The 111,172-nt window shown below is 62.7% G+C and carries 110 protein-coding genes, 2 tRNA genes and 2 pseudogenes (1 of these 114 cut by a window edge); 66 read left to right on the top strand and 48 right to left on the bottom strand.

The window, feature by feature from the left end; genetic code table 11:
* Positions 1–205: 205 nt before the first annotated feature.
* The 3 genes from P3C39_RS26755 to P3C39_RS26765 form a co-directional block, all read right to left on the bottom strand.
* Positions 206–562, bottom strand: coding sequence for a hypothetical protein (locus tag P3C39_RS26755; RefSeq protein ID WP_024505762.1), 357 nt, complete (start codon positions 560–562; stop codon positions 206–208).
* Positions 563–713: 151 nt separating this feature from the next.
* Positions 714–787 (bottom strand) — tRNA-Gln (locus P3C39_RS26760).
* A gap of 187 nt (positions 788–974) precedes the next feature.
* Complete coding sequence (locus P3C39_RS26765) at positions 975–1,907, bottom strand: lysylphosphatidylglycerol synthase domain-containing protein (protein ID WP_275954717.1); 933 nt, start codon at positions 1,905–1,907, stop codon at positions 975–977.
* A gap of 375 nt (positions 1,908–2,282) precedes the next feature.
* Here P3C39_RS26765 and P3C39_RS26770 point away from each other — a divergent pair, with 375 nt between their 5' ends.
* Positions 2,283–3,641 carry a Ppx/GppA phosphatase family protein gene (locus tag P3C39_RS26770; protein ID WP_127371660.1) on the top strand — a complete coding sequence of 453 codons (1,359 nt, stop codon included), beginning with the start codon at positions 2,283–2,285 and terminating at the stop codon, positions 3,639–3,641.
* A 229-nt stretch (positions 3,642–3,870) separates the two neighbouring features.
* Positions 3,871–4,614 carry an RlmE family RNA methyltransferase gene (locus P3C39_RS26775; protein ID WP_013532288.1) on the top strand — a complete coding sequence of 248 codons (744 nt, stop codon included), beginning with the start codon at positions 3,871–3,873 and terminating at the stop codon, positions 4,612–4,614.
* 104 nt (positions 4,615–4,718) lie between these two features.
* Here the strand turns inward: P3C39_RS26775 and P3C39_RS26780 are convergent, their stop codons facing one another.
* The gene (locus tag P3C39_RS26780; RefSeq protein ID WP_275954716.1) at positions 4,719–6,137 is read right to left on the bottom strand and encodes an MFS transporter; all 1,419 of its coding nucleotides are present in this window, start codon (positions 6,135–6,137) and stop codon (positions 4,719–4,721) included.
* Between the two features lie 308 nt (positions 6,138–6,445).
* Here P3C39_RS26780 and guaB point away from each other — a divergent pair, with 308 nt between their 5' ends.
* From guaB to P3C39_RS26795, 3 genes are read left to right on the top strand one after another with little or no spacing between them, the layout of a single operon-like run.
* Positions 6,446–7,948 (top strand): IMP dehydrogenase, encoded by a 1,503-nt coding sequence (gene guaB, locus P3C39_RS26785; RefSeq protein WP_013532286.1) that lies wholly within the window; start codon positions 6,446–6,448, stop codon positions 7,946–7,948.
* Complete coding sequence (locus tag P3C39_RS26790) at positions 7,899–8,522, top strand: hypothetical protein (protein ID WP_275954715.1); 624 nt, start codon at positions 7,899–7,901, stop codon at positions 8,520–8,522. Before guaB ends, P3C39_RS26790 begins: the two co-directional genes overlap by 50 nt.
* A gap of 37 nt (positions 8,523–8,559) precedes the next feature.
* Positions 8,560–8,979, top strand: a complete 420-nt coding sequence (locus P3C39_RS26795; RefSeq protein ID WP_275954714.1) for an MAPEG family protein — start codon at positions 8,560–8,562, stop codon at positions 8,977–8,979.
* A gap of 55 nt (positions 8,980–9,034) precedes the next feature.
* On the opposite strand, the gene rnd is transcribed toward P3C39_RS26795, so the two are convergent.
* From rnd to P3C39_RS26810, 3 genes are all read right to left on the bottom strand, one after another.
* Positions 9,035–10,186, bottom strand: coding sequence for a ribonuclease D (rnd, locus tag P3C39_RS26800; RefSeq protein ID WP_127366197.1), 1,152 nt, complete (start codon positions 10,184–10,186; stop codon positions 9,035–9,037).
* Positions 10,187–10,261: 75 nt separating this feature from the next.
* Positions 10,262–11,506, bottom strand: a complete 1,245-nt coding sequence (locus P3C39_RS26805) for an MFS transporter (RefSeq protein ID WP_275954713.1) — start codon at positions 11,504–11,506, stop codon at positions 10,262–10,264.
* Between the two features lie 75 nt (positions 11,507–11,581).
* Positions 11,582–11,950, bottom strand: a complete 369-nt coding sequence (locus P3C39_RS26810; protein WP_275954712.1) for a hypothetical protein — start codon at positions 11,948–11,950, stop codon at positions 11,582–11,584.
* Positions 11,951–12,144: 194 nt separating this feature from the next.
* On the opposite strand from P3C39_RS26810, the gene aspS reads away from it, so the two are divergent.
* Entirely contained in the window at positions 12,145–13,935 is a 1,791-nt protein-coding gene (gene aspS, locus P3C39_RS26815) for an aspartate--tRNA ligase (RefSeq protein WP_164920061.1), read from the top strand.
* Positions 13,936–14,047: 112 nt separating this feature from the next.
* Here the strand turns inward: aspS and P3C39_RS26820 are convergent, their stop codons facing one another.
* Positions 14,048–15,238 (bottom strand): hypothetical protein, encoded by a 1,191-nt coding sequence (locus P3C39_RS26820; RefSeq protein WP_064995458.1) that lies wholly within the window; start codon positions 15,236–15,238, stop codon positions 14,048–14,050.
* Positions 15,239–15,341: 103 nt separating this feature from the next.
* On the bottom strand, positions 15,342–15,611 hold the full coding sequence (locus tag P3C39_RS26825) for a hypothetical protein (RefSeq protein ID WP_127423385.1): 270 nt from the start codon (positions 15,609–15,611) through the stop codon (positions 15,342–15,344).
* On the opposite strand from P3C39_RS26825, the gene parC reads away from it, so the two are divergent.
* The 3 genes from parC (at position 15,567) to P3C39_RS26840 (ending at position 19,745) form a co-directional block, all read left to right on the top strand.
* Positions 15,567–17,819, top strand: coding sequence for a DNA topoisomerase IV subunit A (gene parC / locus P3C39_RS26830; RefSeq protein ID WP_275954711.1), 2,253 nt, complete (start codon positions 15,567–15,569; stop codon positions 17,817–17,819). The genes P3C39_RS26825 and parC overlap by 45 nt on opposite strands.
* A 276-nt stretch (positions 17,820–18,095) precedes the next feature.
* On the top strand, positions 18,096–19,301 hold the full coding sequence (locus P3C39_RS26835) for an AI-2E family transporter (protein WP_013532277.1): 1,206 nt from the start codon (positions 18,096–18,098) through the stop codon (positions 19,299–19,301).
* 42 nt (positions 19,302–19,343) lie between these two features.
* Positions 19,344–19,745 (top strand): hypothetical protein, encoded by a 402-nt coding sequence (locus P3C39_RS26840; RefSeq protein WP_013532276.1) that lies wholly within the window; start codon positions 19,344–19,346, stop codon positions 19,743–19,745.
* A gap of 46 nt (positions 19,746–19,791) precedes the next feature.
* On the opposite strand, the pseudogene P3C39_RS26845 reads toward P3C39_RS26840, so the two are convergent.
* The 3 genes and pseudogenes from P3C39_RS26845 to P3C39_RS26855 all read right to left on the bottom strand — a co-directional run bounded on the left by P3C39_RS26845 (position 19,792) and on the right by P3C39_RS26855 (position 22,193).
* Positions 19,792–20,689: pseudogene (locus tag P3C39_RS26845) on the bottom strand (DMT family transporter).
* A 128-nt stretch (positions 20,690–20,817) separates the two neighbouring features.
* Positions 20,818–21,582: an arginyltransferase gene (locus P3C39_RS26850; RefSeq protein ID WP_013532274.1), complete on the bottom strand. Its 765-nt coding sequence runs from the start codon at positions 21,580–21,582 to the stop codon at positions 20,818–20,820.
* Between the two features lie 140 nt (positions 21,583–21,722).
* On the bottom strand, positions 21,723–22,193 hold the full coding sequence (locus P3C39_RS26855) for an RDD family protein (RefSeq protein ID WP_275954710.1): 471 nt from the start codon (positions 22,191–22,193) through the stop codon (positions 21,723–21,725).
* 203 nt (positions 22,194–22,396) lie between these two features.
* Between P3C39_RS26855 and sthA the strand changes: the two genes are divergently transcribed.
* Entirely contained in the window at positions 22,397–23,785 is a 1,389-nt protein-coding gene (gene sthA, locus P3C39_RS26860) for a Si-specific NAD(P)(+) transhydrogenase (RefSeq protein ID WP_275954709.1), read from the top strand.
* 26 nt (positions 23,786–23,811) lie between these two features.
* Here sthA and P3C39_RS26865 read toward each other — a convergent pair whose 3' ends face one another.
* Positions 23,812–24,480, bottom strand: coding sequence for an alpha/beta hydrolase (locus P3C39_RS26865; protein WP_275954708.1), 669 nt, complete (start codon positions 24,478–24,480; stop codon positions 23,812–23,814).
* 200 nt (positions 24,481–24,680) lie between these two features.
* Here P3C39_RS26865 and P3C39_RS26870 point away from each other — a divergent pair, with 200 nt between their 5' ends.
* Positions 24,681–25,916, top strand: a complete 1,236-nt coding sequence (locus P3C39_RS26870; protein ID WP_275954707.1) for an OpgC family protein — start codon at positions 24,681–24,683, stop codon at positions 25,914–25,916.
* 2 nt (positions 25,917–25,918) lie between these two features.
* On the opposite strand, the gene P3C39_RS26875 is transcribed toward P3C39_RS26870, so the two are convergent.
* On the bottom strand, positions 25,919–26,998 hold the full coding sequence (locus P3C39_RS26875) for a substrate-binding domain-containing protein (RefSeq protein ID WP_275954706.1): 1,080 nt from the start codon (positions 26,996–26,998) through the stop codon (positions 25,919–25,921).
* Positions 26,999–27,153: 155 nt separating this feature from the next.
* Here P3C39_RS26875 and P3C39_RS26880 point away from each other — a divergent pair, with 155 nt between their 5' ends.
* Both P3C39_RS26880 and P3C39_RS26885 read left to right on the top strand, forming a co-directional pair.
* Entirely contained in the window at positions 27,154–27,297 is a 144-nt protein-coding gene (locus P3C39_RS26880) for a hypothetical protein (RefSeq protein ID WP_013532268.1), read from the top strand.
* Between the two features lie 62 nt (positions 27,298–27,359).
* Entirely contained in the window at positions 27,360–27,509 is a 150-nt protein-coding gene (locus tag P3C39_RS26885; protein ID WP_084652668.1) for a hypothetical protein, read from the top strand.
* Positions 27,510–27,541: 32 nt separating this feature from the next.
* On the opposite strand, the gene P3C39_RS26890 is transcribed toward P3C39_RS26885, so the two are convergent.
* Positions 27,542–27,916, bottom strand: a complete 375-nt coding sequence (locus P3C39_RS26890) for a DUF423 domain-containing protein (RefSeq protein ID WP_275954705.1) — start codon at positions 27,914–27,916, stop codon at positions 27,542–27,544.
* Positions 27,917–27,944: 28 nt separating this feature from the next.
* Complete coding sequence (locus P3C39_RS26895) at positions 27,945–29,204, bottom strand: multidrug efflux MFS transporter (protein ID WP_275954704.1); 1,260 nt, start codon at positions 29,202–29,204, stop codon at positions 27,945–27,947.
* A 165-nt stretch (positions 29,205–29,369) separates the two neighbouring features.
* Between P3C39_RS26895 and P3C39_RS26900 the strand changes: the two genes are divergently transcribed.
* Complete coding sequence (locus P3C39_RS26900; RefSeq protein WP_024504688.1) at positions 29,370–30,035, top strand: GntR family transcriptional regulator; 666 nt, start codon at positions 29,370–29,372, stop codon at positions 30,033–30,035.
* A 113-nt stretch (positions 30,036–30,148) separates the two neighbouring features.
* Positions 30,149–30,382, top strand: a complete 234-nt coding sequence (locus P3C39_RS26905; protein ID WP_244506945.1) for a DUF982 domain-containing protein — start codon at positions 30,149–30,151, stop codon at positions 30,380–30,382.
* A 66-nt stretch (positions 30,383–30,448) separates the two neighbouring features.
* Here P3C39_RS26905 and P3C39_RS26910 read toward each other — a convergent pair whose 3' ends face one another.
* Both P3C39_RS26910 and P3C39_RS26915 read right to left on the bottom strand, forming a co-directional pair.
* Entirely contained in the window at positions 30,449–30,601 is a 153-nt protein-coding gene (locus P3C39_RS26910) for a hypothetical protein (protein ID WP_013532262.1), read from the bottom strand.
* 176 nt (positions 30,602–30,777) lie between these two features.
* The gene (locus P3C39_RS26915; protein ID WP_275954702.1) at positions 30,778–31,821 is read right to left on the bottom strand and encodes an aldo/keto reductase; all 1,044 of its coding nucleotides are present in this window, start codon (positions 31,819–31,821) and stop codon (positions 30,778–30,780) included.
* A gap of 278 nt (positions 31,822–32,099) precedes the next feature.
* Between P3C39_RS26915 and ppk2 the strand changes: the two genes are divergently transcribed.
* Positions 32,100–33,020 (top strand): polyphosphate kinase 2, encoded by a 921-nt coding sequence (gene ppk2 / locus P3C39_RS26920; protein ID WP_013532260.1) that lies wholly within the window; start codon positions 32,100–32,102, stop codon positions 33,018–33,020.
* 51 nt (positions 33,021–33,071) lie between these two features.
* On the opposite strand, the gene P3C39_RS26925 is transcribed toward ppk2, so the two are convergent.
* From P3C39_RS26925 to P3C39_RS26935, 3 genes are all read right to left on the bottom strand, one after another.
* Positions 33,072–33,719 carry a dihydrofolate reductase family protein gene (locus tag P3C39_RS26925; RefSeq protein WP_064995450.1) on the bottom strand — a complete coding sequence of 216 codons (648 nt, stop codon included), beginning with the start codon at positions 33,717–33,719 and terminating at the stop codon, positions 33,072–33,074.
* 217 nt (positions 33,720–33,936) lie between these two features.
* On the bottom strand, positions 33,937–34,968 hold the full coding sequence (gene hemB, locus P3C39_RS26930; protein ID WP_013532258.1) for a porphobilinogen synthase: 1,032 nt from the start codon (positions 34,966–34,968) through the stop codon (positions 33,937–33,939).
* 88 nt (positions 34,969–35,056) lie between these two features.
* Entirely contained in the window at positions 35,057–35,884 is an 828-nt protein-coding gene (locus P3C39_RS26935; protein ID WP_275954701.1) for a DUF2066 domain-containing protein, read from the bottom strand.
* A gap of 194 nt (positions 35,885–36,078) precedes the next feature.
* Between P3C39_RS26935 and P3C39_RS26940 the strand changes: the two genes are divergently transcribed.
* The 15 genes from P3C39_RS26940 to P3C39_RS27010 all read left to right on the top strand — a co-directional run bounded on the left by P3C39_RS26940 (position 36,079) and on the right by P3C39_RS27010 (position 49,250).
* The gene (locus P3C39_RS26940) at positions 36,079–37,122 is read left to right on the top strand and encodes an enoyl-CoA hydratase/isomerase family protein (RefSeq protein WP_013532256.1); all 1,044 of its coding nucleotides are present in this window, start codon (positions 36,079–36,081) and stop codon (positions 37,120–37,122) included.
* On the top strand, positions 37,119–37,541 hold the full coding sequence (locus tag P3C39_RS26945; protein ID WP_013532255.1) for a DUF6163 family protein: 423 nt from the start codon (positions 37,119–37,121) through the stop codon (positions 37,539–37,541). Before P3C39_RS26940 ends, P3C39_RS26945 begins: the two co-directional genes overlap by 4 nt.
* 238 nt (positions 37,542–37,779) lie before the next feature.
* Positions 37,780–38,295 (top strand): winged helix DNA-binding protein, encoded by a 516-nt coding sequence (locus P3C39_RS26950; RefSeq protein ID WP_008875359.1) that lies wholly within the window; start codon positions 37,780–37,782, stop codon positions 38,293–38,295.
* Between the two features lie 421 nt (positions 38,296–38,716).
* Positions 38,717–39,970 (top strand): L,D-transpeptidase family protein, encoded by a 1,254-nt coding sequence (locus P3C39_RS26955; protein ID WP_127366821.1) that lies wholly within the window; start codon positions 38,717–38,719, stop codon positions 39,968–39,970.
* Between the two features lie 142 nt (positions 39,971–40,112).
* Positions 40,113–41,759: a Na+/H+ antiporter gene (locus P3C39_RS26960; RefSeq protein WP_275954700.1), complete on the top strand. Its 1,647-nt coding sequence runs from the start codon at positions 40,113–40,115 to the stop codon at positions 41,757–41,759.
* A gap of 173 nt (positions 41,760–41,932) precedes the next feature.
* Entirely contained in the window at positions 41,933–43,246 is a 1,314-nt protein-coding gene (glyA, locus tag P3C39_RS26965) for a serine hydroxymethyltransferase (protein ID WP_013532252.1), read from the top strand.
* A 76-nt stretch (positions 43,247–43,322) separates the two neighbouring features.
* Positions 43,323–43,985, top strand: coding sequence for a hypothetical protein (locus tag P3C39_RS26970; protein ID WP_064995447.1), 663 nt, complete (start codon positions 43,323–43,325; stop codon positions 43,983–43,985).
* A 157-nt stretch (positions 43,986–44,142) separates the two neighbouring features.
* Positions 44,143–44,622 (top strand): transcriptional regulator NrdR, encoded by a 480-nt coding sequence (gene nrdR / locus P3C39_RS26975; RefSeq protein ID WP_013532250.1) that lies wholly within the window; start codon positions 44,143–44,145, stop codon positions 44,620–44,622.
* A 2-nt stretch (positions 44,623–44,624) separates the two neighbouring features.
* Positions 44,625–45,740: a bifunctional diaminohydroxyphosphoribosylaminopyrimidine deaminase/5-amino-6-(5-phosphoribosylamino)uracil reductase RibD gene (ribD, locus tag P3C39_RS26980; RefSeq protein WP_275954699.1), complete on the top strand. Its 1,116-nt coding sequence runs from the start codon at positions 44,625–44,627 to the stop codon at positions 45,738–45,740.
* 12 nt (positions 45,741–45,752) lie between these two features.
* Positions 45,753–46,370 (top strand): riboflavin synthase, encoded by a 618-nt coding sequence (locus P3C39_RS26985; RefSeq protein WP_064995446.1) that lies wholly within the window; start codon positions 45,753–45,755, stop codon positions 46,368–46,370.
* A gap of 63 nt (positions 46,371–46,433) precedes the next feature.
* Positions 46,434–46,694, top strand: coding sequence for a ribbon-helix-helix domain-containing protein (locus P3C39_RS26990; RefSeq protein ID WP_013532247.1), 261 nt, complete (start codon positions 46,434–46,436; stop codon positions 46,692–46,694).
* A complete protein-coding gene (locus P3C39_RS26995) occupies positions 46,694–46,969 on the top strand; it encodes a type II toxin-antitoxin system RelE/ParE family toxin (protein ID WP_063171900.1) in 276 nt (91 codons plus the stop codon). The genes P3C39_RS26990 and P3C39_RS26995 overlap by 1 nt, the downstream gene beginning before the upstream one ends.
* Before the next feature lie 81 nt (positions 46,970–47,050).
* Positions 47,051–47,545 carry a 6,7-dimethyl-8-ribityllumazine synthase gene (gene ribH / locus P3C39_RS27000; protein ID WP_013532245.1) on the top strand — a complete coding sequence of 165 codons (495 nt, stop codon included), beginning with the start codon at positions 47,051–47,053 and terminating at the stop codon, positions 47,543–47,545.
* Positions 47,542–48,042 carry a transcription antitermination factor NusB gene (gene nusB / locus P3C39_RS27005; RefSeq protein WP_013532244.1) on the top strand — a complete coding sequence of 167 codons (501 nt, stop codon included), beginning with the start codon at positions 47,542–47,544 and terminating at the stop codon, positions 48,040–48,042. Before ribH ends, nusB begins: the two co-directional genes overlap by 4 nt.
* Complete coding sequence (locus P3C39_RS27010; protein WP_063167767.1) at positions 48,039–49,250, top strand: MFS transporter; 1,212 nt, start codon at positions 48,039–48,041, stop codon at positions 49,248–49,250. Before nusB ends, P3C39_RS27010 begins: the two co-directional genes overlap by 4 nt.
* An 8-nt stretch (positions 49,251–49,258) precedes the next feature.
* On the opposite strand, the gene P3C39_RS27015 is transcribed toward P3C39_RS27010, so the two are convergent.
* Positions 49,259–49,831, bottom strand: a complete 573-nt coding sequence (locus P3C39_RS27015; protein WP_275954698.1) for an NADPH-dependent FMN reductase — start codon at positions 49,829–49,831, stop codon at positions 49,259–49,261.
* 205 nt (positions 49,832–50,036) lie between these two features.
* Here P3C39_RS27015 and P3C39_RS27020 point away from each other — a divergent pair, with 205 nt between their 5' ends.
* The 5 genes from P3C39_RS27020 (at position 50,037) to P3C39_RS27040 (ending at position 56,229) form a co-directional block, all read left to right on the top strand.
* Positions 50,037–50,948, top strand: coding sequence for an ABC transporter substrate-binding protein (locus P3C39_RS27020; RefSeq protein ID WP_013532241.1), 912 nt, complete (start codon positions 50,037–50,039; stop codon positions 50,946–50,948).
* Positions 50,949–51,003: 55 nt separating this feature from the next.
* Positions 51,004–52,167, top strand: a complete 1,164-nt coding sequence (locus P3C39_RS27025) for an ABC transporter permease (RefSeq protein WP_275954697.1) — start codon at positions 51,004–51,006, stop codon at positions 52,165–52,167.
* Complete coding sequence (locus P3C39_RS27030) at positions 52,164–53,102, top strand: ABC transporter ATP-binding protein (protein ID WP_013532239.1); 939 nt, start codon at positions 52,164–52,166, stop codon at positions 53,100–53,102. The genes P3C39_RS27025 and P3C39_RS27030 overlap by 4 nt, the downstream gene beginning before the upstream one ends.
* On the top strand, positions 53,099–53,848 hold the full coding sequence (locus P3C39_RS27035; RefSeq protein ID WP_013532238.1) for an ABC transporter permease: 750 nt from the start codon (positions 53,099–53,101) through the stop codon (positions 53,846–53,848). The genes P3C39_RS27030 and P3C39_RS27035 overlap by 4 nt, the downstream gene beginning before the upstream one ends.
* 239 nt (positions 53,849–54,087) lie before the next feature.
* Positions 54,088–56,229, top strand: a complete 2,142-nt coding sequence (locus P3C39_RS27040; RefSeq protein WP_275954696.1) for a sodium-translocating pyrophosphatase — start codon at positions 54,088–54,090, stop codon at positions 56,227–56,229.
* Positions 56,230–56,501: 272 nt separating this feature from the next.
* On the opposite strand, the gene P3C39_RS27045 is transcribed toward P3C39_RS27040, so the two are convergent.
* Positions 56,502–57,014: an outer membrane protein assembly factor BamE gene (locus P3C39_RS27045; RefSeq protein WP_013532236.1), complete on the bottom strand. Its 513-nt coding sequence runs from the start codon at positions 57,012–57,014 to the stop codon at positions 56,502–56,504.
* A gap of 114 nt (positions 57,015–57,128) precedes the next feature.
* Here P3C39_RS27045 and P3C39_RS27050 point away from each other — a divergent pair, with 114 nt between their 5' ends.
* The 7 genes from P3C39_RS27050 (at position 57,129) to P3C39_RS27080 (ending at position 61,866) form a co-directional block, all read left to right on the top strand.
* Positions 57,129–57,677 carry a ubiquinol-cytochrome C chaperone family protein gene (locus P3C39_RS27050; protein ID WP_275954695.1) on the top strand — a complete coding sequence of 183 codons (549 nt, stop codon included), beginning with the start codon at positions 57,129–57,131 and terminating at the stop codon, positions 57,675–57,677.
* Positions 57,674–58,222 (top strand): DUF177 domain-containing protein, encoded by a 549-nt coding sequence (locus P3C39_RS27055; RefSeq protein WP_027162417.1) that lies wholly within the window; start codon positions 57,674–57,676, stop codon positions 58,220–58,222. Before P3C39_RS27050 ends, P3C39_RS27055 begins: the two co-directional genes overlap by 4 nt.
* A 112-nt stretch (positions 58,223–58,334) precedes the next feature.
* Complete coding sequence (gene plsX, locus P3C39_RS27060) at positions 58,335–59,405, top strand: phosphate acyltransferase PlsX (RefSeq protein WP_275954694.1); 1,071 nt, start codon at positions 58,335–58,337, stop codon at positions 59,403–59,405.
* Positions 59,406–59,414: 9 nt separating this feature from the next.
* On the top strand, positions 59,415–60,386 hold the full coding sequence (locus P3C39_RS27065; RefSeq protein WP_024504674.1) for a beta-ketoacyl-ACP synthase III: 972 nt from the start codon (positions 59,415–59,417) through the stop codon (positions 60,384–60,386).
* A 103-nt stretch (positions 60,387–60,489) separates the two neighbouring features.
* Entirely contained in the window at positions 60,490–60,813 is a 324-nt protein-coding gene (locus P3C39_RS27070) for an integration host factor subunit alpha (protein WP_013532231.1), read from the top strand.
* Between the two features lie 125 nt (positions 60,814–60,938).
* The gene (locus P3C39_RS27075) at positions 60,939–61,478 is read left to right on the top strand and encodes a MerR family transcriptional regulator (RefSeq protein ID WP_063167770.1); all 540 of its coding nucleotides are present in this window, start codon (positions 60,939–60,941) and stop codon (positions 61,476–61,478) included.
* Positions 61,479–61,563: 85 nt separating this feature from the next.
* Positions 61,564–61,866 (top strand): hypothetical protein, encoded by a 303-nt coding sequence (locus tag P3C39_RS27080; protein WP_013532229.1) that lies wholly within the window; start codon positions 61,564–61,566, stop codon positions 61,864–61,866.
* A 541-nt stretch (positions 61,867–62,407) separates the two neighbouring features.
* Here the strand turns inward: P3C39_RS27080 and P3C39_RS27085 are convergent.
* Entirely contained in the window at positions 62,408–63,022 is a 615-nt protein-coding gene (locus P3C39_RS27085) for a hypothetical protein (RefSeq protein ID WP_275954693.1), read from the bottom strand.
* Here P3C39_RS27085 and P3C39_RS27090 point away from each other — a divergent pair.
* Positions 63,003–63,587, top strand: coding sequence for a helix-turn-helix transcriptional regulator (locus P3C39_RS27090; RefSeq protein ID WP_275954692.1), 585 nt, complete (start codon positions 63,003–63,005; stop codon positions 63,585–63,587). The two genes, P3C39_RS27085 and P3C39_RS27090, sit on opposite strands and share 20 nt — an antisense overlap.
* A gap of 187 nt (positions 63,588–63,774) precedes the next feature.
* The gene (locus P3C39_RS27095; protein WP_275954691.1) at positions 63,775–64,236 is read left to right on the top strand and encodes a YbaK/EbsC family protein; all 462 of its coding nucleotides are present in this window, start codon (positions 63,775–63,777) and stop codon (positions 64,234–64,236) included.
* A gap of 129 nt (positions 64,237–64,365) precedes the next feature.
* On the opposite strand, the gene P3C39_RS27100 is transcribed toward P3C39_RS27095, so the two are convergent.
* The 6 genes from P3C39_RS27100 to P3C39_RS27125 all read right to left on the bottom strand — a co-directional run bounded on the left by P3C39_RS27100 (position 64,366) and on the right by P3C39_RS27125 (position 70,459).
* A tRNA-Pro gene (locus P3C39_RS27100) sits at positions 64,366–64,442 on the bottom strand.
* 354 nt (positions 64,443–64,796) lie between these two features.
* Positions 64,797–65,564 carry an outer membrane beta-barrel protein gene (locus tag P3C39_RS27105; protein WP_275954690.1) on the bottom strand — a complete coding sequence of 256 codons (768 nt, stop codon included), beginning with the start codon at positions 65,562–65,564 and terminating at the stop codon, positions 64,797–64,799.
* A 307-nt stretch (positions 65,565–65,871) separates the two neighbouring features.
* Positions 65,872–67,128: an O-antigen ligase family protein gene (locus P3C39_RS27110; protein WP_275954689.1), complete on the bottom strand. Its 1,257-nt coding sequence runs from the start codon at positions 67,126–67,128 to the stop codon at positions 65,872–65,874.
* A complete protein-coding gene (locus tag P3C39_RS27115; protein WP_013532222.1) occupies positions 67,125–68,660 on the bottom strand; it encodes an undecaprenyl-phosphate glucose phosphotransferase in 1,536 nt (511 codons plus the stop codon). Before P3C39_RS27115 ends, P3C39_RS27110 begins: the two co-directional genes overlap by 4 nt.
* A 94-nt stretch (positions 68,661–68,754) precedes the next feature.
* The gene (locus tag P3C39_RS27120; RefSeq protein ID WP_275954688.1) at positions 68,755–69,885 is read right to left on the bottom strand and encodes a glycosyltransferase family 4 protein; all 1,131 of its coding nucleotides are present in this window, start codon (positions 69,883–69,885) and stop codon (positions 68,755–68,757) included.
* Positions 69,886–69,895: 10 nt separating this feature from the next.
* On the bottom strand, positions 69,896–70,459 hold the full coding sequence (locus tag P3C39_RS27125; protein ID WP_013532220.1) for a polysaccharide biosynthesis/export family protein: 564 nt from the start codon (positions 70,457–70,459) through the stop codon (positions 69,896–69,898).
* A 260-nt stretch (positions 70,460–70,719) separates the two neighbouring features.
* Between P3C39_RS27125 and P3C39_RS27130 the strand changes: the two genes are divergently transcribed.
* Positions 70,720–72,990, top strand: a complete 2,271-nt coding sequence (locus P3C39_RS27130) for an exopolysaccharide transport family protein (protein WP_275954687.1) — start codon at positions 70,720–70,722, stop codon at positions 72,988–72,990.
* 46 nt (positions 72,991–73,036) lie between these two features.
* Here the strand turns inward: P3C39_RS27130 and P3C39_RS27135 are convergent, their stop codons facing one another.
* Both P3C39_RS27135 and P3C39_RS27140 read right to left on the bottom strand, forming a co-directional pair.
* Positions 73,037–73,873, bottom strand: a complete 837-nt coding sequence (locus tag P3C39_RS27135) for a GNAT family N-acetyltransferase (protein WP_013532218.1) — start codon at positions 73,871–73,873, stop codon at positions 73,037–73,039.
* A 4-nt stretch (positions 73,874–73,877) separates the two neighbouring features.
* A complete protein-coding gene (locus P3C39_RS27140) occupies positions 73,878–75,101 on the bottom strand; it encodes a GNAT family N-acetyltransferase (protein WP_275954686.1) in 1,224 nt (407 codons plus the stop codon).
* Between the two features lie 91 nt (positions 75,102–75,192).
* Here P3C39_RS27140 and P3C39_RS27145 point away from each other — a divergent pair, with 91 nt between their 5' ends.
* Positions 75,193–76,251 (top strand): polysaccharide deacetylase family protein, encoded by a 1,059-nt coding sequence (locus P3C39_RS27145; RefSeq protein WP_064995435.1) that lies wholly within the window; start codon positions 75,193–75,195, stop codon positions 76,249–76,251.
* A 15-nt stretch (positions 76,252–76,266) separates the two neighbouring features.
* Here the strand turns inward: P3C39_RS27145 and P3C39_RS27150 are convergent, their stop codons facing one another.
* A complete protein-coding gene (locus tag P3C39_RS27150; RefSeq protein ID WP_013532215.1) occupies positions 76,267–76,482 on the bottom strand; it encodes a DUF2842 domain-containing protein in 216 nt (71 codons plus the stop codon).
* 198 nt (positions 76,483–76,680) lie between these two features.
* Here P3C39_RS27150 and P3C39_RS27155 point away from each other — a divergent pair, with 198 nt between their 5' ends.
* Positions 76,681–77,772 (top strand): COX15/CtaA family protein, encoded by a 1,092-nt coding sequence (locus tag P3C39_RS27155; protein WP_275954685.1) that lies wholly within the window; start codon positions 76,681–76,683, stop codon positions 77,770–77,772.
* A gap of 25 nt (positions 77,773–77,797) precedes the next feature.
* Here the strand turns inward: P3C39_RS27155 and P3C39_RS27160 are convergent, their stop codons facing one another.
* The 3 genes from P3C39_RS27160 to speB are packed head-to-tail and all read right to left on the bottom strand — an operon-like array spanning position 77,798 to position 80,601.
* Entirely contained in the window at positions 77,798–78,640 is an 843-nt protein-coding gene (locus P3C39_RS27160; RefSeq protein WP_275954760.1) for an aminoglycoside phosphotransferase family protein, read from the bottom strand.
* Entirely contained in the window at positions 78,637–79,563 is a 927-nt protein-coding gene (gene argC, locus P3C39_RS27165; protein ID WP_275954684.1) for an N-acetyl-gamma-glutamyl-phosphate reductase, read from the bottom strand. The genes P3C39_RS27160 and argC overlap by 4 nt, the downstream gene beginning before the upstream one ends.
* 30 nt (positions 79,564–79,593) lie before the next feature.
* On the bottom strand, positions 79,594–80,601 hold the full coding sequence (speB, locus tag P3C39_RS27170; RefSeq protein ID WP_275954683.1) for an agmatinase: 1,008 nt from the start codon (positions 80,599–80,601) through the stop codon (positions 79,594–79,596).
* Positions 80,602–80,724: 123 nt separating this feature from the next.
* Here speB and P3C39_RS27175 point away from each other — a divergent pair, with 123 nt between their 5' ends.
* Together P3C39_RS27175 and P3C39_RS27180 are read left to right on the top strand one after the other, a co-directional pair.
* Positions 80,725–81,933, top strand: coding sequence for an acyltransferase (locus tag P3C39_RS27175; protein WP_024504663.1), 1,209 nt, complete (start codon positions 80,725–80,727; stop codon positions 81,931–81,933).
* A gap of 96 nt (positions 81,934–82,029) precedes the next feature.
* Positions 82,030–83,087, top strand: a pseudogene (locus P3C39_RS27180) (glycerophosphodiester phosphodiesterase family protein).
* Positions 83,088–83,138: 51 nt separating this feature from the next.
* On the opposite strand, the gene P3C39_RS27185 reads toward P3C39_RS27180, so the two are convergent.
* Positions 83,139–84,026: an aldo/keto reductase family oxidoreductase gene (locus P3C39_RS27185; RefSeq protein WP_064995430.1), complete on the bottom strand. Its 888-nt coding sequence runs from the start codon at positions 84,024–84,026 to the stop codon at positions 83,139–83,141.
* A gap of 91 nt (positions 84,027–84,117) precedes the next feature.
* On the opposite strand from P3C39_RS27185, the gene P3C39_RS27190 reads away from it, so the two are divergent.
* The gene (locus P3C39_RS27190) at positions 84,118–85,017 is read left to right on the top strand and encodes a LysR family transcriptional regulator (RefSeq protein ID WP_275954682.1); all 900 of its coding nucleotides are present in this window, start codon (positions 84,118–84,120) and stop codon (positions 85,015–85,017) included.
* A 193-nt stretch (positions 85,018–85,210) separates the two neighbouring features.
* Here P3C39_RS27190 and rpsI read toward each other — a convergent pair whose 3' ends face one another.
* The 3 genes from rpsI to P3C39_RS27205 form a co-directional block, all read right to left on the bottom strand.
* Positions 85,211–85,693: a 30S ribosomal protein S9 gene (gene rpsI, locus P3C39_RS27195; protein WP_023810272.1), complete on the bottom strand. Its 483-nt coding sequence runs from the start codon at positions 85,691–85,693 to the stop codon at positions 85,211–85,213.
* A gap of 1 nt (position 85,694) precedes the next feature.
* Positions 85,695–86,159 carry a 50S ribosomal protein L13 gene (rplM, locus tag P3C39_RS27200; RefSeq protein WP_013532205.1) on the bottom strand — a complete coding sequence of 155 codons (465 nt, stop codon included), beginning with the start codon at positions 86,157–86,159 and terminating at the stop codon, positions 85,695–85,697.
* 215 nt (positions 86,160–86,374) lie between these two features.
* Positions 86,375–86,839: a PaaI family thioesterase gene (locus tag P3C39_RS27205; RefSeq protein ID WP_027162402.1), complete on the bottom strand. Its 465-nt coding sequence runs from the start codon at positions 86,837–86,839 to the stop codon at positions 86,375–86,377.
* A gap of 154 nt (positions 86,840–86,993) precedes the next feature.
* Between P3C39_RS27205 and P3C39_RS27210 the strand changes: the two genes are divergently transcribed.
* The 7 genes from P3C39_RS27210 (at position 86,994) to P3C39_RS27240 (ending at position 92,163) form a co-directional block, all read left to right on the top strand.
* Positions 86,994–87,815, top strand: a complete 822-nt coding sequence (locus P3C39_RS27210) for an enoyl-CoA hydratase (RefSeq protein WP_275954681.1) — start codon at positions 86,994–86,996, stop codon at positions 87,813–87,815.
* A 10-nt stretch (positions 87,816–87,825) separates the two neighbouring features.
* Positions 87,826–88,248: a VOC family protein gene (locus P3C39_RS27215; protein WP_027162400.1), complete on the top strand. Its 423-nt coding sequence runs from the start codon at positions 87,826–87,828 to the stop codon at positions 88,246–88,248.
* Positions 88,248–89,030 carry an AAA family ATPase gene (locus P3C39_RS27220; protein ID WP_063167785.1) on the top strand — a complete coding sequence of 261 codons (783 nt, stop codon included), beginning with the start codon at positions 88,248–88,250 and terminating at the stop codon, positions 89,028–89,030. Before P3C39_RS27215 ends, P3C39_RS27220 begins: the two co-directional genes overlap by 1 nt.
* Entirely contained in the window at positions 89,027–89,791 is a 765-nt protein-coding gene (locus tag P3C39_RS27225; RefSeq protein ID WP_024504600.1) for a GNAT family N-acetyltransferase, read from the top strand. Before P3C39_RS27220 ends, P3C39_RS27225 begins: the two co-directional genes overlap by 4 nt.
* The gene (locus P3C39_RS27230; RefSeq protein WP_024504599.1) at positions 89,778–90,299 is read left to right on the top strand and encodes a CoA-binding protein; all 522 of its coding nucleotides are present in this window, start codon (positions 89,778–89,780) and stop codon (positions 90,297–90,299) included. Before P3C39_RS27225 ends, P3C39_RS27230 begins: the two co-directional genes overlap by 14 nt.
* 226 nt (positions 90,300–90,525) lie before the next feature.
* Positions 90,526–91,806 carry an O-acetylhomoserine aminocarboxypropyltransferase gene (locus P3C39_RS27235; protein ID WP_024504598.1) on the top strand — a complete coding sequence of 427 codons (1,281 nt, stop codon included), beginning with the start codon at positions 90,526–90,528 and terminating at the stop codon, positions 91,804–91,806.
* A gap of 6 nt (positions 91,807–91,812) precedes the next feature.
* The gene (locus tag P3C39_RS27240) at positions 91,813–92,163 is read left to right on the top strand and encodes a cupin domain-containing protein (RefSeq protein ID WP_013532197.1); all 351 of its coding nucleotides are present in this window, start codon (positions 91,813–91,815) and stop codon (positions 92,161–92,163) included.
* Between the two features lie 54 nt (positions 92,164–92,217).
* On the opposite strand, the gene P3C39_RS27245 is transcribed toward P3C39_RS27240, so the two are convergent.
* Together P3C39_RS27245 and P3C39_RS27250 are read right to left on the bottom strand one after the other, a co-directional pair.
* Complete coding sequence (locus P3C39_RS27245) at positions 92,218–93,102, bottom strand: AraC family transcriptional regulator (protein ID WP_024504597.1); 885 nt, start codon at positions 93,100–93,102, stop codon at positions 92,218–92,220.
* 271 nt (positions 93,103–93,373) lie between these two features.
* On the bottom strand, positions 93,374–94,624 hold the full coding sequence (locus P3C39_RS27250) for a cytochrome P450 (protein ID WP_275954679.1): 1,251 nt from the start codon (positions 94,622–94,624) through the stop codon (positions 93,374–93,376).
* Positions 94,625–94,728: 104 nt separating this feature from the next.
* On the opposite strand from P3C39_RS27250, the gene P3C39_RS27255 reads away from it, so the two are divergent.
* On the top strand, positions 94,729–95,832 hold the full coding sequence (locus tag P3C39_RS27255) for an FAD-dependent oxidoreductase (RefSeq protein ID WP_275954678.1): 1,104 nt from the start codon (positions 94,729–94,731) through the stop codon (positions 95,830–95,832).
* Positions 95,833–95,857: 25 nt separating this feature from the next.
* Here the strand turns inward: P3C39_RS27255 and P3C39_RS27260 are convergent, their stop codons facing one another.
* Together P3C39_RS27260 and P3C39_RS27265 are read right to left on the bottom strand one after the other, a co-directional pair.
* Entirely contained in the window at positions 95,858–97,237 is a 1,380-nt protein-coding gene (locus P3C39_RS27260; RefSeq protein WP_275954676.1) for a pyridoxal-dependent decarboxylase, read from the bottom strand.
* Between the two features lie 49 nt (positions 97,238–97,286).
* Entirely contained in the window at positions 97,287–97,877 is a 591-nt protein-coding gene (locus P3C39_RS27265) for a hypothetical protein (RefSeq protein ID WP_275954675.1), read from the bottom strand.
* Positions 97,878–98,215: 338 nt separating this feature from the next.
* Between P3C39_RS27265 and clpP the strand changes: the two genes are divergently transcribed.
* The 4 genes from clpP (at position 98,216) to P3C39_RS27285 (ending at position 103,706) form a co-directional block, all read left to right on the top strand.
* Entirely contained in the window at positions 98,216–98,845 is a 630-nt protein-coding gene (gene clpP, locus P3C39_RS27270; protein WP_013532191.1) for an ATP-dependent Clp endopeptidase proteolytic subunit ClpP, read from the top strand.
* Between the two features lie 297 nt (positions 98,846–99,142).
* Entirely contained in the window at positions 99,143–100,417 is a 1,275-nt protein-coding gene (gene clpX / locus P3C39_RS27275) for an ATP-dependent Clp protease ATP-binding subunit ClpX (protein WP_013532190.1), read from the top strand.
* 306 nt (positions 100,418–100,723) lie between these two features.
* Positions 100,724–103,135, top strand: a complete 2,412-nt coding sequence (gene lon / locus P3C39_RS27280) for an endopeptidase La (protein ID WP_013532189.1) — start codon at positions 100,724–100,726, stop codon at positions 103,133–103,135.
* A gap of 298 nt (positions 103,136–103,433) precedes the next feature.
* Positions 103,434–103,706 (top strand): HU family DNA-binding protein, encoded by a 273-nt coding sequence (locus P3C39_RS27285; protein WP_006201846.1) that lies wholly within the window; start codon positions 103,434–103,436, stop codon positions 103,704–103,706.
* A gap of 202 nt (positions 103,707–103,908) precedes the next feature.
* Here the strand turns inward: P3C39_RS27285 and P3C39_RS27290 are convergent, their stop codons facing one another.
* Entirely contained in the window at positions 103,909–104,931 is a 1,023-nt protein-coding gene (locus P3C39_RS27290; protein ID WP_063167791.1) for an aldo/keto reductase, read from the bottom strand.
* A gap of 177 nt (positions 104,932–105,108) precedes the next feature.
* Between P3C39_RS27290 and P3C39_RS27295 the strand changes: the two genes are divergently transcribed.
* On the top strand, positions 105,109–105,675 hold the full coding sequence (locus P3C39_RS27295; protein WP_275954674.1) for an SIS domain-containing protein: 567 nt from the start codon (positions 105,109–105,111) through the stop codon (positions 105,673–105,675).
* Between the two features lie 3 nt (positions 105,676–105,678).
* Complete coding sequence (locus P3C39_RS27300; protein WP_063167792.1) at positions 105,679–106,422, top strand: creatininase family protein; 744 nt, start codon at positions 105,679–105,681, stop codon at positions 106,420–106,422.
* Positions 106,423–106,472: 50 nt separating this feature from the next.
* Here the strand turns inward: P3C39_RS27300 and P3C39_RS27305 are convergent, their stop codons facing one another.
* From P3C39_RS27305 to P3C39_RS27315, 3 genes are all read right to left on the bottom strand, one after another.
* Complete coding sequence (locus P3C39_RS27305; protein WP_275954673.1) at positions 106,473–107,390, bottom strand: carbohydrate ABC transporter permease; 918 nt, start codon at positions 107,388–107,390, stop codon at positions 106,473–106,475.
* 26 nt (positions 107,391–107,416) lie between these two features.
* On the bottom strand, positions 107,417–108,538 hold the full coding sequence (locus tag P3C39_RS27310) for a sugar ABC transporter permease (RefSeq protein ID WP_024504588.1): 1,122 nt from the start codon (positions 108,536–108,538) through the stop codon (positions 107,417–107,419).
* Between the two features lie 88 nt (positions 108,539–108,626).
* Complete coding sequence (locus P3C39_RS27315; RefSeq protein WP_275954672.1) at positions 108,627–110,291, bottom strand: sugar ABC transporter substrate-binding protein; 1,665 nt, start codon at positions 110,289–110,291, stop codon at positions 108,627–108,629.
* A gap of 289 nt (positions 110,292–110,580) precedes the next feature.
* Here P3C39_RS27315 and ugpC point away from each other — a divergent pair, with 289 nt between their 5' ends.
* Positions 110,581–111,172 carry the 5' portion of a sn-glycerol-3-phosphate ABC transporter ATP-binding protein UgpC gene (ugpC, locus tag P3C39_RS27320; protein WP_275954671.1) on the top strand. 467 nt of this gene lie beyond the right edge of the window, so 592 of the gene's 1,059 nt are visible here — the first part of the coding sequence; its start codon is at positions 110,581–110,583; its stop codon lies off the right edge, out of view.

Below are 111,172 nucleotides of genomic sequence, written 5' to 3' on the forward strand. Positions count from 1 at the left end.
ACCGGAATCGGCCTCGGCTTCATCGAAGGAAATCACGCAGCCGAGGCGGCCTACAGGAAGGCAGGGTAAGTGACGACACGGCGCGCGATGCGGCGAACGCCGGAATAAATATGCCGGCTCGTCGGATCGACTGGTGTTGCTGGCGGTGTCTTGAATTTCACGCTTGGCGCGTTCGACGGGGTCGCTGGTACAGCACTCCACTCGCTTAATCTGGTGCCATCTGGCAATTGGGGCCAATCCATTTATTTGCCGAAGTATCGAGTTCATTGTCCATGTCGGAGGCGCTGCATACAGGATACCGATCATCACCGCGCCGAGCCATACTTAAGGACTTATACCGGCGAAGGAGTGCATCGTGATCTTGGGGCTGTTGGCCTTGTCGCTGCGACGAAAGCTTCATCATGCAATTGGCAAAAGCATCCGTGCCTTGTTTAAAACCAAAGCCGGTACACTGCGCCTTGTCTTCCGCAGTCTGGGTTTGACTGGCATTCCCCTTGTCTGTCGTGCAGCCAACCAAGAAAGTAACGAACATCAGAAATCCGATGAAGACCAAAGCGCGCATTCCGTTCTTCCTTCGATAATTTCGATCCTTTGACGATCCTATAAATGTCACCCCGCCGCAACCCACCATAGCTGGGATCCCGTCAGGTGGTCGCCAGGGAGCATTTCACGATGATGAGCGTTGGTGATTGTTTTGATCGAGAGAAGAGGAGTGGCTGGGGAACCTGGATTCGAACCAGGACTAACGGAGTCAGAGTCCGTGGGTCTACCGTTAACCTATTCCCCAGCAGGCACGATCTTGAATATCACGATAAACGTGAAAACCGTGCGGGCCGAGCGGGCAAGCCGCTGTGAGCGCTGCCTTGTAGCCGCCAGCGGAAAATAGTCAAGCCTGCTCTGTGCTTCAATGGCACGTTTCGACAGGACGCCACACTTCAGATGCCGGCGCGCGGCGCCCAGTCCAATTCCAGCCTTCAAGGCTCCGTCCGGCTGAACTGCGAGCGTTCGAAGAACAACACCACGCCCAGACCCAGAATCAGCGGGACGATCAGGTAGAACAGCCGGAACACCAGCAGCGCCGCCAGCACGCCGACCGGATCCATGTCCGACAGGCCGGCGAGGAACACCACCTCGAACACGCCGAGTCCGCCCGGCGCATGCGAGATCTGCGCGATCGAGAAGGAGACGAGGAAGACGCCCAGTATGACGAAGTAGCCGGGATTGTGGGCCGCGGGCAGGGCGAAGAAGATGATCGCGGCGGCGGCCAGCAGTTCGATCGGGCCGATCAGCAACTGCCGGGCGACGATCGGCAGCGCCGGATAATGCAGCTGAAAGCTGGCGATCTTCAGCGGGCGCAGATGCAGCCAGCTGCCGAAGACATAGGCGGCGACGAGCAGCAGCATCGCGATACCGGCCGCTTCGGACAGGCCATGATGGGCGATGCCGGAAAATCGGTCGAGTATCTCAGGCTCGAACACCAGAACGAGGCCCGAGGCCAAAATCGTCGACAGCACGAAGGTGATCCAGCAGACCGCCACCAGCACGCCGACATCCTGTCCGGTCAGGCCCCTGGTACCGTAGGCGCGGTAGCGGATGACGGCGCCCGAGAACACCGAACCGCCAATGTTGTGCGACAGCGCATAGGTGGTGAAGGAGCACAGCGTGACGAACAGCCACGACACGCGCTTGCCGATATGCAGAAGCGCGATGTGATCGTAGCCGGCGAGCGAGGCATAGGCGATGATCGAACTCAGCGCGGCAAGGATCCAGCCGCGGGTCGGAATGGCCGTGATACCGTCCCATACATCGTCGAGCGAAATGCCGCGCAGTTCGTGCCAGAGCAGCAGCAGCGAGAAGATCACCGCCGCGATGCCGACGACCGGCCAGAAATAGCGTCTCCAGTTCATTGCCTGACTGCCATGCGTTGCGGGGTCCGCTTCCTTTCGTGGCTGGTGGGAGGCCGGCTGCGCCGGATTCTTCCGCTCATTTCAGAAATGCCTCATCGAAGCCGGCTATTCAACCGCGAACCCTTGTCGCAGCGGCGGCCGGCAAGATTTGTCCGTGGGGCGCCCGAAAGAGATGCCGGCAGGCGTTGCGCCGGCAACTGCGGCGTGCGGATCCATCACGCGGCCGCGCCGGAACGGCGGTCAGCGGCCTGCCGGTAAAATTCGGCATGCGGCTCTTGGTGATCGGGCACGGCGCTGTTAATCTGGCGACAACTTAAAACACTGAAGCGCCTGCTGCGTCCATCATAGGTTCGCGCGGCGCCGGAAGGAACGACAGTGGAAGACCACGATACCGGCGCCGGCGCGCCGGAGGTGGGCGTGTCCAGCGCTTCCCAGCGGTCGGCTGACCCGGGGAACGCAAGCTGGCAGCAACGCCGCCCGACGGAGCTCCGCTCCGCAGACGGGCAGGCGGGCGACGCACCCCACAAAGGCAAGCCCAAGAAGCGGCGCAAGCGAAGGCGCGGGCGCAAGGTTTTTGCGCGCGAGGAAGCGCGTCCCGCGGAGAATCGATCGCCGGCGCCAGGCAAAACCGGTGCCCCGGCGGCGGAGGCCCACAGACCGGCGGAAGCGGCGGTCTCGCCCGCCGCTCTTGAGCCGCGGCCGGAACAAGGCGCCCGTCGGCCGCCGGTCCATGAGCTTCCGGTGTTTGCGGCGCTTGACCTCGGCACCAACAATTGCCGGCTGTTGGTCGCCGTGCCGACGCGGCATGGCCAGTTCCGCGTCATCGACGCCTTTTCGCGCATCGTCCGGCTGGGCGAGGGGCTCACCGCCAATGGCCGGCTCGGCCAGCCGGCGATGGACCGCGCGGTCGAGGCGCTGAAAATCTGCGGCGACAAATTGCGCAACCGCAAGATCAGAAAAGCCCGGCTGATCGCCACCGAGGCCTGCCGCACGGCCGAAAACGGCGTCGAATTCATCGACCGCGTCGAACGCGAGGCCGGCCTGAAGCTCGAGATCATCGACCGCCAGACCGAGGCGCGGCTGGCGGTGTCCGGCTGCGGCTCGCTGGTCGAGCGCGACACCCAAGGCGTCGTGCTGTTCGATATTGGCGGCGGTTCGTCGGAAATCGCGCTCATCGATCTCGCCGGCCGCCGTTCGCCGAGGTTGGCCAATCATATCGTGTCGTGGACGTCGCTGCCGGTCGGCGTCGTCTCGCTGGCCGAGCGCTTTGGCGGCCGCACGGTGACGCGCGAGATCTTCGCCGCCATGGTCGATGACGTTGCCGGCCGGCTGGCCAGCTTCGACGGTCGCGATCGGCTGAGCCATCTCAAGGCCAGCCCGAATTTCCATCTGCTGGGCACGTCCGGAACGGTGACGACGCTGGCCGGTGTCCACCTTGAACTCGAGCGCTACGATCGCCGCCGTGTCGACGGGCTGTGGATGGACCGCGACAGCGTCGACCGCATGGTAGAAAGACTGGTTGGCTGGGATTTCCAGCAGCGCTGCGCCAACCCTTGCATCGGTGCCGATCGCGCCGATCTGGTACTGGCCGGCTGTGCTATCCTCGAAGCGATCCGCGCCGTATGGCCGTCCGAGCGGCTGCGCGTCGCCGATCGTGGCCTGCGCGAAGGTATTTTGAGCGAACTGATGGCCGATGATGGCGTCTGGCGCAACGATGGGCGTGGCAGAGCGTGAACAGTCGACCCCCACTCCGTCGAGCTACGCTCGACACCTCTCCCCCGATCGACGGGGGAGAGGAAAGGCGTGAACTTATGCAGGCTGGCTCCCTTCCTCTCCCTCCGGAGGGGGGAGAGGTGGCTCGGCGAAGCCGAGACGGAGTGGGGGAAGCCGTTCACGAAACGCGCAGACGTCGAAAAATGAACACAACTCGACGAGCGAGAAAACCCGGACCAGAAATCAGGCAATGACCAAGAAACCGGAAAAACCAGGATCCGCCAGCATTCGCGTGCTGAAGACGCGAATCAAGAAGAAGAGCGGGCTGAAGGAATCGTCGCGCCGCTGGCTGCAGCGCCACATCAACGATCCCTATGTCCAGCGCTCCAAGGCTGACGGTTATCGCTCACGCGCGGCCTATAAGCTGATCGAGATCGACGACAAGCATCATCTGTTGAAACCCGGCATGAAGGTGATCGATCTCGGTGCGGCCCCCGGCGGCTGGTGCCAGGTCGCCGCCGCGCGGACGAAATCGACGGCCGACAAGCCGCATGTCATCGGCATCGATTATCTCGAAATGGACGCCGTGCCCGGCGCACCGGTGCTGCTGATGGATTTCCTCGATCCGCAGGCGCCGCAGAAGCTGGCCGAGGCGCTGGGTGGGGATCCCGATATCGTGCTGTCCGACATGGCGGCACCGACCACCGGCCACAAGCGGACCGACCATATCCGCACCATGCATCTGTGCGAGGTGGCGGCCGATTTCGCGCTCTCCGTCCTGAAACCGGGCGGGCATTTCCTCGCCAAGACCTTCCAGGGCGGCGCCGAAAACGAACTGCTCTCCATGCTCAAGAAGAACTTCCGCTCGGTCCATCACGTCAAGCCGCCGGCGTCGCGGGATGAATCGGTCGAGCTTTATTTGCTGGCCAAGGATTTCAAAGGGCGAGATCTTCCTTCTCCCCTGGGAGAAGGTGTCGCCGAAGGCGACGGATGAGCTCCAGGGAGCGCCAACGTTTCACTCCGCTGGAACACCCCTCATCCGTCTCGGCGCTTTCGCGCCGATCCACCTTCTCCCACAGGGGAGAAGGCAAGAGGGAACTACTTCCCCGCCGTGCTCGTTTCCAGCGTCTTGGGTGTGGTCAGGCGGCCGTGGCCGGAGATGGCGTTGCCGGCATCGGGCGCCAGCCGCATGAACGACAGCGACGCGGCGGCCGAAATCGCCGCGACGACGAAAAACGCGGTGTGGAAATCCGCCAGCGTCAGTGATCGGTCGTGCAGGCTTGTGGACACTTCCAGGATTCCGCCGGCCAGCGCCACGCCGAGCGCGACCGACAACTGCTGGAACACCGCCGTGATCGGTGTCGCCTTGCTGGTGTCTTCAGCCGAAACCTCGGCATAGGCGAGCGCATTGACGCCGGTGAAGAACATCGAGCGGATGAAGCCGCCGACGAGCAGCATGGCCAGCATCAAGAGATAGGGTGTGTCGGGTGTGAACAGGCCGTTGATGGCGATCGAGGCGGCGGCGACCAGAGAACCGACAACCAGGACGCGGCGGAAGCCGGCGACGCGGAAGATCAGCGCGGTGACGAATTTCATGCCGATGGCGCCGATCGCCGAAACGAAGGTGATCATGCCGGACTGGAATGGCGTCAGGCCAAAACCGATCTGGAACATCAGCGGCAGCAGGAACGGCACGGCACCAATGCCGATGCGGAACAGTCCGCCGCCAAGCACCGAGGAGCGGAACACCTGGTTGCGGAACAATTCGAGCGCCAGCAAGGGATTTTTGGCGCGCCGCGCGTGCAGCAGATAGAGCGCGCCCGACAGCAGGCCGACCGCTACGGTGATAAGGCCGGTGGCCGGCGGCAAATAGGGCAGGCTCACCACCGACAGGCCGAAAACCACGCCGGATGCCGCCAGCCCGCTTAGCACGAAGCCGAGGAAGTCGAGCGGCGGCGTCTCCATCGATTCGGTCTCCGGCAGGAAACGCGTCGCCAGCCAGATGCCGATCAGGCCGATCGGCACATTGATCAGGAAGATCCAGTGCCAGGTGAAGTAGGTGGTGATGAAGCCGCCGACCGGCGGCCCGACCAACGGTCCGACCAACGCCGGAACGGTTAGCCAGGACATCGCCGCGACGAGTTCGCTTTTTGGTGTCGCGCGCACCAGCACCAGCCGCCCGACCGGTGTCATCATGGCGCCGCCAATGCCTTGCAGGAAGCGCGAGACCACAAAAGGCGGCAGCGAACCGGAGAGCGCGCAGGCGATCGAGCCGACGATGAAGACGGCGATCGCGGCGCGAAAGATATTCTTGGCGCCGAAACGGTCGGCCATCCAGCCGCTAATCGGAATGAAGATCGCCAGCGAGACGAGATAGGCGGTCAGGGCCAGCTTGAGCGCGATCGGGCTGGTGTGGATGTCGACGGCGATCGCCGGCAGCGATGTCGCGATAACAGTCGAATCCATGTTTTCCATGAAAAGGGCGACCGCCAATATAAGCGGGATGGTGCGGTTCAAGGAACGCGTCCAGACTTGAATGTTGCGTTGCCGGTTGCATGTCGGCCCTGAGGCGGGCGGTTACCATGCCTTCGCCGGGATGTCGCATTAATTTGCTGTCACTTTTGTGCGACCGGCAACCACAGGTGGCATCCCTTCGCCGGAAAGTCACCTTTCCGGGAGCGTGAAATCATCCGCTTTTCATCGGTGCTTGGACGTGGTACCAGCCAGCGCCAATCCTGAAAGGGAAGAAACGAGTCGGCGCTGTCCATTCCGGTCCAGCGCTTTTTTGTATTCCCCCACCGCTTTTTATGTTCAAGGGACTGGCCATGGCAAAAATCATCGAAACGTCCACCGGCGCATTGGCGCTGACCTTTGACGACGTGCTGCTGCAGCCGGGTCATTCCGAGGTCATGCCTGGCGAAACCGATGTCCGCACCCGCATCGCCGGCGACATCGACCTGAATGTGCCGATCCTGTCGGCGGCGATGGACACCGTCACCGAGGCGCGGCTTGCCATCGCCATGGCCCAGGCCGGCGGCATTGGCGTCATCCACCGCAATTTCTCGCCGGCCGAACAGGCCGAGCAGGTGCGGCAGGTCAAGAAATTCGAATCCGGCATGGTGGTCAATCCCGTCACCATCGGCCCCGACGCGACGCTCGCCGACGCGCTGGGCCTGATGCGCAGCTATTCGATCTCGGGCATTCCGGTGGTCGAGAACGGCGGCAGCGGCGGCCACAAGATCGGCCGGCTGATCGGCATCCTGACCAATCGCGACGTGCGCTTTGCGTCCGATCCGGCGCAGAAGGTCCATGAACTGATGACCCGTGACAACCTGATCACGGTCAAGGAGAACGTCGACCAGGACGAGGCCAAGCGCCTCCTGCACCAGCACAGGATCGAAAAGTTGGTCGTCGTCGACAGGCAAGGCAATTGCGTCGGACTGATCACCGTCAAGGATATCGAGAAGTCGCAGCTCAATCCGCACGCCACCAAGGACGCACAGGGCCGCCTGCGCGCCGCCGCCGCCACCAGCGTCGGCGATGACGGTTTCGAGCGCGCCGAACGCCTCATCGATGCCGGCGTCGACCTTCTGGTGATCGACACCGCGCATGGCCACTCGCAGCGCGTGCTCGACGCCGTCACGCGGGCGAAAAAACTATCCAACTCCGTCCGCATCCTGGCTGGCAACGTCGCCACCGCCGCGGGCACGCAGGCGCTGATCGACGCCGGCGCCGACGCCGTCAAGGTCGGCATCGGCCCGGGTTCCATCTGCACCACCCGCATCGTTGCCGGCGTCGGCGTGCCGCAGCTCTCAGCCATCATGTCGGCGGTCGAGACGGCGCACAAATCCGGCGTCTCGGTGATCGCCGATGGCGGCATCAAATATTCCGGCGATCTGGCCAAGGCGCTCGCCGCAGGCGCCAGTGCGGCCATGATCGGCTCGCTGCTGGCCGGAACCGACGAAAGCCCGGGCGAGGTCTATCTGCACCAGGGCCGCTCCTTCAAGGCCTATCGCGGCATGGGCTCGGTCGGCGCCATGGCCCGCGGCTCCGCCGATCGCTACTTCCAGGCCGAGGTGCGCGACACGCTGAAACTGGTCCCCGAAGGCATCGAAGGGCAGGTTCCCTACAAGGGACCTGTGTCTGGTGTGCTGCACCAGCTTGCGGGCGGGCTGAAAGCCGCTATGGGTTATGTTGGTGGCCGCGACCTTGCCGATTTCCGCGAGCGCGCCACCTTTGTGCGCATATCCAATGCCGGACTTCGTGAAAGCCACGCCCATGACGTCACGATTACCCGCGAAAGCCCGAACTATCCCGGCGGAGCCTGACCAGTACGGGCTCGGGCGGAGCCTGACGGCAACGATCCTGCGGCTGCCGCGCCACGCAGGCGCACTCTGTTTCCTGTCGGCGGTCGTTTTCATCGCCATGACGGGTATGGAATTCCTCTACTTCCGCCAGTTGAGCGGCGGCTTGCCATCACTCGACATGCGTATTTTCGGTTTCACTCCGGACGAAGGCATGGCCTGGCTGACGGCACTCGGCCGGCGCGGCGGCGAGATCATTCTCGTCTGGCACTATCTGACCTTCGATCTGTTGTTCCCGGCGCTGCTGTCTGTGACGCTGGTCAGCCTGATCCTGGCCACCGGCCGGCGATTGAAGGCTTTCCGCGTGCAGCCGGTGCAGCTGCAGTCGATCTTCGCGCTGGTCCTGGTGCTGCCCTACACGCTTGCCGACTACGCCCAGAACATCGCGGTAGCGCGGCTTCTGTCCGATTTCCTGTCGGCGAATCCGGACTCGCTGTCTTTGGCTTCGGCGCTCACCGTCACCAAATTCGCGCTTTTCGCCATCCCGGTGATCGTCATTGCCGCCTTCTGGCTGGCAGGCCAGAAACGCCTGGCCTGATGCCGCGCGCAAAGCTCAGCCCGCTAGGGGACACTTGGTGAACCAGACCACGATCTTCTGGCCTGTTCTGGCGCATGTGCTGCTGATCTACATCGTCTACTGCGTCCTGGGTCGCCGCAGATACGGCGCAATCAGGTCAGGCGAGGCGAAGCCCGGTCATTTCAAGGTGCGTTCGACCGAGCCGGCCTCCAGCGTTACCGTTGCCGCCAATCTCACCAACCAGTTCGAGCTGCCGGTGCTGTTCTATGTGCTGTGCCTGACGCTGCACCTGACCAACGGCGTCAACTATCTGACCCTGGCGCTGATGTGGATTTTCGTCGCATCGCGCTATTTCCACGCCTGGGTTCACCTGACCAGCAACAATCTGCTGCTGCGCAGCCGGTCGTTCTTCGTCAGTGCGGTGATTCTCCTGCTGGGATGGATCTGGTTCGCGCTACACCTGCTCGGCATGGTCTGAGCAGGGCACCTTTTCCTTCTCCCGCAAGGGGAGAAGGAAAGTCCGCGAGGGACGTCTAAAGATCGAACACCGCAATCTTGCGCTTGTCGAACTTGATGCCGATCTCGCCGCGCACCAGCTTGAGCGCGGCCTCGCCGAACACCGCGCGCCGCCAGCCCTGCAGGGCCGGCACGTCGGCTTCCTCGCCCTCGGCGGCGATACGGTCGATGTCGTCGCTGGAGGCCAGCACCTTGGACGCGACGCCTTCCTTTTCGGCGACGATCCGCAGCAGCACCTTCAACAGTTCCGCCGCGGCGCTCGAGCCCTCGGGCGGCTGGAAACTCTTTGGCAGTTTCGGCATCTGCTCCTTGGGCAAGGCAAGGGCGGTGTTGACCGCGCCGAGCAGCGCCGTTGCCGTCGAAGAGCGCTCCCAGCCTTTTGGGGTAGTGCGCAGCTTGCCAAGGGCTGCCGCGTCGCGCGGCGCCTGTTGCGCCACCTCGTAGATCGCATCGTCCTTGAGTACGCGGCCGCGCGGCACGTCGCGTTCGCGCGCCTCGCGCTCGCGCCACGCCGCAACGCCCTGCACGATCGCCAGTTCCTGCGGCTTGCGCAGCCGCATCTTCAGCCGCTTCCAGGCGTCCTCGGGATGCGGATCATAGGTTTCGCGGGAGGTAAGGACCTCCATTTCCTCGTTAAGCCAATGGGCGCGGTTTTCCCGCGCCAGTTCGGCGCTGAGGTGCTGATAGACCTCGATCAGATGGGTGACGTCGGCCAGCGCATAGTCGAGCTGCTTGTCGGAAAGCGGCCGGTGGCGCCAGTCGGTGAAGCGCGACGACTTGTCGAGCCGCGCCCCGGTGATGCGCTGCACGAGCTGATCGTAGGATACGCTGTCGCCGAAGCCGCAGACCATTGCCGCCACTTGCGTGTCGAACACTGGATGCGGAACCAGATCGCCGAGATGGACGATGATTTCGATGTCCTGCCGCGCGGCGTGGAAGACTTTGACCACCGCCTCGTTGGCCATCAGCCTGAAGAACGGCTTCAGGTCGATATCGGGAGCCAGCGGATCGATCAGTGCCGTCACGCCGGGAGCGGCCATCTGGATCAGGCACAGGATCGGCCAAAACGTCGTTTCTCGAATGAATTCGGTGTCGACAGTGACGAAATCCGACTTTTCGAAAGCGGCGAGAACGGTCTCGAGTTCTTTCTGGGTGGTGATGACGTGCATCAAATCGCTTTTGGCAGGAGTAAGGTCTTCCTAGATTTCAGCCGCCGGGGCTTTCGTCAAGCTTTGGCACCGTGGTCACGGCTCCGCCGGCCCATCGGAATCGCTGTTTCTTTTGGCCAGCCGTGCGAAAACCGTTGAAGTGCGCAGGAGCGCAATGAAGCGGCCGCGCCTGCCTGCCGGCACGCCGGACCGGGCCTGCATGCGGTAAAGGATGACGGCGATGAAGATCGCGTAGACCACCGCGCTGAATACAAACAGGGCGCCCGGTCCGAAATATTGCATCGCCGTCGAGGCGGCGAACGGGCCGCCGATCGCGCCGAAGGAATAGAACAGCATCAGCGCCGCGTTGATCAGCACGAACTCGCCGGTGTCGGCGCGATCGTTGGAGTGGGCCGCCGACAACGAATAGAGCGGCATGGCGAAACAGCCGAAGATGAAGACGAGGACGAAGTTGAGCAGCGGATTGCTACCGGCGATGAACACCAGCGCCAGCGCCGAAAGCATCGCGCAGCAGGTCGTCATCAGCAGCACCCGGCGCCGGTCCCAGCGGTCGGAGAGGTAGCCGAGCGGATACTGGATGATGGCGCCGCCGAAGATGCCGACGCTGACGAAGGTGACGACATCGGCGACCGACATGCCGATCTGCTCGGCATAAACCGGCGACAAGGTGCGAAAGGCGCTGTTGGTGACGCCGACGGCGATGCAGCCGAAGCAGCCCAGCGGCGAAATCCGCCAGACGCGCGCTAGGTCGAGCTTGACCTCCTCCGGCGGCGTCGGGTTGGAGCGGTCGCCGAGCGAAACCGGCACCAGCGACAGCGTGATCATCATCGACATGATAGCGAAAATTGCGAAACCGCCAGCGCCGAAGATCGGGATCAGGAACTGGGCTGATGTCACCGAACCGATGTCGACCATCCGGTAGATCGCCAGCACGCGTGCCCGATCGTGATTGCTGACGCCGGAATTCAGCCAGCTTTCGACGATGGTGAACAGCCCGGCGAAGCAGAAGCCGCCGGCAAGACGCACCGCGCACCACATCACCGGATCGATGACCAGCACCAGGAGCAAAGTACCGACCGAGGCGATTGCCGCCAGCGCCGAAAATGCCCTGATATGGCCGACCGCCTTCATGATGCGGGTGATGGCAAGGCAGCCGAGCAGGAAGCCGGCGAAGTAGAAGGTGCCCATCAGGCCGATGTCGGAAGCCGAAAACCCTTCCTGCGCGCCGCGCAGCGCGATCAGCGTGCTCTGCAGCCCATTGCCGCCGAGCAGGATGCCTGCGGCGAGAAGAAGCGGGATCATCGGGCGGATGGAGGACATGAAGAGGCGATCACGTGTCGGTGATCCCTTCTTGGACCATCGCCCTGGCCAACGCCAGCAGCAATTCCCGGCAAACTACAGCGAGGATATGTCCAACTCTTCTTGGAAGGTCCAAACGCTTATGAACGGGCCGTCGTTTAGGTTCTTGCTATAGATCGTCATGATCACCTGTTGCCGTTGATCGTCGCGCGGAGCCAACTGACCGGTGATGAGCCGGAAACCGTCGGGATCTACGCCAACAGCGAATTGCTGTTCCGGGTCGATACGATCGTAGTCGATTATGAGCCGCGATCCGTCGAACTGCTCCCGCATCGATTCGTCGTTCGGAAAGTCACCGTCGGAGAGGGCTTTGAACCGCGCCCAATCGTCTATGCGAGCCGCGTCAAGCAGGTTGACGATGCGGCTGCGCTCTTGAGGTGTCAGAAAGAGCTTCTGGTTTTGCATATCCTGATCTCATTTGCCGTAAACGTAGCGGTAGAGGATATCGCTATCCATTGTGCCGCCCAAGTTTACAACGGATGTCCTGTCGAAGCCGCTTGCCTTGACAAATCCGGCCTCCCATGCGCTTTTCGCGCAAATTTTGAGGCCGGGCTTGATGCTCGGCCTGCAACCCAGCACCCCGGACTTTACCAATGACAATGCACCGTTACCGCAGCCATACCTGTGCCCAGTTGAGGAAGAGCGACGTTGGCTCGACCGTTCGTCTGTCCGGCTGGGTGCATCGCGTGCGCGATCATGGCGGCCTGCTCTTCATCGACCTGCGCGACAATTATGGCCTGACCCAGATCGTTGCCGATCCGGATTCGCCTGCCTTCAAGGTCGCCGAGACCGTGCGCGGCGAGTGGGTCATCCGCGTCGACGGCGAGGTCAAGGCGCGCTTGCCCGAGACCACCAACGCCAATTTGCCGACCGGCGAGATCGAGATCTTCGCCCGCGAGATCGAGGTGCTGTCGGCGGCCAAGGAATTGCCGCTGCCGGTGTTCGGCGAGCCTGACTATCCCGAGGATATCAGGCTGAAATACCGTTTTCTCGACCTGCGCCGCGAGACGCTGCACAAGAACATCATTGCGCGGACAAAAATCATCGCCGAAATGCGCAAGCGCATGGGCGAGGTCGGCTTCACCGAATTCTCGACGCCGATCCTCACCGCGTCGTCGCCGGAAGGCGCGCGCGACTTCCTGGTGCCGTCGCGCATCCATCCCGGCACCTTCTATGCGCTGCCGCAGGCGCCGCAGCAGTACAAGCAGCTGATCATGGTGTCGGGCTTCGACCGCTATTTCCAGATCGCGCCCTGCTTCCGCGACGAGGACCCGCGTGCCGATCGCCTGCCCGGCGAATTCTACCAGCTCGACCTTGAAATGAGCTTCGTCGAGCAGGACGACGTGCTGTCGACCATGGAACCTGTCATGCGCGGGGTCTTCGAGACCTTCGCCAACGGCAAACCGGTGACGCAGAACTTCCAGCGCATTCCCTATGATGTGGCCATGCGCAAATACGGCTCCGACAAGCCGGACCTGCGCAACCCGATCGAGATGCAGGCCGTCTCCGATCATTTTCGCGATTCCGGCTTCAAGGTGTTCGCCAACATCCTGGCCAACGACCCGAAGGCCGAAGTGTGGGGCATTCCCGCCAAGACCGGCGGCAGCCGCGCCTTTTGCGACCGTATGAATTCCTGGGCGCAGGGCGAGGGCCAGCCGGGGCTGGGCTATATCTTCTGGCGCAAGGAGGGCGACAAGCTCGAAGGCGCCGGTCCGCTCGCCAAGAACATCGGCGAGGAGCGCACCGAGGCGATCCGCCTTCAGCTCGGCCTTGCCGATGGCGACGCCGCCTTCTTCGTTGCCGGCGACCCGAAGAAGTTCGTCTCCTTCGCGGGGGCTGCGCGCACCCGTGCCGGCGAGGAGCTGAACCTTGTCGACCGCGAGCGTTTCGAGCTGTGCTGGATCGTCGACTTCCCGTTCTTCGAGTGGAACGAGGAAGAGAAGAAGATCGACTTCGCCCACAACCCGTTCTCGATGCCGCAAGGTGGCATCGATGCGCTGAATGGCGAGGACCTGCTCGGCATCAAGGCGTTCCAGTACGACATGGTCTGCAACGGTTTCGAGATCGCCTCAGGCGGTATCCGCAACCATCTGCCCGAAACCATGGTCAAGGCGTTCGAGACGGTCGGGCTGGACCGCGCCACGGTCGAGGAGCGCTTCGGCGGCCTCTATCGTGCCTTCCAGTATGGCGCACCACCGCATGGCGGCATGGCCGCCGGCGTCGACCGCGTCGTCATGCTGCTGCTCGGCGCCAAGAATCTGCGTGAGATCACCATGTTCCCGATGAACCAGCAGGCCTATGATCTGTTGATGAATGCACCCTCGGAAGCGAGCCCGCAGCAGCTTCGCGACCTGGCGCTGCGCGTTGCCGTGCCCAGGAAGGACGCCTGATCGCGCTTCGGGCGATGCTTTAAAGACCGCCAGAACCATTCTTTCGATTCGCTAATCTCACAAAAAAGCCCGGCATCGCTGCCGGGCTTTTCGCATACTGAGATCGCTTCGATCAGTCTTCGTTGGCCTTGACGGTGACGCCGAGCGTCTTGGGCAGATCGAGCGGGTTGGACATGGCGCCCGCCATGATCAGTGCGAACGGCACGGATGCCGGCGGCTCGGCCGAGATTTCGAGGCTCTTCGGATCGTCGAGGAATTTGCTGACCGCGGCCGTAACCTGCGCAGTCAGTTCCGGATTGTTGAGCTGCGCCATGCCGAACGGCACGATCGCCTTGGCCTGGTTGGCGATGTCCTTGCCGGACATGCCTTGCTGCTTGCCGACATAGTCCAGCACCTTGTTGGTCAGCGAATCGTCGTCGAAGCGGATCGAGGCGCTGTTGAACGAAAGCTGCTGCAACAGGCCGAGCATGGCCATGCCTTGCGCCGAATTGTCGGCGCCTTCCGGCTGTGCCGCCATCTTCTTCTGCATTTCCTGCAGCGACTTGATGAAGTCCAGCGTGTAGCCGCCGAGATTGAAGGTCATGCCGAGCGTGCCGGCATTCTCGACCGAGATGTCGTATTTCGACAGTTCCATCTTGCCATCCGTGGGCTGCCAGGTGCCGGCCATTTCGAGATTGCCCGCGATGTTCTGGTAGCCGAGCGCGTTGATGACTTCCTTGGACTTGGGATCGTCCACCAGCGTCAGGTCGGCATTGAATTTTTCCGTGGTGGCAGTGAATTCCATCGCCTTGCCGTCCGCCGGCGGCGTGATCTCGATGGCAAGCCCGTCCATCGAGAAGGCGGTCTTGTCGGCGACCTTGACGGTCATGTTCGAGAGTTCGGCGGACTTGTACATCATCAGCGAGCCCAGCGGGCCGGTGGCGCCGTCGGCCGGAACTGTCATGTCGTGGATGACGAAGGGGCTGAGGTCGAGGGTGACGCCGTCCTTGCTGTGTGTGAAGGCAGCCGTTGATACGGTGGCGATGTCATAGCCGCCATTTGCCTCGGTCACGCCTTCGAGTTTGACGTCGCCGATGGGAAGCGCTTCCTTCTCCGCCGCCGGTTTGATGGCGACGCCCTGCAGCACCATGCTGGTGTTGTCGCCGGTCACCCCGGTCCAGGTGATGTCGACACCTTGTGCGACAAGCGCTGCCTTCAGCCGGTCGGCCACTGCCGTATCCTGTGCGAGGGCCGCATTCAGCGGCAGCGTGAGCAAGAAGGTCGAAAAAGCCAGTTTCTTGAGAATTGAGCGTTTGATTGTCATCGCAAGGTCCCTGAGAGTGTCCTGAAATTGTTTTTTCAATTATTTGCGCCATCACCATTCCGTGACGAACTGGACCGGAAAAAGGCGTGTCCCGGCACATTGGTCAAAAATCGCGGTGAAAGGCAAACCCGATCCCACCGTCTTTGCGCAAACCGGTGAATTTGTCATGAAGAGCCGATAGCCGGATATCGTCGCGCTTGGCGATAGAGCCCGCATGTAACAGGCTGATGTTGGCCGACATCCGCTGGGGTATGGTTTCATGTTGCAGAAAGGCCGGTATCTCCGTCGGGCTCTTGCCGCGAATCACCCGCTCGGCTAGTCCGAGCCCATGGGAAAAAGGCTTTTGCCGCCTGAAAATGGCGGTGGCGATCACATCGAGCCGGTCGATCTGAAGAAGGCGCTGGAAGAGCGCTATCTGGCCTATGCGCTGTCGACCATCATGCACCGGGCGCTGCCCGACGTGCGCGACGGACTGAAGCCGGTCCATCGCCGCATCATGCACGCCATGCGCCTGCTGCGGCTCAACCCCGATCAGGGCTTTGCCAAATGCGCCCGCATCGTCGGCGAGGTGATGGGCAAGTTCCACCCGCATGGCGACCAGTCGATCTATGACGCGCTGGTGCGGTTGGCGCAGGATTTCTCGATGCGTTATCCCCTGGTCGACGGGCAGGGCAATTTCGGCAACATCGACGGTGATAACGCCGCCGCCATGCGCTACACCGAAGCGCGCATGACCGATGTGGCGACCGAACTGTTGTCCGGCATCACCGAGGATGCCGTCGATTATCGGCCGACCTACAATGAAGAAGACGAGGAGCCGGTGGTTTTGCCCGGCGCCTTTCCGAACCTGCTGGCCAACGGCTCGTCCGGCATTGCGGTGGGCATGGCGACATCGATCCCGCCCCACAACGCCGCCGAGCTTTGCGATGCCGCACTTCACCTGATCGAAAACCGGGACGCGCCGGTGGCGAAGCTGATGGACTTTGTCCAGGGGCCGGATTTCCCGACCGGCGGCATCATCGTCGACAGCCGCGCCTCGATCCTCGAAGCCTACGAAACCGGTCGCGGTGGCTTTCGCGTGCGCTCGAAGTGGTTCCAGGAGGACCAGGGCAGGGGCACCTGGAGCATCGTTGTCACCGAAATCCCGTACGGCGTGCAGAAGGCGCGGCTGATCGAGAAGATCGCCGAGCTGCTGATGGCGCGCAAGCTGCCGCTGCTCGAGGACATCAGGGATGAAAGCGCCGAGGACGTCCGCGTCGTGCTGGTGCCGAAGAGCCGTTCGGTCGATCCCGGCATCCTGATGGAATCGCTGTTCAAGCTGACCGAGCTCGAAAGCCGCTTCCCGCTCAACATGAATGTGCTGTCGCGCGGCAAGGTGCCCAACGTGCTGTCGCTGAAGGGCGTGCTGCAGGAGTGGCTCGAGCACCGCCGCGAGGTTTTGGTCCGCCGCTCGAAACATCGCCTCGGCGAGATCGAAAGGCGGCTGGAGATACTTGCCGGCTATCTGATCGCTTACCTCAACATAGACGAGGTGATCAGGATCATCCGCGAAGAGGATGAGCCCAAGCAGGTGATGATGGCCCGCTGGTCGCTCACCGACACCCAGGCCGAAGCCATCCTCAACATGCGGCTGCGCGCCCTGCGCAAGCTGGAAGAATTCGAGATCCGCAAGGAATTCGACGGCCTGAGCGCGGAGAAGAAGCAGATCGAGGCACTGCTTGCTTCAAACGAGAAGCAGTGGGCGACGATCAAGTGGGAAGTTACCAACATCCGCGACAAGTTCGGCCCGGAGACCGATCTCGGCAAGCGCCGTACCCAGTTCGCCGACGCGCCCGAACACGATCTGACCGACATCGCCCACGCCATGATCGAGCGCGAGCCGGTCACCGTGGTCGTCTCGGAAAAGGGCTGGCTGCGGGCGATGAAGGGGCATCTGGCCGATCTCTCGACGCTGACCTTCAAGGAGGGCGACAGCCTCAAGCTCGCCTTCCATGCCCAGACCACCGACAAGGTGCTGGTCTTCACCACCGGCGGCAAATTCTACACCATCGGCGCCGACCGGCTGCCTGGCGGGCGCGGCCATGGCGAGCCGATCCGCATCATCGTCGACATGGACAATGACCAGGACATCGTCACCGCCTTCGTTCACGATCCGAAGCGCAAGCTGCTGCTGGCCTCGCATGACGCCAACGGTTTCATCGTGCCGGAGGAGGATGTCGTCGCCAACACCCGCAAGGGCAAGCAGGTGATGAACGTCAAGGCGCCGGACGAGGCCAAGCGCTGCATCCCGGTCACCGGCGACCATCTCGCCATCGTCGGCGAGAATCGCAAGATGCTGGTGTTCGCGCTCTCCGAGATTCCGGAGATGGGCCGCGGCAAGGGCGTGCGGCTGCAGAAATACAAGGACGGCGGCCTTCTCGATCTCAAGCCGTTCACGCTTGAGAGCGGCCTTTCCTGGCAGGATTCAGCCGACCGCACCTTCACAAGGTCGCGCGAGGAACTGGCTGAATGGATCGGCGCCCGTGCCTCGGCCGGACGCATGGTGCCGAAGGGATTCCCGAGGACGGGGAAATTTGGGTAGCGAGTGAAGCTGCCGATCCCCCCTCGTGGGGGAGATGCCCGGGGAGAGGGGAGAGGGGGGCGCTGTCCCGCCGACGGTCGAGTTCACAGATACTCGATTGGTTTGCGGCTCACGGTCCAAATCCAAGGCCGCGATCCTTCACACCCCCCTCTGTCCTGCCGGGCCTCCCCCACGAGGGGGGAGATTGGCAGCTTCACCATCTCATTTGGACTATCGTCACGATTGCTGCACTATATCAGTGCATAGACAGGAGGGGTGTTTGGGAGAGCCAGGCGTTTGAAGGAAGCAAGAATCCAGAAACCGGAACGGCAGCAGCGCCTCTTCGGCCTGTCGACGCCGCTCAGGGCAGCCGTCATCCCGCCGCTGTCGGCGGCACGCTGGCTGCTGGTGCTGATCGTTGCCGCCGGCGTCTATTTCTTCCACGGCTTCCTGTTTCCGGTGCTGGCGGCGCTCGTCATCGCTTTCGCCAGCTGGCCGCTCTACCGCCGCCTGCTTGTCGCGGTCGGCGGCAACCGCACCATCGCCGCGACCTTCGCCATCCTGTTCATCCTCGCCTTCCTGGTGATCCCGATCGCGCTCGCCGGCACCTATGCGATCAACGAGGTCCGCGAATGGGTCGCCTGGGCGATCGAGACCAACCGCCACGGCGCGGTGACGCCACACTGGATCGCCACCATGCCTGTCGTGGGCGAGTGGCTGAACGAACAGTGGACCACCAATTTCGGCCATCCCGGCGGCATTGGTGAGCTGATCCAGCTGGTCAGCGGCGCTAATATCGGCAGCATCTATCGTGGCGTGCTGGCCGCAGGCGGCAGTGCTTTCGGCCTGCTGTTGACGCTGCTGTTCATGATGATCGCGCTGTTCTTCGCCTATCGCGACGGCGAGCACTTTGCCGGCCAGGTCGACCGTCTCGGCGAGCGCATCCTGCCGACCAGATGGGAGCGGATTTCGCGCGTCGTGCCGGCGACGATCTCCTCGACCGTGACCGGCATGACCGTTATCGCCATCGGCGAAGGGCTGGTGCTGGGCATCGCCTACTGGCTGGCCGGCGTGCCGTCGCCGGTCACGCTTGGCGCCCTGACCGGCGTCATGGCGCTGATCCCCGGCGGCGCACCGCTGTCCTTCACGCTGGTCTCGATCTACCTCGCCGCCAGCGGCTCGCCGATGGCCGGGCTGGCGCTGTTCCTCTGGGGGGCGGTCGAACTATTCATCGTCGACAAGACATTGCGCCCCAAGCTCGTCGGTGGCCCGATAAAACTGCCCTTCCTGCCGACTTTTTTCGGTCTGATCGGCGGCGTCAAGACTATGGGGTTTCTCGGCCTGTTCATCGGCCCGGTGCTGATGGCCCTGCTGGTGGCTATCTGGCGCGAATGGCTGCGCGAGGTGGAAATGGCGGAAGACGTCGTTCCCGATGGCGTCGCCGAGATCGAAGGCAGCCCGCCGCAGATCGAAATTGTCGCCGAGAAAAAGGCCCGGGCATGATCTTCGGGATCCAAGCGCGACTCACCTGACGTCGGTCTACGCATGTTTTTGCGATTTGTTCTGCCAAGAATTATTGAGGGAATGCAGGCGCGCGAAGGTTTTTTTGGCGCTGCCTACGAATTGCGAGGCCAACCTGATATCGATCAACACACGTTAGATCGGCTGGAAGATAGTCTCGCCTGGTTTCGACAGAACCTTGCGGTACCGCCACGTTTCAACCTCTCAAGATCGAAAGGTTTTTACCGGAAACAGACGACCCAAGGATTAAGCTGGTTCAAGCCAACGGCAACGGACCATTTGGCAAGGGCTTATGACCTCGCGGCGCTCCTTGGGCGGCATGGGCATCATGTCGAGGTCATGAAGAGTTCCCGTCTGGGATATGTTGTTTACGAGGACGAATACCAGATAATCGCAGAGCCTTTTTCAGATACGGCAACGCGTTGATTGCGCTTGCGTGCGCTGCAGGTCTGGAACGACTGCCGTCCACTCTCTAGGCCGGGTGAGCGACGGCGAGCGTCGCTCGGCGCTTGCGGCCCTCATGCAGTTGCCACAGCGAATGCGCAGTCAGCGTGACGATCAGGATCCCGCCACCGATCAGGCTGTTCCGGGTCGGTGCCTCGGCGAAGATCATCCACACCCAGACCGGCGCCAGCACCGTTTCGAGCACGTAGAACATCGCCACTTCCGGTCCCGAAATGTATTTCGGCCCGGCGGGCAAGGCAGAAGAACGAAATCGGCATGACGACCGCGCCGTTGAAGATGATCCACCAGGGCGCGTTCACGTGAAAGCCTTCGCCTGTCACCATGAAGGCCGCCAGCCCAAGCGGCAGAAGCACCCCGACGAGCGAGGTGAATCCCATGTCCTTGCCACTGGCGCGCGAGATGGTGATGGCCACGGCGATGAAGAAGGCCGAGCAGAGCGCCATGAAATCGCCGAACAGCTTGCCGGTGCCGACGGAACCGCCGACGATGACCAGCACGCCGAAGATCATGATCAGCATCGCCGCGATGGTCACCAGCCGCGGCCTCTCGCGCAGGAATATCCAGGACAGCAACCCCGCGAACACGGTGTTGAAGGCCAGGATGAACACCAGGTCGGCGGTCGAGGTGTGATAGACGGCGGTGACGAAGGTGATCCCGGTCAGCCCGTAGCAGATCGCCACGATCAGTCCGGACCAGCCGGGGATGAGTGGCGGGGCATTTCGGCTCAATGCCCGCCAGATCGACCAGATGACCATCGCCGCGACGAATGTGGTGCCGGTGCGTAGCAGCATGATCGTCCATGCGCCGCCGTCGGCGAGGCGGATCAACGGTATGTCGACAGTCAGCGTGAGCCCGCCGATGGCGGTTATCAAAAGACCTTTCTGGTGATCGTGATGAGAGGACATGCAGGAACTTTCGCAATGAAATGCAGGCTGGCGGCCGGCCGGTGCAATGGCGCACTCTCTCCAGCCAACCGGCTGAAAGACCAGCATCCCCTGCCTTGAAACAGTTTAAAGGCGGATCGTGGAAAAACTCAGCGTGAAACCGCTTCGTTGGTGTAGCGCTCCCAGCCTTTGGGGCCGAGATGCTCCTGCGGCATGAAGCGCATCTTATAATTCATCTTGCGCGAGCCGTTGACCCAGTAGCCGAGGTAGACATGGGGCAGGCCCATCGCCCTGGCGCGGGCGATGTGGTCGAGGATCATGAACGTGCCGAGCGACCGTTCCTCGAAATCGGGGTTGAAGTAGGAATAGACCATCGACAGGCCGTCGGCCATCTTGTCGGTGAGCGCCACCGCGATCAGCTCGCCCTGTCCCTTGCCGGTGATGAAGGTGTCAGGCCCGCGCCGCCGATATTCGATCACCTTGGTGTCGACATGGGTATCCTCGACCATCATCGCATAGTCGAGCACCGTCATGTCGGACATGCCGCCACGGCGGTGGCGGGCATCGAGGTAGCTGCGGAACAGGGAATATTGTTCGGTCGAGGGCTCGGCATTGTGCATGTAGCCGACGAGATCGGAATTGTGCTGCAGCACGCGTTTCATGTTGCGGCTGGCGACGAATTCCTGGGCGAGGATGCGTACCGAAACACAGGCGCGGCAGGTCTCGCAGGCCGGCCGGTAGGCGATGTTCTGCGAGCGCCGGAAGCCGCCTTGCGTCAAGAGGTCGTTCATCTCCGCCGCCTTGTCGCCGACCAGATGCGTGAACACCTTGCGCTCGAACTGGCCGTCGAGATAGGGGCACGGCGACGGCGCGGTCAGGAAGAACTGCGGCGACTGGGTCGGATGCTGCGTCATCGAGCCTTGGAAACACTCCTTCGAATCGCTCTACCTTTGGCGCGGATGGCGAAAAATTCAACAGGATTATGTGGGCGCGGTCGACTCGACGCCTTCACATTTGTGCTCAATCGGTTGCGACTGCTCTTCAGAGGGCCGTTTCAGCGGTCGGTGCGGCTGACGACCGTGCCAAGCAAAAGATCGTGCAAGGTGCGTTTGCGGTCGGAAAACAGCGTCACCAGCAGGACAAGCGGCGACAGGATGACATTGCCGGCCCAGAACAGCACCGAATGGACAACCGCGGTGAGGCCGTCGATCGGCCTGCCATCGAGCCGATCGAGCCGGATGCCCATCATCTTCATGCCCGTGGTGGCCTGATCGGTGCTGCCCAGCGTGTTCCAGATGTAGAGGATGGCCACAGTCGGCAACAGGATGCCGAACAGCATCCAGCCAAGCCCGAGGGTCAAAAGCCCGAGGAAGAACACCAGAATGGCAAACGGAATGGTGAGCAGCGCGACGATGACATAGTCGATTATGAAGGCGAGGATGCGCTTCGTGCGCACGCCGTCATAGGCCCTGACATCGTCGAGCCTGCTGGTGATGATTTCGCCGTCGAGAACGCGCGCGTTCATGTCATTTCCTCGTAACAGGGCCACGGCATAGGGTGCGGACCGCTCAGCCATGAAATGGTGAGGGCCTGTGGCGGAATCAAGATCGCGCTTCCAGCGGTGCTCCAGCTTCGATGGCGTCGGGCCCGATGTGAACTGGTTGAATTCGCGGCGCGGATAGCATTAGCTTGTTGCGGCGCAGCAGAGCGCACAGGGGACGGGGCAATATGGACTACGACATGCTGGTCATCGGCAGCGGCCCTTCCGGCCGCCGTGCCGCGGTGCAGTCGGCCAAGCTCGGCAAGTCCGTGCTGGTGGTCGACCGCGGCCGGCGTCTGGGCGGTGTCTCGGTGCATACCGGGACCATCCCATCGAAAACGCTGCGCGAAACGGTGCTCAATCTCTCGGGCTGGCGCGAGCGCGGCTTCTACGGGCGCGGCTACCGCGTCAAGCAGGATATTTCGGTCGGCGATCTGGTCGAGCGCCTGCACAAGACGCTCGACCATGAGGTCGAGGTGCTGCAGCACCAGTTCATGCGCAACACGGTCAAGAGCGCTCGCGCCGCGGTGAAATTCCTTGGCCCCAACAAGGTCAGCCTGACATCAGACACCGGCGATTACAGCGAGGTCGGTTTTACCAATGCGCTGATAGCGGTCGGCACCAGGCCGCACCGCCCGCGCGACGTGCCTTTCGACCAGACCCGCGTCTTCGACAGCGACGAGATGCTGGAGCTTGATCGCTTGCCGCGCACGCTGACCGTGATCGGCGCCGGCGTCATCGGCGTCGAATATGCGACGATCTTTTCCGCGCTCGACGTGCCGGTAACCTTGGTCGAGCCGCGCAACTCCATCCTCGATTTCGTCGACCGCGAGATCGTCGACGATTTCATCCACCAGATGCGCGATCGCGGCATGACCATCCGGCTGGGCAGCGCGGTGAAGGAGATCCGCTCCAAGCCGGACGCCGCCGAAGTGGAACTGGCCGATGGCCGCACCATCCGTTCCGAGGTTGTGCTCTACGCCGCCGGCCGCACCGGCAATGTCGGCAGCCTGGGCCTGGATGTCGTCGGCATCGACGCCGACTCCAGAGGGCGCATCAAGGTCGATCCGCAATCCTTCCAGACCAGCGTGCCCAACATCTATGCCGCCGGCGACGTCATCGGCTTTCCGAGCCTGGCCTCGACTTCGATGGAGCAGGGCAGGGTGGCCGCCTGCCATGCCTTTGGAGTGCCTTTGCCGCCGCCGCCGGAAACCTTCCCCTATGGCATCTATGCGGTGCCGGAAATCTCGACGGTCGGCCAGTCCGAAGAACAGGTGCGTGAGAGCGGTGCGGCCTACGAGGTCGGCGTGGCGCGTTTTCGCGAGACCTCGCGCGGCCACATCATGGGTGTCAACACCGGCTTCCTGAAGCTGCTGTTTTCGATCGAAACGCGCCGTCTGCTCGGCGCGCACATCATCGGCGAGGGCGCCACCGAGCTCATCCACATCGGCCAGGCGGTGATCAATCTCGGCGGCACCGTCGACTTCTTCGTCAACAACACCTTCAACTATCCAACGCTCGCCGAAGCCTACAAGATCGCCGGGCTGGATGCCTGGAACCGGATGGGAAGAGGGTAGGCCGGCTGGTCGTGGCGGCGAGCCTGTCAGCTTGCCTGCGCCACCGCCGCCGGTCCCGCCAGCCATTGCCTGACGATTGCCGCGTCGGCGCTGCCGAATTCATGACCTGATGAGACAATCCTGGCGTCGATCTCGGCGCCATGCCGACTGAGCAATGTCACCAGAGCAGGGGCGAAAGGCGCATAGGTGAGGTCGGCGGCGCCGGCGATCATCAGCACCCGCACCTTTGACAGATCCGTCGCCGGCACATCATCGAGCACCGGCATCGGTCGCAGCAGCGCGGCGCGTTCGACAAGGCCCGGATGCAGCAGCATCAGGCTCGAAACCAGATTGGCGCCGTTCGAATAGCCGAGGAAAATTGTGCGCGAGAGGTCGAGATGATGGCGTGTGGCCGCGTCAGCGACGAAGCCCGCAAAGGCCTCGGTTTCGGTGCGGATGCTCGCCTGTTCGAAGCGCGTCGGCGTGATCCGCGCGAACCAGCGGAAACCATCCTCCTGGACAACGCGGCCACGCACCGCGACGAGCGTGGCACGCGGTGCGATCTCTCGCGCCAGCGGCACCAATGTCGTCTCATCGACACCCGACCCATGCAGCAGGAAGAAGCAGTCGCCCGTTGAATCCGCCGCGCCGTAAAGCCGGTAGTGGAAGGCGAGATCACGCCGCAACGCACCATCTTGTGAGGTCTCGTCGATCATCGACCATCCTCTTGATTATATGACGTTTCGCTCAATTTGCCGGCTTCAAAACGCAATATTTTCAAGCTCCGCGAAAGTTGATTGAACCGGGCGCATTACAGTCCGTTTCTCCGCCGATAACATCCTTCGGGAGGAATCGAAGCGGTGCGCCGGGGGTCGCATTGCCGGTATGAACAACCAGCTTTGAGGCCTTTTTGTCGATGACCACCCAGATTTCCCCGGACCGCGATGCGCGTGTCCCAGACCGCGAGGCGCGTGTCCCGGACCGCACTGAGCGCGACACGCGCATCGATGTGATCCGTGCTCTCGCCTTGTTGACCATCTATGTCGACCATGTGCCGGGTACCGCCTTCGAGTATCTGACATACAAGAATTTCGGCTTTTCGGATGCGGCGGAGGTCTTCGTGCTGATCTCGGGAATCTCGGTCGCGCTCGCCTACGGCAAGAAATTCCAGCCTGGAAACCGGCTGCTGGCAACTTTGAAGATGTTGCGCCGCGCCGGTGTGCTTTATGCCACCCACATCGTCACCACCATGGTGGTGATGGCCATTTTCTGCGCTGCGGCGGTGTTTGCCAGGCGGCCGGAGCTTTTGACGATGATCAACATCGAGCCGTTGATCAAGAATACGCCGCAGGTGCTGATCGGCATCGTGACGCTGGGCCACCAACTTGGGTACAACAACATCCTGCCCGTCTATGCGGTGCTGCTCTTGCTGGCGCCGCTGTTCCTGCTCATTGTCAGCTATCGGCCGGTCCTGGCACTGGTGGCATCCGGCGCCCTGTGGCTGGTCGCGGGGATTTATCAGATTGCTCCGCCCAACTACCCCGAGCCCGGCTTCTGGTTTCTCAACCCGCTGTCGTGGCAGTTCCTTTTCAACATCGGCCTGGCGGGCACGCTGCATGTGCGTCGCGGCGGCACCATCCCGGTCAATCGCTGGCTGGTTGGGGCGGCCTTGGCCTACACCGTTGTGGCCCTGGTCTGGGTGCACAGCCCGCTCTGGGGGCATATCTCCTGGTTTGGCCTGCCTCCGGTGCTGACCGGTTTCGACAAGACGTTCCTGTCGCTGCCGAGGCTCCTGCATATACTCGCAGTGAGCTACCTGATCGTGGCATTCCCGGTGATCTCGAATCTGTTTCGCACCGGGCGCGATCATCCGCTTGCCATATTGGGCAAACGATCGCTGCCGGTTTTCATTGCCGGCACGGTGCTTGCAATGGCGGCGCAGGTGCTGAAGCTGATCAATCCGGGCGGATTTGCCTATGACAGCCTGTTGATATCGGCCGGCATCGTCATGCAGTTCGCGCTCGCCTACTATCTCGAATGGCTATCGGGCCTTGGCTGGTCCGCCAAAAGCAGGCCGGCTCACAGCGCCGCACCGCCCGTCCATGCTGCATCCTTCGCGATGCCGGGCATGGCGACAAGAATGGGCCGTTGAGCTCAGGCGGGCGAGGGGCCGGATGAGGCCCGCACCACGAGTTCGACCGGCAGCGATTGCCGGCTGAACGAACCATCATTTTCAAGGATCGCCTTGACGGCAAGGCGGCCCATCTCGGCGATCGGCTGGACGATCGTGGTCAGCGGCGGCTTGGAAACCGCCCCTTCCGGAACGCCGTCGAAGCCGACGACAGAAACATCGCCCGGTACTGCAATGTCGTGCTGCCGCAGCCAGTCCAGCGCATGGAGCGCCATCCTGTCCGACATCGCCAGGATGGCTGTCGGCGCCTCGGCACCGGCGAAAATATGGTCGAGGCCGGCCCACACGCTCTTCTCGTCATTGACGGTCTCGTAGATCGGCACACGCGAGACGTCGATGTCGACGCGGGAGAGTTCCGCGAAATAGCCACGCAAGCGGTCCCGCGTAGCGGAGTAGAGGGCCATTTCCACCTGCTCCCTTGTGGTAGGGCCGAAGCCTGCGTCGGCACAGGGCAGGGTAAGCACGGCAAAGCGGCGGTGTCCGAGCTCGGTCAGGTGGCGGGCCGCCAGGCCGGCACCGGCGATGTTGTCGACGCCGATCGCCGCGACCGCATCGTCGTCGTCCGAATCGAGGTCCAGCGCCACAAAGGGGAGCTTGCGTTCACGTGCCAGTTGGACCAGCTTTGAGCCGCCATCGACACAGAAAACGATGAAGCCATCGACCAGCGCACTCTGGATGTTCCACGCGAGCTGCTCGCCATTGACGGCGGAGACCAGCGAAATCCCCGCACCGGTCGCGTCACAAGCCTGCGAGATGCTGGCCATCATCACCCGGGCAAAGGGATCGTCGAAGAAATAGGAGAGGGGTTCCGCGGTCGCGACACCGATGGCATTGACCTTGCCGGCGCGCAGCAGCCGGCCCTTGGGATCCGGTCCGCCATATCCCATGGCCTCGGCTGCCGCCTTGACCCGTTCACGGACCTCCTCGCGCACGATCTCCGGACGGGCGAAGACGTTGGACGCGGTGCCGTGCGACACGCCGGCTGCCTTGGCAATGTCCGCCAGCCGGACCGGTCTTGTCTTTGCAGAGATAAGTGGCGCCATCTTCGTCTCCTGAATTCTTCCCATTTAACACTTTCGTTGGATCGGTTCAAATTTTGGCTTGATCGAGGCTTCGATAGGGCCTATGTTTGAATCGATCCAAGGAAACGCCTGCTGGCAGAATTGGATCGATTCAACATCAAGTAGGGAGTTGTGTCATGCATCCCGTCAATTTTCTGTTCGAAGACATTTACCGCAACGACTGGAGCATCTCGTCGAACACCGCGACGCAGAAGCGCCGCGGCAAAACCAGCCCATGGGTCCGCGAGTTGCGGTTCCTTGTGGAGCGCAAGCGGAGCTGATCGGGGTCGGTTTTTCGCACCTCTCGATTGGATCGATTCAAGTGCTGAAAGGAGCGCACATCATGCATCCCGTGAGCTATCTATTTGAAGACATCTACCGCAACTATTGGGGCATCGCGCCGGCTTCCGAACGGCCGGAGCGGCGTCGGTTGGCAAGGCTGCGGCGGCGCAATCGCGAATTGCTCATCAAGCCCGAGCGCCGGCAGGATTAGCCGCCACGCTCGACGTTTGGTGCCGGCGGGCGTCAGGACCGCACGCGCACCAGCGCCGAGGCAGCGATCGCCAGCCAGCCGGCAATGAGCAGCGTGCCGCCGATCGGCGCCGACAGCGGGAATAGCCGCGACCCGATGAAATCGCGGGCCAGCAGATCGCCGCAGAACAGCAGAAGCCCAACCAGCAGGATCAGGCTGCCGATGCGCAGGATCCGGTTCGCGCCAAGCAATCCGGCGGCAAGGAAGACCGGCGCATGCATCAGCAGGAACGATGCGGCGGTGCCAACGAAGGCGCCGCCGAGATGCGCCGCCGCGGCCGACAGCGCCACGCCGGCAGCACCGCAGAAGCCCCCGGTCAGGACGAGGATACGGCTGCTGTTGTCGGAAGGTCGTTCGGCTGTGCTCATGTTTGGGGCTCCGTGACGCCCAACCCCGTCAGGGCTTGCCGGGGTGGGCAAGCATGTCCTGCTCGCGGCGTGACTGTGCCAGCCAGTTATACACCGCGCCGCCGGCCATCAAGACGGATGTGCCCAGAAACACCGAACGCATGCCGAAATGACCACCGGCAAAGCCGCCCAGCAAGGGGCCGGCGACTTGCCCGACATATTGGGCGGAGATCGACAGCCCGAGCACATTGCCGCCGACCCCATCGGGAACATTGTGGCGGATCACGCTGGTGATGCAGGGCAACAGCCCGCCCAGCGCCAGACCCATCAGGAAGCGCAGGCCGGTGAGTTGCCAGCTCTGTGTGACGAAGGCCTGCGGGATCAGCAGCAGCGCCGAGACGGCAAGCGCGCCGATGATGACGTTCCAGTGGCCGACGCGGTCGGCGAGCTTGCCGAGGCGCGAGGCCGACAGGATGGCGCCAAGGGCCGCCGCCGACATGACGACGCCTGATATCAGCGTGACGCGGCTCTGGTCCTCGATGAGCTGCTGCACATAGACGGTGATGATCGGCTCGATCGACATGGTGGCGAAGCTCAACAGCATGCCGGTCGCCAGCATGGCGACAACAGGCCGTTTGTCGGGGATTTGTGACCAGCCGCCTTTCCGCTTCTGCGTCGCTCCGGCGTCTGCTGTTTTCGGCCGGGGATTCTCCTTGATCAGAAACGTGGTCGCCAGGAATGCCAGGAAGATGACGCCGCCGGAGAGGAGAAAGGTGGCGCGGATGCCGATCAGCGGCGGCAGGGCGCCGCCAACCAGCGGGCCGACCAGAGCCCCGCCCGTGATGCCGGCCGACAGCAGGCCCAGCGCCCAGCCGGAACGCTCCTTGGGTGTCTGCATGGCGACGAGGATGGTCGATCCCGAGGAGTAGCCGCCGGCAAAGCCGATGAGCAGCCGCAGCAGCACCAGCTGCCAGACCGTCTGCACCATGCCGGTCAGCGACATGCATATGGCCATGCCGAAGCTGGCGCGAACCAGCATCACCTTGCGGCCATAGCGGTCGCCGAGACGTCCCCAGAGCGGCGCCACCAGCGCCGCCGCGAAGAACGTCGCGCCATAGGCAATCCCCGACCATTGCACGATCGCCGCGTGACCCTCGGCACCCAGCTGCTCGATATAGAGCGGCAGGAACGGCAGAAGCAGCGTCATGGCGACAAGCGTCGAAAACGAACCGGCGAAGCACACGAACAGATTGCGCCGCCAGTGGATGTTGTAGGTGCTGTCGGTCGCCGGGGGCGTGCTCTGCTGCATGTCGTATGTCCTGTCCCAGCAACTCTTCTATCGATGCTTGCTGCGGATACCAATTTGGGATACCAAGATGGTGCACGTCATGGACGCAAGCTTGGCCGCTGTCAATGCAACCTGTCGAACGTGATCGGCAAGACGATCGCAAACGGCCAAAAGGTGGAAACGACAATGTCGCAGATGCACAGCGTCGAAAAACAGCTTCGGCAGATGATCCTGGGCCTCGAGATCGGTCCCGGCGAAAAGCTGACCGAGCGCTGGATCGAGAGCCGTTTCGGTGCATCGCGAACCCCGGTCAGGGCAGCACTTCTGCGGCTCGAGACCGAGGGGCTGGTCGGCAGGGACGGGCGCGGCTGGACGGTGTCGCCGATCAATCTGGCTGAACTCGAGCAGATCGCCGTCTACAGGGAGGCGGTCGAGGTTGCGGCAGTTCGCCTGACATGCAGCCTGGCGGACCGGAGCGCCATCGATGTCATCCAGGCGATGCTCGAATCCTGCGACAACGACACGCCGCGCGAGGAATGGCATCGCGTCGGCATGGATTTTCACATCGAACTGGCGCGTCTGTCAGGCAATGAATTCCTGTTCCGGGCGGTCCGCGATGCCATGACGCGCCTGTCACGGGCGCGCTGGCTGGAGGTTCGCGACGAAGCGGCCCTCAGCCGCGCCTGGGCCGAACATCGCGCCATACTGGCGGCGGCACGCCGTGGCGACGCCGATGAAGCTGCGCGCCTGCTCTCGGTCCACATCGTCGGCAGCCGCGACCGGCTGGTGACGTCGCTCGCCAACGATCGGCGCGGTCTTCGCGCCAGAGGCTTTGCCGTCGTTGCTGCTTAAGGTGGATGAAGGGGCGCAAAGCGGCGTCTGGACGTGTGCGCACTTTCGCCCTCGCTTCGCAGACGCCGATGGCGTAAGGAGCGGCGATGGAAAACAACCGATTTGAAACACCTGTGACTGTGAAGTCAGTCGCGGCGGGAAGCACTCAGCTCTTGCGCACGGCGCGTGAGGCTTCCGACTACCTCCTCAACAGCTGGCCCGGCAAGCGCAGCCCCAAGCATCGCGCGGCCCTGCAGGCCTGCCATGACGCACTCGCCGGCGACAAGCCGGCGATGAACGCCAGGCGCGCCTTCATTGCGGCGGCGCGCGAAGTGGACGTCTTTGTCAGCGACAAGGCGCCGGCCTGACACAAGGCGACATCCGAGGCGGCAATCCGGATTGAGGCACGGCCCGCATCTGCGGGCCTTTTGCCGTCACTTTGCCGTTTCGGTTTCGGCTTCAGTCTCGTCTTCGGGCTTCGAACGTTCCCTCGCTGCAACCTTGGCTGCCAGCTTCTCGGCCTTCTTGGCCGCCTTCTGGCGGTCGCGTTCCTTGCGTTCCTGATCGTAGTTTGGTGGTCGCGCCATATCGGCTCCTTTTTCACTGCCTCGCGGCTCTGGTCCTGCCTAGGAGCATTAGCCGTCAAACACAACAGCTGAAGCGATAGTGCGTCGATGATGGCCAGGCTTGCAAGATGCGCGCCGCAATGATGGGGCCACGCCCATCACTGCGGCGGCGATACCTATCGCCATCGATTTGCCGATCAGATGCCGCTTCGGTCAATCACCAGATCGGCGGCACCAAAACGGTCCTTTGCCGCCAGCTGCTGGTGCCAGTAGGGATAGAGCAGGGGCGGCCGGCTGACCGCGTCGAGGCGCGCGCGCTCCTCGCCCGAAAGCACCAGGCTTGCCGCCGCGATGTTGTCCAGGAACTGCGTTTCCGTCCTGCCGCCGATCACCAGGGAACTGATGGACGGCCGGCCAAGCAGCCAGGCCAGCGCCACCTGCGCTGCCGACACGCCGCGCTGCGCGCCGATCTCCACAAGCACATCGACGATCCGCCACAGCCGGTCCTCGTCGCGGATCGGTGGTTCCGACCAGCCCGCGAGTTGGCGGGCGGTGGGGCTGTCACGGCGGTATTTGCCGGACAGCAATCCGCCGGCAAGCGGGCTCCAGACCAGAACGCCCAGCCCCTGGTCGACGGAAATCGGCAGCAGTTCGTACTCCGCTTCGCGCGCTTCCAGCGTGTAGTGGATCTGCTGCGTGATGAAGCGCGGCTGATGACGGCTGTCGCTGATGCCGAGCGCCTTCATCACCTGCCAGCCGGAATAGTTGGAGCAGCCGACATAGCGGATCTTGCCCTGGGCAACCAGCGTGTCGAGCGCGCCGATGGTTTCCTCCAGCGGCGTCACGCCATCCCATTCGTGCAGGAAATAGATGTCGATGACGTCGGTCTTGAGCCGCTTCAGGCTCTTCTCGCATTCCCGGATCAGGTGATGGCGCGACAGGCCTTCATCGTTTGGACCTTTGCCGATCCGCATCCGTGCCTTAGAGGCGATCAGCACGTCGCCCTTGCGCTTGCCGCCGAGCGCTTCGCCGATGATCTCTTCCGAAATGCCGTTCGAATAGACATTGGCGGTGTCGATGACATTGATGCCGGCGTCGATACAGAGATCGATCATCCGGCGCGCTTCGTCGAGATCCGTCTTGCCGACCGCCGAAAAAGCTCCGGCGCCGCCGAACGTCATGGTCCCCATGGTCAGTGTCGAAACTTTCAGGCCGGAACGGCCGAGGGTGCGGTATTCCATGTCGGTCCTCGCGATTGCATTGGGAAAGGGCTGGGGAGGGTGCCCGAATAAGGCCGCTATTTGTAGGACAATTTGGGCGACGTGTCTCCATGCCAGCGCGGCGGATCGATCATGCCTGGCTGGACCGACGGCGGCGGTAACCATGCTCGCGCTGCAATAAAACCGTCATTGCAGGCCTATATGGAAGTCGGCTCAGGTGTTGCCGTTCCCGGGCTGTAGGCCGGGAGTTTGGGGCGCCGGACGTGGATCGACAGAGCTTGCAAGTGGAGCAGCCGATAATGACCGAGCTAAAACAGAATTCTCCGGCCAGGGATTGGCTTGAAGCCGAGCTCGCCGACACGCTTGACGAAGACTATGAGCTCGAAATGTCGGAGCCGGCGCTGTCGATGGAGATCGCCAAGATCTACAAGAACTCGCATCCGCCTTCGATCGATCGCATGCAGTATTTTCGCGACCTGATCACCCTGCAGTCCGAATTGATCAAGCTGCAGTCCTGGGTCGCCCACCACAAGAAGAAGCTGGTGGTGATCTTCGAGGGACGCGATTCGGCCGGCAAGGGCGGTGTCATCAAACGCATCACCCAGCGCCTCAACCCGCGCATCTGCCGTGTCGTCGCACTGCCGGCGCCGACGGAGCGCGAAAAGTCGCAATGGTATTTCCAGCGCTATGTCCCGCATCTGCCGGCCGGCGGCGAGATCGTGCTGTTCGACCGCTCATGGTACAACCGCTCGGGCGTCGAGCGGGTGATGGGCTTTGCCCAGCCCGATCAGGTCGAAGAATTCTTCCACGACGTGCCGGAATTCGAGCGCATGCTGGTCCGCTCGGGCATCACCGTGGTCAAATACTGGTTCTCGATCACCGACGAGGAACAGCAGATGCGCTTCCTGATGCGCATCCACGATCCGATGAAACAGTGGAAACTGTCGCCGATGGACCTGCAGTCGCGCGTGCGCTGGGAGCAGTACACCAAGGCCAAGGAAGAGACCTTCGCCCGCACCAACATCCCGGAAGCGCCCTGGTTCATCGTCGAGGGCAACGACAAGAAACGCGCGCGGCTGAACTGCATCGACCATCTGCTCAAGCAGCTGCCTTACGAGGAAGTGCCGCACGAGGAGATCACTTTGCCGGAGCGCGTCTTCAACCCCGAATACGAACGCCAGGTGCTGCCGCGCGAGCTCTACGTGCCGGAGAAGTATTGAGGCAGACGAAGCTGCGATCTCCCCCACGAGGGGGGAGATTGGCTCTCCACCTTACGCCCGCTTGATGGTGACGTGCGTTGCGAGCGGGGTCGCCACCTGCTCGCTGCAGACATAGCCGAGCTTGAGCATGTCCAGGCCGGCAAAAAGGTTCTCGCCCGTGCCCAGCAGCACCGGCGCGATCGCCAGATGCATCTCGTCGATCAGTTTTTCCTGCAGATATTGCCGTATGGTGGCGACGCCGCCGCCGACCCGCACATCCTTGCCGCCAGCGGCAGCCTTGGCCCGTTCAAGAGCTGAATGGATGCCGTCGACGACGAAGTGGAAAGTGGTGCCGCCCTCCATCGTGATCGGTTCCCGCTTGTGATGGGTCAGCACGAAAACCGGCACATGATAGGGCGGGTTGTCGCCCCACCAGCCTTTCCAGCTGTCGTCAGGCCATTCGCCGCGGATCGGTCCGAACATGTTGCGGCCGAGGATCCAGGCGCCGACATTTTCGAAGCTGCGCGCCGCGAACGCCTCGTTGACGTCGGTGGTGCCGCCATCTTGTCCGAGCACCATCTCGCGGAAGGTGCGGGTGTCGACAAACCACTTGTGCAAGGATTCCCCACCGACGCCGAGCGGATTTTGCAGATCCTGATCGGGACCGGCGCCATAGCCGTCGAGCGATAGGGTGAAAGCGTTGACGCGAAGTTTGGACATGCGAGCCTCCTCGATAACCGATTGTGTTTTGCAAGCAGTTTTTTGTAACAAACCGATTGTGAATTGCAAGCGGTATTTTCAAGCTCAAACGAAGCCCACGCAACGGTCAAGTGGCCCTCGCTATGGATTCCCCGGCCAAGAGCCGGAAATTGGTATGGATGTCGAAGCGGATTGGCCGACATTGCTCGCCGCGACCGGCCGTCGTCGCGAAGAGAAATTACCCCTTCAGCATCTCCGCCACTTCGGGTGCGAAATAGGTCAGGATGCCGTCGCAGCCGGCGCGCTTGAAGGCGAGCAGCGATTCCAGCATTGCCTTCTCGCCGTCGATCCAGCCATTGGCGCCTGCCGCCTTGATCATCGAATATTCGCCCGACACCTGGTAGGCGAAGGTCGGCATCTGGAACTCGTCCTTCAGCCGCCGGATGATGTCGAGATAGGGCAGGCCGGGCTTGACCATCAGCATGTCGGCGCCCTCGGCGATGTCCTGTTCGGCCTCTCTCACCGCCTCGTCCGAATTGGCATGGTCGATGTAATAGGTCTTCTTGTCGCCCTTGAGCAGACCGGCGGTGCCCACCGCCTCGCGATAGGGTCCGTAGAAGGCCGAGGCGAATTTGGTCGCATAGGACATGATCGCCACGTCCTGAAAACCATTGGCATCGAGCGCGTCGCGGATGGCGCCGATGCGGCCGTCCATCATGTCGGACGGTGCGATGATGTCGGCGCCGGCGGCCGCCTGGATGACTGCGGCGGCGGTCACCTGTTCCACTGTCTCGTCGTTGACGATGATGCCGTCGCGCAGGATGCCGTCATGGCCGTGGCTGGTGAATGGGTCGAGCGCTGCGTCGGTGATGATGCCGATCTGCGGTACCGCATCCTTGATCGCACGGGTGGCGCGGTTGATCACATTGTCGGGATCGAGGATGTGCGAGCCGGTCTGGTCGCGCAGCGAGATGTCCACATTGGGGAAGGTGGCGAGGGCGGGAATGCCGAGTTTTGCCGCGCGCTCTGCCTCCTTGACGGCGAGATCGATCGACAGGCGGAAGACGCCGGGCATGGCGGCGATAGGCTCGCGGATACCCTTGCCCTCGACGACGAAGATCGGCCAGATCAAATCGTCGACCGTGAGCCGGTTCTCCTGCACCAGACGGCGCGACCAGTCGGCCTTGCGCATACGGCGCAGACGGCGGCTGCCGGTGATCTCGTCGACGCCGCGCGCGCCGGCGGGCTTTGCGGGGGTGAATTTGTTCATCGCCAGTACTCTCGTTCGGGCAGGCTTTTACCACGAGCTCCCGCCGCTGACCAATGCGGCACGATTGTGCCAGCGACCGGGTCGAGGCCTATTCGGGTTGCCCATTGCCTGACAGAATCTGTGCCGCGCCCCTGATGGCGACACGGAAAGCCTCGTCGAAGCCGACACCGCGCACCTGCCAGACGTAGGTCTTGCCGGCCATGGCCAGCCGCCAGTCGGCGATCCAGCCCAGTTCCTTGTCGCTCCAGACGAGACTGCCGTAAAGCGCCTGGTCGGCGCCGGCTTTCTCCGCAAGGGTGTCGAGCTTCGTCATCTCGGCATTGCGAAGCGCCTGATCGTCCAATCCGGCCTGCGACAGCTGCGCCACCGTGGGAAAAGTCACCTGCATGGCCAGCGGTACGGCGGCATTGCCGAACGATTCGCGCATCAGCATGCCACGGTCGTCCTCGGCATCGAGCGCGTAATGCGTTGTTCCGCGCTCGGTCGCCAAAAACACCGCCAGCCGTGGCCGCTCGGTCAGCCACGGCCTGCTGCCGAGCGAAGCCAGCACCGGGTCGATGTCAGCAGGCTTGTACTGGCAGTAGAGATTATGAGGCCGATCGTACGTGCCCTGGTCGTCATGGTTGGGAATGCCTTCCATGCGGTCGCGATAGTGGAAACTGGCGACGAAGGTGCCGGCTTTGTCGCGCAATGCCGTCATTTCAGGTTTCGCCGGCAGGCGCTGATCGCCGGAAACCCGCACCAGAACCGCGTCGAGGCAGCGCTTGAAGCCGGACTGGCGGTTCTTCTCGTACTTGCCGTTGACGATGGTCTGCGAGCTGTAGAGGTCTTGCAAAGTCCCCGCCATGACCGGGTGAACAGCCAAGCAGAGGCTCAGCCCGATTGCCACCGGCGCAAGGTGCGAAAATCGAGTCATAAACAATCGTCCCGTTCGAAGACCCACCAGGTACGCTGCAATAAACTCTACCCAGTTTTCCGTATTGCAGCTCCATTTTTAGCACTGGCTCCTGGTCCGGGCCAGAGCTTGCACCGGTGTCCTCGCCATTGACGCACCCATGCGCCACGCTTTAGCACTTCAGTCCCGGCGGCCGGGAGAGGGATTCTTTCACGATGGATTTTGGCGGAGGCGACGAGATCCGCTTCGAACATCTGGGCCGGGCCGGCGTCGTCACCTTGACGCGGCCGCAGGCGCTCAATGCCTTGACGCACCGCATGATCGGGGCGCTCGACGCCGCTCTTTCCGCCTGGGAGGCCGACCAGGGCATCGACGTCATCGTCGTCAAGGCAGAGGGCAGGGCCTTTTCGGCCGGCGGCGATATCCTGCATGTCTATGAGACAGGCCGGGCGGGAAAACCGCCGGTCGAGTTCTTCGCCGACGAATACCGGCTCAACGCCCGCATCAACAGCTACAAGAAGCCCTATGTCGCCCTGATCGACGGTATCGTCATGGGTGGCGGCGTCGGCATCTCCTTCCACGGCTCGCACCGGGTGATGACCGAGAATGCCCAGTTTGCCATGCCGGAAGTCGGCATCGGCTTCTTTCCGGATGTTGGCGCCAGCCACCTGCTGCCCGATCTCGGCGGCTCCTTCGGCATGTATCTGGCGCTGACCGGCAATCGCATTCGATATGGCGATGCGCTGTGGTCTGGGCTGGCCACCCATACCATCAAGGCCGAGGACCAGGCTGGCTTCCTCGACCGGCTGGCGTTGACCGGCGATCCGGAATCGGTGCTGCGCGGCTTCTTCGTGCAGGCAAGGCGAGAAACCGACAGGCCGACGCTGGAGGCGATTGTCCGTCATTTTTCGCAACCGTCCCTGAACCGCGTCATCGACAGCCTCGAGCGTGCGGCCGCCGCCGATGAGTTCGCGGCAAAGACGCTGGCGACGATCCGCACCCGCTCGCCGACCAGCCTGCGCGTCGCCTGGCGGCAGATCAGCGCCGGACTGACGCTGTCCATGGAAGCCTGCATGAAGATGGAGTTCCGCATCCTCAACCGGATGCTCGCCGGCCATGATTTCTACGAAGGCATCCGCGCTGCCATCATCGACAAGGGCTCGAAGCCGCAATGGCGGCCGGCAAGCCTCGCTGCGGTCAGCGAAGCGGATGTCGATGCCTATTTCGCTCCGCTCGGCGAACGGGAACTCCTGATATGAGCGAGGTGACCTCAAGGCGCATCGTTCTGCAGCCCTCCGGGGTGGAGGTGATCTTCGCCTGGTTCCAGCGCGTCATATCGGGCTACTGCCTGCTGTTCGGCATTCTCTACTGGATCAAGCTGATCGGCTTTTATCCGGGCACACTGTGGCGTTTCGACCTGATGCCCGTGCACTGGCAGGTCGCGGCGGTGGTGCTCGCCGTGTTCTTTCCCTTTGCCGCTGCCGGCCTGTGGATGCTGGCGTCCTGGGGCCCGGTGATATGGTTCATTTGCGCGGTGACCGAGACGGTCATGTACGCCGGCTTTCCCGAGTTGTTCGGCCACCGCTTGCTGATTGTCGTCTCGCATGCGGCGGTGGCGGTGCTCTATATCGTCTTTCGCGTCGTCATCTACCTGCAGAAGCGCCCGGTCCGCCACTAAGCCGTTGAACCCATTGGCGGCCCGGCTGTCGCCTCGAATGAGCCCTGCAATCGTTGCCGAAATCTTTAGGTTAATTATCCTTGCTCGGGTGACCGTTCGTTAAGCCTCTTCCGAAACCCCTTACCGGTAAGCTCTTGTTAGCCCTAGCGTTTAAGTCGAATTTTATGAGTATTCGATAGTGTCGCGATCAAGGTGAAAAACAAAAAATCACCAGGGCGACAAACGAGAGGCAAAGACAATGATCAATTCGCGTCCGGCGGCGAAGACCGCCAACGTATCCGACGATCGCCGTGAGGCTATCCGTTCCCTGTACATGGAATCGCTGCAGCTTGTTGAACGGCTGCACCGCCGCCTGCTTGATGTGATCAAAGACGAATTCGACCGCAACGGCCGTTCCGACATCAATGCCATCCAGGCACTGCTGCTGTTCAACATCGGCAATTCCGAACTGACCGCCGGCGAGCTGCGCTCGCGTGGCTACTATCTCGGCTCGAACGTCTCCTACAATCTGAAGAAGCTGGTCGATCTCGGCTTCATCAACCATCAGCGCTCGCGCATCGACCGCCGTTCGGTCCGTGTCTCGCTGACGCCGAAGGGCAATGAGGTGGCCGAGGTCGTCGCCGGCCTCTACGAGCGTCATGTCGGCTCGATCGAACAGGTCGGCGGCATCAACACCGATGAGTTCAAGCAGATGAACCGCGCTTTGCAGCGGCTCGACCGCTTCTGGAACGACACCATCGCCTACCGGATGTAAGACATCCGCCGCATCGGATCCGGCCCGCGCCACAGAAGCGCGGCCGAAATATCGACCTTCAGTCAGGGCCGGTGCCGAGAGGCATCGGCCTTTCTTTGATTTGGCTGGTCGTTATACTGGGCGGCCGATCACCGATCGATACCCAAAAAGCACGGTCCGTTCTTTTCGGAATGCTGGCCGGTCGGATTTGGCCGCAAGGCCACGTTGCCGCCATATTCCAATGGAACCGAGAATGGCAGTGATGCTGTGGTGAAGGCCATGCGTTCACCCGCAGCCCGTATCGCGCCTGTGCGTTGTCACACCAAGCTGATACGGACCATGGTTGGCTAATTGTTAAGATTGCCAATTTTACAGTGCGGGCGAGATCGCCCGGTGATCAACGCAGCAAGTGATCGAACTGCTACCAATGTCTGGAACGTCCATGAAAACCAGCCGTCGTTTTTTCCTGTCCGGAGCCTCCGCGCTCGCAGCCGCGGTGGTCGCCGGCGGCGCCAATGCGCAGGATGTGATCGGTGATATCCTGAAATCCTCGGCGCGCGGCAATTGGGACGACCAGTTCGACGCCCGCGCCAGCGAGGGTGGCAAGGTGGCCTCGACGCTGCCGATCTTCAGCCCGCAGACCGTTGCTTTCACGGAACAGGCGGTCGGGCAATACCAGAACATTGTCGGGCAGGGTGGCTGGGTCGAGGTTCCCGCGACCAAGAAACTGCAGCTCGGCGTCGATGATCCCGATGTGGTGCCATTGCGCAAGCGCCTGATGGTCGCGGGCGACCTGTCGCAGAGCGCCGGCATTTCGACGGCTTTCGATTCCTATGTCGACTCGGCAGTCAAGCGCTTCCAACTGCGTCACGGCCTGCCGGCTGATGGCTCGATGGGCAAATACACCTATGCGGCGATGAACGTTTCGGCGCAGATCCGGCTTGGCCAGTTGCAGACCAATCTTCAGCGGCTGCGCGAGAAAGCCGGCACGCTGGGCAGCCGCTACGTGCTGGTCGACATTCCGGCAGCCCAGGTCGAAGCGGTCGAGAACGACCGCGTCGTGCTTCGCCACACCGCGATCGTCGGCAAGATCGATCGCCAGACGCCGATCGTCAATTCCAAGATCACCGAGATCATTGTCAATCCATACTGGAACGCGCCGGTCTCGATCGTGCGCAAGGACATCATTCCGCTGATGCGGAAAAATCCCGATTATCTCAAGAACAGCCACATCCGCCTGTTCGCGCCCGATGGCAGCGAAGTCGATCCGATGAATGTCGACTGGTCGACCGACGACGCCGCCAAGTACCGGTTCCGCCAGGATCCCGGCTCGGAAAACGCCATGGCTTCGGTGAAGATCAATTTCCCGAGCCCTGACGGCGTCTACATGCACGACACGCCGCAGCAGAGCCTGTTCGGCAAGATGTTGCGTTTCGATTCCTCGGGCTGCGTGCGCGTGCAGAATGTGCGCGACCTCGTCACCTGGATCCTGCGCGACACGCCCGGCTGGGACCGCCAGCATTTCGAGGCGGCGATCAAGACCGGTGAAAACACGCCGATCCAGGTCACCAATCCGGTGCCGGTCCACTTCCTCTATCTCTCGGCCTGGTCGACCGGTCCGGGCGTGGTGCAGTTCCGCGACGACGTCTACGCGCTTGATGGCAACAACGAGCTGCAGATCACGTCCGCGCTTTAAGTATTTGATTTCTATTTAAAAAGGCCGCCTCTCAGGGCGGCCTTTTTTCATTGATTGGGTGCCGCGGCGTTTTTCACGGGAGGGCGGCTGGACGGATCGGCCGGCTTTGCGCATGGTCGGCGGGAAAGCCTGGAACCGGACCATGGAAGTCGCTGTCTTCATTCTGGTCGTGCTCGTCTTCGTGGCGCTTTCCGGCGCGCTGGTTCGCCTGGTGCGGGTGCCGTTGCCGGTGCTGCAGATTGCGATCGGTGCCGCGCTCGCCTGGCCGGTGCGCGGCATCCATGTCGAGATCAATCCGGAACTGTTCCTGCTGGTGTTCATTCCGCCGCTGCTGTTCGGCGATGCCTATGGCGCACCGAAGCGTGAACTGATGGCGCTGCGCGGACCGATCCTGGATCTGGCCATAGGGCTGGTCTTCTTCACCATCGTCGGCTTCGGCTACGCCTTGCATTGGCTAGTGCCGAGCATCCCTCTGGTGGTCGCTTTTGCGCTTGCCGCGGTGCTGTCGCCGACCGACGCGGTGGCTGTGTCCTCGATCGTCGACAGGAATGTTGTCCCGGCGCGGCTGATGCACATTCTCGAAGGCGAGTCGCTGCTCAACGACGCTTCAGGCCTCGTCATGTTCCGCTTCGCCGTCGCAGCAGTGCTGACCGGCAGCTTTTCCCTTGCCGCGGCTTCGTTCAGTTTTCTCTATGCCGTGGCGATCGGCATCCTGATCGGCGTCGCGGCGCTGTTCGTTGCCGCCAAGCTGCTGCAATTGCTCAACCGGATCGGCGGCATGCCGGCCGAAGCGCAGGTGCTGGTGATGGTTCTGCTGCCCTTCATCGCCTATCTCGGCGCCGAGCATGTCGGAGCGTCCGGTATTCTGGCGGCTGTTACCGCCGGCCTGCTCACCGGCGGCTCCGGCGTGTTTCGCTTCCTCGGCGTCTCGGCCCGCATGCAGACGATGTCGCTGTGGACGACGCTTTCCTTCGTTTTCAACGGTGCTCTCTTCATCGTGCTCGGCCTGCAGCTTCCCGACATCATCCGCCATGTGCCGCCGGAACTCATGAGCCTGCACCCGATCATCCAGCCGATCGCGACCGTCGTGGCGCTGACGCTGTGCCTGATCGCGTTGCGCTTCCTGTGGATATGGGTCGGCGATCTCGCAGCCGGCATCGCCGCACGTCTGGGCAAGCGCAAGGTGGAGCCGTTCGGGTTGCGCGTGCGGCTCGCCGGTTCGGTGGCCGGCGTGCGCGGCGCCATCACGCTGGCCGGCATATTGTCGCTGCCGCTCGCCATGCCGGACGGCTCGCCGTTCCCGGCACGCGATCTGGTCATTTTCCTGGCCGCCGGCGTCATCATCTGTTCGCTGGTCTTCGCCAGTCTCGCTCTGCCGACGATCGCCAGGGGGCTGGTCGAGCCGGGTGAGGATGCCGGCGCCGCCGAGGAGCGGCTGGCGCGTGTCGGCGCCGCCAAGGCGGCAATCGCGCGCATCGAGAGCATCGCCGGAGCCGCAGATGATGAGGGAGGCGAGGTGCCCGGCGCCAGGCTTGCCGCCGCCGATAGCATCGTCGCCGGCTACCGGCGCCGCATCGCCGCCTCGGACGAAGCCGATGAGGCCCGCGCCGAGGCGCGTGAAGCCGGAAGGCTGGAGCTCGAATTGAGATTTGCGGGCATCGAAGCCGAGCGCGAAGCCGTGCGCGCCATGTTTCGCAGCGGCGAGATCAACGACCATACGTCGCAGGCGCTGTTTACCGAGATCACGCTCACCGAGGCATTGCTGAGGGGCCGGAAGGCGAGGAAATAACGACGCGCGGGCCTGGCTGGCGCAATCCGGCCAGCAAATTTCGCGTGGCAAACGTGGCGGGGCGAAAACAACTGTGTTAATGGCGCCGCGTGCAGGTTGCCCAAAAGTGTACAGCGGTTTGGGCAACGACATGCGTAAACAAAATTGCCCCCGAACCCCGAGGATTTCAGGCTATGGCAACAGCAGCGGCAGTGTCGAACAAATTCGAATCCTTCTTCGAAACCACGCTGGCCGACGCCGATCCGGAGATTTTCGGCGCCATCCGCAACGAACTCGGCCGCCAGCGCCACGAGATCGAGCTGATCGCCTCGGAAAACATTGTTTCCCGCGCGGTGCTTGAGGCGCAGGGCTCGATCATGACCAACAAATATGCCGAGGGCTATCCGGGCAAGCGCTACTACGGCGGCTGCCAGTTTGTCGACGTGGCCGAGGAACTGGCCATCGAGCGCGCCAAGAAGCTGTTCGGCTGCAACTTCGCCAATGTCCAGCCGAATTCCGGCAGCCAGATGAACCAGGCCGTCTTCCTGGCGCTCTTGCAGCCGGGCGACACGTTCATGGGCCTCGACCTCAATTCCGGCGGCCATCTGACCCACGGTTCGCCGGTCAACATGAGCGGTAAATGGTTCAAGGTCGTCTCCTATGGCGTGCGCCAGGACGACCATCTGCTCGACATGGATGCCATCGAGAAGACCGCGCATGAAACCAAGCCGAAGCTGATCCTGGCCGGCGGCACCGCCTATTCCCGCGTCTGGGACTGGAAGCGTTTTCGCGAGATCGCCGACGCGGTCGGCGCCTATCTGATGGTCGACATGGCGCACATCGCCGGGCTGGTCGCCGGCGGCGTGCATCCGTCGCCGCTGCCGCATGCCCACGTCGTGACGACCACGACGCACAAGTCGCTGCGCGGCCCGCGCGGCGGCATGATCCTGTGCAATGACGAGGACATCGCCAAGAAGATGAATTCGGCGGTGTTCCCCGGCCTGCAGGGCGGCCCGCTTATGCATGTCATCGCCGCCAAGGCGGTTGCCTTCGGCGAAGCGCTGAAGCCAAGCTTCAAGGTCTATGCCGAGAGCGTTGCCGCCAACGCCAAGGCGCTCGCCTCCAGCCTCAAGGAAACCGGTCTCGACATCGTCTCCGGCGGCACAGACAACCATCTGATGCTGGTCGATTTGCGTCCGAAGAACGCCACCGGCAAGCGCGCCGAGGCGGCGCTGGGCCGCGCCAACATCACGTGCAACAAGAACGGTATTCCGTTCGACCCGGAAAAGCCTTTTGTCACCTCGGGCGTGCGTCTCGGCACCCCGGCCGGCACCACGCGCGGCTTCGGCCAGGCCGAATTCCGGGAGATCGGCAAGCTGATCGCCGAAGTGCTGGATGGTCTCAAGGTCGCCAATTCCGACGAGGGCAATGCCGCCGTCGAAGCAGCGGTCAAGGCCAAGGTCGTGGCGCTGACCGATCGCTTCCCGCTCTATCCCTATCTCGGCTGACCCGATAGGAAGTTTTACCGCCTGCTGCAACGACAAGCGTCGTTTCAGCAGGCCGGGGCGACCGACAGGAGCCTTGATGATGCGACCATTTCGTTTCGCCGACCTCGGCGCCGTTGGCGCTCTGGCTGCTTTGATCGCCGGGCTCCCCGGCAACGCCTTGGCGCAAACCGCCCCTGCTCAAGCCGCGCCCGCGCAACCCGCTCATGCGCAACCCGCACCTCAGCCCGAGCCCGCGGCGCCCGCCCAGACGGCACCCAAGCTCGAAACCTTTGGCAGATGGTCGACCCTGGTCGACGAGGCCGACACCGGTGAGGATCTGCGCAAGACCTGCGCGGCCTCGACCGCCTTTATCGGCGCTGGCGGCGAGAGCGGCGTTCTGACGCTCATCATCACGAACGGTGATGCACTGCCGCCGGATGCCTACCCGTCCGTAACGATCGCCGTCGACAACAAGGCCTTGCCGGCCGGCAAGTCGGTTGCCGCCACTTTCGGCGACGACAAGGGCCGCGTCACTGCCAAGCTCCATTCCGATGGCGCCGTCAACGGCCGGCTCAGTTGGACCGTCGACAACCAGTCCAAGACCAGCCTGGCGCTCCTGCGCGCCATGCGCCGGGCATCGGTGCTTGACGTCTCCTTCGGCGATGCGCCGGTTGGAAGCATATCCATGGACGGCTTCACCAAGGCCTATCGTAGTCTCGGCGCATCGTGCGGGTTTCCGACCGCCGACGTTGCTCCCTGAAGACATCGGTACGATGTGCGGCTGCTGGCGAGGCTGGCAATCCTGCTTGCGCCTCGCTATCTCTGAAGGGCGAGGGAGCTGTTGGCGACACTTTGCCATCGCTGCAAAAACCTCTAAGCCTTTCGCTTCACCAGATTCGCCAACCAAAGGCTTCTCCATGCGCTGTCCCTATTGCCAGTCGGAAGATACGCAGGTGAAGGATTCGCGCCCCGCCGAGGATGGCGCGGCGATCCGCAGGCGGCGCGTCTGCCCCGATTGCGGCGGCCGTTTCACCACCTTCGAACGCGTGCAGTTGCGCGACCTCGTCGTGGTCAAGAAATCGGGCCGCAAAGTGCCCTTCGACCGCGACAAGCTGTTGCGCTCGGTGGAGATCGCCGTGCGCAAGCGCAATGTCGATCCCGAACGCATCGACCGCGCGGTGACAGGCATCGTGCGCCAGCTCGAAAGTTCCGGCGAGACAGAGGTTGCTTCGGGAGAAGTCGGCCGCCTGGTCATGGAAGCGCTGAAGTCGCTCGACGATGTCGCCTATGTCCGTTTCGCCTCGGTCTACCGCAATTTTCGCGAGGCCAAGGATTTCCACGAATTGCTGGGCGAGCTCAAGGGCGACGAAGTCAAGGGTGAAGAGGAAGCCAGCTGAGCATGACTGCAAGCGAACAGGCCGCCCTTGATCGCCGCTTCATGGCAGCGGCACTCAGACTGTCGCGAAAAAATGCCGGGCGCACCGCGACCAACCCGTCTGTCGGGACGCTGATCGTGCGCGATGACGGCAATGGTCCGATGATCGTCGGCACCGGCGTCACCGCTGTCGGCGGCCGTCCGCATGCCGAGACCGAGGCCCTGGCCGAGGCCGGCGACCTCGCGCGCGGCGCCACCGCCTACGTCACGCTGGAACCTTGCGCCCACCACGGCCGCACGCCGCCTTGCGCCAATGCGCTGGTCAATGCCGGCGTTGCGCGGGTCGTCGGTGCCGCCAGCGATCCCGATTCGCGCGTGTCCGGCAAGGGTTATGCGATCCTGCGCGCGGCCGGTGTCGAGGTGGTCGAGAAGGTGCTGGCGGCGGAAGCCGCCGAGCAGATGGCCGGCTATTTGATTCGATCGTTGAGAAAACGCCCGGAAGTGATTCTCAAGCTTGCGCTTTCCAGCGACGGCAAGATCGGCAGGGAAGGTGACGGGCAGGTGTCGATCACCGGCGATATCGCGCGCCGAGAAGTGTATCTGATGCGGGCTGAGGCGGACGCCATACTGGTTGGTATCGGCACCGCCCTTGAGGATGATCCGGCCCTGACGGTGCGTTTGCCGGGGCTTGAGAACCGTTCGCCTGCCCGCATCGTGCTCGACCGCCAGCTCAGGTTGCCGGAGGCCTCGAAGCTGGTTTCGGGCGTCGACCGGGTACCGCTCTATATCGCCGCCTGCCTGGAGGCCGATCCGCTGCGGCGGGCAGCACTCGAACGCGCCGGCGTGCGCTTCATCGGCACCGAGACGCACGAGGGCGGCGTAGCCTTGCCGGAACTACTCGAGGATCTGGCCGCGCTCGGCATGGCCAGCGTGCTGGTCGAGGGCGGCGCCAGGGTGGCGAGCGCTTTCCTGGCCGACGGGCTGGTCGACCGCATCATGCTGTTCCAGGGACCGGATGCAATCGGCGACGACGGCATTGCATCGCCGATCGACGCCGACCATATCCCGGCAGGATTTCGCAAATTGCGCGACATGCGTTTCGGCGAAGACAGCTACGCCGAGTGGACAAGAGACCTCTAGGGATCAACACCGATGTTTACCGGAATTGTCACCGATGTCGGCACTGTCGCGTCCGTCAAGCCGCTCAGGGAAGGGGCGGGGCTGCGCATCGACACAGCCTATGACCCGCAGACCATCGCCATCGGCGCCTCGATCTCCTGCGGCGGCGTCTGCCTGACAGTCACGGCCTTGCCCGACAGCGCCTCGAATGCACGCTGGTTCGAGGTTGAAGCATGGGAGGAAGCCTTGCGGCTGACCACGGCCTCGGGCTGGAAATCCGGCACCAAGGTCAACCTGGAGCGGGCGCTGAAGATCGGTGACGAACTCGGCGGCCACATCGTTTCGGGCCATGTCGACGGCATGGCCGAAATCGTCGAGCGCAAGGATGAGGGCGATGCCGTGCGCTTCACGCTGGAAGCGCCGCGCGACCTGGCGAAGTTCATCGCGCCCAAGGGCTCGGTCGCGCTCGACGGCACCTCGCTCACCGTCAACAAGGTCGAAGGCACGCGCTTCGACGTGCTTTTGATCCACCATTCGCTGACCGTGACCACCTGGGGTGAGCGCAAGGTCGGCGACCGCGTTAATCTCGAGATCGACACCATGGCGCGTTATGCGGCGCGGCTGGTCGAGGCGACGAAAGAGGGGCTTTAAGTGCTGCTGCACTCGACTTAATCAGTTTTAATCGCTATGATTAAATCTGATTGTGAGGCTCTGATGGATACAAAAGTAATCACCGCTCACGTTCCGCTGCCGCTGGCTGAAAAGGTAGATCAACTGGCTGCCCGCCTTGAGCGCCCACGCGGCTGGATCGTCAAACAAGCTCTTTCCGCGTGGGTGGATTTGGAGGAGGAGCGCCGACGGCTCACGCTTGAAGCAATGGCCGATGTCGACGCAGGACGGGTCATCGATCACCAGGCCGTGCAGGCGTGGGCTGAGAGTCTTGGTACCGACAAGCCACTGCCGGTGCCTCGTTGATGGAGTTGAAATGGACCAACAAGGCTTTGTCCGACTTGGTCCGGCTACATGATTTTCTCGTGCTAGAAAATGGCCCGGCGGCCGCACGTGCCGTGCAGTCGCTTACTGCCGCGCCGGCACGGTTGGTCGAATATCCGCGCATCGGTGAGAGACTGGAAGAGTTCGAACCACGAGAAGTGCGTCGCATTTTGGTAGGCAGCTACGAAATTCGTTACGAGATACAGAACACGACAATTTCTGTGTTGCGCCTGTGGCATACGCGAGAGGATCGATAGGACAGGAGTCCATCCAGCAATCTTCCGCTTGCGATGAACCCGGCTTCGGCCTAAGTCACCGGCAACTCCCCGGAGACTTTTATGGCTGGTACATCCCAACACGGCAAAGCCTTCATTCGTCCGAAGGCGAAGGCGCATCTGCTCATTGTCGAAGCGCGCTTTCATGACGACCTTGCCGATGCGCTGCTCGACGGCGCGACAAGCGCGCTCGATGAAGCGGGCGCGACTTACGACGTCGTCACCGTTCCAGGTTCGCTGGAGATCCCCGCGGTGATCACCTTTGCACTGGACGGCGCGACGGAAGGCGGCACACATTATGATGGCTTTGTCGCGCTGGGCACCGTCGTCCGCGGCGACACTTACCATTTCGACATTGTCGCCAATGAATCCAGCCGCGCGCTCATGGATTTGAGCGTGCAGGACTCGGTCTGCATCGGCAACGGCATTCTCACCACCGAGAATGACGCCCAGGCCTGGACTCGCGCCAAGCGCTCGGAAGGCGACAAGGGCGGCTTTGCCGCGCGTGCGGCGCTGACCATGATTGCCCTCAAGGAACAATTGGGAGCGCGATCGTGAGCGAACCCGCTTCGCCCGGGCAGCCTGCGATGCGCCACGCCAACAAGCGCGGCGCTGCCCGTCTGGCCGCCGTGCAGGCGCTCTATCAGATGGATGTCGCCGGCAGCGGTGTCTTCGAGATCACCGCCGAGTACGAGGCGTTTCGCCTTGGCAAGGAAGTCGACGGCGCGCTCTATCGCGAGGCCGATGCGCAATGGTTTCGCGCTATCCTGGCGGGTGTCGTCGAGAACCAGAAGACCATCGATCCGATCATCCGCCAGGCGCTGACCGAGGACTGGCCGCTGTCGCGGCTCGATTCGACGCTGCGCGCCATCCTGCGCGCCGGCGTCTACGAACTGATGAAGCGCGAGGATGTCCCGGTCGCCGTCATCGTCTCCGAATATGTCGACATCGCCAAGGCCTTCTACGAGGAAGACGAGCCGAAGCTGGTCAATGCCGTGCTCGACCGTGTGTCACGCCGGGTGCGTGGCGAGGGGCGCGGCAAGGACGCATCATGACGGCAATCGCCGTCGAGGCAGGCAGCGAGGCGCGCCGCACGGCGCTGATCCTGGCCGCATCGCAGGCGATCATCGGCTCGGCGGCCCCCATCGCCATCTCCGTGGGGGCGCTGGCCGGGCAATATCTGCTTGGCCCCGACAAATCATTGGCGACAGCGCCGATCACCGGCTTCAACATCGGCGTGGCGCTCGGCGCGCTGCCTGCAGCGGCCATCATCCGCAGAATGGGCCAGCGCGGCGGCTTCATGACCGGAACGATCGTCACGGCGCTTGGCGGCCTGATCGCTACGCTTGCGCTTTTTCAAGGGAGCTTCTGGCTGTTTGCCTTTGGCTTGCTCACGATCGGTGTCGGCGGCGCCTTCGTCCAGCAGTTCCGCTTCGCCGCCGCTGACAACGCACCGCCGGAATTCAAGGCGCGCGCCATCTCCTTCGTGCTGGCCGGCGGCATCGTCACCGCTATCCTCGGGCCGCAGATTGTCATCTTCACCCGCGAATCGCTGGCGCCGGTCATGTTTGCCGGTTCGTTCGTGTCCATCCTGCCGCTGGCCGCCGTCGGCGCCATCATCCTGTCATTCCTGCGGCTGCCGGCGAAAGCATCCGGCAAGGTGGAGATCGCCGACAGCGACGCCAGACCACTGGCTGAAATCGTCACGCAGCCGCGTTTCGTCGCCGCGCTTTTCTGTGCGGTCGGCAGCTACGCGCTGATGAGCTTCGTCATGACGGGCGCACCGCTGGCCATGGTCGGCTGCGGACTGTCGGAGACCGACGCGACGCTGGGCATCTCCTGGCACGTCATGGCGATGTTTGCGCCAAGCTTCTTCACCGGCTCGCTGATCCATCGCTTCGGCGCCGAACGCATTGTGACCACCGGCCTGATCCTGCTCATCGGCTGCGCCATTGTCGCTCTGTCGGGCCTGGCGCTGTGGCAGTTCTGGACGTCGCTGATCCTGCTGGGCCTTGGTTGGAACTTCGGCTTCATTGGCGCGACCGCAATGGTGGCCTCCACCTACCGGCCGTCGGAAAAGGGCAAGGTGCAAGGCTTCCACGACTTCGTCCTGTTCGGCTCCGTCGCCTGCGCCTCACTGATGTCGGGCATGGTCTACAACGCCTGGGGCTGGGAGATGCTGAACTGGATAGTCTTTCCGGTCACCGTCCTGTGCTTCGTGGCGCTGGGCGCGCTGAAGGTGACGAGCGCGCGCCCGGCTTGACGCCAAGCCTATGCGTCCGGCGGCAACACCTGAAGCACCCTCGCTATGAACATATGGAACTCAGCCATGTAGTTGCGCAGGAAGTCCTCGGTGGATTCGACCGTCACTTCGCCGTCGTCCGTTATCAGTCCCGGCGTGAACTGGATATAGGCTTCCGGCGCATTCATCTGGGGTGAGTTGCAGAAGCTCAGAACGCTGCGCAGGCTTTGTTGGGCGACAGCGGTTGCGATGGCGCCCGGCGATGTTCCGATGACGGCGGACGGTTTGCGCGCGAATGAATTCTTTCCATAGGGGCGGCTCGCCCAGTCGATCGCGTTCTTTAATCCGCCAGGGATCGAGCGGTTGTACTCCGGGGTAACGAACAGGACGGCTTGGACGGACGCGATCGCCTTTTTGAAATCCCGGGCGACCGGCGGGAAATTCGCATCATAATCGTAGCTGTAAAGAGGCAGATCCCTGAAGGCGATTTCCGTCATTTCAAGTTCCGGAGGAGCCAGTTGAACGAGCGCCTTCGCGAGCTTGCGGTTGATGGATTCCCGGGCAAGACTTCCGATGAGGTAGCCGACTTTGTGTAAGGCCATGACACGCTCTCCGTGTTTGCCACCCGCACCCTATGGCATTATCCGCCAGATGGCAGCAGATCGCCAGCGTCGCCTCAAAATCGGCCTTCCGAACAAAAATATTGCGCTGATCCCCCTTGTTATGAAACCGTGTGCCCCGACTGGCCGTTGAAGCCATGCTCATATGCGGTCATCGCGTTTCGGTTCATAGCTAGGGGTTTTCACAATGTTTTCAGTCAAGTTTCTGGCCGGCGCGGCATTGGCGCTCGGCATCACGGTGGCTTCCGCCAATGCCCAGGTGGTTGTCTCTTCGAAAATCGACACCGAGGGCGGCGTGCTCGGCAACATCATCCAGCTCGTCCTCAACGCCAACAACATCAAGACATCGGACCGCATCCAGCTCGGCGGCACGCCGGTGGTGCGCAAGGCGATCACCGCCGGCGAGATCGACATCTATCCCGAATACACCGGCAACGCCGCCTTCTTCTTCGAGAAGGCCGACGACCCGGTCTGGAAGGATGCCGCCAAGGCCTATGAAACGGCCAAGAAGCTCGACTACGACGCCAACAAGATCGTCTGGCTGTCGCCGTCGCCCGCAAACAACACCTGGGCGATCGCGCTGCGCAAGGAAGTCGCCGAGACCAACAAGCTCGCCACGCTCACCGACTTCGGCAAATATGTCGCGGGCGGCGGTCAGGTGGTGCTGGCGGCTTCCGCCGAGTTCGTCAATTCGGCGGCTGCACTGCCGGCCTTCCAGACCACCTATGGCTTCACGCTGAAGCCGGACCAACTGATCACTCTCTCAGGCGGCGACACCGCGGCAACCATCGCCGCGGCCGCCAACCAGACCAACGGCGCCAATGCGGCCATGGTCTACGGCACCGATGGCGGCATCGCACCGTCCGGGCTCGTCGTGCTCGACGACGACAAGGGCGTGCAGCCGGTCTACCAGCCGGCGCCGATCATCCGCGAAGCGGTGCTGAAGCAACATCCCGAGATCGAGACGCTGCTGAAGCCGGTCTTCGCCAAGCTCGACCTCGTCACGCTGCAGGAGCTGAATGGTCGCGTGCAGGTCGGCGGCGAGCCGGTCAAGGGCGTCGCCGAGGACTTTTTGAAGAAGAACGGCTTCCTGAAGTAGGACGATTCCGGCGCGCCGCTTTCGTGGCGCGCCGGATCGACTGACGGGGGAGGGCGTGAACATCCGCTTCGACAAGCTCGGCGTGGTCATCGCCGCTATATCAGCCTACGCGGCTTTTGCCGCGCCCTTTGCCACGTTCCGTGCCAACCGCATCGTCCCCGGCCAGGCGCGCTCGATTCTCGAGGCGCTGCCGGCAACCACCGGGACGCTGCTGCTCGTCATCGTCGTCGCCGCAGCACTCATCGCGCTGTTCAAGACACTGCTTGCGCTGCGCCTTGCCGCCAGCGTGGTGGCGCTTGCCGCGCTCGCGCTGCTGATCGGCGTCGCCGGAACATTCCTCACGCCGGAGGGCAACACCTTTGCGAGAGTTTCGCCAGCCTCCGGTTTCTGGATTCTGATCTTTGCCTTCACGCTTTTGCTTGCCGATGTGCTGACACGGCTGAACCTGTCGCCATTGGCACGAGTTGGCGTGCTTGCGGTCTCGGCTTTGGCGATCGGGCTGCTGTTGATTTCGGGAAGCTGGGACAATCTGTCGATCCTGAAGGAATATTTCAACCGCGCCGACAGTTTCTGGGCGGAGGGCTCCAAGCATGTGACGCTGGCGCTAGGGTCGCTGCTTGCGGCAGTGGTCGTCGGCCTGCCGGTCGGTATTCTCTGCCATCGCGTCGAGAATCTGCGCGCCGGCGTTCTCAACGTGCTCAACATCATCCAGACCATTCCCTCGATCGCGCTGTTCGGCCTGCTGATCGCGCCGCTCGGCTGGGTGGCCACGCATGTGCCGGGGGCTGCCGCGCTCGGCATTCGCGGCATCGGCACAGCCCCCGCCTTCGTCGCGCTGTTCCTTTATTCCCTGCTGCCGGTGGTGGCCAACACCGTGGTCGGTCTCGCTGGCGTGCCGCGCGCCGCCAACGACGCGGCACGCGGCATGGGCATGACCGAACGCCAACGCCTGTTCGGCGTCGAGTTTCCACTGGCCTTTCCAGTGATCCTGACCGGCATCCGCATCGTCTTGGTGCAGAACATCGGCCTCGCCACCATTGCCGCGCTGATCGGCGGCGGCGGTTTCGGCGTATTCGTCTTCCAGGGTGTGGGCCAGACGGCGATGGACCTTGTGCTGCTCGGCGCGGTGCCAACGGTCGCGCTCGCCTTTGCCGCCGCCATCATCCTCGATGCGGTGATCGAAATGACCGCCACCAGGCGCAGGGTTGAAACGGCATGATCGAGATCGAAGGCATTACCAAGCGCTATGACGCGACGACCGTGGTCGATGACGTGTCGATGGTCATCGAGCCGCGCACCATAGCCGTCATTGTCGGCACGTCCGGTTCCGGCAAGACGACGTTGCTGCGCATGATCAACCGGCTGGTCGAACCGACCTCGGGCATCATCAAGCTCGACGGCGCCGACAATCGTTCGCTGCCCGGTTATGAGCTGCGCCGCAGCATCGGCTACGCCATCCAGGGTCACGGCCTGTTCCCGCATCGTACGGTGGCGCAGAACATTGCCACCGTGCCGGTGCTGCTCGGTTGGGACAAGGACCGCATCAAGGCCCGGGTCGACGAACTGATGACGCTCTATCAGCTTGACCCCGAAGCCTTCGGGCCGCGCTACCCGCACGAACTGTCCGGCGGCCAGCAACAGCGCGTCGGCGTTGCCCGCGCGCTCGCCGCCGAGCCCAACGTGCTGTTGATGGACGAACCGTTCGGCGCCCTCGACCCGATCATCCGCAACAAGGCGCAGGAAGATCTGCTGGCGATCCAGAAGCGCTTCGGCACCACCATCATCCTGGTCACCCACGACATGGAAGAGGCCGTGCATATGGGCGACAAGATCGCGGTCATGGATGCCGGCAAGCTGGTGCAATACGCCAAGCCCGCCGAGATCCTGGCAAAGCCGGCAAGCGCCTTCGTCGAGACCCTGGTCGGCGCCAGCGAAAGGCCGTTCCGGTTGCTGTCGCTCGGTCGGGTCCGCGATGCCGTGGAGAAGGGCTCCGCCGAAGGCGAGGCGATCCCCGGCGACGCCAGCCAGCGTGACGCGCTGGCCGAATTGTTGTGGACGGGCCGGCCGGCGCTGCCGGTCAAAGGCGCCGATGGCAAGCCGCTTGGCCGCGTCACCGTCGACGGGCTGGTGAAGCGCGCGGCGAGGCCGGCATGAAGGCCTGGCTTCCATCGTTGCTCAGACTTGCCCTGGTGATGCTGCTCGTTGCCTTCGTCACCAATCCCGGCTGGTTCGTGCCGCTGCTGAAGCCGCTGACCGAAAACAATGCGCCGGTGATCTACAACCAGGGCAGCCTGCTGACGCTGACATTGCTGCATTTGCGCACGGTTCTGATCGCCACCGTGGCAGCAACCATCGTTGCGGTGGCGCTTGCCATCCTGGTCACCAGGCCGGCCGGCGCCGAATTCCTGCCGCTGTCGCGCAGCCTGGTCAACATCGGCCAGACCTTTCCGCCCGTGGCGGTGCTGGCACTCGCTGTGCCGGCCGTCGGCTTCGGCGAGAAGCCGACACTGATCGCGCTGTTTCTCTACGGCCTGCTGCCGATCTTCGAGAACGCGCTGACCGGCCTGACGACGCTACCTGCCAATGTCGTCGAGGCGGCGCGCGGCGCCGGCATGACCGGTTGGCAAAGGCTCACCAAGGTCGAACTGCCGCTCAGCGCCCCGATCATTCTCGGCGGCATCAGGCTGTCGGTGGTGATCAGCCTTGCCACGGCGACCATCGGTTCGACCGTGGCAGCCAAAACGCTGGGCGAAGTGATCATCGCCGGGTTGTTGTCCAACAATCTCGCCTTCATCCTGCAGGGCGGCCTGATCGTGGCAGCCCTTGCCGTGCTGATCTATGACGGCCTGTCGGCCATAGAGCGCTACACGGCGCGCCGGATGGGCCGGGAGGCAGAGTAGCCGCGTCCTGCGTCAGGGCTAATTTCAATCGATCTAATCCCCGGGTGCTGACGGCAGCCGCCGCCTGGTCCCAACCATTTGGGCGAAAGCCGGGCAAAAACCGAACAATATCTTGACGTTCGCAGCCCTGTTTCGCATACACCGCTGCGAAGAGGCGGATTCCGTGCTCGGAATCCGGTCTTTGTCTCAACGGCCCAGGGAGGGGTTCTTTTGGGCCATCAATCGAGGAAAATCCGGCAATGACAATTATTTCCGCCGTCATCGCCTGCGGCCTGCTTTCAATCCTTTACGCCATCTGGGCGACACGTTCGGTCCTTGCGGCCGATCAGGGCAATGCACGCATGCAGGAAATCTCCGCGGCTATCCGCGAGGGCGCACAAGCCTATCTGGCGCGTCAGTACACCACCATCGCCATCGTTGGCGTCGTCGTCCTCGTGCTCGCCTGGTGGTTGCTGTCCATCACCGCCGCGATCGGCTTCCTGATCGGAGCGGTGCTTTCAGGCGCCGCCGGCTTCATCGGCATGCATGTCTCCGTTCGCGCCAACGTTCGCACGGCGCAGGCCGCATCGAACAGTCTCGCTGCCGGCCTCGACATCGCGTTCAAATCGGGCGCCATCACCGGCATGCTGGTTGCTGGCCTCGCCTTGCTCGGCGTGTCGATCTACTACCTCATCCTGACCCACTTCATGGGCCTCCAGCCCAATGACCGCATCGTCATCGACTCGCTGGTCTCGCTCGGCTTCGGCGCATCGCTGATCTCGATCTTCGCTCGTCTCGGCGGCGGCATCTTCACCAAAGGCGCCGACGTCGGCGGCGATCTCGTCGGCAAGGTCGAAGCCGGTATTCCCGAAGACGATCCGCGCAACCCGGCCACGATCGCCGACAATGTCGGCGACAATGTCGGCGACTGCGCCGGCATGGCCGCCGACCTGTTCGAAACCTATGCGGTGACTGTCGTCGCCACCATGGTTCTGGCTGCCATCTTCTTTGGCGGCACCGCCGTGTTGGGTGCGGCCATGCTTTATCCACTCGCCATCTGCGGCGCCTGCATCCTGACCTCGATCGTCGGCACCTTCTTCGTCAAGCTCGGTTCCAACGGCTCGATCATGGGCGCACTCTACAAGGGCCTGATCGTCACTGGCCTGCTGTCCATCGTCGGCCTCGGCGTCGCCACCCAGGTGACGCTCGGCTGGGGTGAGGTCGGCACTGTCGCCGGCATGGTCATCACCGGCAAGAACCTGTTCATCTGCGGCCTGATCGGCCTCGTGGTGACCGGTCTCATCGTGGTCATCACCGAATACTACACCGGCACCAACAAGCGCCCGGTCAATTCCATCGCCCAGGCGTCGGTCACCGGTCACGGCACCAACGTCATCCAGGGCCTCGCGGTCTCGCTGGAATCGACGGCGCTGCCGGCGATCGTCATCGTCGGCGGCATCATCTCGACCTATCAGCTTGCCGGCCTCTTCGGTACGGCGATCGCGGTCACGACGATGCTCGGCCTTGCCGGCATGATCGTTGCGCTCGATGCCTTCGGCCCGGTCACCGACAATGCCGGCGGCATCGCCGAAATGGCCGGCCTGCCCAAGGAAGTGCGCCACTCCACCGACGCGCTCGACGCGGTCGGCAACACCACCAAGGCGGTGACCAAGGGCTACGCCATCGGCTCCGCTGGTCTCGGCGCATTGGTGCTGTTTGCCGCGTACTCGAACGACCTGAAGTTCTTCGCCGCCAATGGCGACAGATATCCCTACTTCCAGGGCATGGGCGAGATCTCCTTCGATCTCTCCAACCCATACGTCGTCGCCGGCCTGATCTTCGGCGGGCTGATCCCGTATCTGTTCGGCGGCATCGCCATGACGGCCGTCGGCCGTGCGGCGGGCGCCATCGTCGAGGAGGTGCGCAAGCAGTTCCGCGAGGATCCGGGCATCATGGCCGGCACCTCGAAGCCGAACTACGCCCGCGCGGTCGACCTTCTGACCAAGGCGGCAATCAGGGAAATGATCATCCCGTCGCTGCTGCCGGTGCTGGCGCCGCTCGTCGTCTATTTCGGCGTGCTGCTCATCTCGGGCTCGAAGGCGTCTGCCTTTGCAGCGCTGGGTGCCTCGCTGCTCGGCGTCATCGTCAACGGCCTGTTCGTCGCTATCTCGATGACCTCTGGCGGCGGCGCCTGGGACAACGCCAAGAAGTCCTTCGAAGACGGCTTTGTCGACAAGGACGGCGTCAAGCATCTCAAGGGTTCCGAGGCGCACAAGGCTTCGGTGACCGGTGACACGGTCGGCGATCCCTACAAGGACACCGCTGGCCCCGCCGTCAACCCGGCGATCAAGATCACCAACATCGTCGCGCTCCTGCTGCTGGCCGTGCTCGCGCACGGCTGATCTAGGCTTCAGCCCGAAACAACCCGCGGGAGCGATCCCGCGGGTTTTTTGTTGAGCAAAGCCATGTCGACGCGTCAACAAGCCGATCTCTTGCATGCGGTAAATGCGCCGGTATCTCATCTACCGGCTTGGGTTTTGACGGCTTAAGCATCGCCGGCAAACATACGGGGATCTTGCCCTGATCGAGGCCACAACAAAAACCCGCAGGATCGCTCCCGCGGGTTTTTGGTCGCCTGAGATGATGAGGCTCCAGGAATGGAAGCCGAAAGGAATTAGGCGCCGCCGCCCGGAATGCTAGGTGCCAGCTTGCTGGCACCGTTGATGATCTGGCTGAGGAAGTTCTGGTCCTTGCCGCCGGTCGGTGTGGTGCGTGAGATGAAGTCGAACATCTTGCCGTCCTTCATCCCGTAATTGGCGATCTGGGTGACGCGGCCATCGGCGCCGAAATAGACCGCCAGCACATGCTGATCAATGAGCCGTGGCTTGTCGAAGGCGACGTAGCGCTTGCGCGTCTGCGAAATGTAATAGAAGGCCTCGTTGTCGAACGTCGCGGTCGTCGACGGCGTGCCGAGTGCCAGAAGCACCTGCTCGCGGCTCGAACCGACCGGCACCAGGTCGATTGCCTGCTGGTCTATGACGTAACCTTGCGTCAGCGTCTCACTCGGGCTGAGGTCGCCGATCATCTTGGAGGTGTGGCAGGCCGATAGTGCCGAAACGATCATCAGCAGCGAGATCGCGCCGGCGGGCCTGGACGAGAAGGTCGACTTGAAATTCAGCGCGCGCAACAACAACTCCATTAGCTGGCCGCAACTTGCGCTGGGCCGCGAAACCGGTAAACCAGCTTGCTTGCCGATGCAACAAGCCCACTTCAACAAACGGTCCCCAGGAGACCATCCCCAATGTTCCAGCGCTTTTTTGGCCGCGAACGCTACGCCAACCGCGCTATCACCGAGGCGCTTTACGCACAAATCGTGGCGGCGGCGCGGCAGACGGTGTTTTATTCCCACTGGAATGTGCCAGACACGCCGCTTGGCCGTTTCGAGATGCTGTCGCTGCACATGTTCCTGTTCCAGCACAGGTTGCGCGGTGAGAGCGGTGCGGCGCAAGAGGTCGCCCAGGTGCTGATCGACGAGTTCTTCCTCGACGTCGACCATTCGTTGCGGGAATTGGGCATTGGCGACGTTGGCGTGCCCAAACGCATGAAAAAGCTGGCAAAGATGTTTTATGGCCGAACCGCTGCCTATGACGATGCCCTGGAAAGAAACGACCATGAAGCGCTGACCGCGGCTCTTGCCCGCAATGTCCGGCCCGACGCGGGCGCCTGGCTGGAAGCATCGCTGCTGGCCAACTATGTTACCGACGCGCGCAATCATCTGGTCGCGCAGACATCCGAATCGATTGTCTCCGGCACGCTGACCTTTCCCGCCGCCAAGGAGGTTGAACAATGAAGCATGTGGACCCGCAAAGCCCGGTCTCCTTCCGTGCAAACATCACGCGCCTGCCGCAAAAGGGCCTGCCGCTGGTTATCGAAGCTGATGCCGCACAGCGTGCGGCACTGGCCGAGGAGCACGGGTTGATTTCGGTCGAATCCTATCGCGCCGAGCTTCTGGTCGCGTCGTGGAAGCGCAATGGCGTGAAGATAAGCGGTCGTGTCGAAGCCGACATCACCCAGGCCTGCATCGTCACGCTCGAGCCTGTCGAAGCGCATATCGACGAACCGGTCGAAGCGCTGCTGCTGCCCGAGGATTCCAAGCTTGGACGGCAGGGTTTCGATGGTGGCGGCGAGATCCTGCTCGACGCGGAAGGCCCTGACAGTCCAGAGACATTTTCCGGTGACACGATCGATGTCGGGGCACTCGCCGAACAGTATTTCGGGCTCGCCATCGACCCCTATCCGCGTAAGCAGGGCGCATCGCTCAACGCCGGCAGCGAGACCGAACCGGCGGAGAATGAATTTCAGCAAAAACTGCGATCCTTGCTGGGAAAATCCTGAAAAGCTCGCCCGCGACGGAAAAGTCGGTTGTGTGGCAGCCCAAAACCGTTATTTTCGCCGAACCTTCGCGGTCGCTAAACGACCTGCCGCCTAACCGTGAGACAAATACCGCGTGATCAGGATTTCCATCGATGCCATGGGCGGCGATCACGGACCAGCCGTGGTCGTTCCAGCGCTCATGACGGTCGCGACCCGTCGTCCCGACATCCGCTTCGTCATCTTCGGGCGTGAGGAGGTCGTGCGCCCGGAGCTCGCCAAATTTCCCAAGCTTGCCGAGATCAGCGAATTCTTCCATTGCGAAATTGCGGTCAGGATGGACGACAAGCCGAGCCAGGCGCTGCGCCACGGCCGCTGGAAGTCATCGATGTGGAAGGCCGTCGAAGCGGTCAAGGCCGGCACGGCCGACGCCTGCATTTCCGCGGGCAACACCGGTGCGCTGATGGCGATGTCGAAATTCTGCCTGCGCACCATGGCCACCATCGATCGCCCGGCGATCGCAGCCCTTTGGCCGACATTGCGCGGCGAAAGCGTGGTGCTGGATGTCGGCGCGACCATCGGGGCCGATGCGCAACAGCTCATCGATTTTGCCATTCTCGGCACCGGCATGGCGCGCTCGGTCTTCGGCATAGCCCGGCCCAGCGTCGGCCTGCTCAATGTCGGCGTCGAGGAGATCAAAGGCCAGGAAGAGGTCAAGGAGGCGGGGCGCATGCTGCGCGAAGCCAACATGGCCTCGATGAACTATCACGGTTTCGTCGAGGGCGACGATATCGGCAAGGGCACGGTCGACGTTGTGGTGACCGAGGGCTTCGCCGGCAACATCGCTCTGAAGACCGCGGAAGGCACGGCGCGCCAGATAGCGGGTTATCTGCGCGCCGCGATGAGCCGCACCCTGATGGCCAGGATCGGCTACGTCTTCGCTAAGGGCGCCTTCAACCGCTTGCGCGAAAAGATGGATGTCGGCCGCTCCAATGGCGGCGTTTTCCTGGGGCTGAGCGGGATCGTCGTCAAAAGCCATGGCGGTGCTGATTCTGACGGGTTCGCCGCCGCGATCGAACTCGGCTATGACATGGTCCGCAACAACCTCCTCGACCGTATCGAGGCCGATCTGGACCTGTTTCATGCGCGCAACCCGCGCGCCCTGTCATCTAGGAAATCCGACGTCGTCACCGACGCAAAGGAATAGGAAAGAACTTTGATCAGATCAGTCGTGCGCGGCACGGGCGCCGCGCTGCCCCGCCGAATCATGAAGAATGCCGATTTCGAAGGCATGGTCGAGACCTCCGACGAGTGGATCGCCCAGCGCACCGGCATTCGCCAGCGCCACATCGCGGGCGATGACGAGACGACCGCTTCGCTGGGGGAAGCGGCGGCACGTGCCGCACTTGCCAATGCGGGCCTCACGCCCGCCGACATCGATCTGATCGTGCTGGCGACCTCGACGCCCAACAACACGTTTCCGGCAACCGCCGTCGAGATCCAGAACCGGCTCGGTATGCATCACGGCTTTGCCTTCGACATGCAGGCGGTCTGTTCGGGTTTCGTCTATGCCGTGACCACCGCCGATCTCTACATCCGCGGCGGCCTGGCCAAGCGTGTCCTGGTGATCGGGTCCGAAACATTCTCGCGCATTCTCGACTGGAGCGACCGGTCGACCTGTGTGCTGTTCGGAGACGGCGCCGGTGCCATGATCCTGGAAGCGGGCGAGGGCGCGGGCACGATCGCCGACCATGGCGTTCTGGCGGCCAGCCTGCGCTCCGACGGCACGCACAAGGACAAGCTTTTTGTCGATGGCGGGCCGTCGACGACGGGTACGGTCGGCCATCTCCGGATGGAGGGCCGCGAAGTCTTCAAGCACGCGGTCGGCATGATCACCGACGTCATCGAGGCGACGTTCGCGCAAGCCGGTATCTCAGCCGAGGATCTCGACTGGTTCGTGCCGCACCAGGCCAATAAACGAATTATTGACGCTTCCGCCAAGAAGCTCGGGATAGCTGAGCAAAAGGTGGTGGTTACGGTCGATTTGCACGGTAACACCTCGGCTGCTTCCGTGCCGTTGGCGCTGTCGGTGGCCGTTGCCGACGGCCGCATCAAGAAGGGCGATCTCGTCCTCCTGGAAGCGATGGGTGGCGGCTTCACCTGGGGCGCTGTCCTGGTTCGCTGGTAAGTGCCGAACGGTCCAGTTTCGGTCCTTGACCTTGACGGATCAATTACTTAGGCTCTGCCGTTGTTGTGCCGAATTTTATGTTTTGAGCTGATGGGACGGTCGCATGGGGGGAAAGACACTTACGCGCGCCGACCTTGCCGAGGCAGTTTACCGGAAGGTCGGCCTGTCGCGCACTGAATCGGCCGAACTCGTCGAAGCGGTGCTGGATGAAATCTGCGAAGCCATCGTGCGCGGCGAAACGGTGAAGCTGTCGTCCTTCGCGACATTCCACGTCCGCTCCAAGAACGAGCGTATCGGCCGCAATCCCAAGACCGGCGAGGAAGTGCCGATCCTGCCGCGTCGGGTGATGACCTTCAAGTCGTCCAACGTGCTGAAGAGCCGTATCTTGCGCTCCCATCAGAGCGGCAAGGCCAAAAGCGGCAAGTAATCCTACTGCGCGGTTGAAAACCGCCACCGCCATGACGCCGGGCTTGAATATTGCTTCATAAACCGCTGAAATAAGCCCCGATTCGGCAGCTAGGCCGGATCATCGTCCAGCGTGAGGATTCGCCCATGGACAAGAGCCCCGACGCCTTTCGTACCATCAGCGAGGTCGCCGAAGATCTCGATTTGCCGCAGCATGTGCTGCGCTTCTGGGAAACGCGTTTCAACCAGATCAAGCCGATGAAGCGCGGCGGCGGCCGTCGTTACTACCGGCCGCAGGATGTCGAGCTGATCAAGGGCATCCGCCATATGCTCTACGACCAGGGCTACACCATCAAGGGCGTGCAGAAGCTGTTGCGCGAGAACGGCAACCATTTCCTGGTTGCCATCGGCAATGGCGACATGGCCGCCGTCGAGGCGATCTCGCAGCGAAGGCAGGCTGACCAGGTGCCGCTGACGCCGGCGGCCCAGCCGCGCAGCATGGACGACGAACTGGTCGGCCAGCCGCGCGTCAAACCCAGCCGTCGCTTTTTCGGCCTGGGCAAGAGCGACGAGGACGGCCCGGTGCAGCCGGATGCATCGAAACTCTCGCGCGACAACAGGGCCTTGCTGCAGGAGGCGCTGTTCGACCTCCTGGAATGCAAGCGCCTGCTTGATCAGGTGCGCTGACCGCAGTCCGACGCGATAGTTCGAAACCGGAACCCGTCTTCCGGTGAGGCGTTACGTTTCCTTCTGCAAGTGAAGGAAACACATCATGGCATCATTTTCGACCCTCTCGGACATCGATCTCGACAGGCAGGTCGCGGCTCTCACCAAAGAACTGGCCAGCTTGAAGAGGGCTGTGGCAAGGCGAGGCGGCGCCTACTACGAGGACGGTCGCGATGCAGCCTTCGACACCTATTCCGATCTTGCGGGGCGTCTGCGCGACGCCATGCCGGCACTGCGCAAACAGGGCAGGGTGATCGAGAGGTCGGCCCGCGACCATCCGGCGGCTGCCGCCGCTGTCGGCCTTGTGGTGCTCGGTCTTGTCGCCAGTCTGCTGTTCAGCCGGCGCTGAGGCGGTGCTTCTGATGTTGGAGATAGCTGGCGCCGTCATTCGACGAACTTGGTGCGCCCAAATCGTGTCGAGCTGACGCGCCGCAATGCCAAGGGACGACCGGCCTTGGACAGGAAGCCAAGGCCGGTTTTCTCGGTGGCAGTCTGCGGTGCTTAGGCCTTGTTTCCGATCACATGGTGGTGGTGGCGGTGATGATGGTGATGGCGGACATGGTGGCGATGATGATGGTGGTGACGATGATGCTTTGCCATCGGCGCCGCATCCGCACTCGTCGCGCCGATGACGGGCACCGTGAAAGCCAATGCAACTGCAAGCCCGAGGGCCGAGAGGAGGGACTTCTTCATGGATCGTTTCCTTTTGTTTCGCGGGCGCATATGGATCGGGGCGATAGCCCGGCCGCCGCGAATGGAATTACGCGCCTGAATTTTTTCGTCAGTATTTCCCGATTGTAGAATTTTGTTTCTGGACTGTTTCTGCCCAATCCAGCCTCCCGCCACCATGCACGGCAAGATCGAGAGGCGGCCATTGGCCGCCTGTCCGACTACATCGGCGGCACGACGCCGTTGGTTCCGACCACGACGCGGCTGGCGCTCAGTGCGCCGTCACTGCCCCGCTCAGCGGTGACAAAGACCGTCGCACCCGGCTTGAGGTCGGTCGGCGTCGCCGGCGCGAAGGTGACGACAGGGGTGGTGTCGGGAATCGAAATCTTCTTGGTCTGGCCATTGTCATAGGTCAGCGTGACGGATCGCCCGCTTATATCGGTAACGTCGGCGACGGTGCCGTTGGTCATCCGGCTGTTTGGCTGCAGGTCCCAGGGGCGGTCACCCTCGCCGGTGCCTTTCAGCGCGGCCGGAAAGACCACCACCTCCAGGGCGCCGCTGCCGCCATCCGCTTTCGAAACGGAGGCAATGCCGAGGAAATCGCCCTGCTTGATGCCCGTTGCCGAGGCGTTGGCGACGCCCGAGATCTTCCAGCCGGCCTTGAGCTTGATCGCGTCGGTATCGCCCTGGCGGGTTTTCACGGTGAGCAGCGTGGGCTTAAAACTGACCACCGTGCCGCGCACACGAAGCGCGCCTGCGGCTTGGGCGGCGCCCGCGCCGGCGACGGAAAGGCTGGAAATCGTGCCGAGCACGACCATGACTGTCTTCAAGTTCATTGCAAAAAATCCTTCCGGGAAAGAACTGGCTGGAACCGGATGGTTTCGCGCCAGCGACCCGGAGATAACGAATGGGCGCGGCGAAACTGCCGGCAAAAGGCCAATCAGGCCTTCAAAACAACTTGATCGCGACGTGTGCGCCAGAGGCCGCGCCAGGCACCCGGTTCACGATCCCGTGACGGCCCTTTTGGCCCTTGGCAAATCGCTGGCGAGAGGGCATCTTCCCGACCGTCTCAGGCAACACTCCTCATTTGATCAAACTCTTTCAGTCATGGAGTTGCCAATGCCCCATAATGCGAAAAGCGAACCCCACTCCGAACCGGCAACCAACGGGAGCGGGCCAGATTACAACACCCTCAGAGCGATGCGGGAGACCCGCGGTTACAGCGTGGAAGAGCTCTCCCTGACATGCGGCCTGGCGGTGGACGAGATTGAGGATATCGAAAGCGGCAGAGTGACCGATCCGTCGAAGCTGCGTCGTATTGTGTCCGCGCTTCACCTTCCCCAGGAAGCTCTGATCACCCCGGCTGCGCCGCCGGCGGCGCAAGGTCGATCGCTGGCGTAGACCCGCACCAGGCATTCCAGAGAACCCGCCAAGGCCCTCTTGGCGGGTTTCTTTGTACCTGCCGCAGCGTCTGCTTCAGCCTGGCGCTTGCCGATTTGTATGCCGCGCGTGCTTATATGCGCGGCGGCCCCGGCTGCTGGACAGCAATCCGCCGTCCTTCAAGTTTTTGAACCATGGGTTTTTCGATATGAGCCTGGACTCAGTTCGTGCGTTCTTCGCCGCCCACGCGCCTGATATCGACGTCATCGTCACGGAGGCGAGCTCGGCGACGGTGACCCTGGCGGCCGAGGCGCATGGCGTGCTGCCGGCGCAGATCGCCAAGACGATCTGCCTGCGCGTCGGCGAGCGCACCATGCTGGTGGTGACCAGCGGCATCGCCAGGCTGGACAACCGCAAGTTCAAGGACCAGTTCGGCGGCAAGCCGCGCATGCTCGACGCGGCGGAAGTTGTCGAAGCGACGAGCCACCCGGTCGGCGGCGTCTGCCCGTTCGGCCTGCCGGCGCCGCTGCCGGTCTATTGCGACGTATCGCTGCGCGAATTTGACGAGGTCGTGCCCGCGGCAGGCGCCACCAATGCGGCGGTGCGGATCAGCCCGCAGAGGATGGTTGAGCTAATCGGCGCTGAGTGGGTGGATGTGTGCCAGGGGTAGGGGGCCCAACCGAAGTTCGAACAAGGCGATTGAGAATACATTCCGGGATTTTGTCCCGATCCGAGATTTGGCCAGACTGACCGGGCATCTGGAAAGGCGGACTTTTGGGGGCAAGTCCTGCTTCTAAAATGGTCGGAGTGGCCGGATTCGAACCGACGACCCCTTGACCCCCAGTCAAGTGCGCTACCGGGCTGCGCTACACTCCGGACCGCGGAAAGCCCTATATTCTCAAGGGTTCAGAAGCAAGAGGCGAATTCGCTGAAATTGGTGAAATGGGAACAGACGGTGTCCCGGTGTGCCTTTGGTGACCGAAAGTCACACCGACAAATCATACCGCAAGTGCTGCTTAGGTTCCGGTCACCGAGGGCGGACACACTACGTGCTTTGTCTTGCCCTGGAAGGGCATAGCCTGCACCGCTCTAGGCTGCAATTGCCCAAAGAAGTTCAAGACTTCGTTCAATCGCCAGAATGTTCGAAGGAATATGTAGGCTACGAGGAAAGGGGAGCGCTGACGAGCTCCCCTGACGCTAGATCTGATCCGCGAAAATGATGTCGATGCACTACTGACCCATTCCAAACTTGTAGGTTAGCCGGGCCATCACGGCATCGACCTTTGCCTCTGTGCGATAGGTCTCGGGATTGTCGCCGAGAGTGCCATCATCGAACACGTTGTCGCCCGTGCTCGTCTTATGGCCGAGGTCAACGTGGGTGTAGTCCACGCCAAGCGAGAGGTTGTTCGTAAGGGCATAGTCGATGCCAGCGCCGAGCGCATAGCCGTTCTGCCACTCATTCTTTTCGTAGGTTACCAGGGCGTCGTTGTCTCGGGCGCGGAAATCCACCTTGCCGCCGGCATAACCAGCCTTGGCATAGATCAGCACGCGATCGAAGGCGTAGCCGACGCGGCCGAAGACCGTGGCATAATTCGAGATTTTGGCGGTCTCGGTGTCGCTGTCCGGGAAATAGGGGCTGGTGATGGTCTTGCGGATGCCCGTTGCTGTCCAGGTCGCCTCGCCGCCCAGAACCCATTGGCCCCACTGCCATTGCGCGCCTGCATGGATACCGCCGGCTACGCCGGCTTTGTTGAAGTCAAATCCTTCTGTTCCCGCCGGAACGAGGTCGGTGAAGAACCCACCGTTTGGTTCGGTCATATCCGTTGCCGTGATGTCACCATTGGCAACGCCGAGATGGCCGCCGACATAGAGGCCGCTCCAGTCATAGGCCGACCCCGCAACCGGGGCCAACATGTCTGCTGCTGACGCGGTGCTTGCCGACAGGGCGGCAACCGCGAGAACTGCTAAGAATCTATTCACGTATTTCTCCCAACCCAAGTAATTCCCTCGGGAACAACAATAGCCGGGAGCGAAATGAAATTATGTGATGTTTTTGCCACAGCCGCATATTTTTGCCATGGACCAACCGTCCGTCGAGCACTCGATCTACACTGGCCTGACGCTTCAAAGCGCAAATGAAGCCGAGTAAAGCGCATGTAGAGCGCCTAGTCAGGAAACCCATCAGAAACTTCGTATTCGGGTAGCAAATCCATTCGGGAAGCTCTCGAAGCTGTCTTCGTCGTGATGTAGAGCGGGCCGGATCTCCACCGAAGGCCAACGTGAAGCGCTCTCACTCCCGCGACTTTTATGCCGGTGCCGGCGAGCCCTGCAAGGCAGGCTGCAACAACCGCTGGTGCCTGTATTCCAGCGCGATGGCGCCCCAGATTAGGCCGAGCAGCAGGTAGACATGGCGCCAGTGGTCGATGTCGATGAAGGTGCCGAGCCCGATATTGCCGATGAAGGCGACATAGGCGCACAGCAGATAGGGCTGCCAAGCACGGTCGCGCAGCAGGATGCGGAAGCCGGCTGCTATCGTCCACAAGACGAGCGCGAGGAACGACACGAAGCCGAGCCAGCCATAATCCATCAGCATCTTCAGCCAGATGTCGTGGGTGTCTTCACCGAAGATCGTGCCGAAGACCAGCGGGCCGATGCCGAACGGATGCTCCATCGCCATCTGGAAGCCGATGCCGTAGCGGGCGAAGCGGCCGAGGCGGGCGGTGTCATAGCTCTGCTCGAGATGGGCACGGTTGGAGAACATCTCCGACACGCCGGGCAGCTGCAGGATGACGATCATGGCGACGACCAGCAGCGCCAGTGCTGCAATCGTCATCACCACCACGCGCAGCCGGAACATGCCGCTGGCGCTCTGCAGGAACAGGCAGCCGGTGAGCAGGACGGCCGAAACCGCGAACATGCCCCAGGCGCCGCGCGAGAAGGAAAAGAAGATGCCGGCGGTGATGATCAGCAGCGGCACCGCCAAAAGCGGCATGCGTGTCACCGGTCCGGTCAAAAGCAGATAGAGCAGATAGATGCCGGGCAGCACCAGGAACGGGCCGAACACGTTCGGATCCTGGAAGGCGCCGGCGGCGCGGTCGTATTTGGTGAACATCTCGGCGCCCGGAAAGGCGTGGAAGTAGCCTGCAATGCCAAGCAGCGAGGTCGCCACGGCCGAAACCACATAGGCAATGAAGATCAATCGGTAGAGGTTCGGCTGTACGGCGGTGATCGATGCGAAGAACACTGCGCTGAAGGCGAGAAACAGCGAGACGGCGAGATAGAGCGGCGTGTTGGCGAGGTCCGCCATCTGCGTCATGGAGATCATGCCGCCGATGTTCATCGTCACCAGCAGCACCAGCAGCTGCGTTGCCGCGCGGGAAATCCGCAAGCCGAAAAGCGCCCAGATGGCAATCAGCCCGGCCATGTAGAGCTCATAGGGCGCCGGCTCGCTGATGACGAAGCCGGACAGCAGAATGCCGAGGAAAACCGCGCCCGACGAAATCAGCGCGATCAGCTTGGCGTTGACCGCCGCGCGCGGCAGATCATGGGCGATCGCGCTCAATAGGCGTTTTCCGTATTGAGCAGCCGGAGCGGCGTCAGGAACAGGATCCGCAAATCGAACAGCAGCGACCAGTTCTCGATGTAGTAGAGATCATACTCCGTGCGCATGCGGATCTTCTCGTTGGTGTCCATCTCGCCGCGCCAGCCATTGATCTGCGCCCAGCCGGTGACGCCGGGCTTGACCTTGTGGCGGGCGAAATAGCCGTCGACGACCTCGTTGTAGAGCAGGTTATGCGACTGCGCGGCGATGGCGTGCGGACGCGGGCCGACCAGCGATAGCGAACCCAGAAGCGAATTGAAGAACTGCGGCAGCTCGTCGATCGAGGTCTTGCGGATGAAGCGGCCGACGCGGGTGACGCGCGGGTCGTTCTTGGTCACGGTCTGCTTGGCGGTCGGGTCGGCCTTGTCCGTATACATCGAACGGAACTTGTAGACCTCGATGATCTCGTTGTTGAAACCGTGCCGCTTCTGGTGAAACAGAACCGGCCCCTTGCTGTCGAGCTTGATGGCGATGGCGGTCGCCAGCATCACCGGCGAGAACACGACGATGCCGATCAGGCTGAAGACGATGTCGAAGGCGCGTTTGGCCACCGAATCCCAGTCGTTGATCGGCTTGTCGAAGATGTCGAGCATCGGCACCGCGCCGATGTAGGAATAGGCACGCGGGCGAAACTGCAGCGCGTTGGAATGCGCCGAAAGCCGGATGTCGACCGGCAGCACCCACAGCTTCTTCAGCAACTGCAGAACGCGCGATTCGGCGGTCAGCGGCAACGATACGATCAGCATGTCGATACGGGCGATGCGGGCGAATTCGATCAGTTCCGAAATGGTGCCGAGCTTGGGGTAGCCGGCGACGATGGGCGGTGAGCGCTTGTCGCCGCGATCGTCGAAGATGCCGCAGATGCGGATATCGTTGTAGGGCTGCTTTTCGACCGAGCGGATCAGGATTTCCGCCGCCTTGCCGCCGCCGACGATGACGGCGCGCCGCTCCATGCGGCCATCGCGCGCCCAGGCCCGGATCAGCTTCGACATTACCAGCCTGAGGCCGAAGATGAGAACGAAGCCGATGACGAACCAGCTGCCCAACAAAAGGCGCGAATAGTTTTCCGACATCTTCATGACGAACGCCGTCAGCGCCATCAGGGCGAAAGTGCCGGCCCAGACCAGCAGCACGCGGCCGAAATTGGCGATCGGTCGCATCAGGGCGACGATCTGGTAGCAGTCGGTGACGTCGAGCAGCACCACGGCAAGGAACGACGCGGCGGCGATCGTTACCGGATACTGCCAGGCGAGATAATTGAAGAACCCGACATAATGGAAATAGACGGCGAGCCCGGACAGGAACAGCAAGCCGAATTCGACCATGCGCAGGACGCCGCTGACCATGATCGGCGACATCGTATCGCGCCGGTACTGCGAGGCGACCTGGCGCGCGACATCGTTCATGCCGCTTGGCGTGTCGCCATCGGCCGGGCCGTCGAATTTACGCACCGCCTCTGCTGAAAAGCGGCGCGCGGGGTCGATCTCGTTCATGAGGGCTTTCCGCAAGCTTCCCCTCGGTCATAGCAAAAGAGAGCTAAGAAACCCTTGAAACAACATACGGCTTTGGAACGGCTTGGTCCTGCGCCTACCTGTCGAGCGCGGCGAAATAGGCGTTCTCGATGTCGGCGGCCATCACATCGGCGCCGAAGCGTGCCTTGAGGTCGGCCCCATCCGGCATCAGATCGCGATAGGCGGCCGGGTCGGCCAGCGCCTGGCTCATCCTTTCGGCGAGCTCGATCGGGTCAGGTCGGATCAGGGCAAGGGAACCGGTGTCGAATATCTCCGGAATGCCGCCGACCGCTGTTGCGATCATCGGCTTTCCCGCGGCAAGCGTTTCCAGGACGATATAGGGCATGGCTTCGGCGCGCGAAGGAACGATGATAAGCGCGGCAAGGGCAAAGGCCTCCCTGGCCGGCATCGGCGGCAGGAAGCGGACATGGCGCTCGAGCCCGAGGCGTTTCACTTGCCCGTGGTAACGCGGTAGGTCGTCGCCGTCGCCGACCATCACCGCGGTCAGCGCGCGGCCGAACCGTGGGCCGGCGAGCGCCAATGCGTCGATGAAGATGTCCGGCCCCTTCAGGTCGCGCATCATGCCGATATAAAGCAGGTCGGCTGCGTCCGGGGCGGTGATCACCGGCTCGAATTCTGTGGCGCGCAGGCCGTTATAGACCAAGGTGTTGGGAATGGGCGGCTCGCCGACCTTGTGGCGATAGGTCCGCCGCTCATAGTCCGAGACAAACAGCAGATAGTCGGTGAAGCGAGCCATGAAGCGCTCGAGCGCGAAGAACAGCTTTCCGGTGGTCGTGTTCTCGTCATAGTGGAGGGAGCCGCCATGCGGCGAATAAAGGCGGGCTACGCGAGACCTTGATACCCGCAACAACGAGCCGAACAGACGGGCATAGGCGCCACCCTTGGCGCCGTGTCCGTGCAGTACGTCCGGCCGCAATTCCTTGATGATCCTGTACGTGCGCCAGGCCGAGGCAAGGTCGCCGGGACCGACGTGGCGCTGCATCGGCGTGCGATGAATGCCGAGCGCCAGCATGTTCTTCATCTGCTCGAACAGATGTTCCTCGAACGCGCCGCCCGTCGTCGAATCGCAGACGATGCCGACGGAATGCCCCGCGGCGACCTGCGCCTCGGTCAGGTCGCGCACATGCCGGAAAATTCCTCCGACGGGTGAGCGAAAGCAATGGACGATCCTGAGCCTGTCCGCCACTTGGTATCTGTCAGAACAGGCGTTCGCGGACGTAGACCGTATCGCCCGGCAGCAGCGGGTCGGAGGTGACCACGCGGCCGGTCATCACCTTGCCGTTGATGTCGCGGGTGATGTCGACGCTTTCCTGGTTGGCGCGCGGCGTGAAGCCGCCGGCAATGGCGATTGCCTTCTGCACCGTCAGGCCGGGGACGTAAGAGTATTGGCCGGCGGCACCCACTTCGCCCATGACGAAGATCGGCCGGTAGCGGTCGATCTCGACCGAAACGTCGGGATCGCGCAGATAGCCTTGCCGCAATTTGTCGGCGATCTCCTTTTCCATCTGCTGCGCGGTGTGGCCGCGCGCCGGTATGGCGCCGACAAGCGGGAAGGAGAGATAGCCGGATTGATCGACGCTGTAGGTGTTGGTCAGCCCGTCCTGCTCGAACACGGTGACGCGGACGCGATCGCCGGCGCCAAGACGGTAGGGCTGATCGAGCACCTCATGGAAGGCGGCCGGCGTCGGCCGGTAGCTGGAACAGCCAGCCAGCATCGATACGGCAAGCAGCGCGCGAAACAGGGAAGCAGTGCTTTTCATGACCGGACAAGTACCTTCGACTGGGCCGCTGCGGCGTCGCAGCAAACATCAGGGATCGAGGCCCGTTATCATCCTGTTAGGGTTAATGGCCGGTAAAGGGAGCGGCCGACACGTGGCGCATCGGCAAGAGTTTTTGCGATTTCTGGCGGTTTTGTTTGTCGCCCGCCAGTAAACCCTAACGGAAACTTACCGCGATCTTAACGGCTGAGTTACCATAGTTGTTTACGGTGCGTGCTGACCCAGTATCGGAGTAGGGATGCATGTCCGTTCAGTCCGCGGCCGCAGATGTCGATGTCGATCTCAGGCAGCTCTTCGCCAGCCTGGCGAGGAATTGGCTGCGTATAGGCCTCGTCGTCCTGTTGGCGACCGGGCTGGCCTTTGCTTTCGTCTCACTGGCAACCCGGCACTACAAGGCCGAGACGCAGGTGGAGATCGCGCCGCGCGAATCCATCTACACGCGGCCGGCCAGCAATAACAACGACACCGACAAGCCTATTCTCGACGAGCAGGGCGTCGCCACCCAGGTCCAGATCATTTCCTCCAACGAAATCCTCAAGCAGGTCTCGCAAAAGCTTGGGCTGGAAAAACTGCCCGAGTTCAATGAAGCGCTCGACATGTCGGCGCTGAGCCGCGCTCTGGTCCTGGTCGGGCTGAAAAGCGACCCGATGGAAATTCCGACGGAAGAGCGCGTGCTCAAGAAAATGCACGAGAAGCTCAACGTCTACGGCGTCGAGAAGACCCGCATCATTGCCATCGAGTTCTCATCGGAAGATCCCAAGCTCGCGGCCGCCATACCGGACGCCATCGCTGCCGCCTATATAGCGGGGCAAGGGGCGGCCAAGCTCGAATCGAACAGCGCCGCGGCAGACTTCCTGGCGCCCGAGATCGCCGACCTGCAGCGGCAGGTCAAGGATGCGGAGGCGAAGGTCGCCGCCTACCGCGCCCAGTCCGATCTTCTGATGGGTGGCAACAATTCGGTGCTGGCCACCCAGCAGCTTTCGGAACTGTCGAGCGAACTGTCGAAAGTGCGCGCCAACCGCGCTGCGGCCGAAGCGACCGCCGACGGTGTGCGCAGGGCGCTGCAGAATGGCGGTTCGCTGGACGCAGTGCCGGAGGTTCTGTCATCGGACCTGATCCAGCGCTTGCGTGAGCGACAGGTCGAATTGCGCTCCAACATCGCCGATCTGTCGACGACGCTGCTTGGAAATCATCCGCGCATTCGCGCGCTGAAATCGCAACTGTCCGATCTCGACGCGCAGATCCGCAGCGAGGCCCAGAAGATCATGAAAGGCCTGTTGATGCAGGCCGAGACGGCAAAGGCCCGCGAGAACCAGCTCGTCGCCGACGTCAACACATTGAAAGCCGCTTCGGCGCAGGCCGGCGAACAACAGGTCGACCTCGACGCACTGCAGCGCGACGCGACCGCCAAGCGGCAGCAACTCGAACTCTACCTGACCAACTACCGCGAAGCCGCTTCGCGCCAGGACCGCAACTATCTGCCGGTCGACGCCCGGATCGCCTCGAAGGCGTCGGTTCCCTCCGAGGCCTATTTCCCGAAGGTCGGGCCGATCGTCGGCGCGGCTTTCGCCGCATCGCTGCTGATCATGGCCATCGTGACGCTTCTGCGGGAGCTGTTCTCAGGCCGCGCGATGCGGCCGGCGAGCGGTTCCCGTTTCGAACGGATCGATGAGGTCGCGATGCCCCATGTGGCGCAAGCGCCAGCCGCCAAGCCATTTGTCCGCCACGAGCCTGCCGTCTTCCAGGAATCCGTCATTCACCAGGAACTGCCTGAACGTGCGCATGAAGCCGATGCGGAGCCTTTTGCCGCTGCGATGCCGGCCATGGCCGAGGCGCCGGATGTGGTCGCAATGCCCGCTACGGCGGCGACAGAGCAGACGGCTGTCGAGCCCGAACCGGCGCGCTCCACCCTGGGCGAGATCGACATCGAAAGGGCTGCCGAAAAGCTGATCTCAAGCGGTGCGGCGCGCGCCATATTCGTCTCGCCGGAAGGCGACGAGGCGGCTGCATCGGCGATCCTGGTGGCGCGCGAAGTCGCCGACGCCGGGCTGCGCGTGCTGTTGCTGGACCTCACCGCGTCGGGGGCCGCCTCGCGGCCGATGCTGGACAGCGGACTTTTTCCCGGCATCACCAACCTGCTCGCTTCGGAAGCGCAGTTCAGTGACGTCATCCATGCCGATCTCTACTCGGACTGTCACGTCATTCCGGTCGGAACCGCCGATCCGGTCCGCGCCATGCGCGCCGCCGACCGGCTGCCGATCATCATGCAGTCACTGACCACAGCCTACGACCTGGTCGTGGTCGAGTGCGGACCAGCCGACGCGCAGGGCATCGGCCGTCTGACCGGCGACGCCACCGAGGTTTTTCTCTCCATGCTGGAGGCCGACGACGAGGTGACGCAGGCTGCCGTCAAACTGATCGAGAACGGCTATCCCGACTTGACGCTGGTGACGCCGCTCGGCCACGAACCGCCCGGCAATCCGGTGCCGGGACGGCGCACTGCCGCCGCCTGAGAGAGCCGCGGATCGCCTGGCGGAGCCGTTCAGCGGTTCGCCCGATCTAGCCCAGTTCCAGGGTCGTTACGCCGAACACCCTTTGCAGGTCCAGTTCCGGGGCAGGCCCCTTGTACATGCGCGTGGTGGTGAAGGTCGGCGCAAAGCCGGCCGCATCGAGCGCAGTTATGAAACCGGTGTTATCGGCGGGGACGTCGATATGCAGCTCGCCGCCCTCACAGGCACCGGCCAGTCCCTCCAGGAGTTGCAAAGCGATTTCCATGTCGTCGGCAAACAGCGGGCCGATCTTGAAGCCAGATCGACACCGGCGCGCCACGCCAAAGCCGGTGACGCCGCGCGAACCGATTGCCGCCAACCCATGATGCGGTTCTTGCAGCCATCGCTGCAGGAAGGCCCGCCGCGGCGCCGGAAAACAATGGGCGTCATAGGCGACGACATCGGACAGGAGTTGCGTTGTAATCGTCCGCAACCCATCGGCCCTGGCCGCCGGGCCTGCCTTGCGCCCGGTGAAGCGGATGGTCTCGTAGGCCGGCGCGAAGCCCTTGCGCCGGTAATTGGCCTGCTGCTCGGCGACGCCGTCAAGGCCGACGGTCCGGCCTGCAAGCCTTTTCATGCCGGCGTCCCACACCGTCTTGCCGTAGCCCATGCCGCGCATGTCAGGCCGGGAGATGTAGAGGCCGATGAAGCCGAATTCGCTGCCATAGGCCACGGCCGAAATTGCCGCGACCATGTCGTCGCCGACAAAGGCGCCGATGAAGCCTTCGGGGTCCGCCGCCTGGAGCATCGCCGGGTCTTCAAGACCTGGGTTCCAGCCTTCCGCGGCCGCCCAGTCGACGAGAAGCGCCAGTTCCTGCAGGGACAGTGTGCGGATGATCGGCGTCATTGCGTTAGCTATCTTCTTCCGAGGGCGCCGCCTGGCCGGCGGCTTTGCGGCGCAGCACCTTGGTCAGCTTCCAGATCGTCGGGCTGTTCTTGACGAAGGCTTTCAGCCGCGCGCCTTGCCGAAGCGTCAGCGCCAGCATGCGGCCCTTCACGGTCAAGGGGACCAGCACTTCGAAATGCCGCGTTTCGATATCGCACCACAGCCGCTTGTAAGGCTCATCTCCTACCGAAAAGTCATACACCTCGAAACCGGTCTCGCAGGCTTCCTGGATGTTGTCGAAGAACAGGAAGTCGCCGGGGCTGGCGTGCCCGAGATCGTCCTCGGCGATCGCTCCGAATTCGCAGATCAGGCGTTTGCCCGAGCGGCTTGAACCGGTAATGGCGCGCAGCTTGCCGGCAACCTCGAGCCCGTGCAGCACGAAGGAAGGCTTGTCCTCGCTAAGTGCTTGCGAAAACAGCGCGCGGAAGAAGCCGCGCACCTGCGCGTCGCCGAAGACGTTGGCGATGCCCATCTTGCGGAAGCGGAGTTCCTTCATCTCGAAGAAGGCGTCGAGCAGCCTGTCGATCTCGTCCGGGGTGCGGGCCTCGATGCGCCGGTGGCTGCCGACGGTCTCGAATTTCCGGATCTGCGACCGGTGCTTCTTGCGTTTGCGTTTGCCACTAGCGCGAGAAAGCAGCGCATCGAAGCCGCCGGCGAGATCGACGGCCAGCGACAGATTGGGGCTGGAAAAATGGTCAAGCGATGCGAGCGGATTGGCGACGCCGTCGAGATCGGGCAGCAACCGCTCGAGCGCGACCAGATCGATGTCCGGGCGTGCCTCGGCGATGGCCGCCAGCACCGATCGGAGGGCCGGCATATCCACCTTGGCCAGCCAGTTCGGGTCCGCGGCGACGAAGTTGCCGTTGGCGTGGCGCCCACCCATGAAGCGGGCGATCCGGAACGGCCCCTTCGAGGCAACCTCCAGCGCCAGCGAAAAAACCGGTTTGCCCTCGGCACTCAGCGTCGCGACGAGCAGGTCCGGTCGTGTCTCGGCCGCCCAGTTCAGGATCCAGGCAGCACCCTGCGCCGGACCAAACAGAGCCGAGCGGCAGAACTCGGCATAGGCCGCCAGTCCGTCCGTGGACGCCACCGAGATCGACAGGCCGGCACGGTCCCGTGGCAAGGCGCGCGACGATGCCTCGGTTGCCGCAAGCCGATTGCCGTCAAATGACGCAGTTGCGTCAACCATACCTCAATCCTTAGGGCGTATTGGTCGCGATTTGGGGGTTCGCATAGGCGCATTCCGTGCTTGGATCAGCCTAGGCGCAAAAGGTGAATGAATGATCGACGGCGGGGAGGCAATCCGGAAACTGGCGCTGAACGTCGCCCGCTATACCGGCCTTGCACCGCTGGCCAAACCGTTCATCGGCGGCATTGGCGCCATCCTGATGCTGCACCGTGTTACCGCGACGCCGGAAAAGCCGGACGGCGTCAACCGGCATCTGAATATCGCGCCCGGGTTCCTCGATGCCATGATCGCCGACATGAAGGCGCATGGCTATGCCTTCGTCTCCATGGACGAAGCCGTCGAGCGCATCAAGGCGGGCGGCAAAGGCGGTCAGTTTGCCACGATCACCGCCGACGATGCCTATCGCGACAACATGGTCGAGGCGCTGCCGGTGCTGGAGAAGCACGGCGCGCCGATCACCATCTATGTCGCGCCCGGGCTGATCAACGGCACAGCCGACCTGTGGTGGGACGTTGTCGAGGACATCGTCAATGCGCGCGATACCTTGACGCTGACGCGGCCGAAGGGTCCGCTGACGATCGATTGCTCGACCCCCGCGAAGAAGCTGCAGGCCAATGCACGCCTGCACGCCTATCTCACCTCCGAAATCCGCGAGAAGGACCTGCAGGCGGTGTTGCGTGACCTGGCTCGCGCAAATGGCATCGACGCCGACGGTCCGCGCCTGCGGACACTGATGAACTGGGACGAAATCCGCCGCATCGCCGCGCATCCGCTGGTGACGATCGGCGCCCATACGATCAACCACAGCAATCTGAAGCGGCTCTCCGAAGCCGATGCCCGGCACGAGATCGGCGCCGTGCGCGCCATGTTGCTGGCCGAACTGGGCGAAGAGCCCCGCCATTTCGCTTACCCCTATGGCTATGCGAGTGCCGTAGGCTGTCGCGAAGTCGGCTTTGCCCGTGACGCAGGCTACACCTCTGCCGTGACGACACGCCACGGCGTGCTGCGCGCCGAACATGCCGGGTTCCTGCATGCTTTGCCGCGCATTTCCGTCAACGGCCGCTATCAGAGCCTCGCCCACATTCGCACCATGCTGTCGGGCGTGACGACGCCGCTCGCCAATGCCGGCAAGATGGTCGTCACCATCTGACGCTGGCGGTTTCGCCTAGCGCTTGGCCCTCGGCTCCAGCATCAGCCATTTGATGATGCCCATTGCCGGCAGCACCCAGAGCAGGCCGCTGAGCAGGAAGAACAGGAAATGCACCCACGGACCCGACTCCGACAGCCGGGCGACCGCGAAGATCGATGCGACCAGCGCATAGATGATGACCAGCGCCACCAGCAGAAACATTCCGATCAGCTTTTTCAGGCGCAGGGGCATGGTTGGTCTCCTGATCGAGCATGCCGGAATTTGCACAGGCGGCCTGGCAGGCTCAAGGGGTAACGGCCTCGCATAGGCCTTGAGGCGAGACTGCGCAACCGGTGAGACGCGGCGCGACGGCGTGCCGCGCCGGATGGTCTTGCCAGCACGGGTGCGATGGTCCACCAATCCGCCAAATCAACCTGCCGGGACAAGATCATGGCTGCCATATCAGCTGCCGCGCCATACGTCGCCCGCGACCGCGACCTGCATAACCGGGCGCTGCTGCGCGCCTGGCTCTATGTGGTGCTTCTGGTGCTGTTTGCGCTGGTGCTGGTCGGCGGCGCCACCAGGCTCACCGATTCCGGCCTGTCGATTACGCAGTGGAAGCCGATCCATGGCGTGATCCCGCCGCTCAACGATGCCGAGTGGCAGGAGGAATTCCAGCTCTACCAGCAGATCCCGCAATATGCCGAGCTCAACAAGGGCATGGGCATCGAAGCGTTCAAATCGATCTTCTGGTGGGAATGGGCGCATCGCATCCTGGCGCGCAGCGTCGGCCTGGTCTTCGCCTTGCCGCTGCTGTTTTTCTGGGCAACGCGCCGCATCGAGCGCGGCCTGGGTCCGAAACTCGTGGGCATTCTGCTGCTTGGCGGCCTGCAAGGCGCCATCGGCTGGTGGATGGTGGCCTCTGGCCTGGTCGACCGGGTCTCCGTCAGCCAGTACCGGCTGGCGACCCACCTGACGCTTGCCGCGCTGATCTTCACCGCCACCATGGTGGTCGCGCACGGCCTGGCGCCGCATTCCGAGCCTGCCGCCGATAGGTCGACGCAGAGGCTGGCCGGCTTCATCGTGCTGCTGGCGCTGATCCAGATCTATCTCGGCGGCCTGGTCGCCGGGCTCGATGCGGGCCTGAGCTACAACACCTGGCCGCTGATGGACGGCAAGATCATTCCCGGCGATCTGCTGATCCTCGAGCCGGCATGGCGCAACTTCTTCGAGAGCCCGAAGACGGTGCAGTTCGTCCATCGGCTTGGCGCTTACACGGTATTCGTCGTGGCCTTGTGGCACATGATCGCCACGCGCCGGCGGCTGCCAGGCTCGACGCATGCGCGCCGCGCGACGCTGCTGTTTCTACTGGTGCTGGTGCAGGCCTCGATCGGCGTCGGCACGCTGCTCATGCATGTGCCGTTGCATATGGCGCTGACCCATCAGGGATTTGCGCTGATCGTGCTGGGCTTTGCAGCAGCCCATTGGCGCGGCACCAAGGGCGCCTATCCCTTGCCGACGGGAATAGCGCTCAGGGGCTGATCCCGAGCCGATCTACTGGGTCGGATCAGAAGCTTGCCCGCACCGCCCGGATCGCCTTGACGATCGACATTTCGCGATTCTCCTCGACCGCATTGTCGTCCTCGTGATGCCAGGACGCCGACAGGCATCCATAGGCAATGGCATGATCGAGGATAGCGGTCGGTGTCTGGCTCAGTGTTCTGGCAAAGATCTCGGCCATATCAGCGATCCGCTTCGGATCGAGGCAGAGATCGTCCCGGTCGAGCGGGTTGTAGAACATGTTCGCCGCGTCGAAGCCGGGATCGCCGAGCACGCCCTTCGGATCGATCGCCAGCCAGCCGCGCGGCCCGTGCAGGATGTTTTCGTGATGCAGATCGCCATGCAGGGGCCTGATGTCGTGCGGATCGGCCAGCAGCCGCTCGGCGATGACGGCTGCCTCGACATAGAGGCTGTCAAGGCCGGCGTCGCGATCGGTATTCGCCTTGTCGAACAGGCTGGCGAAGCGTTCCCGGAGCGGCTGAAGCTCGGACGGGTAGGGGGCTTTCCCCCGTGAAAACAGTTTTGGCATCAGCTCCGCCGCGATTGCGGTCGCGGCAAAGTCGCCCTGTTCGTCGAGAACCTGCTGCAGCAGGGTTTCACCGGCATATTCGAGCAGCATGCTGTGGCCGTCGCGGCCGAGCAGACGCACCGCGCCTTCGCCGCGCCGCCAGGCGAGATAGTGCTCTCCGCGCAACTCGTCGGCGACGTCATCGAAAGGCTTCAGCGCCTTGACGATCGCCGGCGATCCGTCTTCGCGCAAAACCTTCCAGATGCGGCTCGAAAAGGTCTCGGCAATGAGTTCGGGCGCGCTGACTTTCCAGCGCGCCGGAAAGGCTGGCGTATCCATCAGAGGCCGAGCATCAGATCCATGTTCTGGACGGCGGCACCCGAGGCGCCCTTGCCGAGATTGTCGTAGACCGCCAGCAGCAGGGCCTGCGCCCGTTTGTCGTTGGCGAAGACATAGACCTTCATCCGGTTGGTGCCGTTGTAGATCTCCGGATCGATCTCCGGCATGCGCTCCGAATGCGCATAGGGCGCCACCTCGACCACACCGCCCTTGATGGCGGCGAAATGGTCGGCAATCGCCGCATGCAGCTCCGCACCGGTCGGCACATGGTCGAGGCCGCCGAGTTGCAATGGCACCACGGTGATCATGCCTTGCGCGAAATTGCCGACCGCCGGCTGCATGATCGGATCATGCGACAGCCTTGCATAGGCCCTCAATTCCGGCACGTGCTTGTGCTGCAGGGTGAGGCCGTAAGGCAGGAATTCCGAGGCGTCCTCGCCCTTGGCGACGTAGTCCTCGATCATCGGCCGTCCGCCGCCCGAATAGCCCGAAATGCCGTTGACGGTGATCGGAAAATCCGCCGGCAGCAGGCCTGCTGTGACCAGCGGCCGTAGCGTCGCGATCGGTCCCTGCGGCCAGCAGCCTGGGTTGGCGACGCGCTTTGCCGAGGCAATCGCCTTTGCCTGGTCCTTGTCCATCTCGGCGAAACCATACGCCCAGCCCTCCGCCACGCGATGCGCGGTCGACGCATCGATGACCCTGGTGGTGTCGTTGGCGATCAGCGAGACGCTTTCCTTCGCTGCGTCGTCGGGCAGGCACAGGATAGCGACATCGGCGGCATTGAGGAACTCGGCACGTGCCGCCGCTTCCTTGCGACGCTCGGTGGGGATGGAAATGATCTCCAGATCACCGCGCTCGGCAAGCAGCGCCCTGATCTGCAGGCCAGTGGTGCCGTGTTCGCCGTCGATGAAGATTTTCGGTTTCATGGGTTGTTCAAATTCCCTGAATTTTCAAGACTATATGCCCTGGCCTTGAATCACTGCGGCACCATTGTGATGGCCGTTGTTCAGCTCTTCAAGCCGGGCTTTCCGTTCAGCAAGCAGACCGAGATATTGCATGGCCACCATCGAGCCGGCGATTGCCGTTATATCGGCGTGATCATAGGCCGGCGCAACCTCTACGACATCGGCGCCGACAATATCGATCTGGTTGAGCTGGCGCAGCGTCGACAGGATCTTGGCCGAGGACGGCCCGCCGGCAACCGGCGTGCCTGTGCCGGGCGCATAGGCCGGATCGAGGCAGTCGATGTCGAAGGTGAGATAGGTCTTCTTGCCGCCGGTGCGGTCGACGATGGCGTAGGCAATGTCGGACGCCCGCATCTCCTCGATTTCATGACCATGGAGGATCTTGATGCCGAACGTGTCGGGCGCATGGGTGCGGATGCCGATCTGGATCGACCGGTCGGGATCGATGATGCCTTCCTTGACGGCGCGACCGACGAAGGAGCCGTGGTCGATGCGCTTGCCGTCGTCCGGCCAGGTGTCCTGGTGGGCGTCGAACTGCACCAAAGCGAGCGGACCATGGATGGCGGCATGCGCCTTGAGCAGTGGCCAGGTGACGAAATGATCGCCGCCGAGCGTCAACAGGAAGGCGCCTGATTTGAGGATCTTCGCCGCTTCGCGCTCGATCGTGCCGGGCGTCTTCTGATGGTTGCCCGAATCGAGCAGGCAATCGCCATAGTCGACGACCGCCAGATGCTCGAACAGATCGCGTGAAAAGGGATACTGCGGGTCGTTGTCGAGGATCGCCGAGGCACGGCGGATCGCCTGCGGCCCGAAGCGGGCGCCAGGCCGGTTGGTGACGGCGGCATCGAAGGGAATACCCCACACCACCGCATCCGCGCCCTTCACGTCCTTGGTGTATTTGCGCCGCATGAACGACAGCGCGCCGGAATAGGTCGGCTCAAACGCGGCGCCCGTTTTGGAACGGGCGGTGAAGGCGTTGTCGATGGTGTGGTTCGCCATTACGGATCCTCGTTTTTCATCGGGTTGCAACAACTACAGAACCGGCACGGAAGATGCCAGTCATAGCTTGGCGAGACGGAATGGCGCTGCCCGAGTGCCACGGCAAGACAGGATTGTATCATCATGACGCAGACCGCGTTTCTCAACCCCACCCGTGCCGCGGCGTCGACCCACACCGGCACGGTCGCCGGCGAACGCTTCCTGGTCCTCGATTCGTGGCGCGGCATCTGCGCGCTTCTGGTGGCGCTGTTTCACTTTCCTACCGGTTCGACGATTTCGCAAAGCGCCTTCATCGGTTCGTCCTACCTGTTCGTCGATTTCTTCTTCGTCCTTTCCGGCTTCGTCATCGCCAGCAGCTACGGCGATCGGCTCAACCAACCGGGACAGGTCGCGCGTTTCGCCCTGGTCCGTTTCGGCCGCATCTACCCGCTGCATCTGCTCATGCTTGCCGCCTTCGCCGGTTTCGAGCTGCTGCGGCTGATGCTGCCGCAATTGCACGGCACGGGGGCTGCCCCCTTCACCGGCGGCTTCGACCTCAACAGCCTGCTTGCCAATCTCCTTCTGCTGCAGGGTGTCGGCTTCGAGGATCAATTGACCTGGAATGCGCCGAGCTGGAGCATTTCGGCCGAGTTCTTCGCCTATCTCCTGTTTGCCGGCGTGGTCTTCGTCGCCGGCGCGCGCGCCTGGATATGGTTCGTCGCGGCCGCCGTCACCGCGCCGCTGTTCCTGCTCGGCTTCTCGACCCATCATATGGATGTGTCCTTCGATTTCGGCTTCATCCGTTGCCTGTACGGCTTCTCGCTCGGCGCCTTGCTGGCCTGGTTTCAGCATGATTCCATTGCAGGGGCGCGACAGGCTCTCGCCAGGGGCGGCCCGCGCATGGACTGGACCCTTGCCGAAATCGTCATGGTGGCCGTCATCGTGCTTTTCGTTTCGCTGGCGGGCGACAATGACTTCGGCATCGCGGCACCCCTGGTGTTCGCGCTGGCGCTGTTTCTGTTCGCCCATGAGGGTGGCTGGATCAGCGCCTTGCTCAGAGCCCCGTTCATGCTGACGCTCGGCGCGCTGTCCTATTCGATCTACATGGTCCATATCTTCGTCCAGGCGCGCCTGATCAACGTCGCGGGGCTCGTCGAGCGCAAGCTCGGCCTTGGCCTGATCGGCGACTTCATGCTGCGCGGCCAGCCTGCCACCGGCTTCGGTGCCGGCTGGACGGGGGCGGTGGCGATCGTCGTCATGCTCGCCGCTACCATTGCCGCCTCCTGGATCACCTGGCGTTTTGTCGAGATGCCGGCCATGGCGTGGTTCCGCAGGCTCTCGAAACGCATCTGACGCACCTGCTGCGAGTATTCCGCTAGCCGGCTTCGTTCACCCAGATGTCACGGGCGTCGCCTATCCGGGTGTCGATCCGGCAAGGAGCGATTCTCGATGCGGACCATCTGGCTGAGTTTTCTGCTTTACACGGCCGTGGCAGCCGCCTCTGGCCAGGCCTTGGCCGGCGAGACCCGCGCCAGACAGATCCTCGACCGCTTCGAGCATGCCAACCAATGGCGCGATCACGTCATGGTGGCTGCGCATCGCGCCGGCAGCATGCAGGCCGGCAAGACGCTCTACGCGGAAAATTCGATTGCCGCCGTGGAGGGCTCGATCGCCATGGGCGCCGAAATCGTCGAGGTCGACATCAGGCGCTCGAAGGACGGCGAGTTCGTGGTCATGCATGACAGCTGGCTCGACCGCACCACGACCTGCAAGGGCGAGGTGGTCAAATACACGCTGGCCGAACTGAAGACATGCCGGCTGGTGGTCGAAGGCACCGGTGCGGCGAGAGGTGAAACAGTCTCGACGCTGCGCGAGATGCTGATGGCGACCAGAGACCGGATCCTCATCAACCTCGACAACAAGCTCGACGTCGGCGCCCTCCCGGGCATGATTGCGGTCGCTCGCGATCTCGGCATGGCCGAACAGGTCATCGTCAAGGAGAACCTGTGGAATTCACAACGGATTTCCAGGTCAAGGCCGCCATGGAGACCATTGGCGGCGGCTTCCAGTTCATGCCGATCATCGCCGATGACGCGGTGCATGACGCCGGTTTCGCCGGGACGGTCGACCGCGCCTTCTCGCCGCGCGCGATCGAGTTGATCAACTGGCGGGCAGGCGCCGAGACGCTGACCGAGACGGGCGGGCCGCTGTTCAGCACGCGCATGCGCGCGGCCGCTGTGAGGGGCAACTGGCACATCTGGGCCGACACCTACGCCATCGCCAACAAACCGGGCGGCTTCCTCGCCGGCGGCCGCGGCGACGAACTGGCGGTGCAGGCCAGCCTGCCGCGCGAAAGCTGGGGTTTCTGGGCCGATCGCGGCGCCACCATCATCCAGACCGACGAGCCGAAGGCGGCAATCGACTGGCTGGCCGCGAATGGTTTTCGCGTGCCTTATGCCGACGAGGCGCGGCCGGTTGAGCCGGCGAATACGGCTAGCATCAATTAAGCGGCGGCTGACGCTGCCAATCTCCCTCACGAGGGGGGAGATTGGTTAGCTTCAAGCCGCTAGCGCCACGCCGTCCAGTTCGCTGAGCGCATCCTGTGGCAATTCCAGTTCAGCCGCAGCGAGGTTCTCCCTGAGATGCCCGACCGACGATGTGCCGGGGATCAGCAGGATGTTGGGCGCGCGGCGCAGCAGCCAGGCGAGCGCGACCTGCATTGGCGTGGCGCCGAGGCGCGCCGCGATTTCCGACAGGGTGGAGGATTGCAGCGGGTTGAAGCCGCCGAGCGGGAAGAACGGCACATAGGCGATGCCATCGCGGGCAAGATCGTCGATCAGGGCATCGTCGCCGCGATGCGCCAGATTGTACTGGTTCTGCACGCAGATGATCTCGGCGATCCCCCGTCCTTGCGCGATCTGCGCCGGCGTCACGTTGCTCAGCCCGATGTGCCTGACCAGACCCTGTTGTTGGAGCTCGGCCAGCACGGTGAGCGGCGCTTCGATCGATCCCTCGGCGGGGCCATGGGTATCGAACATGATGCGTAGGTTGACGACATCGAGCACCTCGAGCCCGAGATTGCTGAGATTGTCGTGTACCGCCTGGGTGAGCTCTTCCGCGGAAAAGGCCGGCAGCCACGATCCATCCGCGCCGCGCCGGGCACCGATCTTGGTGACGATGACGAGATCTTGGGGGTAGGGCGCCAGCGCCTCGCGGATCAGCCGGTTGGTGACGTGCGGACCGTAGAAGTCGCTGGTATCGATATGGTCGACGCCTTGCGCAATCGCCTCGCGCAGCACGGCCAATGCCGCGTCATGATCCTTGGGCGGCCCGAACACGCCGGGTCCCGCGAGTTGCATGGCACCGTAGCCGAGCCGCTTCACGGTGCGGCTGCCAAGCTTGAAGGCGGCGGGGGCGAAGGTGCCGGATTGTTGGATGTTGTACATGATTGATCTCCTATGAGGAGGCAGAGATAGGCGCTGCCCAACCTCGTGATAATCCGGTACAATCCACACAGGCCGTGCGGAATGGCGAACAATGATGGACCTCAGCGATCTGAATGCCTTCGTGGCGGTGGCGCGCGCCGGCGGCTTTCGCGACGGCGCGCGTGCGAGCGGCGGCAGCGCCTCCGGCCTGAGTGAGGCGGTGCGTCGCCTGGAAGTGCAGCTCGGTGTCAGGTTGTTCAACCGCACGACGCGCAGCGTTGTCCCAACCGAGGCGGGCCTCAGCCTGCTGGAGCGGCTCGGCCCGGCGCTGTCGGAGGTGGAGGCGGCGCTGGACGTGGTGAACGGTTTTCGCGACAGGCCGGCGGGCTCGTTGCGTCTCAACGTGCCGGTCAGTGCTGCGCGGCTGATATTGCCCGATATCGTCCCGGGTTTCCTCGCCGCCTATCCCGGTATCCGGCTGGAGGTGATCGCCGACGAGAACTTCGTCGACGTGCTGGCGGCCGGCTGCGATGCCGGCGTCCGCTATGACGAGCGGCTGGAACAGGACATGATCGCGGTGCCGATCGGGCCGCGCGTGCAGCATTTCGCCACCGCCGCCAGCCCTGCCTATCTTGCTCGCCATGGCCGGCCGCAACACCCGAGCGACCTGCTTGGCCACTCCTGCGTGCGTGGGCGCTTTGCCAGCGGTGCGATGCTGCCGTGGGAATTCGAGCGAGACGGCGAGGTGGTGCGGGTCGATCCGACAGGCCCCTTGATCGTGCGGATCGGCGGGGCGACGGATCTTGCCGTCGACGCGGCTATTGCCGGCACCGGCATCATCGGCCTGTTCGAGGGCTGGCTGCGCCCTTACTTCGACAGCGGCGCTCTTGAGCCCGTGCTCGAACCGTGGTGGCAGAGTTTTCCCGGACCGTTTCTCTATTATCCCGGCCGGCGCCTGGTTCCGGCCCCGCTGCGGGCGTTCATCGACTATATCAAGGGCGGCAAGGCCTGACCTGTTTTCCGGCGCCATCACCCCACCCGGCGCTCCGCGCCGACCTTCCCATTGAGGGGAGGTAGGGCGCCGTGCTCTTTACCTCCCCTCGATGGGAAGGTCGCGCCGTAGGCGTGGGTGGGGTGACTGCCGAGCCGCAAACAAAAAGGCCGCCCGGAGGCGGCCTTTTCGATTGTCTGAAGCTGCGAAATGCTTAGCGCTTGGAAAACTGGAAGCTACGACGGGCCTTGGCCTTGCCGTACTTCTTGCGCTCGACGACGCGGCTGTCGCGGGTCAGGAAGCCGCCCTTCTTGAGCACGGCGCGCAGCGTCGGCTCGTAGTAGGTCAGCGCCTTGGAGATGCCGTGACGCACGGCGCCAGCCTGGCCGGAGAGACCGCCGCCGACGACTGTCGCGACGATGTCGTACTGGCCGGCGCGGTTGGAGGCGATGATCGGCTGGTTGAGGATCATCTGCAGGACCGGACGCGCGAAATAGGTCGCGAATTCCTTGTCGTTGACGATGATCTTGCCGGAACCCGGCTTCACCCAGACGCGCGCAATGGCGTTCTTGCGCTTGCCGGTGGCATAGGCGCGGCCCGACTTGTCGAGCTTCTGGACGTGGACGGGGGCCGCCGGCTGGGTATTGGTGTTGCCGGTGGCGGCGCCCAGTTCTGCGAGCGAGGAAAGCTCAGCCATCTTATGCGACCTTCTTGTTCTTGGCGTTCAGCTTGGCCACGTCGAGCACGACGGGCTGCTGGGCGACATGCGGATGCTCGGCACCTGCATAGACGCGCAGGTTCTTCATCTGGCGACGGCCGAGCGGGCCACGCGGGACCATGCGCTCAACGGCCTTCTCGACGACACGCTCGGGGAAACGACCCTCGAGCAGCTGGCGCGCGGTGCGCTCCTTGATGCCGCCTGGGTGGCCGGTGTGCCAGTAATAGACCTTGTCGGTGAACTTCTTGCCGGTGAACACCACCTTGTCGGCATTGATGACGATGACGTTGTCGCCGTCGTCGACGTGCGGGGTGAAGGTCGGCTTGTGCTTGCCGCGGAGATGATTGGCGATGACAGTGGCCAGACGACCGACGACGAGACCTTCGGCGTCGATCAGGATCCACTTCTTCACCACATCCGCAGGCTTCTGCGAAAAGGTTGTCATGTTTTCTGCTCTCGGTTCTGACCTTCATAAGAGAAGGCGTTTCTTGTTGCTTGGATTGGCGAAAGGTGCTTGCCCGCCGCCAATAACAAAACGGCGGCCTTTGCGGGCCGCTGCTTCGTGGAGGCTTATAGGCGAGGGTGGTGACCGCGTCAAGGCGAACGAAAAGGTAGATATCAGGTAAAATGTAGCAAAAACAATAACTTGAGCAAAAGGTACTATTTTACCACATCACCATTCCGCTTCGGCGGGATCGAATAGGTGCCGGTGGCGTGCGCCACCGTGTGTCCGTCCGGGCCGGCAACGATGTCGATGTCGAACACCATCAGGCTCTTTCCCAGCTTCAGGATGCGGCAATGGCCGTCGATCGGTCCTGCCTCGGCCTTGCGCACGAAATTGATGTCGAGGTTGACGGTGACCGAAAGCGCATCCGGCCCGGCATGGCTGAGCACGCAGACGTAGCCGCCAATGTCGGCCAGCGTGAACAGCGAGGGGCCGGACACCGTGCCGCCGGGACGCAAATGCCGTTCGCCGGCGTTGAGCCGCACGGTGCAGCCGCCCGGGAACACGTCGATCGCCTCGAAATATTTGAACTGCTCATTGAGCTGCGGATAGACGGTTTCCATCAGCGCATTGACTTGTTGCGCGGTCAGCACGGGCTTGAGGTTGGTCTGGGCGGGCATGTCTTAGTCTCTCGCTTTGCGCCAGGCCTGTATGAGCGCAGCGCGGCATTTCTGACAACCTTCGTCCCCTGGCGCAAGCGATCGGTGTTGGACGAAACCTGATCCGGTATTAGATAGTCTGGCAGCCCCAGCGGAATCGCGGAGAACCTTATCCATGGCCGAAATCCTTGCCATCAAGCCTGCCGCCGTTGAGGGTCCGGTGGTTGCACAACTGGACAAGGGCGTGCTGCGCCTCACACTCGCCAATCCGCCTGCCAACGCGCTGTCGCTGGCAGTGATGGCGGCGCTGACGGCCGAACTCGAGCGCGCCAGGGCCGACAAGGCCGTTCGCGTCATCGTCTTGTCGGCTGCCGGCAAGGTGTTCTGCGCCGGCCACGATCTCAAGGAAATGACCGCGCGCCGCACTGACGCCGATCATGGCAAGGCCTTTTTCGCAGAGACGTTTGCCGCTTGTGCGACGCTGATGCAGGCGATCGTGCGTCATCCAGTGCCTGTCATCGCCGAGGTTGACGGCCTGGCCACCGCCGCTGGGCTGCAACTGGTCGCCAGCTGCGACCTGGCGATCGCTTCGCATGAGGCGACCTTCTGTACGCCGGGTGTCAACATCGGCCTGTTCTGCTCGACGCCGATGGTGGCGCTGTCGCGCAACGTCTCGCGCAAGCATGCGATGGAGATGCTGTTGACCGGCGAGACCATCGATGCGGCAACCGCCAAGGAATTCGGCCTGGTCAACCGCGTCGTGCCGCGTGAATATCTGAATCAGATCGTCACCAAATACGCGCAAACCATTGCTTCCAAATCATCTTTGGTGGTCAAGACGGGCAAGGAGGCGTTTTACGCGCAGGCCGAAATGGGGCTGGCGGATGCTTGCACCTATACCGGCCGGATCATGGTCGAAAACATGCTCGCGCGCGACGCCGAGGAAGGCATCGGCGCCTTCATCGGCAAGCGCAAGCCGGAATGGACGGACGAATAGGAGCAGCACCATGGAGCCGCGAATCTCTATCATTACCATCGCCACCGATGATCTGGACCGCGCGGTGCGCTTTTACGAGGCTATGGGCTTGAAGCGGCATGCCGGTATCACCGACGGTGTCGCCTTCTTCCAGATGGGCGGCGTCATTCTTGGTCTGTTCCCACGTGCCAGCGCAGAAGAGGATTCCGGCATCGCCTTCGCCGCGGCGCCATCGGCGGTCTACCTCGCCTACAACACCCGCTCCGACGCTGAAGTCGACGACGTGCTCGCCAGGGCGGAAAAAGCCGGCGGCCGCATCGTCAAGCCGGCCGGCCGCGCCTTCTGGGGCGGCTGGTACGGCTACTTCGCCGACGCCGACGGGCATGTCTGGGAAGTGGCGCACAATCCGGCCTTTCCGATCGCGGAAGACGGCACGATTTCGCTACCTGGCTGATGGCCCATCGCAAGCAGCTGACGCGGCTCAAGGCTCCCTATCTGAAGCGCATCCTGCTCGATGCCGTGCGGGTCGAGGATTGGGAAAAATATCCATGGAACCTGCCGCTGTTTCGCGGCCACGACTTCGAACTCGAATTCACCACGCCGATCACCATCATCGTCGGCGAGAACGGCACCGGCAAATCGACGCTGCTCGAGGCGATCGGTGCGCTGGCCGGCTATGACGAAGCCGGTGGCGGCAAGGGATATAGGCCGGTCGACCATTCCAGCGCCATCGACAAGAGTGGTGCCGCGCTGGCCAACGCATTCCGCGGTCACTGGCTGCCGAAAGTCACCGCCGGCTGGTTTTTTCGCGCCGAATCCTTCTACTCCGTGGCCCGATATCTCGATCAGGCGGCACTGGAAGACCCTTTCAGGCCCCCGCCGCCGGACTTCCTGTCCTGGTCGCATGGCGAGGGCTTTATCCGTTTTTTCGAGGAGCGCTGCCGCAGGCAAGGCATCTACATCCTCGACGAACCCGAAAGCGCACTGTCGCCGACGCGACAGATCGAGCTGCTCAAGATGCTGCGGCGCATGGACCAGTCGGGCACCGCGCAAGTGATCATGGCGACGCATTCGCCGCTGCTGATGGCTTGTCCTGGCGCGCGGCTGTTCCGCATCAGCCGGTTCGGGCTCGATCCCACGGATTTCAGCGATACCGATCATTTTCGCATGATGCGCGACTTCTGCACCGATCCGCAGGCCTTTATGGAGGAAGCGCTGCGGGAGGATGACGCGTGAGCGCCGGCGATGATGACCTCAACTGGCGCGTCGAGCAGGCGTGCCGCGAAGGCTGGCCGGCGGCGACCGAGACGTTGGTTGATGGCTGGCTTCTGCGGCGATCGGGCGGACGGATCCGGCGTACCAATTCGGCCAATCCCTTGCGCGGCGAGCGTGGCGCGCCTGATGCAGTCATCGACGCCGCCGAGTCCTTCTACATCGGCCACGGCCAGACGCCCTTGTTTCGGGTTCCCGGCATCGCCGGCGAGCTCGAAGCCGCTCTCGACCATCGCGGCTACCAGCCGGAAGGCGGCACGATCCATCTCCATGCCGGGATCGGCGACCTGGCTGAATTTCGCGATGAGCAGGTCACCGTTTTGAAGGTGCCGGGCGAGGACTGGCTCGCGGCGCGGTTCCGCATGGGAGCCTTTGACGACGCCGAGCGCCGCATCTTTCGCGAGATGACCGGGCTGATCGTCGGCGACCGGGCGTTTGTGTCCTATGAACGCGACAGCCAAATTGCCGCCCTGGCCTATGGTGTCATCCGCAATGGCCTGCTTGTGGTGGAATCGGTTGAAACCGATGGCCGTTTCAGGCAGCAAGGCCTGGGCCGCAAGACCGTCGGCGGCCTCATCGGCTGGGCGCGGCGGGCAGGGGCTCACGCCGCATGCTTGCAGGTGGTGGCCGACAACACACCGGCCCGCGCTCTCTATGCCTCGCTTGGGTTCAGCCGTGAACTTTACCGATACCACTACCGCAGGAAGCCGCATGAACCACGATAGCTACGACAACACTTACATTGCCGGCATCCTCAATTCGGTGAAGACCATCGCCATGGTCGGCGCGTCCGCCAATGATGTGCGGCCAAGCTATTTCGTGCTGAAATATCTGCTGGCCAAGGGATTTTCGGTGTTTCCGATCAATCCTGGCCAGGCCGGCAAGGAGATCCTCGGCCGGATGACCTATGCCAGGCTCGCCGATATTCCGGAGCCGATCGACATGGTCGACATCTTTCGCGCGCCGGCGGCGGTGCCCGGCATCGTCGACGAGGCGTTGCGGCTCGATCCCTTGCCGAAAGTGATCTGGATGCAGCTTGGCGTGCGCCATGACGAAGCAGCCGCGCGCGCCGAGGCCGCCGGCATCAAGGTGGTGATGAACCGCTGCCCCAAGATCGAATATGGCAAGCTGTCCGGCGAGATCGGTTGGACCGGCGTCAATTCCGGCGTGCTGTCGTCGAAGAAGCCGCTGATGCGGTCGGGATTCCAGAGTTTTGGCGTGCGGCAGAAGTAGTGCACGTCGCTCAAAAGTGCGCAGCGGTTTTGGGATAACGACGTGCACCAAAAGCAAGGCCTGACGCGCGATGCGCCTTAGGCGCAAAATTATTCCTTAGGCCAGCGCATTTTCTCGGGCCTCGGCCGCAGATCGCTAGCCGAAGGGTATTTTCTTCTTTGCATTCGCGCTCATGCTTCGCCAAGAATGCCCGGCGATTTCAAGAGTTTCAAAAGGGAGGTTTTCAGTGACCCGCACGCCAGGTTTCAACACGCTCGCCGTCCATGCCGGTGCCAAGCCCGATCCGGCGACCGGCGCGCGCGCCACGCCGATCTACCAGACGACCTCCTTCGTCTTCGACGATGCAGACCATGCCGCGTCGCTGTTCGGGCTGAAGGCCTTCGGCAACATCTACACCCGCATCATGAACCCGACGCAGGCGGTGCTGGAAGAGCGCATGGCGGCCCTTGAAGGCGGCACGGCGGCACTCGCGGTCGCCTCCGGCCATGCGGCGCAGGTGATCGTGTTCCACAATCTGATGCAGCCGGGCGACAATTTCGTCGCGGCCAACAAGCTTTACGGCGGTTCGATCAACCAATTCGGCCATGCCTTCAAGAATTATGGCTGGGAGGTGCGATGGGCCGACACCAACGATATCTCGACCTTCGAAAGCCAGATCGACGACAGGACCAAGGCGATCTTCATCGAAAGCCTCGCCAATCCGGGCGGCACCTTCGTCGACATCGAGAAGATCGGCGACATCGCGCGCAAGCACGGCCTGCCGCTGATCGTCGACAACACACTGGCCTCGCCCTACCTCATCCGGCCGATCGAGCATGGCGCCGACATCGTCGTCCATTCGCTGACCAAATTCATCGGCGGTCACGGCAATTCGATCGGCGGCGCCATCGTCGACGGCGGCACCTTCGACTGGTCGAAATCGGGCAAATACCCGATGCTGTCGGAACCGCGCCCCGAATATGGTGGTCTTGTCCTGCACGAAACCTTCGGCAATTTCGCCTTCGCCATTGCCGCGCGCGTGCTCGGCCTGCGCGATCTCGGCCCGGCGATCTCCCCGTTCAACGCCTTCCTCATCCTGACCGGCCTGGAAACCCTGCCGCTGCGCATGCAGCGCCACTGCGACAATGCCGTGACGGTTGCCGCCTGGCTGTCCAACCACCCCAAGGTCGCATCGGTGAATTACCCCGGCCTGCCCTCAGACAAGAACAACGCGCTGCAGAAGAAGTACTCACCGCTTGGCGCCGGCGCCGTATTCACCTTCGCGCTGAAGGGCGGCTATGACGCGGGCGTCAAATTCGTCGAGGCGCTCGAGCTGTTCTCGCACCTCGCCAATGTCGGCGATACCAAGTCGCTGGTCATCCACCCAGCTTCGACCACGCACCGCCAGCTTTCCGACGAGCAGAAGGTCAAGGCCGGCGCAGGACCGGACACGGTGCGGCTTTCGATCGGCATCGAGGACGTCAACGACATCGTCGCCGACCTCGAACAGGCGCTAGCCAAGGTCTGACCGATCATGAGCGAGTCGAAATTTCTTTCCATCGGCGTCGACGCTGTCGACGCCGAACAGGGTGCACCGGCGCCCGACCGGCTGATCTCGGGCGATCCCAAATTCCGCACCTGGAATGTCGAGGAGCGCGACGGCGGCCTCTATGCCGGCATATGGGAATCGACCCCGGGCAAATGGCGCATCGTCTATGACGAGTGGGAGTTCTGCCACATCCTGTCCGGCGTTTCGGTGATCGCGGAGGACGGTGGGCAAGCGCGCACCGTCAAGACCGGCGACAGCTTTGTGCTGAAGCCCGGCTTCAAGGGCAGCTGGGAAGTGCTTGAAACGACTCGCAAGGAGTATGTGATCAAGCTTTGATCTCGCGTCGCCATGATGCTCGCGATCGGGGGGACAAACCGCTGTCCTGCCGAGCTATTTCAGAGGCAGAAAGAGTTCAACGACCACTTCGCGTAGCGGGCCCTCCGGGAAGTGGGACAGATGTCGTTGGCAATAGATCGGAAAGTCGCGTGCTTCCTCGCCGCTGGCCGGAAGCCATTCACGATAAAGATAAAGTGCTGCGGGTTCGAGATTGTTGGTATTGCCAGGGTAGCGCAGCACCGCGCAGCGCCCGCCGGGGATCACGCCAGCCTTCATCTGCCCGTCATTCGCCTCGATCGGCCGGTCTGTCCCGGCACAAATGTCCATGCTGTAGTCAGCCGGGACCGCGGGCTCCCTTTCGGAACGGAAGACGTTGAAGGTCGGGCTTGTCTCGGGCGACAAGCCCGCCGCCTTACGCCAGGCGATGAACCGCTGGATGGTGTCCTGGAGCGTCGCCCGGTCTCCGCGGTGCTCCATGATCGCCACCGGCGTCGGGGGCACATCGCGGATCGTCACGTCGTCGTGTTCAAAGATTATCTGCATAAGCGTGTTCCTTGCTTTTTCGAGGGGCCCGAAGGCCATGAGCCACGACCCCCAGTCGGGAGACTTCCGGAACGACGACGGCGATTGTCCGAACCGTTGCCGAAAGGCGCGGGCGAAGGCATCCGGCGCGTCGTAACCGGCATCCATGGCTATGTCGGTGACGCTTTGGGCGTCACTTTCGGCAAGTCTGTACGAAGCACGCTTCATGCGGGCGAGCTGGACATAGCGATGCACGGACACCCCGAAGGTGGACGTGAACTGCCGGTGGAAATGATATTTCGAGAACGCCGCGACACCGCTCAACGCCTCCAGCCCCAGATCGTCATCCAGATTCTGGTCTATATGGTCTAGCACCCGCTGCATTCGGGCTTGGTAGTTTTCAAGTGCGGCCTTCAACGTCTCTTTCTCCGTGACGACACCAGTTAGGCCTTTCCGGATATATCGCGCTCGACCGATCTTGCGATTTGGCATGGATCGACAGGGGCTGCCAGCAACGGCCTTCAGGCTCTCCCCCAAGCTTGTGCTGCCTGCGTATGACTATTTCGCTGGAACTGGCTGAGACAGCTTCCGGTGCCTTGTCGTGGAAGGGCATCGTGGGCGGTCCGGTGAGCCGACCTTGTGGTTGCGGCTGGCGCCATGGTGAAATAGGCCGGCGGCCCCGCGGTCCTCAAAAACCGACGGCGAGCGTTTCCAGCCCATGGAAGTGGTAAGTGTCGCGGAAGCTTGGTCTTTCGGCAAGATGCAGCCTTGGGTGGCGTTCGAACAAGGTTTGCAGCGACACCTGCAATTCGAGCCGGGCCAGCGGCGCACCGATACAGAAATGGATGCCGGCGCCGAAGGAGACGTTCTTTTGATCCGCACGATCGGGCCGGAAGGCTTGCGGTTCTGCAAAGGCGCGCGGATCGTGATTGGCCATGCCCAGCAGCAGCCCGATCGTCTGGCCCGGCTGCACGACAATGCTAGGTGCGACTTCGGTCTCCTGATAGGCATAGCGCGTGAACACGTGCAGCGGCGCGTCGAAGCGCAGGCATTCCTCGACCGTTGCCGCGGTCGCTTCGGGTGAGCCGAAGAAGCGGCTGACATCGCCGCCTTGCATAAGGATCGAACGGACAGCGTTGCCGGTCTGATGCACTGTCGCTTCATGACCGGCATTGAGCAGCAGGATCGCCGAGGACACCATCTCGTCCTCCGACAGTTTTTGGCCGTCCTCCTGAGCCGAGATCAGCAGCGACAACAGGTCGTCGCCGGGATTCCTGCGTCGCTCGATGACGTAGCTACGCAGGAAATCCGCAAATTCGCTGGCGGCACGGTTGGCCGTCTCTTCGATCGCGCGCGTGCGGCCATGCATGTACATGGCAACCATCTGGTGCGACCAGTCGAGCAGTTGCGGCCCCATGTCGACCGGCACACCGAGCATTTCGGCAATGATGGTGATCGGCAAGGGCGCCGCGAAGGCGGGCAGCAGGTCGACCGTCTTGCCCGGTTCGAAACGGTCGATCAGTTCGTTGGCGAGCGCTTCGACGCGCGGCCGCAGCCGTTCGACCTGACGTGAGACGAAAGCACGGTTCACCAGTGTTCTGAGCCGCGTGTGGACGGGTGGCTCCAGTTCCAGCATCGAATTGGCTTCGATGCCGTCGAAAGCCCTGAGATGGCTACGGTCCTGTCCGATACCGCGACTGTCTGGAATGCCGGCCGGATTCTGGCGGCCGAAACGGCGGTCGCGCAGCAGCCGGTTGACGTCGTCGAAGCCGCCAAAGCACCAGAAGCCGAATTCTTCCCAGAAGAAGGCATTCGATGCGCCGTGCAGAAATGCATAGGCCTCGTACGGGTTCTGAAAAAAGGCAGGCTCGTGCGGATCGAGCCGCAGGTGTCGCGTGGCTGGATCAAAGACCAGGCCGGGTGGCGTCAATTTGCTCATGCCAGACCAATAGCGCGGCTTGCCAGTCCGGTTCCAGACCGTATGTTGGCGCCCGCAACCCAATGCGTTGAGCCAGCCGACAAGGCTGCGGAAAGTCTGATTTGATGAAGGTGATCGTTGTCGGTGCGGGTATTGCCGGCCTCTCGACGGCGTGGTCGCTGGTCAAGGCGGGTCACAGCGTTTCGGTCGTCGAGCAGGGGCCGATCCCGAACCCGCTGGCCGCGTCGGGCGACCATCATCGCATCATCCGCCGCGCCTATCGCGCGGGGACCGGCTACGGCCGGCTGATCACCGAAGCCTACCAGGCCTGGGACGAGATGTGGGCCGATCTCGGCGAAAGCCACCTCGATCCCAGAGGATTTGTCTGCATTTCGCGCGAGCCCGGCGACGAGGCCGAGGAATATCGCGAGGGCCTGGAAGAAGGCAATTTTCCGTTCGAACTGCTGGAGCCCGATGCAGCCGTGAAACGCTGGCCGTTTCTGGAAGCCGGGTCGTTTCGCTACGCCTATTTCTCGACCGAAGGCGGCGCCCTGCATTGCCGCAAGATCGCGTCCGGCCTGGCAAAGTGGCTGCGCGCCAACGGCGCCAATGTCTACGAAAACAGCAAGGTGGTCGAGGTCGACGCCGAAGCCGGCCACATCGTGCTCGAAAGCGGCTCGACGATGCAGGCCGACCGCATCGTCGTCGCCGCCGGCGCCTGGGTGCTAAAACTGTTTCCAGAACTGGATGGAGAATTGAAGACCTATCGAACCGCACTTGCCTATGTCGAACCGCCGGCCGACCTCAAGGCGGCCTGGCAGGCGGCACCGGTCGTGCTCGATGTCGGCGGCGCGATCGACGGCTATGTGATCCCGCCCTCCGGCGGCGCCGGCATGAAGTTCGGGTCCGGGCTGCACAAGGTGCCGACCAGCGACGCCGATTGGAACCGCGAGCCGGTGGCGGGCGAGGGCGAGGCGATCCGCAACCTGTTTTCGCCGCCGATCGCCCGCATCGAAGAGTATCAGGTGACCGAAGTCGTCACCTGCGCCTACACTTTCACATCAGACGAAAAATTCATGGCGCATGAAAAGGGCAAATGCCTTGTTGTCTCGGCATGCTCCGGCCACGGCTACAAGTTCGGCGCTGCGGTCGGCAGGCGCGTTGCCGCTGCTGTCGGCGATGGGGATATCGCCGGTCTGAAGGCATGGCTGCGGGCGGAGGTCGCCTGAAACACGAGGCCAAATCCGCAGCGGTTCAATGATTGAGTTCGTCTGCGGCGGCAATGACTTCGGACACAATCGCCCGCACGTCATCCAAGGTCGTCCTGTGATTGACGAAACACGCCCGCAGCGCGAACTGACCGTTGATCGTTGCATTCGACAGATACACGCGGCCGCGCGCGATCACGCGGCGCAGGATCGCTTCGTTGTCCTTAGAGCGGTGACGGAAACAGACCGCGCTTAGCGATACCGGCGCAAGCTGCTCAAGCTCCGGCTGTGAAGCGATTGCCTGTGCCAGCATCTGGGCATGGTAGAGATCGCGCGCGATGGCTTCGCGATAGGCACGGCGCCCGTGATACTGCAGCGACATCCAGAGCTTCAGCGCACGGAAGCGCCGAGACAGTTCGATCGACTCTTCAAAGAATGCAAATGCTTCCGTTGGGTCTTCGCTCAATATCCTGACGTAGTCGTCGCTGTGCGAGAAAGTCGTGCGCGCAATGTCTGGGTGACGATTGAGCAGGCAGCCGCAATCGAGTGGCTGATAGAGCCACTTGTGCGCATCGAGCGACAGCGAATCCGCCAAAGACAGTCCCTGGAACTTTTCCGGGACGGCCAGCGCCGCCAGTCCCCCATAGGCCCCATCGACATGCATCCACAACGCTTCCCTACAGGCAATGTCTGCGATTTCGGGAAGGGGATCGATCGCACCGGAGATGATGGTGCCGACCGTGGCCACGATGGCGATGGGCATGTTGCCGATGGCGCGGTCGGCGGCAATAGCTGCCTGGAGGGCATCCGTCCGCATCCTGAATTTGTCGTCGACAGGGATCAAACGGAGATTTTTTCTACCGATCCCCAACAGCGCCACGGCCTTGGGAATGGACATGTGCACTTGCTCGGAAGCATAGATCACGCACGGTCGCACGCCTGTTTCGTTGGCTGGCAGCTTCGCTTCCCGCGCCATCGCCAGGGCCATGAGGTTCGCCGTCGAGCCGCCGCCGCACAGGCTGCCTGTAAATCCGGGGCAACCGACAGCCTCCGCCAACCATTCGACGACGGCGCGTTCGATCGATGTCGCAGCCGGTGCCGAGCGCCACGACGTCACATTCTGATTGAGCACCGCAGCCAGCAATTCCCCCAGCGCGCCGATCGGTTCGCCGGAGCCGACGACATAACCGAAGAACCTGCCGGTTGAAGGCCGCACATGCTCCGCTATCGACTTGAAATCCTGCAAGACTTCCCGACCACGACCGCTCTCCTGCCAAGGCCGCGAGAAGAGTTCCGTCGTCTGTTTGCCGCTGGTCGTGGGATACGTCCGACGTTCCTCGAGGGAGGCCCAATAGCCTTTGGCAAGCGCCAAGGCTTCTTCGGCAAGGTCTGACAATTCCTGATTGGAAATTTCCAGGTCGCGCATGCCCTCAGCCCAACGGAGATCCGCTGCGACGCAGGGTACGCCATGCGCGCTAATCCTGGCAATGCCTGGGAATATGCACCCGCCGCCAGCCCGATAAACCTTCGCGGACCAACACACGACGCGCGACGGCCTGGTAGGAGGCGGGGACATCGATGACGCGCCTTTGTTCCGGCCGCACCAGCACCTCCTCGGCGATGCTGTCATATTGTGCGGGAATGACGACGCGCCGCGTGCGTTCGGGCTGGATCACGATGGTCTCTGCGACGCGTTCGTAGCGCGCCTTGTGCCATACCTTGCACAGCACCTTGCGGCCATGGATGACGCGCCATTCCCAGGAATAGCCGCCGCCATCGACCCGGACCGTACGGTAGACGGTGCGGGTGACGGCCGGTACGATCTGGTAGGTCACTTGCGCCGGAACGGTCATCACGACGCGCTCGCGCGTGCCATAGATAGGGGCGATATAGTCGACCTGCTGACCGGGCGGACTGATCATCACGTCTTCATAGACCGTGTCATAGACGGCCGGACTGCGGACCGGCTCATAACATTCGACGGCGCGGCCGCCGGCCGCCGTCTGCGAAATCGTGCCGAGCACGGTCAGCCCGGCAATGGTGAAGCATGCGGTTTTCCCGGGCATGACACTCCCCCTGTTGAACTCTATGCATAAGTTCAACGTTGAATTGTAGAGGAAGCCGTCTCGGAAAAAAGCGGTTTCGGCGCATTTCGTTAAGTGACGCGGTTAAGAAACTGCTACGTTGCGGGGCCGGCGATGCGGCTCCGGACCCGCGGAAGCATCCGCCGCCGCGAATCCTTGGTCAGAAAGCTTGATTCGACTTACCCAGATGGCTAGGAGGGGTCGGCCTTGCACAAGGACGAGCCGGCATCCTATTTACGGAATAACGATCCAGAACCGATTCTGCCCGATCTGCCGGCATTCCCGGCGCCGGAATCCCACCGCGAGATAAGAGATACCTGATGAAGAACCCCGTCGAAACCTACATGAACCTCGTTCCGATGGTGGTCGAACAGACCAATCGCGGCGAGCGGGCCTACGACATTTTCTCGCGCCTCCTCAAGGAGCGCATCATTTTCATCACCGGTCCGGTCGAGGACGGCATGGCGACGCTGGTCTGCGCGCAGCTTTTGTTCCTCGAAGCCGAGAATCCTAAGAAGGAAATCAACCTCTACATCAATTCGCCGGGCGGCGTCGTCACCTCGGGCATGGCGATCTACGACACCATGCAGTTCATCAAGCCGGCCGTGTCGACGCTCTGCATCGGCCAGGCGGCTTCGATGGGTTCGCTGCTCCTGACTGCCGGTCACAAGGACATGCGCTTTGCCACGCCGAACGCCCGCATCATGGTTCACCAGCCTTCCGGCGGCTTTCAGGGCCAGGCGTCCGACATCGAGCGCCATGCCCTGGATATCATCAAGCTGAAGCGTCGCCTCAACGAGGTCTACGTCAAGCACACCGGCAAGAGCTATGAAGAGATCGAGAAAACGCTCGACCGCGACCATTTCATGACCGCCGACGAAGCCAAGGATTTCGGCCTCATCGACAAGGTCATTTCGTCGCGCGAGGCGGCCGAAGGGGCGCTGGCATAAAGGCAAGTTGGCAGTTGGATGGCACCATCACGCGCTTTTGGCGCGTCTTGCGGCATTTCGGCCACAATTGGCTGTTCCCTCGGGGGACAGGATTGCCTACGTTAAGGCTATGTTGAGTTTCGGCGGCTTAGCTTTATGCGGGGTTGTCGCGAATCATTGCCACGTTTTCTGATTTGTGTTTCGTACGGAATGCGTTGCGGGAGCCGGGACACACTGGCGGCGGCGGATTCCCGCGATAGATAGAGTATGCGCCCTTTCAGCCAGACCATCGGCGGGCGGCCATGAAAGGACATGAAAATGAGCAAGGTCGGCAACAACAGCGGCGATTCCAAGAACACGCTTTACTGCTCGTTTTGCGGCAAAAGCCAGCACGAAGTGCGCAAGCTGATCGCCGGTCCGACGGTCTTCATCTGCGACGAGTGCGTCGAACTCTGCATGGACATCATCCGTGAAGAGAACAAGACCTCGATGGTGAAGTCGCGCGAAGGCGTGCCGACACCGCAGGAGATCCTCAAGGTTCTCGACGACTATGTCATCGGTCAGCCCTACGCCAAGCGCGTGCTGTCGGTGGCGGTCCACAATCACTACAAGCGCCTCGCGCATGCCGGCAAGAACAACGATGTCGAACTGGCGAAGTCCAACATCCTTTTGATCGGCCCGACCGGTTGCGGCAAGACGCTGCTGGCGCAGACGCTGGCCCGCATCATCGACGTGCCGTTCACCATGGCTGACGCGACGACGCTGACCGAAGCCGGCTATGTCGGCGAGGACGTCGAAAACATCATCCTGAAGCTGTTGCAGTCGGCCGACTACAATGTCGAGCGCGCCCAGCGCGGCATCGTCTACATCGACGAAATCGACAAGATTTCGCGCAAGTCGGACAATCCCTCGATCACCCGCGACGTGTCGGGCGAGGGCGTGCAGCAGGCGCTCTTGAAGATCATGGAAGGCACCGTCGCCTCCGTGCCGCCACAGGGCGGCAGGAAGCACCCGCAGCAGGAATTCCTGCAGGTCGACACAGCCAACATCCTGTTCATCTGCGGCGGCGCCTTCGCCGGGCTGGACAAGATCATCTCGGATCGCGGCCGCAAGACGTCGATCGGCTTCGGCGCGGTCGTCGCTTCGCCGGAGGATCGCCGCACTGGCGATGTTTTCCGCCTGGTCGAGCCCGAGGATCTGTTGAAGTTCGGTCTCATCCCTGAGTTTGTCGGCCGTCTGCCGGTCCTGGCGACGCTGGAAGATCTCGACGAACCGGCGCTGATCCAGATCCTGACCGAGCCGAAGAACGCGCTGGTCAAGCAGTATCAGCGGCTGTTCGAGATGGAAAATGTCGACCTGACCTTCCATGAGAACGCTCTTTCGGCGATCGCCAAGCGCGCCATTGAGCGCAAGACCGGCGCGCGCGGCCTGCGTTCGATCATGGAGGCGATCCTGCTCGACACGATGTTCGAGCTTCCCGCACTCGAAGGCGTGCGCGAAGTGGTGATTTCGGAGGAGGTGGTGACCGGCAGTGCCCGGCCGCTCTACATCTACTCCGAGCAGAAGGAAAAGAAGGGCAATGTCAGCGCCTGACATGAGCCCGCAGCGAAATTCTGAAACGGCGCCGCAAGGCGCCGTTTTGCTGTCGCACAGCGGTTTTGCGCGGCGTACGGGCTGGCGTCGCAAATGTGTCACTCGCGGACGGGTTGGGAGTGCGGATTTGGACACGCCCCTTGATCTTTGGGGGTCGTGCATCCAACTAACTGGAGAAGGCCGAGGTGCCCGATTTCTGTGCTGTAAAACTCCCGTCACAAACGGTGGTAGGCGGAACGATCCCCGGTCGTTAATATAAGATTCGCGGTTGGCTCAATTAGCGGCCGCGACATGAAAGGTTGGACAATGGCCAAAGTATCCAAGGCACCCAGCGACGGCGTCTTCGCAGTTCTCCCACTGCGCGACATCGTGGTGTTCCCGCACATGATCGTTCCGCTCTTCGTCGGGCGTGAGAAGTCGATCAAGGCGCTGGAAGAGGTGATGGGTCAGGAAAAGCAGATCCTGCTTGCCACCCAGATGAATGCCGCCGATGACGATCCCGAGCCCGATGCCATTTTCGACATCGGCACGCTCGCCAATGTGCTGCAATTGCTCAAGCTGCCCGACGGCACCGTCAAGGTTCTGGTCGAGGGCGCCTCGCGTGCGAAAATCGTCTCGTTCACCGACCGTCCCGATTTCCACGAGGCCCGCGCCGCGGCGCTGGTCGAGCCGGAAGAGGAAGAGGTCGAGGTTGAGGCGCTGGCGCGTTCGGTCGTCACCGACTTCGAGAATTACGTCAAGCTGAACAAGAAGATCTCGCCCGAAGTGGTGGGTGCTGCCAGCCAGATCGACGACTACTCCAAGCTCGCCGACACGGTTGCCTCGCATCTCGCCATCAAGATCCCTGAGAAGCAGGAGATGCTGGCCACGCTGTCGGTCAAGGAGCGGCTGGAAAAGGCGATGGGCTTCATGGAAGCCGAAATCTCCGTCCTGCAGGTGGAGAAGCGCATCCGCTCGCGCGTCAAGCGCCAGATGGAGAAGACGCAGCGCGAGTACTACCTGAACGAGCAGATGAAGGCGATCCAGAAGGAACTCGGCGAAGGCGAGGACGGCCGCGACGAGGCCGCCGAGATCGAGGCGCGCATCAAGAAGACCAAGCTCTCCAAGGAGGCCCGCGAAAAGGCGGAAGCCGAGTTGAAGAAGCTCCGGACGATGTCGCCGATGTCGGCTGAATCGACGGTCGTGCGCAACTATCTCGACTGGATCCTGTCGATCCCGTGGGGCAAGAACTCCAAGGTCAAGCAGGACCTGGCTTTCGCGCAGAACGTGCTCGATACCGACCATTTCGGCCTCGACAAGGTCAAGGAGCGCATCGTCGAGTATCTCGCCGTGCAAAGCCGCCAGAAGAAGCTGAAGGGGCCGATCCTGTGCCTCGTCGGCCCTCCCGGTGTCGGCAAGACCTCGCTCGGCAAGTCGATCGCCAAGGCGACTGGACGCGAGTTCATCCGCATGGCGCTGGGCGGCGTGCGTGACGAGGCCGAGATCCGTGGCCACCGGCGCACCTATATCGGCTCGATGCCCGGCAAGGTCATCCAGTCGATGAAGAAGGCCAAGAAGTCCAACCCGCTCTTCCTGCTCGACGAGATCGACAAGATGGGCCAGGACTTCCGTGGCGATCCGTCATCGGCGTTGCTCGAGGTCCTCGATCCGGAACAGAACTCGACGTTCATGGACCACTACCTCGAGGTCGAATACGATCTGTCGAGCGTCATGTTCGTGACGACGGCGAACACGCTGAACATCCCGGCGCCCTTGATGGACCGCATGGAGATCATCCGTATCGCCGGCTACACCGAGGACGAGAAGATCGAGATCGCCAAGCGGCACCTGATGCCTAAGGTGATCCGCGATCACGCGCTGCAGCCGAAGGAGTTTTCCGTCGGTGAGGACGCGATCCGCGCCATCGTCCAGACCTACACCCGTGAAGCGGGCGTCAGAAGCCTGGAGCGCGAGCTAATGAAGCTCGGGCGCAAGGCGGTGACCGAGATCCTGAAGACGAAGAAGAAGACGGTGAACATCACGGCGGCGAACCTCGCCGATTACCTCGGTGTTGAACGCTTCCGCTTCGGTCAGGTCGAGGCTGACGATCAGGTCGGTGTCGTTACCGGACTCGCCTGGACGGAAGTCGGCGGCGAGTTGCTGACGGTCGAAGGCGTCATGATGCCCGGCAAGGGCCGCATGACGGTGACCGGCAATTTGCGCGACGTGATGAAGGAATCGATTTCGGCGGCGGCCTCCTATGTCCGCTCGCGCGCCGTCGATTTCGGCATCGAGCCGCCGCTGTTCGACAAGCGCGACATCCACGTGCACTTGCCGGAAGGCGCCACGCCGAAGGACGGCCCGTCTGCAGGTGCTGCCATGGCGACAGCCATTGTATCGGTACTGACGGGTATTCCGGTCCGGGCGGATGTGGCGATGACCGGCGAGATAACGCTTCGCGGCCGCATCCTGCCGATCGGCGGGCTCAAGGAGAAGCTGCTCGCCGCACTGCGCGGCGGCATCAAGAAGGTGCTGATCCCGGAAGACAATGCCAAGGATCTGGCGGAGATTCCGGACAATGTGAAGAACGGCATGGAGATCATTCCGGTCTCACGTGTCGGCGAGGTGTTGCGCCACGCGCTGGTGCGTATGCCGGAGCCGATCGAATGGGTCGAGCCGGTCAATCCGCCGGCTGCGACAGACAGTGCCGACGACGCTGGAAAGTCCCTGGCGCATTAGAGCGCCGGGCGTCCATCTGGACGCACAAAGGACGCTCTAACGCCCAGACTTGCGCATGGCCCTTGCCGCAAACCGGCTACGGTTTTCGGGGCCATGCGTTGGTTTTCGTCGAGGTTGCAGCGCACAAACGGAGAGCCGGGCCTGACGCCCGGCTTTTTCATGTGAAAAACCCCGGAATTCCGGGCTTTTTCCGCTTTTTTCCTGCCTTTTCGACTTGGTTGCGGGAGCGCTTCTTTCTAAAGTCCGTTTCCTGCCGGATGAGTCGATAGTTCCGGTGTTCTCATGGAAGGGAATTTTTATGAACAAGAACGAACTGGTGTCCGCTGTCGCCGACGCCGCGAGCATTTCGAAGGGTGACGCGCAGTCGGCGGTCGATGCGGTATTTTCCGTGATCACCGGCGAACTGAAGAAGGGCGGCGATGTCCGGCTTGTCGGCTTTGGCAATTTCACCGTGTCAAAGCGTGCCGCCTCGACCGGCCGCAATCCTCAGACCGGCGCCGAAGTGAAGATCCCGGCGCGTACCGTGCCGAAGTTCTCGGCCGGCAAAGGCCTCAAGGACGCAGTCAACTAAGCGTTTTTTCTTTTCAGAGACCTCAGAAAAGCCGGGCTTGCCCGGCTTTTCATTTTGGTGCCCTACGTTGGTTCATGCGACCAGAAAAGCCGGGCTTGCCCGGCTTTTCATTTTGGTGCCCTACGTCGGTTCATGCGACCAGAAAAGCCGGGCTTGCCCGGCTTTTCATTTTGGTGCCCGACGCTGACGCGACGCGGCCGGCTTATGCGGTCGGCGCATCAGTGCGCATAAGACCTTCCTCCTTGAGATCCGCCCAAAGTGCTGCGGGCAGTTTCGCATCGAGCAGCGAGCGATTGCTCTCGACCTCGCTCGGCCGTTGGCCACCGGGGATCACCGAAACGACTGAAGGATGCAGCAGCGGGAATTGCAGGGCGGCCTCGATCAGCCTGACACCATGACGCTTGCAGACGTTCTCGATCCCGGCGACCCGGTCGAGTATGTCCTTCGGCGCTTCGGAGTAGTTGTAGTAGGCTCCGGGCTTCGGCCCTGTTGCGAGGATGCCGGAGTTGTAGGGTCCGCCGAGAACGATGCCGATGCCGCGTGCCTGGCAGAGCGGCAGGAAGGACGTCAGCGCCTCCTGTTCCAAGAGCGTATAGCGCCCCGCCAGCAGGAACAGGTCGAAGTCGCCGCGCTCAGCCAGCGTCTGCGCGACCTGCCACTCATTGATGCCGCCGCCGAACGCCTTGATCACGCCCTGGTCGCGCAGCGACAGCAGGCCGTAATAGCCCGAGCGCATGAACTCCTCGATGCGCCGGTCGGAGGCTTCCTTGCTGCCATGCGTGAAGATGTCGACATCGTGCACGAAGAGTATGTCGATCCGATCGACGCCGAGGCGCTCAAGCGAGGCTTCGAACGAGCGCATGACGCCGTCATAGCTGTAGTCGTACACCTCGCGGCGTGATGGCGTGTCGAAGAACTTGCCGATGCCGGTGCGCTCTTCGGGCGGGCAGGCACGCATGATGCGGCCGACCTTGCTCGACAGCACATAGTCGTCGCGCTTCTTGCCGCGCAGGAACGGGTTGAGCCGCGTTTCCGAGAGGCCGAGCCCATAGAGCGGCGCGGTGTCGTAGTAGCGGCAGCCGGTCGCCCAGGCGGCCTCCAGCGTGGCGTTGGCGTCCTCGTCGGAGACGGCACGGTAGAGATTGCCGAGCGGCGCCGCGCCGAAGCCGAGCTCGGTGAAACTGATGCCGCCATTGCCGATGCGGTCGAAATGCCGTGTCTTCATATCCTGCTGTTTGCCTCGCCTGATTTGTCTGACATGACACTATCACGCCTGTGATCAGGCAAAAGCATAGCTGCGCGTTGGACACGCATTTTCACGGTTGCTAGCATAACGAAATCAAGCTGTTCGTGGCAGCAAGAGCGGCAAATACCAGGGTGATTTTTCAATGGCGGGTTTGCGGTGAGCGACAAGAGCAAAAGCCTGTTCGAGACCTCACTTGAGGAGCTGGGTGGCGTGCTGGCACGCATCGACGAAAGCCGGATCGACGCCGCCTGCAAAACGCTAGCCGGCGCGCGACAGATCGTCGTCTATGGCTGCGGCCGCGAGGCCTTGCAGGTCAAGGGTTTTGCCATGCGGCTCTACCATTTGGGGCTGCCGGTTTCCGTGGTCGGCGACATGAACACGCCGCCGCTGGGGCAGAGCGATGTCTTCCTGGTCAGTTCCGGGCCGGGAGAAACCTCGACCGTGCTGACCCTGATGCAGGTCGCGCGCCAAGCAGGTGCAACCAATCTCCTGCTGACCGCCCAGGCCGAAGGCAGCGCGACAAGGCTTGCCGACTTCACGCTGCTCATTCCCGCGCAGACCATGGCCAACGATCAGGGGGCGCAAAAAACATCGGTCCTGCCGATGGGCTCGGTGTTCGAAGGCGCGCTGTTCCTGCTGTTTGAGGTGATGGTGCTGAAGCTTAGGGAATTGACCGGCGCGTCGCCCGAAGCCATGCGCGCCCGCCACACCAACATGGAATAGATCATGCGCTATGAACTGATGCTGCCACACCAGATCCGCAGGGCGATCGCCGAGAATTGGCCGGTCGCTCTGCCGCTCGGCGTGCTGGAATACCATGGCGAGCATATGGCCGTCGGCATGGACACGCTGGCCGTCATCAAGACGCTGGAGCTGTTCGAAAAGGAGAAGGACGTCGTCATCCTGCCGCCCTTCTACTACGGTGCGGCAAGCTATGCGGTGGCGCCGCCGGAAGGCAGCGGCTCGGTGCAGGTCGGCGGCAATGCGCTGGCGCCGTTCGGCGAGGAACTGTTCTACAGCCTGCTGCGCATCGGCTTCCGCAACATCCACGCCATTATCCACCACCAGACCGAGAACTTTGTCGCCGGCATGCCGACCGATCTGGCGTTCAAGGCCGCCGGCCGCCAGGCGATCTTCCGCTTCCTCGAAAAGGAGCGCGGCGAGGGCTGGTGGGGGTCGCAGGCGATGGCGGACTATTATTCAGGACACGCGGCGGGTGAAAATTTCTTCAACTGGGTGCAGGTGCATCCGCTGATGTCGGCTGACATGAACGGCAAGTACCCGTTCGACCATGCCGGCATTGGCGAGACCTCGCTGATGCTGGCGCTATGCCCGGAGGCTGTCGATGCCAATCACTTCGCCGACAATACCGGCTGGTACACGGCGAGCGCCAAGGATGCTTCGGCAGAGCTCGGGCAGAAGGGCGTCGCCATGATCATGGACCACCTGCGGGCAATATTGGGACGCTAGCGCGCGGCTTCCCTTCTCCCACAAGGGGGAGAAGGTAAGAGGGCGCCATGCTACTTCACCGCGCCCGCGGTCATGCCCATGATCAGATAGCGCTCCAACGCGATGCCAATGACGGCGAGCGGCGCGATGGCCGCCGTCGCTAGTGCCGCCATCGACCACCAGTTGATGCCTTGCGAGCCGGTCTGGCTCGCCACCATGACGGGAATTGTCTTGGCGTCGGTCGAGGTCAAAAGGGCGGCGAAGAAATACTCGTTCCAGCACAGCACCATCGCCAGGATGAAGGCGGCGACCATGCCCGGCAGCGCGATCGGCATGACGATGCGGAAGAAGGCGCCCCAGATCGACAGCCCGTCAACAAGGGCGGCTTCCTCGAGCTCGACCGGGATCGAGTTGAACTGGTCGCGCATGATCCAGATGACGATCGGCAGCACCATCAGCGTGTAGAGCAGGATCAGTCCGATGCGCGTGTCGAGCAGGCCGACCTCGCGGTAGAGCACCAGGAAGGGCAGCGCCAGCACCACCGGCGGCAGGATCAGCTGCGACAGGAAGAAGAACGAGATGTCCTCGTTCTTGAACCAGGCGAAATGGTAGCGATAGCGGGTGAGCCCGTAGGCGGCGAGGCTGCCGATGATGATGGCGAGGCTCGACGCGCCGACCGAGGTGATCACCGAATTCATGAAGCGCTTGAGGAACTCCTCGCGCACGGTCGAGGTCTGGAAGATCGAGTCCGGCGACAGGCCGAGCGAACGCCAGCCCTTCCAGTCCGGCTGGAAGTCGACGAAGGGGATGAGATGGCCTTGCGTGACGTCGACTGCGGTCTTGAACGAGGTCGTGATCGTCCAATAGATCGGGAACAGGCAGATGAACGCCCAGAAGGCCAGCGCGCCATAGATGAAGACGCGGCTGGCGAGGAAGCTCGCCGGCGAGCGGATCTCCGAGGCGACATATTCGGTGGTCTGAATGCTCATCGGGCTCACTTCACCCCCATCTTGCTTTAATTGACATTGCGGACAAAACGGTTGGCAAATTTCAACAACCACGTGACGAACACGACGATGATCACCAGATAGGCCATTGCTAGCATGGTTCCGTAGCCGACATTCGAGCGGTCGCGGTATTCGCGGTAGATGAAGCTCGACACGGAATCGGTGGCGCCGCCGGGGCCGCCGGACGTCACGGTGATGATGATGTCGGCAAGCTTCAGCTTGAAGATGATGCGCAGGACCACCGCCGTCACCGACACCGGCAGCATCAGCGGGAAGGTGACCTGCCAGAAGGTCTGCCACGCATTGGCGCCGTCGACGCGTGCGGCTTCGAGCACCTCGCGCGACATCGCCTGCAGCCCGGCCAGCAGCATGATCATCATGAACGGAATGAAGGTCCAGGCATCCAGTATCATGATCGATATGCGCGCGATGATCGGATCTGAGAAGAAGGCGGGATTTTCCCAGCCGAGATGGCGCGCCAGCGTTGCGGCCGGTCCGAACCTGTATTCCATCAGCGATTTGCCGATCATCCACGACACCGCGACCGGCGACAGCATCAGCGGCATCAGGAAGACGACGCGGAAGAATTTTCGCGCCCGGATCTGGGCATTGAGGAGCAGCGCCAAGCCGAAGGCAATGACATATTCGACCGCCACCGCCAGCACGTAGAGCACCATGTTGAACAGCGCGTTGCGGTAGTAGGGATCGCCCAGCATCTGCCAGAAATTGTCGAGCCCGTTGAACCGGCGGCCGCTGAAGGAACTGAGGTTCCAGTCGGTGAGTGCGATGTAGAAACCGAACAGCGTCGGGAAGATCACCATGGCGATGGTGAACAGCAGCGCCGGCAGCAGAAACAGGGCACGCTGGCCGTCTTCGCCGCGCGTCAGCACCTGGCCGACACCGATCGCCACGCCCCACAGCACATAGGCATAGACGACGGGGCGCCAGGTCTCGAAGCCGATCGTATCGGGGCTGCCCTTGTAGAGGATCTCCAGCACGATCGTCGCCAGCAGGCCAAGCGTCGCAACGGCCATCAGCGCCCAGCCAAGGCGTTTACGGCCTGGAGAGATCAGATCGGAAGTGCCGGCATCTGCCGGCCACGGGTTCGCGGTCGATGTCTGGTCAGCCACAAATCTCGCCCGTTTGAAGGCTCTCGAGGAGCCGGAGCCTGTCTAAAGTGGTCCGGCGTTGCCGCCGGACCACGGTTCATAGGCCAGCCTACATGCCGAGCGAAGCTTTGTAGAGCTTGATCTGGTTGTCGCGGCCGATCTGGTCGGTCAGCTTCTCCCATGCCGCCGCGATGGCGTCGGCGCCTTCCTGCGCCTTCATCTTGCCCGCGAAAGTGTTGGCCAGGATGTCCTCGGCGGCGCTGTAGTACTGGAAGATGCCGGGGATGCGTGGCTCGATCGCCGCGTTCGGATGGTTGTAGCTGTCGGATTCCGATTTGAGGTAGGAGGTGATGAAGGCCTCGTCGTAGCCGGCCGCCACCCATTCGGGAATGTCGAAATGCGAGTTGCGGTAAGGCTGGAAGCCCGACGGATACATCGCCGTCCAGATCGACAGGTCCTTGCCGCCGAGATGGGCTGCAGCGGACCATGCCGCCTTCTTCTTCTTTTCGTCGGCATCGACGCGGGCCATGACATAGACGCCCCAGCCGAGATAGGCGCAGTTGGGCGCATAGTTCGGGCCGCTGGCGAGCTTGTCCCAGGCGCCGGTCTTCGCATTGTAGACATCGTCCGAGCCCGGCAGGATCGAGAAACCGGTGACGTCGCCGACGACGGAAGAGTCGTTGGTCTTGACGTTGGAGCCGACGTCGCCCCACCAGGTGACCATCGAGCCGGTGCCGGCCAGGAACTGCTGGAAGGCGGTCGTGTTCGGATCGGCGTTGATCTGGTCGGCGGGTTCGGAGGGCAGCGCGTCGATGACGTCCTGGATGGCGCGCACCCAGGCCGGATTGTTGACGCGCGGCTTCATCGTGTCGGCGTCGAACAGCCAGGCCTTGTCGTCGGGGTGCTTGGCATAGGCGGTGGCGCGGCTGCCAAGGAAATAGAAGCCGAAGCCGCCCCAGGGCTTCGGCGCGTCGAGATAGCCATAGACGTCCTGGTCCTTGAGCTTCTTGCCCTTCAGGAACTTGGTCACCGCCTGAACCTGCTGCCAGGTCTTCGGCACGCCCCATTCACCTTCGCCGCCGCCGTCCTTCCAGGCCGTGGCGAGGTCGGCATCGGCGAACACGTCGGTGCGGTAGTTGAAGTTGTGCGCGTCGCCGTCGACGGTCACGCGGTATTGCTTGCCGTCCCAGGTGCCGACCGGCGGCTTCAGATAGCTGACCAGATCGTCGAAATCGATCTGGGTCTTGACCCAGTCGGGCATTTCCGACGTCAGGCCCTTGCCGCAGACATCGCCTTCGAACGGCGCGCCCATTTCGATGATGTCGAAGTCGACGGTCCCGGTCGCGATCGACTGCTGCAGGCGGGCGTTGTAGTCGGCCTGCGCCAGGTCGATCCAGTTGATCTTGGCGCCGGTATAGGTCTCCCATGGCTTCAGGAAGCCGCGGAACAGCACATTGTGCAGGTTCTGGTTGTTGAGACCCATGAAGGTCAGCTCGACGCCGGCGAATTCGCCTTCCTTGACATTGGCCTTGGTGGCTTCGAGGCAGAGTTCACCGACCTTCTGGAAATCGGCGTCCGTCGGCTGGCCTTTGCCGACGCCGGGGATCTGCAGGATTTTTGTGCGCAATTCGCTTGCCGCGGAGGCCGGGCGCGTCAAGGTGCCAAGTCCGGCGCCGGATGCGGCTGCGATCGCGGCCATGCTTGCCGCACCCTTCAATATGTCGCGCCTTGTGGCGCCGGCTCGAACCAGTTTGTCGTAAAGACCCGTTCTCATCGCCTATTCCTCCCAGAACATCAGTGTGAATAAATCGGCCAACTGTCGGACGCCGGAGCGCCAACGATGCTCCCGTTTCGGAAACGAATTAGGCAGGACCCCACCCTGCGTCGATTGAAGTTCCGATTGCGGATCGGGCACCGACATTTTGACCAGCGCCTGCCACTATTCTCACAACCCAACGCCGTGTCAACGAGAGCGGGTTTTTATCTATAAGGGACCGACTTGCCCTGGCAGGTCGCGTTGGTTAGCTTCTGCGCCTACGGCTAATGGAGCCGATGGGGGAGACATGGCGCAAGTCGCGATCAGCAAGGTGGCCAAGGCCTTTGGAACGGTCAAGGTTCTGCACGAAGTCAGCGTCGATATCGCAGACGGACAGTTCGTGGTGCTGGTTGGCCCTTCGGGTTGCGGCAAGTCCACGCTGCTCAGGATGGTGGCCGGGCTGGAGACCGTCTCCGCCGGCACGATCGCCATCGGCGACCGCGTCGTCAATCATCTGCCGCCGGCCAAGCGCGACATCGCCATGGTGTTCCAGAACTATGCGCTCTATCCGCATAAGACGGTCGAGCAGAACATGGCCTTCGCGCTCAAGCTCAGGAAAACCGATCCGGCCGTGGTCGCCGAGCGGGTCAAGCGCGCCGCCGACATCCTCGACCTCAATCCCTATCTGAAGCGCTATCCCCGCCAGCTTTCCGGCGGCCAGCGCCAGCGCGTGGCCATGGGCCGCGCCATCGTGCGCAATCCGCAGGTGTTCCTGTTCGACGAGCCGCTGTCCAATCTCGACGCCAAGCTGCGCGTGCAGATGCGCACCGAGATCAAGGAACTGCACCAGAGGCTGAAGACCACCACCATCTACGTCACCCACGACCAGATCGAGGCCA

Origin of the sequence: Mesorhizobium sp. XAP4, assembly GCF_029269325.1 — a bacterium.
GTDB lineage: Bacteria > Pseudomonadota > Alphaproteobacteria > Rhizobiales > Rhizobiaceae > Mesorhizobium > Mesorhizobium ciceri.

What these genes read in the sequence shown, in the direction of transcription:
- P3C39_RS26755 (WP_024505762.1), bottom strand. Translation starts at nt 562, where the DNA reads ATGCGCGCTTTGGTCTTCATCGGATTTCTGATGTTCGTTACTTTCTTG.
- P3C39_RS26765 (WP_275954717.1), bottom strand. Translation starts at nt 1,907, where the DNA reads ATGAACTGGAGACGCTATTTCTGGCCGGTCGTCGGCATCGCGGCGGTG.
- P3C39_RS26775 (WP_013532288.1), top strand. Translation starts at nt 3,871, where the DNA reads ATGACCAAGAAACCGGAAAAACCAGGATCCGCCAGCATTCGCGTGCTG.
- guaB (WP_013532286.1), top strand. Translation starts at nt 6,446, where the DNA reads ATGGCAAAAATCATCGAAACGTCCACCGGCGCATTGGCGCTGACCTTT.
- P3C39_RS26790 (WP_275954715.1), top strand. Translation starts at nt 7,899, where the DNA reads ATGACGTCACGATTACCCGCGAAAGCCCGAACTATCCCGGCGGAGCCT.
- rnd (WP_127366197.1), bottom strand. Translation starts at nt 10,186, where the DNA reads ATGCACGTCATCACCACCCAGAAAGAACTCGAGACCGTTCTCGCCGCT.
- P3C39_RS26805 (WP_275954713.1), bottom strand. Translation starts at nt 11,506, where the DNA reads ATGTCCTCCATCCGCCCGATGATCCCGCTTCTTCTCGCCGCAGGCATC.
- P3C39_RS26810 (WP_275954712.1), bottom strand. Translation starts at nt 11,950, where the DNA reads ATGCAAAACCAGAAGCTCTTTCTGACACCTCAAGAGCGCAGCCGCATC.
- aspS (WP_164920061.1), top strand. Translation starts at nt 12,145, where the DNA reads ATGCACCGTTACCGCAGCCATACCTGTGCCCAGTTGAGGAAGAGCGAC.
- P3C39_RS26820 (WP_064995458.1), bottom strand. Translation starts at nt 15,238, where the DNA reads ATGACAATCAAACGCTCAATTCTCAAGAAACTGGCTTTTTCGACCTTC.
- parC (WP_275954711.1), top strand. Translation starts at nt 15,567, where the DNA reads ATGGGAAAAAGGCTTTTGCCGCCTGAAAATGGCGGTGGCGATCACATC.
- P3C39_RS26840 (WP_013532276.1), top strand. Translation starts at nt 19,344, where the DNA reads ATGTTTTTGCGATTTGTTCTGCCAAGAATTATTGAGGGAATGCAGGCG.
- P3C39_RS26850 (WP_013532274.1), bottom strand. Translation starts at nt 21,582, where the DNA reads ATGACGCAGCATCCGACCCAGTCGCCGCAGTTCTTCCTGACCGCGCCG.
- P3C39_RS26855 (WP_275954710.1), bottom strand. Translation starts at nt 22,193, where the DNA reads ATGAACGCGCGCGTTCTCGACGGCGAAATCATCACCAGCAGGCTCGAC.
- sthA (WP_275954709.1), top strand. Translation starts at nt 22,397, where the DNA reads ATGGACTACGACATGCTGGTCATCGGCAGCGGCCCTTCCGGCCGCCGT.
- P3C39_RS26865 (WP_275954708.1), bottom strand. Translation starts at nt 24,480, where the DNA reads ATGATCGACGAGACCTCACAAGATGGTGCGTTGCGGCGTGATCTCGCC.
- P3C39_RS26870 (WP_275954707.1), top strand. Translation starts at nt 24,681, where the DNA reads ATGACCACCCAGATTTCCCCGGACCGCGATGCGCGTGTCCCAGACCGC.
- P3C39_RS26875 (WP_275954706.1), bottom strand. Translation starts at nt 26,998, where the DNA reads ATGGCGCCACTTATCTCTGCAAAGACAAGACCGGTCCGGCTGGCGGAC.
- P3C39_RS26880 (WP_013532268.1), top strand. Translation starts at nt 27,154, where the DNA reads ATGCATCCCGTCAATTTTCTGTTCGAAGACATTTACCGCAACGACTGG.
- P3C39_RS26885 (WP_084652668.1), top strand. Translation starts at nt 27,360, where the DNA reads ATGCATCCCGTGAGCTATCTATTTGAAGACATCTACCGCAACTATTGG.
- P3C39_RS26890 (WP_275954705.1), bottom strand. Translation starts at nt 27,916, where the DNA reads ATGAGCACAGCCGAACGACCTTCCGACAACAGCAGCCGTATCCTCGTC.
- P3C39_RS26895 (WP_275954704.1), bottom strand. Translation starts at nt 29,204, where the DNA reads ATGCAGCAGAGCACGCCCCCGGCGACCGACAGCACCTACAACATCCAC.
- P3C39_RS26900 (WP_024504688.1), top strand. Translation starts at nt 29,370, where the DNA reads ATGTCGCAGATGCACAGCGTCGAAAAACAGCTTCGGCAGATGATCCTG.
- P3C39_RS26910 (WP_013532262.1), bottom strand. Translation starts at nt 30,601, where the DNA reads ATGGCGCGACCACCAAACTACGATCAGGAACGCAAGGAACGCGACCGC.
- P3C39_RS26915 (WP_275954702.1), bottom strand. Translation starts at nt 31,821, where the DNA reads ATGGAATACCGCACCCTCGGCCGTTCCGGCCTGAAAGTTTCGACACTG.
- ppk2 (WP_013532260.1), top strand. Translation starts at nt 32,100, where the DNA reads ATGACCGAGCTAAAACAGAATTCTCCGGCCAGGGATTGGCTTGAAGCC.
- P3C39_RS26925 (WP_064995450.1), bottom strand. Translation starts at nt 33,719, where the DNA reads ATGTCCAAACTTCGCGTCAACGCTTTCACCCTATCGCTCGACGGCTAT.
- hemB (WP_013532258.1), bottom strand. Translation starts at nt 34,968, where the DNA reads ATGAACAAATTCACCCCCGCAAAGCCCGCCGGCGCGCGCGGCGTCGAC.
- P3C39_RS26935 (WP_275954701.1), bottom strand. Translation starts at nt 35,884, where the DNA reads ATGACTCGATTTTCGCACCTTGCGCCGGTGGCAATCGGGCTGAGCCTC.
- P3C39_RS26940 (WP_013532256.1), top strand. Translation starts at nt 36,079, where the DNA reads ATGGATTTTGGCGGAGGCGACGAGATCCGCTTCGAACATCTGGGCCGG.
- P3C39_RS26945 (WP_013532255.1), top strand. Translation starts at nt 37,119, where the DNA reads ATGAGCGAGGTGACCTCAAGGCGCATCGTTCTGCAGCCCTCCGGGGTG.
- P3C39_RS26950 (WP_008875359.1), top strand. Translation starts at nt 37,780, where the DNA reads ATGATCAATTCGCGTCCGGCGGCGAAGACCGCCAACGTATCCGACGAT.
- P3C39_RS26955 (WP_127366821.1), top strand. Translation starts at nt 38,717, where the DNA reads ATGAAAACCAGCCGTCGTTTTTTCCTGTCCGGAGCCTCCGCGCTCGCA.
- P3C39_RS26960 (WP_275954700.1), top strand. Translation starts at nt 40,113, where the DNA reads ATGGAAGTCGCTGTCTTCATTCTGGTCGTGCTCGTCTTCGTGGCGCTT.
- glyA (WP_013532252.1), top strand. Translation starts at nt 41,933, where the DNA reads ATGGCAACAGCAGCGGCAGTGTCGAACAAATTCGAATCCTTCTTCGAA.
- P3C39_RS26970 (WP_064995447.1), top strand. Translation starts at nt 43,323, where the DNA reads ATGATGCGACCATTTCGTTTCGCCGACCTCGGCGCCGTTGGCGCTCTG.
- nrdR (WP_013532250.1), top strand. Translation starts at nt 44,143, where the DNA reads ATGCGCTGTCCCTATTGCCAGTCGGAAGATACGCAGGTGAAGGATTCG.
- ribD (WP_275954699.1), top strand. Translation starts at nt 44,625, where the DNA reads ATGACTGCAAGCGAACAGGCCGCCCTTGATCGCCGCTTCATGGCAGCG.
- P3C39_RS26985 (WP_064995446.1), top strand. Translation starts at nt 45,753, where the DNA reads ATGTTTACCGGAATTGTCACCGATGTCGGCACTGTCGCGTCCGTCAAG.
- P3C39_RS26990 (WP_013532247.1), top strand. Translation starts at nt 46,434, where the DNA reads ATGGATACAAAAGTAATCACCGCTCACGTTCCGCTGCCGCTGGCTGAA.
- P3C39_RS26995 (WP_063171900.1), top strand. Translation starts at nt 46,694, where the DNA reads ATGGAGTTGAAATGGACCAACAAGGCTTTGTCCGACTTGGTCCGGCTA.
- ribH (WP_013532245.1), top strand. Translation starts at nt 47,051, where the DNA reads ATGGCTGGTACATCCCAACACGGCAAAGCCTTCATTCGTCCGAAGGCG.
- P3C39_RS27010 (WP_063167767.1), top strand. Translation starts at nt 48,039, where the DNA reads ATGACGGCAATCGCCGTCGAGGCAGGCAGCGAGGCGCGCCGCACGGCG.
- P3C39_RS27015 (WP_275954698.1), bottom strand. Translation starts at nt 49,831, where the DNA reads ATGGCCTTACACAAAGTCGGCTACCTCATCGGAAGTCTTGCCCGGGAA.
- P3C39_RS27020 (WP_013532241.1), top strand. Translation starts at nt 50,037, where the DNA reads ATGTTTTCAGTCAAGTTTCTGGCCGGCGCGGCATTGGCGCTCGGCATC.
- P3C39_RS27030 (WP_013532239.1), top strand. Translation starts at nt 52,164, where the DNA reads ATGATCGAGATCGAAGGCATTACCAAGCGCTATGACGCGACGACCGTG.
- P3C39_RS27035 (WP_013532238.1), top strand. Translation starts at nt 53,099, where the DNA reads ATGAAGGCCTGGCTTCCATCGTTGCTCAGACTTGCCCTGGTGATGCTG.
- P3C39_RS27040 (WP_275954696.1), top strand. Translation starts at nt 54,088, where the DNA reads ATGACAATTATTTCCGCCGTCATCGCCTGCGGCCTGCTTTCAATCCTT.
- P3C39_RS27050 (WP_275954695.1), top strand. Translation starts at nt 57,129, where the DNA reads ATGTTCCAGCGCTTTTTTGGCCGCGAACGCTACGCCAACCGCGCTATC.
- P3C39_RS27055 (WP_027162417.1), top strand. Translation starts at nt 57,674, where the DNA reads ATGAAGCATGTGGACCCGCAAAGCCCGGTCTCCTTCCGTGCAAACATC.
- P3C39_RS27070 (WP_013532231.1), top strand. Translation starts at nt 60,490, where the DNA reads ATGGGGGGAAAGACACTTACGCGCGCCGACCTTGCCGAGGCAGTTTAC.
- P3C39_RS27075 (WP_063167770.1), top strand. Translation starts at nt 60,939, where the DNA reads ATGGACAAGAGCCCCGACGCCTTTCGTACCATCAGCGAGGTCGCCGAA.
- P3C39_RS27080 (WP_013532229.1), top strand. Translation starts at nt 61,564, where the DNA reads ATGGCATCATTTTCGACCCTCTCGGACATCGATCTCGACAGGCAGGTC.
- P3C39_RS27090 (WP_275954692.1), top strand. Translation starts at nt 63,003, where the DNA reads ATGACTGTCTTCAAGTTCATTGCAAAAAATCCTTCCGGGAAAGAACTG.
- P3C39_RS27085 (WP_275954693.1), bottom strand. Translation starts at nt 63,022, where the DNA reads ATGAACTTGAAGACAGTCATGGTCGTGCTCGGCACGATTTCCAGCCTT.
- P3C39_RS27095 (WP_275954691.1), top strand. Translation starts at nt 63,775, where the DNA reads ATGAGCCTGGACTCAGTTCGTGCGTTCTTCGCCGCCCACGCGCCTGAT.
- P3C39_RS27115 (WP_013532222.1), bottom strand. Translation starts at nt 68,660, where the DNA reads ATGAACGAGATCGACCCCGCGCGCCGCTTTTCAGCAGAGGCGGTGCGT.
- P3C39_RS27125 (WP_013532220.1), bottom strand. Translation starts at nt 70,459, where the DNA reads ATGAAAAGCACTGCTTCCCTGTTTCGCGCGCTGCTTGCCGTATCGATG.
- P3C39_RS27130 (WP_275954687.1), top strand. Translation starts at nt 70,720, where the DNA reads ATGTCCGTTCAGTCCGCGGCCGCAGATGTCGATGTCGATCTCAGGCAG.
- P3C39_RS27135 (WP_013532218.1), bottom strand. Translation starts at nt 73,873, where the DNA reads ATGACGCCGATCATCCGCACACTGTCCCTGCAGGAACTGGCGCTTCTC.
- P3C39_RS27140 (WP_275954686.1), bottom strand. Translation starts at nt 75,101, where the DNA reads ATGGTTGACGCAACTGCGTCATTTGACGGCAATCGGCTTGCGGCAACC.
- P3C39_RS27145 (WP_064995435.1), top strand. Translation starts at nt 75,193, where the DNA reads ATGATCGACGGCGGGGAGGCAATCCGGAAACTGGCGCTGAACGTCGCC.
- P3C39_RS27150 (WP_013532215.1), bottom strand. Translation starts at nt 76,482, where the DNA reads ATGCCCCTGCGCCTGAAAAAGCTGATCGGAATGTTTCTGCTGGTGGCG.
- P3C39_RS27155 (WP_275954685.1), top strand. Translation starts at nt 76,681, where the DNA reads ATGGCTGCCATATCAGCTGCCGCGCCATACGTCGCCCGCGACCGCGAC.
- argC (WP_275954684.1), bottom strand. Translation starts at nt 79,563, where the DNA reads ATGAAACCGAAAATCTTCATCGACGGCGAACACGGCACCACTGGCCTG.
- speB (WP_275954683.1), bottom strand. Translation starts at nt 80,601, where the DNA reads ATGGCGAACCACACCATCGACAACGCCTTCACCGCCCGTTCCAAAACG.
- P3C39_RS27175 (WP_024504663.1), top strand. Translation starts at nt 80,725, where the DNA reads ATGACGCAGACCGCGTTTCTCAACCCCACCCGTGCCGCGGCGTCGACC.
- P3C39_RS27185 (WP_064995430.1), bottom strand. Translation starts at nt 84,026, where the DNA reads ATGTACAACATCCAACAATCCGGCACCTTCGCCCCCGCCGCCTTCAAG.
- P3C39_RS27190 (WP_275954682.1), top strand. Translation starts at nt 84,118, where the DNA reads ATGATGGACCTCAGCGATCTGAATGCCTTCGTGGCGGTGGCGCGCGCC.
- rpsI (WP_023810272.1), bottom strand. Translation starts at nt 85,693, where the DNA reads ATGGCTGAGCTTTCCTCGCTCGCAGAACTGGGCGCCGCCACCGGCAAC.
- rplM (WP_013532205.1), bottom strand. Translation starts at nt 86,159, where the DNA reads ATGACAACCTTTTCGCAGAAGCCTGCGGATGTGGTGAAGAAGTGGATC.
- P3C39_RS27205 (WP_027162402.1), bottom strand. Translation starts at nt 86,839, where the DNA reads ATGCCCGCCCAGACCAACCTCAAGCCCGTGCTGACCGCGCAACAAGTC.
- P3C39_RS27210 (WP_275954681.1), top strand. Translation starts at nt 86,994, where the DNA reads ATGGCCGAAATCCTTGCCATCAAGCCTGCCGCCGTTGAGGGTCCGGTG.
- P3C39_RS27215 (WP_027162400.1), top strand. Translation starts at nt 87,826, where the DNA reads ATGGAGCCGCGAATCTCTATCATTACCATCGCCACCGATGATCTGGAC.
- P3C39_RS27220 (WP_063167785.1), top strand. Translation starts at nt 88,248, where the DNA reads ATGGCCCATCGCAAGCAGCTGACGCGGCTCAAGGCTCCCTATCTGAAG.
- P3C39_RS27230 (WP_024504599.1), top strand. Translation starts at nt 89,778, where the DNA reads ATGAACCACGATAGCTACGACAACACTTACATTGCCGGCATCCTCAAT.
- P3C39_RS27240 (WP_013532197.1), top strand. Translation starts at nt 91,813, where the DNA reads ATGAGCGAGTCGAAATTTCTTTCCATCGGCGTCGACGCTGTCGACGCC.
- P3C39_RS27250 (WP_275954679.1), bottom strand. Translation starts at nt 94,624, where the DNA reads ATGAGCAAATTGACGCCACCCGGCCTGGTCTTTGATCCAGCCACGCGA.
- P3C39_RS27255 (WP_275954678.1), top strand. Translation starts at nt 94,729, where the DNA reads ATGAAGGTGATCGTTGTCGGTGCGGGTATTGCCGGCCTCTCGACGGCG.
- P3C39_RS27260 (WP_275954676.1), bottom strand. Translation starts at nt 97,237, where the DNA reads ATGCGCGACCTGGAAATTTCCAATCAGGAATTGTCAGACCTTGCCGAA.
- P3C39_RS27265 (WP_275954675.1), bottom strand. Translation starts at nt 97,877, where the DNA reads ATGCCCGGGAAAACCGCATGCTTCACCATTGCCGGGCTGACCGTGCTC.
- clpP (WP_013532191.1), top strand. Translation starts at nt 98,216, where the DNA reads ATGAAGAACCCCGTCGAAACCTACATGAACCTCGTTCCGATGGTGGTC.
- clpX (WP_013532190.1), top strand. Translation starts at nt 99,143, where the DNA reads ATGAGCAAGGTCGGCAACAACAGCGGCGATTCCAAGAACACGCTTTAC.
- lon (WP_013532189.1), top strand. Translation starts at nt 100,724, where the DNA reads ATGGCCAAAGTATCCAAGGCACCCAGCGACGGCGTCTTCGCAGTTCTC.
- P3C39_RS27285 (WP_006201846.1), top strand. Translation starts at nt 103,434, where the DNA reads ATGAACAAGAACGAACTGGTGTCCGCTGTCGCCGACGCCGCGAGCATT.
- P3C39_RS27290 (WP_063167791.1), bottom strand. Translation starts at nt 104,931, where the DNA reads ATGAAGACACGGCATTTCGACCGCATCGGCAATGGCGGCATCAGTTTC.
- P3C39_RS27300 (WP_063167792.1), top strand. Translation starts at nt 105,679, where the DNA reads ATGCGCTATGAACTGATGCTGCCACACCAGATCCGCAGGGCGATCGCC.
- P3C39_RS27305 (WP_275954673.1), bottom strand. Translation starts at nt 107,390, where the DNA reads ATGAGCATTCAGACCACCGAATATGTCGCCTCGGAGATCCGCTCGCCG.
- P3C39_RS27315 (WP_275954672.1), bottom strand. Translation starts at nt 110,291, where the DNA reads ATGAGAACGGGTCTTTACGACAAACTGGTTCGAGCCGGCGCCACAAGG.